The sequence below is a fragment of the Methylobacterium sp. Leaf94 genome, from assembly GCF_001426045.1.
In the GTDB taxonomy this organism is placed as follows: domain Bacteria; phylum Pseudomonadota; class Alphaproteobacteria; order Rhizobiales; family Beijerinckiaceae; genus Methylobacterium.
Map to the genome: position 1 here is coordinate 54,713 of NZ_LMRM01000045.1, position 109,563 is coordinate 164,275.

The following is a 109,563-nucleotide window of genomic DNA, read 5'->3' on the forward strand; positions in this document are numbered from 1 at the left end:
GTGTTCGGTGGCCTGACCCTGGCGCTGCAGGACAAGACCTTCATCATGATGAAGCCGACCATCGTGAACACGCTGTTCGGCCTCGTGCTGCTGGGTGGCCTCGCCTTCCGAAAATCCCTGCTCTCGGTCGTGCTGGATTCGATGTTCGCCCTCACGGAGGATGGATGGCGCAAGTTGACCTTCCGCTGGGGGGTATTCTTCCTCTTCCTGGCGGTGATCAACGAGGTCGTCTGGCGAACTCAGACCGAGGATTTCTGGGTCAGCTTCAAGGTCTTCGGCATCATGCCGCTGACTATCGCCTTCGCGTTGGCCCAGACTCCGCTCCTCCTGCGCCATGAGCGCAAGGCGCCGGATACAGGTTCCGCCTGATATCGCGCGGAGCCGACGGCGTTCCTCAGGCCTCGCCGAGGATGCGGGCATACTCGGCCTCCGGAACGCCGTAGGACGCTCCGGCGACAGCCAGGAGGGCGGCACGATCACGGATTCCGATACCGCCCCGGCGCATCTTCAGGGCACCGGCGAGTTCGAGCATGCGCAGCCCGGTCGTCACGCCTGCGCGCCGGACGCCGAGCATCAATGAAAGCGTCTCGTGCGTCAGGGGCAGATCCTCCCGGTCGGCTCTGTCGTGACACATCAGCAGCCAGCGGGCGAGGCGCTGCTCGATGGTGAAATGCGCATTGCAGAGACCGGCTTGCGCCAATTGCACGGCGTAGACCTGAGCGTAACGCAGAAAGTAAGCCTGCAGCGCCCGGCTCTCGGCCAAGGCCGTCCGGAACGCCTCAGCCTCGATCCGCAGGGTCCGACACGGTACCTGAACGAAGGCGGTGTGCGGCGCTCTGTCGACACCGTTGAGCAAGGCAATGCCGATCATACCCTCAGGCCCAACGATCCCGGCCTCCGATTGAACGCCGTCGGGCGTGTGCGCGATCACGGAGATCATGCCCGGCTCCGGAAAATGCACGGCCGCAATCGGCTCGCCAGGGACTTCGAGCACGGCCCCCTGCTCGAATGAGCAACGAACCAGCGATGGCCGGAGACGCTCGAACTCGAGCGGCAGCAACGCGCGAAGGAGGCGGTTACGAACTTCGGATTGCAGAATGATCGACGTCACAACCCCGACAATCAATAGGCGGGCGTGCGAACGCAAGGTCACCCGCAGCCCAGACTTACCTCGGGCGACGAAGCGGACATGCCATATCGAATCTGCATTGTGAAGAGAACAACAAGTTGTATTTCCATCCGTTATCAGACGAAGCACTTATCTAGAAAAATAGAGTGCTTCATCGAAAACGGGGATCACGAGTTACGTCACACATCAATATAGATTTAGTTGAAAATATATAGCCACAACCGACGGAGGCATGGTTCCATCCGTGATTGCCCTGTCAGCCGGGTCGGACATCGGGCGCGTCATTCACCGGTGATCGGCGCGGAATCCCTTCCTGTCTTCTCGATATTCTTACCCGTAGCTGCACCCACGACGGGACCCTCAGATGGCAGACCAGGGGACCGGGGCTCCTCTGCAAAGACACGCGCTTCGCGGCGCCGTTCAACCCTCGTGTCGCGTGAGGAAATCGAGGTGATTACCGAATGGAACCGCCACGACCCAGTACCTCCTGAATATCCGGGATCAAGGTACATTGGTCCGTGATCTCCAGGGCGATGTCCGACTGGGCTTGCCTCAGGCAGGGGACCTCGTCGAACGGACTGCTCGCGACATTCGCAACCGCCCAGAGACTTATGGTGATCCGAAAAATCAGGAAGCGCCGCAGCTTCGAAGTCACGGATCCATCCGGTTTGATCCTGCTCGCGATCGCGTTTTCGACCGTGCGATCGCGTACCGTTTGGGGCAGGCACAGACATGCCCGGCCCAAGAAATTGTACGGCATAGTACAGACGCCCTCCGGTGCAGTTCCTTCAGACCTGGATCCGGCTATGAGAGACGACTGTCCCCCTGTCCGAGCAGCAAGACGTTCGACGGCTGCTCGATCGAGCCGCTACGTTTCATGCCGGTGCCGTCACAGCGATACGTTCGAAATCACCTCCTCAGCATCCTCAGCCCCGATGATTATGAGGCGATCCAATCCGTTGCGGAAGGCGTGGCGCTGGGGCGCCGGGACATCCTGATCGCCGCCAACAAATCGATCACGCACGTCTATTTCCTTGAATCGGGCATCGCCTCGGAGGTTGCCGCTACACCCGAGGGCCGGCGGATTGAGGTGTGTATCACCGGTCCCGAAGGAATCGTCGGGGTCCCGCTACTGCTCGATGTCGACCGGACGCCCCACGAGACCTTCGTGCAGATCGAGGGGGACGCGGTGCGGGTCGAGGCCGCAGCATTCCGGCGCCTCGTTGAGGAACGGCGGATCCTCAGGCGGATCGTCGGGCATTATGCCTATGCGGTTCATCTACAAACCGCCGGAACCGCGCTTTCCAACGGCAGTCATACCCTGGAGGAACGCCTCGCCCGTTGGCTCCTGATGTGCCACGATCGGGTGGACGGAGACGAGTTCCCCGTCACCCACGAGTTCCTCTCGACGATGCTCGGCGTGCGCCGCCCCGGCGTGACGACGGCGATCCATAGCCTTGAGGGGGCCGGCATGATCAAGGCTCGACGCTCGCATGTCCAAGTGCTGGACCGCGACAAACTCAAGGCCGCGGCAGGAGACAGCTACGGCGTGCCCGAGGCGGAGTATCGCCGCCTGATCCACGCGGGGCGCTGAGCACCCGCCGGGTCACCGCGGGACGGAGGCCGCCGATCCGATGGATCGGATCTTGTCGAGCACGCCGGCATAGCTCTCCGGGGTCAGAATTCCCACGAGCTTTTCGCGAATGATCCCATCCGGTCCGATGATGAAGGTCTCCGGCACTCCGTAGACGCCGAAATCGATCCCGGTCCGTCCCTCCGCATCGAGGCCCACGGCTCGGAATGGAACGCCGTTCCGGGTCAGGAAACGACGTCCGTTCTCCGGCGTGTCCTTGTAGTCGATGCCGACCAAGTGGACGCCCGGCTCGCGCGCCAATCGCATGAGCTGCGGATGCTCGATCTGGCAGGGAGCGCACCACGAAGCCCAGAAGTTGACCACCGTGACCTTGCCGAGAAGGTCGGCACGGGAGAGGCCGGGAACCGGCGCGCCCTGCGCAATCAGGCCCGGCATCGCCGGAAGGGTGAAGGCCGGCGCCGGCTTGCCGATCAGCGCAGAGGGAATGGCCGCGGGATCGGCGCCCGAGCGCAGGCGAAGAAAGAAGATTCCGGCAAGGACTGCGAAGGTGACGAGCGGCAGGATGACCAGAAGCGATCGCCGGACCGGTGCCGGAGTCTGCAGCGAGGGTTGGGGCGTGCTCATGACCGGACTCCCGACCCGTCCATCACCTCGCCTTGCAGCCGATCCAGTTCCCGCTTCCGGGCGCGATGATCGCGCAAGGCATGCAGGATGAGCCCGCCAATCACCAGAGCGGTGAAGGCATAGGCGCCGAGGATGTAGCCGGCGTGGTGGCCAAGGGTCATGGACGGGACTTTACGAGTGAGGTTTCCGGAGTGCCGGTCTCTTCGGCCCGCATCGACGCGGAGCTCACAGGCTTTGAACCACCCGACCGATCGGCGCCTGCCCCATCGGCTCCTGGCTGATCGACGCCCCACGTACGGACGACGGGCTGGCATCGAGGCGTTCGGCTTCGCGTAGGGTCAGGGCCCGAACGCGCCGGCGCAGGATCTCGGTGCGCATGGCATAGAGGTGCAAGGTGACCCCGAGGATCGTGAATGCGAGGATCATCTCGAGCAGCGGGTAGAGCATGCTGGGATCGATGGACGATCCGCCCATGCGCATGATCGAGGCCGGTTGGTGCAGGGTCGACCACCAGTTCACCGAGAACTTGATGATCGGCAGGTTCACCGCACCGACCAGGGTCAGGATGGCGATGGCACGTGCGGCCCGGTTCGGATCTTCGATCGTTCGCCACAGGGCGATGATCCCGCAATAGATCAGGAACAGCACGAGCATCGAGGTCAGGCGCGCATCCCAGACCCAGTAGGTGCCCCACATGGGCTTGCCCCACAGCGACCCGGTCACGAGGCAGATGAGCGTGAACGCCGCTCCGATCGGCGCGGCGGCGCGCTGGGCGACGTCGGCCAGGGGGTGACGCCAGACGAGGGTTCCGATGGCCGAGATCGCCATGGCGCCGTAGAAGAAGACGCCGAGCCAGGCCGCCGGCACGTGGATGTACATGATCCGTACGGTCTCGCCCTGCTGGTAATCGGGCGGGACGACGAACCAGGTGAGATACAGACCGACCCCGAGGAGCAGGCCCGACAGCCCGGCGAGCCAGGGCATCACGGGCTGGGTCCAGCGCAGGAAGTGACCGGGATGGGCAAGGCGTGTCCACATGGTCTCGCCCTCTAGCGCAGGGTGCGGTGCAGCGGCAATGCGTGGGTTACGCGCAGGAGGCGCAGCCCGGTCACGTCCTCGGGTGGTCAGCCACTGGACTGGAAGCCTTCCAGAGGTGCCACCACGCGGCAGACGAGGCCGGTGGGGCGATAATCCAACTCGATCGTGCCGCCGACGGCGCCGACGAGGCCGCGCTCGATCAGTCGCGACCCGAATCCCTTGTGCGTCGGCGGTACGACCATCGGTCCGTCCGCTTCGGACCAGATCAGCCGAACGGTCGCTCCACCCGCGGTTGCGTCCCGGTCGAGGCTCCAGTGGAGTCTGACCCGCCCATCGGGAACCGAGAGCGCACCGTACTTGGCGGCGTTGGTCGCCAGCTCGTGCAGCATCAGCGCGAGGGCCAGGGCCGCCTTCGATCCGAGAAGCACTGGGGGCCCCGCGACGTCAAAGCGACCGGGTTGCCGATCGTCATGTATCGAGAGGGCGCCGCGCATCACCGCCTCCATCTCGGCGCTCTCGTGCACCCCGGCGAGCAGGATGTCGTGCGCCTTGCCGAGGGCGATGAGACGGGCGGCCAGGGCTTCCTTGGCCGCCTCGACGTCGGTGACGTTGCGCAGGGTCTGCGAGGCGATGGCCTGGACCATCGCGAGGGTGTTCTTGAGGCGGTGGCTCAATTCCCGGTTCAACGTGCGCTGCTGCTCGTCGGCTTCGACGCGGGTCAGTCCGCCCCAGGCGCGCTCCGCCACTTCGCGCGCGAACGTGATCTCGCCGGCACTCCAGTCGCGGGGATGGTGATCGAGGACGTAGAGAATGCCCACGAGGCGACCGCGCCGGAGAACCGGCACCTTGATCACGGCGCGCATCCCGAGCCGGGCATAGCCCTCCGGGTCGTCGACGCGTTCGGGGGTTGCCGCGATATCGGCCACGCTGATGACGTCGCCGCGCCCCAGACGGTCGACGCTCGCGGCCAGGGTCGACCGAGATGCGGTCGGCAGGCCGACGGCGCAGGTTGGCTCCGCGTCCCCCTCGGCGGTCCAGTCCGGATTGAGCGACGCGATCTGGCCGCCGGGATCGACCTGGGCATAGCCCGCCCGGGCGACCCGGAGGGTCCGGCCCAGGCTCTCGGCCGTGGCGGAGACCACGTCGGCGTGGGTGTGCAGGTCGCGCAGGCGGTCGCCGAGGGCGATCAGCGCCTCGCGGCGGGCATCGGCCCGCTTCTCCTCCGTGATGTCCTCGATCATCGCCGTGGCGTGGACGTCGCCGCCCAGGCGCTGCGAGACCAGGTTGACCCGCGCCCAGATGATGCGCCCGTCCATGCGCCGGTAGCGCTTCTCCAGGCGGAGCTGCAGGGTCGCCCCGGTCGCGAGGCGCTCGTGCAGCGCCGCCCGGTCGTCGTCGTCCTCGGGCGGTGTCCAGCGGGCGAGGGAATGGCCGAGGATCTCGGATTCCGGCGCCCCCCAGATCTCGCAGAGCTTGGCGTTCACCGCGAGGGCGCGCACGGTCCGCGGATCAAACTGGACGATGCCGATATTGGCGCCCTGGAACACCGCGCGGAACTGGGCGCCGACGCGGTTGCGCTCGGTCAGATCGAGCATCGCGGCGATCATCCGCAGGGGGGCCCCGTCCGCGCCGCGGACCAGGGAGCCGCGGTCGAGGACCTCCGCGTACGTGCCGTCGGCACGCCGGAACCGGTACTCCTGGCTCCAGGCCTCGACGCCGCCGGCGAGGGTCGCCTGAAGACCGGCCGCGACGCCGGGGCGATCGTGCGGGTGGATCTGGGCGAGCCACCAGGCGCTGGTCGGCACGACCTCCGACGGCGCCCAGCCGTAGGCGGTGGTCAGAGCGGCGTTCCACAGGACGGCCCCGGTGGCGAGGTCCCAGTCGCGGACGGCGTCGTTGGTGGCGCGCGCGGCGATCTCGGCCGCCCGCGCCTCGGTGACGTCCTGCACCGTGCCGACGAGGCGGGCGGGGCGGTCCTGGTCGACCACGCGTCGCGCCCGCGCCCGTATCCACAGAGGTCGTGTCGAGGTCGCGCGCCGGACCGTGCAGTCCAGCGTCCCGGACCCCGCCGGGTCGAGGGCGGCGCCGAATGCCCGGTCCAACGCGGCGCGATCCCCGGGGTCGAGGGCCGACAGGACGGTGTCCGCGTCGGCGACCGGCCCCGGCGACGCGAGGCCGAGCAGGCTCCGGAATCCGGCGTCGCCCCGGAGGGTCCGGGTGGCGGGGTCGTAGGCGAAGAGGCCGAGGCCCGCCGAGTCCGCGGCGAGGCGCAGGAGCGTCGCCGCGTCGGACGGGGCGAAGGGGGAGTCGCCGGCGGGCTCGAAGACGGCTCCGCCCGCAGACGTCCCGTCCCCGGCGGCCGGGGGCGGCGCGTCCGGGGCCTGGCCGGGCTGCTGGTCTGCGGCTGGCTGGGTCATCGGGGGCGGGCGGAGGATCGAAGCTCTGCGGAGGGGAGGGTCAGGCCGATTCGGATATCGCGAGTTCGCGCGGCGCATCCGTCTCCCGCCGATCGGGGGGCGGCTCCACCGCCACGAGGGCGCCACCGGGCGCGTAGATCGCGCCGAGCACCGTCTCGTAGTGCCGCCGGACGACGCCGTGGCACTCGCAGGCGGCGGTCTCCGCCAGCACGCGGTTGCGGATGGTGATGCGGCCGCGCCCGACCTCGATGAGGCCCTGCTGCTGCAGCGCCCGCAGGATCCGGGTGAGGTAGGTCCGCTGGACGCCCAGCATGGTGGCGAGCAATTCGTGGGTCACCGGCAGGACGTCGGTGCCGATGCGGTCCTGCAGGGTCAGGAGCCAGCGCAGGCAGCGCGACTCGATCGGGTGCAGGGCGTTGCACGCCACCGATTGCAGGACCTGGGCGAGCAGGCAGTCGGCGTAGCGGGTGAACAGGTTGCGCAGGGCCGGGGAAGACCGCTTGACCTCCTGGAGGCGCAGGGCGTCCAGGCGCAGGACCGGTCCGCCGATCTGCACGACGGCGTTCGTAGAGGCGGGCAGGAATCCACTGCTGACGACGCCGCCCACGGCGCCCTCGCGTCCCACCGTGGCGACCTCGGCGCTGCGGCCGTCGCGCATGGCGACGATGAGGGTGACCACCGTCTGCCGGCACGGGAAGGCGATGGCGGTGACGTCGCTGCCGGCCTGGAACAGGGCTTCGCCGCGGTCCCGGGAGAGGCGATCGAGATGGGGGTCGAGAAGCGCGCGATCCTCGGGCCGGAGGCCGTCGAGGAGAAGGTTGCCCGTCGATGGATCGGAGGCCGGGCCCATGCAGTGCGCTGTGTTCACCGTCTGTCTCTCCGGCCTCTAGCGCAGCGCCGTCGCGTCCGTCTGTCTAGAAGTAGACCCTGGTGAGACAATTTTGTTGTTTTGATGGGAACCCGAAGAATGGGTGCTCCGAAACGGGTCGGGCGGAGAGGCCGACCGGGGCCAGGCGCGCCCATGGCGCCCGTCGCACCTCAGCGCGCCTGTCCGGCCTCGTCGCCCTCGCCGATGCAGTCGAGGGCCCGTTCCACGGCCGTCACGGCATCGAGGAGGTTCTGGACCGTGCGCTCGACCTCGCGGGCCGGGCGTCCCATGGCGGCGGCCCGGGCGCTCACGAGCTCCAGCTGCTCCAGGAGCGCGAAGAGGTCGTCGGCGACGGCGACCACGTCGGTGACGACGACCGGCGGAGCGGCGGGGCGGCGGAGGAAGGGGACGACGTTGCTCATCGGCCCTATGTCTCGCGTGTTCCCGGCCAAAGCGCCAGCCTGCGCGGGCCCCGATTCCCCATCTTCACCCCCGAACCGCCGCTTCCTTGCGGAGGTGGTGAGCATTTTCGTGGCGCGGCGACATCAGTGCGGCAGGAACCGGCGACGATTCGTTAGCCTTGCGCTTGACGGGCGCGGGGCCCGGGCAGCACCACAGGCGCTGCTTTCGCCACAGGACCCGCCCCGATGCGCCTCGCTTCCCTCGCCCTCGCTGCCACCCTCCTGGGCGGCCTCTGCGCCTGCAACACCGACAGCCCGAGCGGGCGCAGCGGTCTCTCCGACGCCTTCGACACCAGCAACTATCGCCAGTCCAACGACACCAACGGCACCCAGACCCGCCGCGACGTCAACCGCCAGTACACCCAGCCGTCGATGCCCTCGATCGCCAGCCGCGGCAACTGAGCCGGCGGCGTTCCCCCCGGGGCGTGCTCCTTTCCCCGGTGAGGGAAGGGGGCATCGCGGTGGCGCCCTCCACCGCGTGGGGGACCGGAGCGGCGTGGCCCGACGCCGTCCAGCCGGGGTGATCGCAAGGACCGGTTCGCGCGCCGGAACGGTTGCCGTCGCCCACCCTCTTCCCGGGGCCGCGCAGCGGAGCCCGGACCCGAAGGGGCGCGCCTCTGGCGACCCGGAATGACGGTGGGCCCTCACCGACGGTCACCTCGCCCGGAAGCCGGAACGGGCCAGCGTCGCCCGACGCACGGCCTGGACGCAGGGCGCGTCCCTCTCCCCCCTCGCGGGGAGAGGTTCGGCGTGGGCGTGCTGGGGTGCCCCTCAGGCCGAGGAGGCCGGGGTCAGAACCCAATCCGCGCGACCTGCGAAGGGCTGCTGCGGGTGGGAAGCCGCCCTTGGCCTTTCTCGCCGAAGCGGACATTCCTCTCCACACTTAAACCTCACCCTGAGCGCTGATCCACTCTGTTGCTAAAACGGACGCAACAAGTGCTTTCGTACGGATCGCTCACAATACTTTGAAAAACCAGATTTCGCTTGGCATTATAGGACAATAATGAATCTGAAACCCTCAAGTTTCAAGGATACCGTTCCCAAACAAGCGTGATTACGCTCATCTTGCCGTCGACATTGAACTTAAAGGGCGGAGTGACCAGTGTGAGTTTATTATCGCTGTACTCCACTTCTCTGACCTGTGACGTACCTGTCCAAACCTCATTCCACGACGTATCAATGGCATGTGTGACTTTCTTGCCGTCGAATTTAAAGGTGCCTGCGTAAGCAAAGAAAGTCTTGTGGAGGCGGACCCGATCCTCATCCGTCATCTTATCGTTTGCCGCAGGTTTTTCGCGACCCTCGAAAGCGCAAATCACCATCATGCGCCCGTCTTTCCCATAGTTGATCCAGCCGGTTGGCCGAGGACCACCATAGGCGTCGATTACCTCATTGGTATCCACGATCTTCCGGGCAGCACTCGAAAGGCGCCATGTCCCGTGGATGTCCTGTGTATCTAATGCGAAGGCTCCGGAAGCGCTTACGAAGCACGCCACGGCTGTAGCAACTATTCTCATATGCTGCTCCTGTTGCTGTAAATTCGCAGCATGCGAACCACAGCACTATGGATGGATACTTTACTCACATCCACTCTATCGAATGACTGGGACCGAGAATTGTCATTCGAAACCAGTTTGGCAGAACTCCACCCGTGCCGGTCGTAGGCTTCTGTCTAATTAGCAACCTGGAAGCGGACGTTGTCGGCTTCTGCAAAGGGTCGGGTGCAGACCCTCGCGGGGCCAAGCCGATGGGGTTTTCGACCCGAGCGGCGCCGCCCCCGCCTCCCAACACGGGGGAGGCGTGCTCCATCCCCCCACCCTCAGTTCTTCGCCAGCGCGTCCGCGAAGGCGATCATGCGGTTGCGGGCGTAGGTCGGCAGGCCGGCGCTGATCGAGGTGCCGGTGTTGAAGGACGAGTTGCCCATCAGCACCTGGGCCGGCAGCAGGTTCTTGAGCACCGGCACGCGGGCATATTCCTGCTTGCGGTCGAGGACGTCGCCCTTGATCGCAAGCGCCACGTAGGTGGTCACCACGGTCTTGGCCGGATCGCCCGGCATGGGCTGGAACACCGCCAGGAACTTGCCGAAGCGCAGGATCTGGTTGACCCAGAAGATCGTCTGCTCCAGCCCGCCCGTCACCGGCGTGTCGAGCTTGGTGAGGTTGCCCAGCGCCGCGATCTCCGCCGGGGGCAGGGTGCGCAATTCGCTCTGGAACGAGACGAACTCGGCGATCTTCTTCGAGGCCCCGTCCTCCAGCCGGTTGGCGAGCTTCACGCCCAGCGGCAGCTTGCCTTCAAGGTCGTAGCGCGATTCGATGCAGGTGGTGCCGACCTCGCACCAGGGCCGGTCGGGGCGCTTGGCGAAGGCGGCCGCCGGGTCCTTGTTCGGCGTCGCGTCGGCCGGGTTCAGGGCCTTGTGCTTGATGACCGGGTCCATCTTGGCGACGAAGCCGAGGGTGGCGTAGGCGGCGAGGTCGATGCTCTCCGGGGCCTTGGCCACCACGAAGCGCCCCTGCGCCACGTAGACCTTCAGGGTCTCGTGCCGGCGCTTGGCGACGCCGTTCAGGGTCTGCACGTAATCGGGCTCGACATAGCCCGGATGCGGCGCCAGGGCCGCCCGCTCGCCGGGGCGCAGCTTACCCCAATCGAGATAGGGCACGAGGCCGTTCTCGGGCTTGGCCGGATCGTCGCGATGGTCGGTGAACAGGATGGTGCCGGGCTTCAGCCCGGCGACGCCGGCCGCCTCGATGGCGGGCACGTCCTTGATCCGCTCCGAGACCGCCGGGCTCGCGGGCGGCTGGAGCTTGATGCCCTCCTGGGCGAGGGCCGGGCGGACGGCGCCCCCCGTCAGGGCGAGGGCGAGGAGAAGGGTTGCCGGAAACGGTCTGTGCACGTCGGGGCCTCGGAGGTCGGCAAGAGGGGGTCGGCAAAGGGGGGTCGGCAAAGGGGGTCGAGGAGAGGGGGTCGAGGAGAGGGGGTCGAGGAGAGGGGGTCGAGGAGAGGGGGTCGAGGAGAGGGGGTCGGGGCCGTGCCCCGGGCGGGGCGCCCTCAGAAGCGCGGCTCGTCGCCGAACAGGTAGTCGGGATCGCGGCGGCGCTGGCGCGGCCGGATCTCCTCCTCGTCGCCGAAGGGCGAGCGCTGCGTGCCCGGCCAGGGCTGGTAGGTCTCGGACTGGGCCCGGCGGTTGCGCCGCTCGCCGTAGGGATCGAGGAGGTCGCTCTCGGGCTGGGCCCGGCGCCGATCGTCGTCCGGCTGGCCCCGCAGGCCGCCGAACAGGCCCCCGGCCAGGTCGGGGGCGTCGTCCTCGGCGCCGAGGTCGCCGTCCTCGGGATCGGGCCGCATGGCGGTCCGGGTCTCGCGGGGCAGCAGCTTGTACTGGGTGTCGGCCATGCGGCCGTCCTTGATCCGGAAATGCTCCAGGACGCCGCCGCCGTCGACGCGCTGGCCGCTGCGCGGATCGATGCTGGCCTCGAGGAGGTCCTGGCGCGCCTCCGGGGAGGGCGGGGCCAGGGACGTGCGCGGCACGCCGTTGGCCCAGGCCGCCTGGAGGATGGTGCCGGCGATGGGCACCGCGAGGTGGCCGCCCGTCTGCCCGCGCCCGAGGGTGCGGCGGGTGCCGTCGGCATTGTCGTAGCCGACCCAGACCACGATGGTGATCTCGTTGGTGAAGCCGGCGAACCAGGCGTCGTTCTCGTTCTCCGAGGTGCCGGTCTTGCCCGCGATCGACGACGAGAACCGGGCGAGCGCCGCGGCCGTGCCGTGGTTCGTCACCCCCTGCAGCATGGTCTTGAGCTGGTAGAACGCCACCCGGTCGGCCGAACCGATCCGGGTCGGGGCCCGGGCCTCGCGGGTGTAGAGGGTCTTGCCGTCGCGCTCGACCGACTCCAGGGCGTAGGGCGCGGGCCGGGCGCCCTCGTTGGCCACCGCGGCGTAGAACGCGGCGAGGTCCACCATCCGCACGGGCTGCGCGCCGAGCACGAAGGGATAGTAGCGCTCGCACTCGGCGTAGATCTGCGCCTCCAGGGCGAGGTCGCAGACCTTCTGCAGGCTGGCCGGCGCCTTGTCGGCGATGCCGCCCTGGAGCAGGCGGGCGGTGACGAGGTTCTTGGAGAATTCCAGGCCCCGGCGCAGGGTCGTGGCCCCGGCTCCCGTGCCCTCGTAGTTCTTGGGCGACCAGGAATCGCCGACGCCGCCGATGGGCGGCAGGGTGATGGCGGAATCCAGCACCAGGGTGTTGGGCTGCAGGCCGGCATTGAGCGCGGCGAGATAGGTGAGGGGCTTCAGGGTCGAGCCCGGCTGGCGCACGGTCTGGGTGACGCGGTTGAGCTGGCTCACCGGATAGGAGAAGCCGCCCGCCATGGCGAGGATGCGCCCGGTCCGGTTCTCCAGCACCAGGGCGGCGCCCTGGACGCTCGGCCGGACCCGCAGGTCGGCGCGCGGCGCCTTCGCGTTCGGATCGCGCAGCTTGACCCGCACCACGTCGTAGGGCTGGAGCTTTCCGCGCGCCGGGCCGGGCTCGAGGCTGGCGGTGCGGCCGTCGGCGAGGCCGACCTTCGCGGTGCCGCCGCGCCCGGTATCCAGGACCACGGCCAGAGGCCAGTGCACGTCGTAGAGGACGGGCCGGGCGGTCTCCAGCGCCCGCTGCCAGGCCGGCTTGGGGCGCTCGACCTTGGGCGCGGCCTGCTCCGCCGCCTTCTCGGCGGCGGCCGCGGCCTTGCGCTCCGCCTTCGTCTTCGGGGCCGGCTTCGGAGCCGGAGCAGCGGCCGGCTTGACCGGATCGCCCGTGAGGAGGGGGACGCCCAGGGGCGAGGCCTCGGCGGCGGGGATGGCGGCCTCGAGCTTGCGCACGGCCTCGGCGAGGTTGAGCTCCGGCCCCTCGTAGCGGGCGCGGCCGGTGGCGCGCTCGTAGGTGGAGAGGCCCTCCTGCAGGGCGGTCTCGGTGGCGGTCTGCAGGCCGGCGTTGATCGTGGAGCGCACCACGTGGCTGGCGGCGGTGAGGGAGTCGACGCCCGCGAAGGTGCGCACCTCCCGGGCCAGGTGGTCGACGAAGTAGAAGCCGGAATCGCGCCGGACCGCGTCGATCGGCTTCAGGCCGAGGGGCGCGTTGGCGGCCTCGCCGAGCTGCGCCTCGGTGATGACGCCCTCCTCCTTCATGCGCGCCAGCACGTAGGCCCGGCGCTCGCGCGCCCGGTCGGGGTACTTGTCGGGGCTGTAGAAGTTCGGGCCCTTGGGCATGCCGGCCAGCAGCGCGGCCTCCGTCACGGTGAGCTGGCCCACCGATTTGCCGAAATAGCTGCGCGCGGCCATCTCGATGCCGTAGGCGCCGCGGCCGAGATAGATGCCGTTGAGGTAGAGCTCCAGGATCTGCGGCTTGCCCAGGATGTGCTCCAGGCGGGAGGCCACGATCATCTCGCGGATCTTGCGCTCGTAGGTGACGTCGTCGCCGACCGAGAGGTTCTTGACCACCTGCTGGGTGATGGTGGAGCCGCCGGCCGGGCGGCCCGGGGAGGCGAGGTTGCCGATGAAGGCGCGGATCACCCCGCGCTCGTCGATGCCCCGGTGGGTCTCGAAGCGCTTATCCTCGGCCGCCACGAAGGCCTTCTGCACCATCGCCGGCACCTCGGCGATCGGCACGCTGAGGCGCCGGCCATTGGCCTCGAAGGCCTCGGCGTAGCGCTTGCCCGATCCGTCGAGGATCAGGGAGGCGCCGGGGAGCTTGCGCTCCTTCAGGGCCTCGGCCGAGGGCAGGTCGGCCACCGCCTTGTTGTAGAAGGCGATGACCTCGGCCGCGTCGAAGGGCGAGTCCTTGGGGGTCTCGCCCTTGCAGAACTGGCGGTAGCTGACGTTGAGCTCGCCGATGTCGAGGCCGTGCAGGATCTTGGGGGCGCTCGCGCCCGCCACCGCGCTGGGGTCCTCCATGGCGGTGGAGATCAGCTCGTCGAGGTTGATGTCCTCGATGTCGAAGGCCTTGCGCATGTGGGCGCAGCCGTCGCGCAGGATCTGCACCACCTGGGCCTTGTCGGCCACGGGATCGAACTGCGTCTTCACCGCATCCGGCCGCGTCGTGACCTGACTGAGCGTCAGCGCCGTGGCGAACAGCTTGATCAGGATGATGTTCATGCGGGCCGGGATACCGGGAGTGGGGTCGTGGCGCGGAGGGCCGCACGGTCATAGCCGAGACCGCGCGCCGGAGCGTGGCAGATGCGCTGCACAAGGCGGCTGATTTAAGGACGGGATGGCCACGCTCGGGGCGTTCCGCACTGGCCAAGCTCACGGCAACGCTCACGGCAACGCTTTCCCGCGGGCCCGCGTTGTGGCCCGGGGCGCCCGCTCCCGGGGATGACGGCATGATCAAGGACCTCTGGTACAAGAACGCCATCGTCTACTGCCTCTCGGTCCGGACCTTCCTCGACGGCAACGGCGACGGCATCGGCGACTTCGCCGGGCTGGAGCGCCGGCTCGACTACCTGCAGGGCATCGGCATCACGGCGATCTGGCTGATGCCGTTCCAGCCCTCGCCCAAGCGCGACGGCGGCTACGACATCTCCGACTATTACGGCGTCGATCCGGATTACGGCTCGCTCGGCGACTTCGTCGCCTTCACCCACGCGGCCAAGCAGCGGGGCCTGCGCGTCCTGATCGACCTCGTGGTCAACCACACCTCGGACCAGCACCCGTGGTTCCAGTCCGCCCGCGCGGACCCGGACTCGCCCTACCGGGACTGGTACGTCTGGTCGAAGACCCGGCCGCCCCACGCCGACGAGGGCATGGTCTTTCCCGGCGTCCAGACCACGACCTGGACCCGCGACGCCAAGGCGGGGGCCTACTACTTCCACCGCTTCATGCCGTTCCAGCCGGACCTCAACACCGCCCATCCGGCGGTGCGGGCCGAGATCCAGAAGATCATGGGCTTCTGGATCCAGCTTGGGGTCTCGGGCTTCCGCATGGACGCGGTGCCGTTCGTCATCGCCAAGAAGGGGCCGGACGTCACGGGCGAGCCCGACGAGCAGTTCGACATGCTGCGCGACTTCCGCGAGTTCCTGCAGTGGCGCCAGGGCGACGCCATCATCCTGGGCGAGGCCAACATCCTGCCCAAGAAGGACCTCGCCTATTTCGGCGACGACGCCGACCGGCTCCACATGCTGTTCAACTTCCCCGTCAACCAGGCCCTGTTCTACGGCCTCGCGGCCGGCGACGGGCGCCCCCTGGCCAAGGCGATGCGCAAGACCTGGAACCGGCCCGATTCCGCCCAGTGGGCGGTGTTCCTGCGCAACCACGACGAGCTCGACCTCGGGCGGCTCACTGAGGCCCAGCGCCAGGCGGTGTTTTCCGCCTTCGGGCCCGAGAAGGGCATGCAGCTCTACGACCGGGGCATCCGGCGGCGCCTCGCCCCGATGCTCGGAGGCGACCAGCAGCGCATCGAGCTCGCCTATTCGCTGATGTTCACCCTGCCGGGCACACCCGTGCTGCGCTACGGCGACGAGATCGGCATGGGCGACGACCTCTCGCTCAAGGAGCGCGAATGCGCCCGCACGCCGATGCAGTGGAGCGGCGAGGCCCAGGGCGGCTTCACCAAGAGCGAGACCCCGACCCTGCCGGTGATCGACCAGGGCGCCTACGGCTTCGACCACGTCAACGTGGCCAGCCAGCGCCACGACCGCGGCTCCCTCCTGAACTGGATGGAGAGCGTGATCCGCACCCGCAAGGAGGTGCCGGAGATCGGCTGGGGCGACTTCACCGTGATCGAGACGGCCTCGCAGGCGATCCTGGCGATCCGCTACGACTGGGAGGGCAATTCCGTGCTCTGCGTGCACAACCTCGCGGGCACGCCGATGGAGATCGCACTCTCGGCCGGAATCGAGGGGCCGGAGGGCCACCTCCTCGTCGACCTCCTCACCGGCCGCCGCTGCGAGGCGGACGCGGAGGGCCGCCACTGCCTGATGATGGAGCGCTACGGCTACCACTGGTTCCGCGTCGGCGGCCTTGACGCTCCGCTGAAGCGGCGGGTGGGGTAGGCGGTCGTGAGCGGTTTCAGCATGAGATCGTATCAGTGCGGTAGATAGACCAAGCCAAGCAAACTTAAATTTTTTGCGCATTGCGCATAACTTACAGTTGCACTAAAATCCTCAAGGGCAGGGTGATGAGATCTAGTCCGCAAGCTGGGGTTTTTAATGCGCAAATTCATTCGATTTTTGAGAAGTACTGACTCATTAGAGCTGACATTACCGCTTCTTTCTATCGCTGGGCTATTTATTACTGTTTTGGTTTTTAGCATACTTTTGAATAACAAAGACGATATCGATGCGGCACCTAGATTAGGCCAGTATGGAGATTTCTTCGGCGGATTCTCAAATCCACTATTAACATTTCTAACATTTTTGGGCGTTTTATATACTGTTTACTTGCAAAGAGAGGCGCTAAACATAAGCAAAGAGGAAGCCAAAAAAGCAACAGAAAATCTAAGAGCGAATGCTTTCACGATCTCCAAGCAAAACTTTGAAGCAACTCTATTTCAAATGATAAATCTTCATGACTCAATAGTTTCAGCAACCATAACTCAAGACGGAAATTTTCAATCTGTGCAAGGAAGGGTCGCTTTCGGCGAACTTCTAAACAAACTATCTCGGTATTACACCAATAATCAATCTAATACGTCCGCATCATATATCAATTTTTATAATTAAAATCGTAATATTCTCGGTCATTACTATAGAGTACTATTTAATGTCGTGAGATTTATAGACGAAAAATGTCCCGTTCCAGACGGAGGAAATGATATATTTGAAAAAATGACTTACGCTCGGATACTTAGAGCCCAGATGTCAGATGCAGAGTTAATTCTTATGTTTTACAATGTGACCGCCGGACCCGGTGGAGAATTTATTCACTATATCCAGAGATTCGATATATTTGACAATCTTGATGAGTCGCTGCTTTTTAGCAAAAGCGACAAAAATCTACTCCGCACGATAAGGCCGTCGTGAACCTGCCTTCTGAAATATCAAATTGAAATAATTCTTTGCTTTTGACGTACAAAAACATTGCAACTGCTGAAGCTCAAGGGAGAATTTTCTGTTCGCAAAGCATCCGCATCAACGATCAGTGGCGGATCTGCTTTGTCTGGACGGAGCAGGGCCCGGAGGATGTCGAGATCGTCGACTATCATTGAAAGACCGCACAGGAGATCGGCCATGGCCCGCATCCGCACCCATCCCGGCGAGATCCTCGTGGAGGCGTACCTGACGCCGCTCGCCCTGTCGGCCCGGCAGTTCGCGGCGGAGATTGGCGTGCCGCCCAACCGGGTCTCCGAGATCATCCGGGGCCGGCGCGGCATCACCGCCGACACCGCGATCCGCCTCGGCGTCCGCTTCGGAACCACGCCGCAATTCTGGCTCAACCTCCAGAACGCCCACGACCTGTCGAAGGCGCGGGCGACGGTGGATGATTCCGGCGTCCGCCCCCGCGCGGCCGAGCCTGCCGCGGCGTCCTAGGGGGCGCCCGCCCCGCTACTTGTTGCGCCCCAGCAGGACCAGCCAGCCGATCCCGATCACGCAGACCATGGCGCCGACCGTGATGAAGGCCGGCGTGCCGAGGTCCATGAAGCGGGGGGCGAGCTGCGTGGCGAAGGCGGCGACGATGAGCGCCACCGCGATGCGGGCGGCGGCGCGCTCGATGCCGCGGGTGAGCTTCTCGATGCCCTTGAGCTCGATCTCGACGGTGACGCGGCCCTGCTTCAGGCGCACCAGCATGAGGTGGATCAGGGTCGGCAGCTCGGAGGCCGCGCCGAACAGGCCGGCGCCCACCGCCTCGACCTTGCGGGTCAGGCCCTTGATCGAGAACTGCGAGGCGAGCTTGCGCCGCACGGTCGGCCCGGCGGCCGAGAACAGGTCGAAGCCGGGGTCGAGCTGGCGCATCACCCCGTCGGCGGTCACCAGCCCCTTGAACAGGATGGCCAGATCCGTGGGCATGGCGAGGTCGTTCTCGCGGGCCATGGTCATGAAGTCGGTGAGCAGCGCCCCGAAATCCAGGGAGGCGCCGGTGTGGCGGGCGACGAAGGCCTGCGACGAGGCCTCGAGCTTGGTGAGGTCCGGGTTGCTCGAGCCGCTCCAGTCGAGGAGCACGGCCATCAGCCCGTCGGAATCCTCCTTGAGCATGGCGCCGATCAGCATCAGGAGCTGGGTGCGGCGGCGCTGCGAGAGGCGCCCGATGATGCCGAAATCGATGAAGCCGATCCGGTTGTCCGGCATGATCAGCATGTTGCCGGGATGCGGGTCGGCGTGGAACACGCCCTCGATCAGGGCCATCTGCAGGAAGGCGTCGGTGCCCTTCTGGGCGAGCAGCACCTTGTCGTAGCCGGCGGCGTCCAGGCGGGCATGGTCGTTGGGCGGGATGCCGTGCACGAATTCCTGCACCAGCACCCGCTCGGAGGTCCATTCCCAGTGGATCTTGGGCACCACGATGTCGTCGCGGTCGGCAAAGATCGCCGCGATGGTCTCGCAGTTGCGCGCCTCGTTGATGAGGTCGAGCTCGCCGTAGAGGCCGCTGGCCAGGTGGCGCATCTGCTCCTGGGGCTGGTAGCGCCCGAATTCCGGCCACTCGTCCACGACGATGCGGGTGGCGTGGCCCATCAGGCGCAGGTCCGCCTCGATGGTCTTGCGCAGGCCCGGGCGCAGCACCTTCACCACCACCTCCTCGCCGGTCTGCAGGCGGGCGCGGTAGACCTGGGCGATGGAGGCGGCGGCGAGCGGCGTGGTGTCGAACTCGGCGAAGATCTCCGAGGCCGGGCCGCCGAGGTCCTCCTCGAGCTGGGGCCGGATGCGCTCCCACGGGATCGGCGAGACCTGGCTGTGGAGCTTCTCCAGCTCCTCGGTCCATTCCGGGGTCAGGAGGTCGGGCCGGCTCGCCAGGATCTGGCCGAGCTTCACGAAGGTCGGCCCCAGGGTCTCGATGGCGCGCCGCACCCGCTGGGGCTGCGACAGGCGGGCGATGTCCACCTGCGGCGTCCGGCGCTTGGCGAGGCGCGCCACCTGGGCGAGGCCGAGGCGCTCCACCACCTTGGTGACGCCGAAGCCGATGAGGACGGACGCGATCTCCCCGAGGCGCTGCCGGTCCCGTGCGGCGACGAAGGCGGTTTTCAGCATGTGCGCAAGGGGCCCGGATGGGGGAGGGGGACGGTGGCTCGCCCGGCGAGGCGTGCGGCCGGACCGTGGTTAAGGCTCCGTTAGGCCCGTGGCGAGGCCGAAGTTTGACCATGAGGCCGCGACATGGGGGCCGCGACATGGGGGCCGCGACACGGGAACGGCGACCGGGGAGCCGCGCGGCGGGGGACGCGGCGGGCGCGGCGGATTCGCCCCCGCACCGATCTCGGGCTAGACAGGCCGCCACCGGCGCCGCTGCGGCGCCCGCCCTCACGTCCACCCCGCGCTCCGGCGGCGCCGACCCCGCGCCGCCGCGGCGCCATCCCGCGAGACCCCCGATGCCAGGCACGCCCCGCGCCGGAATCATTCCGGTGACCCCCTTCCAGCAGAACTGCACCCTGATCTGGTCGGACGAGACCAAGGTCGGCGCCGTGGTCGATCCGGGCGGCGACCTCGACCGGATCGAGGCGGCGATCGCCGCCCAGGGCATCGCCATCGAGAAGATCCTGCTCACCCACGGGCACATCGACCACGCCGGCGGCGCGGCCGAGCTGCGCGACCGGCTCGGCGTGCCGATCGAGGGGCCGCACGAGGCCGATCGCTACCTCCTCGACAGCCTGCCGGAGACGGGCGCCAATTACGGCCTCGACGGGGCCCGGGCGGTGACGCCGGATCGCTGGCTGGGCGACGGCGACGTGGTCGAGGTCGGCGGCCTGGCCTTCGACATCCTGCACGCCCCCGGCCACTCCCCCGGCAGCGTGGTGTTCATGAGCCGCGACGCGCGCTTCGCCCTGGTCGGCGACGTGGTGTTCAAGGGCTCGGTCGGCCGCACCGACCTGCCCGGCGGCAACCACGAGCAGCTCATCCGGGCCATCAAGGACAAGGTCCTGCCGCTGGGCGACGACGTCGCCTTCATCCCCGGCCACGGCCCCACCAGCACGCTCGGCGAGGAGCGCGTGTCGAACCCGTTCCTGCAGGATTGAGGCCGGCCGGGCCCCGTCGGCCGGATCCCGGCGGGGCCTTGACGGGGGGTTAACGCGAACGGGGCATCGTGGTCGCGATTCCGGGGGTCTACGGGCCCGAAAACGATGCATTCCCAGTGGGAAATGCTTATATTGCGCGGGTCAAGAAGAAATGCAGGCGGCGGGGGCCCGGCCTGGGCCGGCAAGTCCGGCCTGAATGCCCGCCTGCCCGAGGAAGTTCATGTCCGACAGTTCCCATAACCTCGCCGCCGATGCCTACGGCGCGGAATCCATCCGGGTCCTCAAGGGCCTCGACGCGGTGCGCAAGCGCCCCGGCATGTATATCGGCGACACCGACGACGGCTCGGGCCTGCACCACATGGTCTACGAGGTGGTCGACAACGCCATCGACGAGGCGCTCGCGGGCCACGCGGACCTCGTCACCGTCACGCTGAACGCCGACGGCTCCGTCACGGTCTCCGACAACGGCCGCGGCATCCCCACCGACATCCACAAGGAGGAGGGGGTCTCGGCGGCCGAGGTCATCATGACCCAGCTGCACGCGGGCGGAAAGTTCGACCAGAACTCCTACAAGGTCTCCGGCGGCCTGCACGGCGTCGGCGTCTCGGTGGTCAACGCCCTCTCGCAATGGCTGCGCCTGCGCATCTGGCGGGGCGGCCGCGAGCACGCGATGGAGTTCCGCCACGGCGACGCGGTCTCGCCGCTGATCGTCGTCGGCGACGGCAACGGCCGGCGCGGCACCGAGGTGTCGTTCCTGCCCTCCACCGACACCTTCACGATGATCGAGTTCGACTACGCGACGCTGGAGAAGCGCCTGCGCGAGCTCGCCTTCCTGAATTCCGGCGTGCGCATCGTCCTCACCGACGCCCGCCACGCCGAGCACAAGCGCGAGGAGCTGTACTACGAGGGCGGCATCGAGGCCTTCGTGCGCTACCTCGACCGCTCGCGCAAACCCATCGACGGCATGCAGAAGCCCGTCATGGTGCGGGCCGAGCGCGACAACATCCGCGTCGAGGTGGCGCTCTGGTGGAACGACTCGTTCAACGAGACCGTGCTGCCCTTCACCAACAACATCCCGCAGCGCGACGGCGGCACCCACATGGCGGGCTTCCGCGCCGCCCTCACCCGGCAGATCACCGGCTATTCGGAATCGTCCGGCATCGCCAAGCGCGAAAAGATCTCGCTGACCGGCGAGGATTGCCGCGAGGGCCTCACCGCCGTGATCTCGGTGCAGGTGCCGGACCCGAAATTCTCCTCGCAGACCAAGGACAAGCTGGTCTCCTCCGAGGTGCGCCCGGCCGTGGAGAACGTCCTCAATGAGGGGCTCTCGAACTGGCTCGAGGAGAACCCGGCGCTGGCCCGCTCGGTGATGGCCAAGGTCATCATGGCGGCCTCGGCCCGCGAGGCGGCCCGCAAGGCCCGAGAGACCGTGACCCGCAAGGGCGTCCTCGACATCGCCTCGCTGCCCGGCAAGCTCGCCGATTGCCAGGAGCGCGATCCCTCGAAGTGCGAGATCCTGCTGGTGGAGGGCGATTCCGCCGGCGGCTCGGCCAAGCAGGGCCGCGACCGCACCTTCCAGGCCGTTCTCCCGCTGCGCGGAAAAATCCTCAACGTGGAGCGGGTGCGGGCCGACCGGATGCTGTCCTCGGCCGAGATCGGTACCCTGATCACCGCGCTCGGCGCCGGTATCGGCCGCTCGTCCACGGACCGCGAGGGCTTCAACCCCGACAAGCTGCGCTACCACCGCATCATCATCATGACGGATGCCGACGTGGACGGCTCGCACATCCGCACCCTGCTGCTGACCTTCTTCTTCCGGCAGATGCCGGAGGTGATCGAGCGCGGGCACCTCTACATCGCCCAGCCGCCCCTCTACAAAGCCGCCAAGGGCAAGTCGGCGCTCTACCTCAAGGACGAGCGGGCGCTGGAGGACTACCTCATCGATGCCGGCGTCGAGGGCGCCGTGCTGCGGCTGGCCTCCGGCACCGAGTTCGGCGGCCCGCAGCTGAAGTCCCTGGTCGAGGAGGCCCGCCAGTTCCGCGGGCTGATGCAAGCGCTCCACACCCGCTACGACCGCGCCGTGGTCGAGCAGGCCCTGATCGCCGGCGCCTTCCGGGCCAATGTCGACGAGAACGCGGCCGAGGCCGAGGTGCTGGCCGAGGAGGTCGCCCGGCGCATGGACCGGATCGCCGACGACATCGAGCGCGGCTGGGAAGGCGCCGTCTCGGAGGGCGGCTACGTCTTGAGCCGGACCCTGCGCGGCGTGCGCCAGGTGGCGACCCTCGACGCCTCGCTGCTGGCCTCGCAGGAGGCGCGCCGCCTCGCCGACCGGGCGGAGGCCCTGCGCGAGATCTACGACCAGCCCGTCACCTACGCGCGCAAGGGCGACGAGACCACCCTGCACGGGCCCGTCGGCCTGTTCGAGGCGGTGATGGCCTTCGGCCGCAAGGGCCTGCAGCTGCAGCGCTACAAGGGCCTCGGCGAGATGACCGCCCAGCAGCTCTGGGAAACCACCCTCGACCGGGACGTGCGCTCGCTCCTCCAGGTCAAGGTCAAGGACACCCAGGACGCCGACGACCTGTTCGTGAAGCTGATGGGCGACGTGGTCGAACCCCGCCGCGAGTTCATCCAGGACAACGCCCTCAGCGTCGCCAACCTCGACGTCTGAGGCGGGCCGGGTTCGGGCCTGAACCGCCCCCTCGCGGCCGTCGAACCCCATCGGGCTTCGGCGGCCAACAGGGAGCCCCCGACCTTGCGACGGATCGCGTCGCCTCGGCCGCGCGAGACACGGTGGCCTGCGCCGATGCGGCCTGCCCGATGACCCGTTCGAACCGGGAGGGGGTCGGTGAACGCGGCTGGGCCGAGACGGCCCTCGTCATACGACCTTGAGGAGCCATCGCAGGGGCAGGGCGACCGCCGTGAGGCAGGCGATGCCGCCGGCCCACAGGGCCCCGAACCAACCGAGGCGGCGCATCCAGCGGGGGATGGTCATGGTCCGCCTCCCTAATGGTAGCCGGGCGCGCCGGCGGTGACCTTACCCCGGAACAGCCAGTAGACGTAGGCGGTGTAGCCGAGCACCATCGGCAGGAGCACGACCGTTCCGACGAGAAGGAAGCGCTGGCTGCTCGGGTGCGTGGCCGCGTCCCAGATCGTCACCGAGGGCGGCACGATCATCGGGAACAGGCTGATGGCGAGCCCGACATAGGACAGCAGGAACAGGCCGAGCCCGCACAGGAAGGGCATGACCTCCTCGCGCCGGTCGAGGGCGTCGCGCAGGCGCCAGCCCAGGAGGCCGACGAAAAGCGGGACGGGGGCGACGAAGGCCATCGCCGGAAAGGTCAGCCAACGACCGCGGAAGGCGGGGCTGAGGAACGGCATCGCCAGGGACACGACGGCGATGGCGGCGACGGTCGCCCAGCCGAAGGCCCGGGCGAGGCGATAGGCCCGGAGCTGGAGCTCACCCTCGGTCTTCCAGATCAGCCAGCCCGCCCCGAGCAGCCCGTAACCGGCGACCAGCGCGAGCCCGGTGAACAGGGAAAACGGCGACAGCCAGTCCCACCAGCCTCCGGCATAGGCCCGCCCCTCGACGCGGACGCCCTGCACCAGGGCGCCGAGGCAGATGCCCTGGCAGAAGGCGGCGACGAGGCTCCCGGCCGAGAAGGCGCCGTCCCACGCGGTCCGGGAGAGACGCGTGACGGTCCGGAACCGCATCTCGAACGCGACGCCGCGGAACACCAGGGCGAGCAGCATCAGCGTCAGCGGGATGTAGAGGGCCGGCAGCAGCGTGGCGTAGGCCAGCGGGAACACGGCGAACAGGCCGCCCCCGCCGAGGATCAGCCAGGTCTCGTTGCCGTCCCAGACCGGGGCGACGGTGTTCACCATCACGTCCCGGTCGGCCTTCTCCCGGATCGCCGGGAACAGGATGCCGACCCCGAGGTCGAAGCCGTCCATGACCACGTAGAGGAAGATGGCGGTGGCGATGAGGAGCGCCCAGACGAGGGTGAGATCGAGGGTCATGGGGACTACTCCGCGGGCTGGAGGGCGGGACGGCGCGCACCCGCGTGGGGCGCGTCGAGGGCCGGCGCCGGGGTGATGCCGGCCGTTCGCACCGGCACGCCGGTCGGCGGTCCGGATTCGTGGACCTGCGGGGTCTGGTTGAAGAGGTGCAGCAGGTACCAGATGCCCGCCCCGAACACCGCGAGGTAGACCACCGCGAAGGCCGCGAGGGAGGCGGCGACGGCGGGCGCGGCGATCGGCGAGACGCTGTCGGCGGTGCGGAGCAGGCCGTAGACCGTGAAGGGCTGGCGCCCCGTCTCGGTGACGGTCCAGCCGGCGGTGACGGCGATCAGCCCCGACGGTCCCATGGCGACCGCGAAGCGCTGGAACCAGACGGTCTTGTAGAGCCGGCCCTTCCAGCGCAGCCAGAGCGAGACGAACCCGAGGGCGATCATCAGGAGGCCGAGACCGACCATGATGCGGAACGACCAGAACACCAGCGGCAGGTTGGTCGGCCAGGTCGCGCGGGGCATGTCCTTGAGCCCCTTCACGGTGCCGTTCAGGTCGTGCGTGAGGTAGAGGCTCGCCAGGCCCGGGATGCCGAGGGCGCCCCGCGTCTCGCCGGCCTCGGCGTCGGGCCATCCCAGGACCAGGGCGGGGGCCCGGCTTCGGGTCTCGAAGTGCCCTTCCATCGCCGCGACCTTGGCGGGCTGGTGCTGGTAGGTGTTGGCGCCGTGCACGTCGCCGATGACCAGTTGCGCCGGCGCGACGAGCGCGGCCATCCACATCGCCATGGAGAACATCACCCGGGCACGGGGATTCCGGCCGTCGCGCAGGAGGTGCCACGCAGCGACCGCGCCCACGATCATCGCCGTGGTCAGGTAGGCGCCGGTCACCGTATGGGCGAAGCGGTAGGGGAAGGAGGGGTTGAAGACGATGGCCCACCAATCGGCCGGGGCGAACCGGCCGTCGGCTCCCAGTTCGTGGCCCGTGGGGGTCTGCATCCAGGAATTGGCCGAGAGGATCCAGAAGGCCGAGGTCAGGGTGCCGAAGGCGACGAGGCAGGTCGCCAGGAAGTGCAGGCGCGGGCCGACCCGCTCCAATCCGAACAGCATGACGCCGAGGAAGCCGGCCTCGAGGAAGAAGGCCGTGAGCACCTCGTAGCCGAGGAGCGGCCCCAGGATCGGCGCGGTGCGGTCGGCGAAGACCGACCAGTTGGTGCCGAACTGGTAGGACATCACCAGGCCCGACACGACGCCCATGGCGAAGGCGACGGCGAAGACCTTGAGCCAGTAGCGGTAGACATCGAGGTAGACGGCCTTGCCGGTGGCCAGCCAGCGGCCCTCCAGGACGGCCAGGAAACTCGCCAGGCCGATGGTGAAGGCCGGGAACAGGAAGTGCCACACGACGGTCAGGGCGAACTGGGTGCGGGCCAGGTCCACCGCGCTCGGCAGGGTCAGGGAAGGCATCGGGATCTCCGGGCGTCCGGGCGATGTGCCCGGATCCATCCGCCCGACGATGGCGGGGGGCCGACGCCGCGACCTTGCGCTGGATCAAGGCACCAAAAACTCTTCCCGGCGGGCGATGCGGGATCGGCGCGGCGACGCAGCGCTCGCCGTCGCGAGGCTTCGGCCCTCACCGTCGACGCAACGGGCGCCTGTTGATCCAGCGCAAGGCTCCCCGGTCGACACGGGCGCACCCCGAAGGCCCCCGACAGCCGGAAGCGACCCTGAGAATGACGACCGCGGCCGTTGACCCCAGGACTTCGCGCGCGCCGGCGGGCCTCGGCTGGCTGACGGGCCTGCGCGGAGGGCTGGCCGTCCTTCCGCTCGCCGGCCTCTGCGCCGGCCTGTCCGCCGAGGCGCTCGGTCGCCCGGACATCGCGGCCTGGGCGTGGACGCTTCCGACGCTGGCGGTCCTTGCCGTCCTCGCGCTCCAGGTCGTGACCAGCCTGGCGCGCGGCGACGTCGGGCTCGACCTCGTCGCCCTGCTGTCGATGGGCGGCGCGCTCGCCCTGTCGCAGCCGCTGGCCGGCGTCGTCATCGCCCTCATGTATGCCGGTGGCCAATCCCTGGAAGCCTACGCCTCCGGACGCGCCGGGCGGGCCATGACGGCGCTGCTCGCCCGGCAGCCACGCTCCGCCCTCCGCGAGGACTCGAGCGGCGTGAGGGAAGTCCCCATCGAGAGCCTGGCGCCGGGCGACCGCATCCTCGTGCGCGTCGGCGACGTCCTGCCGGTGGACGGCCGCGTCGCCGCGGGCCGGGCCATCCTCGATCAGGCGACGCTCACCGGCGAGGCCCTGCCAGTCACGTTCGAAGCGAACGCGTCCGTGCTGAGCGGCACGGTCAATGTCGGGGCGCCCTTCACGCTCCTGGCCGAGCGCCGGGCCGCCGAGAGCACCTATGCGGGGATCGTCCGGCTCGTCGAGGCCGCCCGAACCCAGAAGGCGCCGATGGCGCGCCTCGCCGACCGCTACGGCCTAGCCTTCCTCGGCCTGACCCTGATGCTGGCCGGGGGCGCCTGGGCTGCCACGGGCGATCCCCTGCGGGCCCTCGCGGTGCTGGTCGTCGCCACGCCCTGCCCGCTCATCCTCGCGGTGCCCGTCGCCCTGATCTCCGGTCTGTCGCGGGCGGCCGGCATCGGCGTCATCATCAAGGGCGGCGGCGCCCTGGAGAAGCTGGCGCGGGTGCGCGTCCTGGTGGTCGACAAGACCGGGACGCTGACCCACGGGACGGCGCGGCTGACGGCCGTGGATCGCCTCGGTCCCGTCGCGGAGCAGGATGTCCTGAGGCTGGCCGCCTCCCTCGACCAAGCCTCCGGCCATCCGACGGCCCGTGCCCTGGTCGATGCGGCCCTCGCCCGCGGCCTTACGCTGACGCAGCCGACGCAGGTGGCCGAAGTCCCGGGCGAGGGCGTGTCGGGCCTCGTCGCGGGGCGGCCCGTGAGGGTCGGCGGACCCCGCACGATGCGGGCGCACGGCATCCCCTTCCCGGAGACGGACGCCGTCCGGAACGCGGATGCCGTGGCCGCGACGGTGCTGGTGGCCGTGGACGGCAGGCCCGCCGCGATCCTGAGCTTCGCCGACCCGGTACGAACGGATGGCGGACGGACGCTCGCGGACCTGCGCCGCTGCGGCATCCGGCGCGTGGTGCTCGCGACCGGAGACCGGCGCAGCGTCGCGCAGGCGCTGATCGCGGGCCTGCCCATCGATGCCCTGGCGGCCGATCTCGATCCTGCGGGGAAGACGCAGGTCGTGGCGCGCGAACGGGGCCAGGGGTTGGTGATGATGGTGGGGGACGGCGTCAACGACGCGCCCGCCCTGGCGGCCGCCGATCTCGGGGTCGCGCTCGGCGCCAGGGGCGCGGCCGCGGCGGCCGAGGCGGCGGACGTCGTCCTGCTGGTCGACAGCCTCGCGCCGCTTCCGGATGCGATCCGCATCGCCCGGCGGGCCCGGGCCATCGCGCTCCAGAGCGTGCTGGTCGGCCTCGGCCTGTCGCTCGCCGGCATGGTCGCGGCGGCCCTCGGCTACCTGACGCCGCTGCGGGGCGCCCTGTTGCAGGAGGTCATCGACGTCGCCGTCATCCTCAACGCCATGCGGGCGCTCGGTGGTCCGATGACCGCCCCGGCATCCGATGCCGACGAATCCGCGCGCCCGGCCCAGCGGCCTCGTGCCGTCCCTTGAGATGGATCAAGGCCGGCGGAGCCGGGCCGAGCCAGATTGCCCTTCCGCCGGGCTCGGCGGCTCGAGGAGGCGGCCGTGGGTTACGCGCACATCCTGGTATCCGTGGACCTGGATCGCGGTTCCGCCGACCGCGTCCGGCTCGCCGCCGGCCTGGCGCGGCGCTTCGCGGCCGACCTGACCGGCGTGGCAGCCCGGCCGATCCCCGGACCGTCCGCATTCGCCAACATGCAGGCGGACGGGATCCTGCGCGCGGCCGAGGAACGCCGATCGCGCGACGAGGCCGCCCGGGTCCGGGACCTGTTCCTGCGCCATGCCCGCGAGGGCCTCCGCACCGACTGGCGGTTCACCGAGGGACATCCCACGGCCAACCTCGCCCGGGAGGCCCGCGCGGCGGATCTCGTGGTGGTCGGGCGCCATGGCCCGGCCGATGCCGTGCCGGGCGCGATGACGGTGCTGCCCGGCCCGTTGCTGATGGAGGCGGGACGTCCGGTCCTGATCGTTCCCCCGGGGATCGAGCACCTGGGCGCCGACCGCATCGTCGTCGCCTGGAAGGACACCCTCGAGGCCCGGCGGGCCGTCACGGCGGCGCTGCCTTTCCTGCGACAGGCGGACCACGTCTACCTCGTCTCGGTCGGACAGGAGACGCAATTCCAGGGAATCGAGGATGTGGCGGCCCACCTGTCGCGCCACGACGTGAATGCCACCACCCATGCCCTGTTCGGAAGCCGGTCGGTCGAAGCCGACGAGATCCTGCGCTTCGCACGCCGGGAATACGCCGACCTGATCGTCCTGGGAGCCTATGGACATTCGCGCCTTCGGGAATGGATCTTCGGCGGCATGACCCACGACATCCTGCAGACGGCACCCGTCTGCTGCCTGATGAGCCACTGATGCGCCGCGCGCTCGTCCTCGCATCGGTCGCGCTGTTCGGGCTCGTCGCGCCCCCCGCCACGGCCCGTGACGGATCGGCCTCACGCGGCAAAACGTTGGCCCGCGCGACCTGCGCGCGATGCCATGGCATCGGCTCTCGGGGAGTCAGCCCGATGCCCGAGGCGCCGGCGTTTCGAACGCTCGCCCGCCGCTTTCCCATCGATGATCTCGCCGACATCCTGGTCGAGGGTGTCGAGCGACGTCACCCGGCCATGCCCGCGTTCCAGCTCGATCCCTCCGATGCCGACGACCTCACCGCGTATCTGAAGACCCTGAGGCGATGACAGTCCTCCCCGGGATGGCGATCCGGCCGGTGGACGAAGACGAAGGTCGAAGAAGCCCATGGAGCGATCCTTTCTCTACGTCAGTCGCAGGCAGGCGACGGAAGCGGACATCCGGGACATCGTGGACGCCGCCCATGTCAGGAACGTTCGGCTGAACGTCACCGGCGCGCTGATCGCGACCGACGGACGCTTCGCCCAGATCCTGGAAGGCTCGCGCGCCGCCATCGACGAACTGATGGAGAGCATCCGCCGCGACCGGCGGCATACGCAAGTCCACGTGGTGCAGGACCGAGACGCCCCGCGGCGTGACTTCGCCGACTGGTCGATCGCCTATTCGGGCGGGTCTCTCTTCGTCGACGGTTTGATCGGCGCCCTCGCGACGGGCTCGCGGCCGGAACCCGACCGCCACCATCTGCGACGGCTCCTGGCGTTCATGCGGGAGTTTGCGCGCGCGCCCCGGTGAAGGCCCCGCGCCGCTTCGAAGGGGTCTCGCCACAGCCCCCGGCATCCGTCACGGCGCGCGGGTCGTTTTCGTCCCAAGGCGCCTCCCGCGCCACGGCGGGATCGCGGACGGGACGGGGTGTTGGGCCGTGCGACCCGGACGGCCGCAACGGGAACGCGGTATCGGCGGCTCGATCTCGTGACCGAACCTCCCCTCGTCAGTGCGCGAGGAGCAGGGGGGCCGGGCTGCTTCTCAGGAGGGCGCGCGTGACGCCACCGAAGAAGAACTCGCGGACGCGGGAATGGCCGTACGCCCCCATCACGATCATGTCGGCGTGAAACATCGTCGCCTGGTTGCGAAGCGTCTCCGCGGTGTCCCCCACCACCGGGACGTCGACGACGCTGACGGTCACGCCGTGGCGCGCGAGGTGAGGCGCGAACTCGGCACCCGGAACCGATGTGTAGAGTTCTTCTGTGCCGGCGACGCAGACGATCTCGACGGCGTCCGCCGCGCAGAGGAACGGCATCGCGTCGTTGGCCGCCCGCGCCGCCTGCGCACTGCCGTCCCAGGCCACGATGATCTTCCGACCGGTGAAGGCGTCGTGTCCCGGCGGCACTGCGATGACCGGACGACCACTCGCGAGGAGGGCTTTCTCGATCACCTCGCGATCCAGATCGTAGGTCCGCGGTCCCGCATCCAGGACGGTCAGGTCATGCAGGCTGGCCTGAGCCACCAGCCGACCGACGACGTCCGGGTAAGGCAGGCTCGGCGTCTGCGTCGTGCAGAGCACGCCCGCCTGCGCCGCGTCCCCGGCCGCACGGTCCGCGACGGAACGGGCCATCGCATCGAGGCGCCGGTCGATGCGCGCGACCCCGTCGTCGTCGAGATCGAAACTGCCGAGCCAGGCATCGTCGCCCGAGAGGCACCACGAGGCGGATTGGACCGTGAGGTGGGCGCCGGCGGCTTTCGCGAGCGTCAGGCCGTAACCGATGGCGCTCGAGGGTTCCTCGTACGCGGTCTCGACGGTCGTGCCGACGAGGATGTCGCGAATGGCCGCGAGCGGGGATGAGGGGGGCTTCGCCATGGGGCGTCTCCAAGTTCTGCTGGGTCCCGTGTTCGTCCCGTCGCGACCCAGCCGCCTTGATCCACCTCAAACGCCCCCCTTCGCCACAAGATGCTTAGCCGCGGCCAGCAGTTGCGCGGTATCCATCGACTATCTTCAGTGATAGAAACCGCATCAAACGCCGGCCATTGATCTGCGGGCCATGATGTTGGCCGAAGATGTTGCTGTTCGTGGAAGCGTCCATCACGTGACATCCTTGAACGGACTGGTTGCAGAGATTGTTCTTTGGAGCCCTGGAATAGCCAGCGCCGAAGGGGGCGAACGATGACGAACCCCATCGGCTCGATGTCCCTCGGCCATCTGGGCGACGGCACGCTGACCGTCGACGAACTCCGGCAGACCCTGGACGACGTGGGCGTCTGCATCTGGTCTCTGGATATCCCGACCGGCCGCGTCACGGTCTCGCCGACCTGCGCCCGGCTCTTCGGCGTTCCGCCGGAGCGACTGACCACCTTCACGGCCTCCCAGGCCCTGGTGCACCCCGATGACCGCCAGGCGCGGGCCGATGCCATCCAGGGGGCCCTGCGGGATGGCGGGAGCTACGAGGTCGACTACCGGGTCGTGCGGCCGGACGGTCAGGTCTGCTGGCTGCGCTCGTGCGGGCAGGTGAACCGCGACGCAGAGGGCCGACCGGTGCGTCACCGGGGCGTCGTCCTCAGCATCCACGAACAGAAGAAGGCCGAGGCGGACCTGCGCGCCCGCGAGGCGCACCTGCGCTCGATCCTCGACACGGTGCCCGAGGCCATGGTCGTCATCGACGAGGGCGGCCTCATCACCTCCTTCAGCACGGCGGCCGAGCGCCTCTTCGGATACGCGGCCGCCGAGACCATCGGGCGCAACGTCCGCATGCTGATGCCGGAGCCGATGCGCGGCGAGCACGATGGCTACCTCGACCACTACCGCCGAACCCGGGAGCGCCGCATCATCGGCATCCATCGGGTCGTGACGGGCCAGCGGGCGGACGGCACCACCTTCCCGATGGAGCTCGCCATCGGTGAGATGCGCTCGGGCGAGCAGGTCTTCTTCACCGGCTTCATCAACGACCTGACCGAGCATCAGAGGATCCAGGCACGGCTGCAGGAACTGCAATCCGAACTCGTCCACATCTCGCGCCTGAGCGCCATGGGCGAGATGGCATCCACCCTGGCCCACGAGCTGAACCAGCCGCTCGGCGCCATCGCCAACTACACCAAGGGCTGCCGTCGCCTGCTCGCGAACCCGGGTCCCGAAGCCATTGCCAAGACCATCGAGGTTCTCGACAAGACCGCCGAGCAGGCCCTGCGGGCCGGGCAGATCATCCGCCGCCTGAGGGAGTTCGTCACCCGCGGCGAGACCGAACGCCGCCTCGAGTCGGTCTCGCGGCTGATCGAGGAGGCGGGCGCCCTGGCCCTGGTCGGCGCCCGGGAGCAGGGCCTCGTCGCCCGCCTCCGCGTGGCCCCCGGCCTGAAGGCCGTTCTGGCGGACCGGGTGCAGGTCCAGCAGGTCCTGGTCAACCTGATGCGCAACGCGCGCGAGGCCATGCAGCACAGCGAACGGCGCGAACTGGCCGTCGACGCCCATGCGCTCTCCGCCGAGGCGGTCGAGATCACGGTGGCGGACACCGGCCCCGGCATCGCGGACGAGGTCGCCGACAGGCTGTTCCAGCCCTTCGTGACCACGAAGGCCAGCGGGATGGGCGTCGGCCTCTCGATCTGCCGCACCATCATCGAGGCGCATGGCGGCCGCCTCACGGTCGAGCGCAACGCGGCCGGCGGGGCGACGTTTCGCCTGACCCTGGCGACCGCCCCGGAGGGAGATGCCATCCATGGCCCATAGCCTCGTGCACGTGGTCGACGATGACCCGGCGATGCGGGATTCGGTCGGCTTCCTGCTCGACACCGCGGGCTTCGAGATCGCGCTCTACGAGGCCGCGACGGACCTCCTCGACACGCTGGTCAAGCCGGCCCGCGGGTGCGTCCTGACCGACATCCGCATGCCCGGCGTCGACGGGCTCGAGCTGCTGCGCCGCCTGCGGGCCTGCGGCCATACCCTCCCCGTGGTGGTGATGACGGGGCACGGGGACGTGCAGCTCGCGGTGGAGGCGATGAAGCTCGGGGCCTGCGACTTCATCGAGAAGCCGTTCGACGACGAAGCGTTGGTGCAGGCGCTGCGCTCCGCCCTGAACCGGGGCGGAGCGGCCAAGGTCGTCGATCCCACCCTCGACGAGTTCGTCCGTCGGGTCGGCACCCTGAGCGACCGCGAGCGTCAGGTGATGGACCAACTCGTCGCGGGCGGCTCCAGCAAGGACATCGGCCGCACCCTCGACATCAGCCCGCGGACCGTCGAGATCTACAGGGCCAAGCTCATGGCCAAGACCCAGGCGGCCAGCCTGCAGGAGCTGGTGCGATGGTCCGTGCTGGCCGGCCTGGCCTGACGCGGCTGCGAGGCCCGGCAAGGACGGAACGCGTGGGGGAGCCGCCGGTCCTGGCGCAACGGGCGCCCGACAGCGCGGAGGGGCGGTGAGGGCGCCGGCCGCTCACGGCCTGCAACGATCCGGCTCGGGCCCCTCGCCGCCCCAGGGACGGGAGTAGCGAGCCGACAGGGTCTCGCAGGGATGATGAAACAGGTAATATCCGAACGCGGCACTGGCCTCGCGCGCCGGTGCGGGTTGGAAGCCGAACGGCAGGCTTCCGGTCTCGCGGACCTCGGCGCCGAAGTTCCAGCCCTGGGCCCCGACGAAGGACGGGATCGACAGGTCCTCGCGGACGGCGCAACACAGCCCCGGCGCATGCCGGTGCTGGAAGATGCGGTAGATCTGGGGGCGGCATGGTCTGCCCGGCATCGGAGCCCGTCCTGCCAACAGCGCTTCAGGGTCTCGGGAGAAGCCCGCCGGAGCCATTGGCCGGTCGGCGGACGCCCGTGTCACGCCGCCTTGGCGAAGGCGGTCTCCGTGACGTCGTGCGACAGGGTCGTCGCCTCCTGCCGGTCGTCGGTCAGGCCCCGGGTCACGAACGCCGTCTGGAGCGCGACGACCTCCTGGAGCGAGCCGCACCGCGCCAGCCCGACGAGGTGGTCCGCCTGGGCCTGAAGGCGACGGCCCGTGAAGCGCATCGTCTCGGCCGCGAGACGCAACGGCACGTCGACGGCGAGGGTGCGCCAGGCGGCCAAGCCAGCCCCCATCGCCTCGGCGGCGTCCTTGGGGTCATGGGCATGCAGGTGCGGCGTGTGTCCGGAACGCATCGCGATCTCCTTGTCTGGCGAAGGGGCGCAGGGTGCACCGGCCCACGGCAAAGACCTTGACCCAAATCAAACATCGAGGGATGCATCGTCGTTCTGGAGATCGAGCGACGGCTTTACCAATCTTCGGCAGTTCTCCTGCTGCCGGGACCGGACCTCTGTTGATTTGGGTCAAGGCCGCAGACCCATCGCGCGACGATCGTCCTCGCGTGGAAGCGACGGGACGTCCCGTCGCTCGGCGTCCGGTCGGCCCCGACTCCCGGGCGCCTTGCTCGCGAGGAGAAGTCGATGCGCATCATCGAGAACCGAGCCGAGGACGCGGTCTTGAACGGCCTCAACGTCTTTCTGGGCATCACCCTGTTCCTGGCCCCCTGGTACCTGGAGCTGGGCAGCGAAACGGTCGCAGCGCGAAACGCCTTCATCTGCGGCGCCGCGATCGCCGTCATCGCCATGCTTGCGCTCAGCCAGTCCTACGACTGGGAGGAATACCTCAACCTCGCCGTCGGTCTCTGGGTGGCCGCGGCGCCCTGGGTGCTGGGCTTCGCGGAGCTGAAGGTCGTCGCGGGCGCCCACGTGGTCATCGGCCTCGCCGTTTTCGTCCTGTCCGGGTCTGAACTCTGGCGGCTGTACCGGTCGCCCGAGGCGCGCTCCGTCTGACCGGAGCGTGTTCGTCAAACAGCGGCTGCGCCGCGCCGTCACGGCCGGCGCAGCCCCGAAGCTCCAGGGCTCCCGATTGCTGCGAACCACGGTCATGCCGTCCGATCCCCTCGCGATCCTCCTCGCTGCGGCGTTCACCTCCGGCTGCGCCTCGATCCACGCTCTGCGCCATCACGCCGATGGCCTGACGTTCGTCCTCGCGGTGATGGCCTACGCGCTCGCCACCGCCGTCGGGTCCCTGCTCGCGGCCCGCTTCGGCCTGCTCATGGTGCCCGACCATGCCGGCGGATGGATGGCCGTGGCGATCGGCGGGGGATGACGGTCGACCCCCGGACCTACGTAATTGCCCTTACGCAGGGGCCCTTACGAAACGGGCCGGAATTTCCCTCCGGCGACGGCGCGGCCAACTTCCCCCTCATCCGATCCGGACGAGGAGTCGATCCATGGCCACAGAGATGACGCGACCCATTCCGTCGTTCACCCCCGCGAACGTCCCGGTTGCCATCGGCCGCGAGGGCGTCCTCTTCGCGGGTTGCCCCGAGATCGTCGGAACACCGTTTGCCTATGGCCGCGAGGAGGAGATCTACGGTGAGGGCGAGGACGCCGAGTTCGTCTACCGGGTGACCGACGGCGCGGTCCGAACCCACAAGGTCCTCAGCGACGGTCGGCGCCAGATCACCGGTTTCCACCTGCCCGGCGACCTGTTCGGCTTCGAGCAGGGCCAGACCCACCGGCACTCGGCCGAGGCCCTCTCGGACACGAAGGTCCTGATCTTCCGGCGCCTGGGGATACAGCGCGCCGCCACCCGCAACGCCGAGGTCGCCTGCCACCTCTGGAACATGGCCACCCGTGGCTTGCGTCACGCCCAGGACCACATGTTGCTTCTCGGCCGCCGCTCCGCCGTGGAACGGGTGGCGACGTTCCTGATCGAGGTCGACGAACGGCTCGGCGGCACCGGGACGTTCCTGCTCCCGATGACGCGGCGCGACATCGCCGACTACCTGGGCCTGACCATCGAGACCGTGTCGCGGACCCTGTCGCAGCTCGAGGAGGCCGGCGCCCTGCTGCGTGCCGGCGGACGTCAGGTCAGCCTGCGCCGTGCGCGCCTTCGCCGGGTCGTCGAGGACTGACCGGTTCCTCGCCGCAAGGCATGAGCCGCACGCGACGTTCAGGCATGGCTTGACGCAGATCAACGAAGAAGAATTCGCCTCGAAGAAACATCGACCAATTGAAGGGAGCGCCAATCATGCCATCGACATCGACTATCAGCCGGAGGATCGTGAAGGTCGTGAAACCCGGGATGAAGGCCAAGGACTTGATTGCGGCCGTTCGCGAGCGCTGGCCAAAGGTCTCCAAGAAGAAGATCCGGCGTTCAGCCTTCGCGGCCCTGATCGTGCGTGCCGGCAAGAAGGTAGGCAAGAGCGGCTCGGGCGAGCGCGGCTCCGTGCAGCCGTCACCGACGCACTGACGGCGGGGCGTTGGAGAGGCCGAACGGCAGCCGGGTCGAACGGTCGACCGCCTGCGCACGCACATCTCCGCGGTGTTTCGCGGCAACGGACGCGTCTTCAAGCTGAAGCGGGCCGTGCACGTCCCGGACCTCGACGTCTCGACGACCGAGCGCCGGCGCGCGATGTGCCGTCCCGGGGGCGACGAGCGCGAAGCGCGGCCCCGTCGCCGGGATGTCCCCCGCGGCAATCCGCTCCTCGGAGACGATGGGCAGTCTCGGGAATCGCTCCGAAAGCCGGCCGCCGATGGCGCGCTCGGCGGCGAGATCCGCATCGGTGACAGGCGATCCCCCCTTCCATCTCGGTGCGCGACCGGCCGCGAAGAGGACGGCCGAGCCGGCCGAGACGGCGATGCGCGCGAGATCGCGTGCCCACCCATCCCCAGCGCGACGGGCCGCGGCGATCTAGTCCGAGCCCATGCCGGCTTCCGCGATCCCTGCCGTCCTGCGTGGGGCCCTGCTTGCGTCCGCCGAAGGCGCCCCGGTCAGTGGGACAGGTACAGAGGCAAGGGGCTGCGCTTGAGGAGGGACTGAGTCACGCCGCCGAGGAACCACTCCTGGAGGCGCGAATGCCGGTAGGCGCCCATCACCAGCATGTCGGCGCCGATCTCGCCGGCCCGGACCCTGAGCGTCTCGGCGACGTCGCCGACGACCGGCACGTCGACCGCGGAAACCGTCACGCCATGCCGCGCGAGGTGCGGGGCGAACTCGGCGCCGGCCGCGGAGGTCGAGAGGTCCTTCTCCCCGACGACGGACACGACTTCCACCAGCTCCGCCGCGCGCAGGAACGGCAGCGCGTCGTTCGCCGCCCGGGCCGCCCGGGCGCTGCCGTCCCAGGCGACGAGGATCCGCCGCGCGGCGTAGGTCTCGCAGCCGGGCGGAACCACGAGGAGCGGTCGCCCGCTCCGGAAGAGGATCCCGTCGATGAGGTCGCGGTCGAGATCGAGCTCCCTCGCCTCGGCATCGAGGACGGTCAGGTCCGCGAGCCGCGCGCGGGCGGTGAGCCGCGCGACCAGGTCCGTGTAGGCAAGGTAAGGCGCCTCGGCCGTGCAGGTCACGCCCACGCTGGCGGCGTCCGCCACGGCGCATTCGGCCAGGGCCTGCGCGAGGCCGCGCAGCCGCCTGTTTTCGGTCGCCACGAGGTCGTTCACGAACCCCCACGCCCCGCCGGCGACCACGGCCAGGCGCCGTGCCGCGGATTGGACGGTGAGGTGGGCGCGCGTCGCGGCGGCGAGCGAAAGTCCGTAAGCCAGAGCGGTTTCGGCCTCGTCGCCGCGGCCCTCCTCGGTGAGGCACACGAGAACATCGCGGATCTCGGCGTGCGGGGATGAGAGCGGACGGGACATGCGGGGCTCCGGGCGTTTTGACGGACCCAGTTTCGCACCGCGGTTCGGTCCCGCGTTGATCCATCGCAACGCCGGCCGGTCGGGTCGCCTGGGCATCGCGCCGGGACGGCGGCCGTCATGTCCTGCCGACGGGTCCGCGGGCGCCCCTGGCCATCGTCCCGACCTGGACGAGCAGGAGCGGGGCGACGCTCGCGCCGAGGATGATCGCCCACATGGTCGCGTCGGGCGGCACGAGGCCGAGCACCTTCCCGGCCGCGGGCACGTAAGCCGGGCCGACGAGCAGCACCGCGCAGAGAAGGAGGGCGGCCCAGACCCAGGGGTTGCGCGTCACCTCGTTGCGAAATGGCTTCGCGCCGGAGGCCCGCATGTTGAAGACCTGCCAGAGTTGCGCGAAGGCGAGGGTCAGGAAGGTCACGGTCACGCTGGAGGCCCGGTCGAGGCCGAACCAGGATTCGGCGACCGCCAGCCCCGCGAAGGTCGCGACCGTCAGAACGGCGGCGTGCAGGACGATCCGCACCCATTGGGGACGTCCGAGGATGGGCTCGCGCGGGTCGCGCGGCGGTCGTGCGAGGATGTCGTCCCGTCCCTCGCACATCGCCAGGGCGAAGGCCGGGAAGACGTCGGTCACGACGTTGAGGTAGAGGATCTGCAGCGGCTGGATGGGGAGCGGCAGGGCGGACACGATGGCGAGTCCGACGATCATCACCTCGCTCAGGTTGCAGGCGAGGAGATAGGCGGCGAAGCGGCGGATGTTGTCGAAGATGATCCGCCCCTCGCGGATCGCGCCCACGATGGTCGGGAAGGCGTCGTCCATGAGGACCATGGCAGCCGCCTCACGCGCCACGTCCGTCCCCCTCCGCCCCATCGCCACGCCGATATCCGCCTGCTTCAGCGCCGGCGCGTCGTTGACGCCGTCGCCCGTCATGGCGACGATCTCGCCCTTCGCCTGGTACGCCCTGACCAGGGACAGTTTCTCGGCGGGGCTCACCCGCGCGAAGACCGCGACCTCGTCCAGGCGGCCCGGGATCTCGCCGGTGCTGCCGCCCTCGACGACGCGGTCCCCGCGGCCGGCGAGCCCGACCGCGCGCGCGATGCTGAGGGCCGTGACGGCGTGGTCGCCGGTCACCATGACCACGCGAATGCCCGCGGCGCGGCAGGCGGCCAGAGCCTCCGGAACGTCCGACCTGGCGGGGTCTTCCAGCCCGACCAGACCGAGGAACGTGAGGTCCCGGAAGGGATGGCCCCCCGCAGCGCCCCCCGACCGCTCCGCGCAGGCAATGACCCGCAGGCCCCGCGCGGCCAGGTCTTCGACGCGACGCCGCCACAGGTCCCGGGCGCCGTCGTCCAGCGGGACGTCCCGCTCCGCGCCACCGACCGAGCGCGAGGCGGCCAGAACGGCCTCCGGGGCCCCCTTGACCGCCACCCAGTGGCCCGGTTCGACGGCATGGACGGTGGCCATCATGCGGGTGCCCGCATCGAAGGCGTGCTTCCCCACGAGCGGCCGGTCGCGCAGGAGTGCCGCGCGGTCGAGCCTGACGGCGCGACCCGCCCGCAGCAGCGCCTGTTCCATCGGGTCGCCGCTGCCCTGCTGGGAATCCTGCCCCAGGGAGGCGTCGTTGCAGAGGACCGCGACGCGAAGCAACCGTCCGGTCTCGGCGGCGGCGGAGCCCGGATCGGTCGGGTCGGCCTCGCCCGACGTCACCGACAGCCACCGCACCGTCATGCGGTTCTCGGTGAGCGTGCCCGTCTTGTCGGTGAGGATCACCGTGGTGGCGCCGAGGGTCTCGACGGCCGACAGGCGCTCGATCAACGCATTCCGCCGCGCCATCCGCCACATGCCTCGCGCCAGCGCCAGGGTCGCGACGACCGGCAAGCCCTCCGGGATGGCCGCGACCGCCAGCGCGATGCCGGCCTCGGTCATGAGGCGGAGATCCTTGCCGGTCGCCACGCCGAGGCCCGCGAGGACGAGGGCAAGCGCCAGGATCACCCAGACCATCTGGCGGGACAGACGTTCCAGGCGCCGCTCCAAGGGCGAGGTGTCCGGCTCGGCCTGCGCGACGAGGCGTGCGACGGCGCCGAGCTCGGTTCCCAGGCCGGTCGCCACGACGATACCGAGGCCGCTGCCGCGCGTGATCAGCGTGCCGCGGAACAGCATGCAGGTGCGCTCGGCGAGCCGCGCGTCCGGGGCGACCGGCTCCGGCGCCTTGTCCACGGGCACCGACTCGCCCGTGAGGGTGGACTCGTCCGCGCCCAGGTTCGACGCCTCGACCAGCCGGATGTCGGCCGGGACGGCATCGCCGCCTTCGACCAACACGATGTCCCCCGGTACGAGATCCTCAGCGGGAAGCACCCGTGCGTGCCCGTCGCGGCGCACGCGGGCCGAGCGCGTCCCGAGCGCCCGCAACCCCTCGACGGACCGCGCCGCCCTCAGTTCGGTCGAGAAGCCAAGGCCGGTGTTGATGGCCAGCACCGCGATGATCGCGGTCGCCTCCTGCCAGTCGCCGAAGTAGAGCGAGAGCGCACCCGCCGCGGCGAGCAGGGAGACGACCGAGCTCATGAACTGGTTCAGGAGCAGGGCGAGCGCGCCGGCCTTCTCCTTCGTGGCAATCACGTTCGGGCCGAAGCGGGCGAGCCGTCGCCGGGCCTCCGCGTCCGTCAGGCCCGCGCTCTGGCACGTTCCGAACATCTCTGGAACGTCCCCGCTCGGCACGGCATGGGCGCCCTCCTTCCCAGCCGGCGTCGAACGGGGTGCGGTGCGCGGGTTCCAAGGCGCGCCCCCGATGTCCTGCCGGGCAGATCCGTGCGCGATTAACGGGCGTTCGGGACCGTGAGGCGCCACGGCCGGATCGCAGGCCGTCCTGGGGCTGCGGTGAGGTTGATCGCATGCCATCTGAAAGCCCGGTCTGGTCCGCCCCGTCCCAGTCTCCCGATGGTCGGCCGGCCGGGCGTTGATCCGCGTCAACGTCCAAGCGGATCGGCATCGGGCGCTGTGAGCATCGAAGGACTGCCCGAGGCCTGCGTTCGGACGCGCGGATTCCCCGAGAAGGCAAATGGAGCCGGCCACAGGCACCGGACGCTCCGTTCGCCCAAGAAGGCTCAGAGGCCTTCAACGGCAGCGGTCGTGACCTCGGTGCCGGGCGCAGCGACGATGCCGGTGCTCGCGATAGCCGCGTACGATACGTCTGTGCGTCGGTGACACGAGGCCTGCCCCGAGCCGGCGGACCGAGCCGACCGCTGTCGAAACCGGGGCCGCGGCGATGACCGTTGCAAGCCCAAAGCTGAGCGCGTTCGGGCGCATTGCCGCCTCTCACGGCCCGGGGCACCGCAACGGAGAGATGGACGAGCGGACGGGTTGAACGGACTGCCGCCGGTCGAAGCGCGAGCCGTTCGGAGAGAACGCCCGGTGGGCGCCGGGTGGCGTTCCCGCCCTCGGTTCGCGTGCGCAGCGGCTGCGTTCCGTACAGTCCGAGCAGCCCGCCTCAAGGGCCCGCATGGCCGCGAGCTGTTGCCGCTGCCTGGCTACGGGGTCGAGGCTCAGGCGTCGCCGCGGGTCCGCGATGCCGCGGCGCCTCGTGCTGGCGCCCGAGCCGGAGGGAGGCCGGGCCGGGCGCCCCGGCCTCCAGCATCGTCTCCATCATCTCCCCGTCGACGTTCCGGAGTTCCTCAGCAGCCTTCAGCAGGCCGCACCACTCGTCCGTCGCGGCGACGATGCCGAAGGGGTCGAACGGGTCGGGCTCTTCGGTGGGGGAGGACATCGCAATCTCCGTCTGGCTCGGGAATCCTCCGCACCGGACCGCGGCCCCGCGGGGACCGGGCTGGCGGGCATGTCGATCCAGTGCCGCGGCCGTCGGCCGGGGCCATGATCTGGATCAAGGCCCGTCGGCGGATCGACGGACGGTGCCAGACCCGATGCAGCGGTGGGGCGCGCTGAGACGCGCCATGGCGCATGACGCCACCCGGGACGGTTCGCCCTCGGACCGGCTGGTCACGACGATCGGCACGCTCGCGCCCAGAACCAGGCCGGCGGCCTCGGCGCCGGCGAGGTGCACCAACTGCTTGGCCAGCATGTTCCCCGACACGAGGTCCGGCACGACGAGCACGTCGGCATCGCCCGCGACCCGTGAGACGATGTGCTTGGCCGCGGCCGCCGGTCCCGACACCGCATTGTCGAGGGCGAGGGGGCCGTCGACGATGCCACCGGTGATCTGGCCCCGCTCAGCCATCTTGCAGAGCGCGGCGGCATCGACGGTCGAGACGATCCGCGCGTTGACGGTCTCGACGGCGGAGAGAACCGCGACCTTCGGCTCCCGGATGCCGAGGGCGTGGCAGAGCTCGATGGCGTTCTGGACGATGTCGCGCTTGTCATCGAGCGAGGGGGCGATGTTGACCGCCGCGTCCGTGATGAAGAGCGGCTTGGGATGATACGGCACGTCGAGCGCGTAGACGTGGCTCATCCGCCGCTCGGTTCGCAGACCCCCCGCCTTTCGGACGGCGGCCTGCATCATCTCGTCGGTATGGAGCGCCCCCTTCATCAGGGCGGCGACTTTCCCGGTACGCGCGAGCGCCACCGCCGTCTCGGCCGCCGCATGGCTGTGCCGCGCGTCGACGAGCTCGAAGCCATCGAGCGCGAGGCCAGCCTCGGCGGCGACCGCCCGAATCCGCGCCTCCGGTCCGACCAGGACGGGTTCGATCAGACCCGCCTCCCAGGCCGCGATCGCACCCAGGAGGGAGGTCGCATCGCAGGGATGGACGATGGCCATCCGGATCGGCGCGAGACCGCCGGCAGCCTCGCGCCATCCCCGAAGGGACGTCGCATTCCCGACCGTTCGGGGATCGGCGGTCCGTCCCCCCTCGTCGCCGACCGCGAGGCGTGCCCCGCGGGTCGCCGCGGCTCCGAGGGACAGGCGCCAGGTCATGCGGTGCTCCGCTGCGAACAGGCGCAGACCCTGTCCGCACGGGAAGCCGGGAACCTTGATCCATCTCAAGGCAGGGGTGACCGTGGCCTGGGCAGTCTCGCGGATGCCTTCCCCGAGGCCTGTCCATCCCAAGGCCTGCCCATCCCAAGGCCTGCCCATCCCGAGGCCTGCCCATCCCGAGGCCAGCCCATGCCCGGCCCGAACGACGCCCAACCCGCGCGACGGGGGATCCCTCGCCGGGTTCGCCACAGCTCCCGCTGGCTGGCCGGCCTCGCCGGCGTTGCCGCCGCCCTCCTGGCGTGCACGGCATCCCCGGACGCCCGGCGGGAGACCGGGGAAAGGACCGGGGATACGCCCGGCGGTCTCTACGAAGCCCTCAGCGTCTTCGGAGCGGCGTTCCATGCCATCCGCGCGAAGGCGGCGGAGGAGCGCCGCGACGGTCAGCTCGTAGATGCGGCGATCTCCGGGATGGTCGCATCGTTGGATCCGTACTCGGGATACGTGACCGCGGCCGAGCTTCAGGCGTTCGACGAGGAGGATACCGGGACTTACGCGGGGATCGGCGTGACGGTCGAGGCAGGCGGGCGCGTCCGGTCCGCCTTGCCCGGCGCCCCGGCGGCCCGGGCCGGTCTGCACGCCGGAACGATTATCGAGCGGATCGACGGCAGGGCCGTCCACACCATCGACCGCACCGGGATCGTCGACCTCCTGCGCGGTGATCCTGGAACCGCCGTGCACCTGCGGGTCCGCCTTTCGGAGAGACAGGCCGCCACCGAGGTCGCCCTGACACGGGAGTGGCTTCCCCTGCACCCGGTCCGCACGCGTCTTCTGGGCACCGTGGGCTATGTCGGGCTCGACCACTTCGACGACTTCACCACCGGGAGGCTGCTCAAGGCCGTGGCGGGCCTCCAGGCTCACATCGGTCCGGAGGCGATCACGGGTCTCGTCCTCGACCTGCGCGGGAACCCCGGCGGTCTCGTCGTGCAGGCCGTGGCGGTCGCCGGGGCGTTCCTGGGGCGGGGAGAGATCGTGCGCCTGGTGGGACGCGGCCCCGGGGACGTCGAGCGTTTCGCGCTCGACCGCGGCGGCAAGGACCTCGTCGACGGGCTTCCCCTGGTGGTGCTCGTGGACGGCGACACCGCCTCCGCGGCCGAGATCGTGGCCGGCGCGCTTCAGGACCACCGACGCGCGACCCTGGTCGGGACGCGCACCTATGGAAAGGGTGCCGTCCAGACGACGTATCTCCATCGCAGCGGACGCGGCCTGCGACTGACGACGGCCTGGTTCGTCACGCCGGCGGGCCGAAGGGTGCAGGGACGCGGCATCGAGCCCGACCTCGTGGTCGCGCAGGATGGCGATGTCACGACGCGGGACGAGGAAGCGGTGCCGACCGGCCATCCCGACGGGGACGCCACGTCCCTGCAGAACGGCATCGTCGAGGATGCCCGCATCGATCCGGCCGGCGATGCCCCGCTCGCGACCGCACTCCGGCATCTCGGGACCGTGGTGGAGAGCCGTGCCGGACGCCGCCCGCCGGGCCTTGATCTGCCTCAAGGTGCGCGCATCCCGGCGGGGCGAGAGTGAGGGAGCCGTTTCGACGTGGCCCGACGTGGCCCGACAGGTGAGGCATCCGATGAACACGACGTTCGACGAGCGCGAGCGGGCCTTCGAGAGCCGCTTCGCCCACGAGGAGGAGTTGCGCTTCCAGGCGCGTGTCCGCCGCAATCGCCTGCTGGCGACCTGGGCGGCCGAGCGGATGCACCTGACCGGGGACGCGGCCTCCGCCTACGTCACGTCCTTCGCCGAGGAAGCCGTGGTGTCCGACGACGACGCCTTGCTCGCGCGCCTTCGCGCGGACCTTCGTGCCTGCGGCATCGACGAGCCCCTCGCGAACCTGCGCCGGGAAATGGAGCGCTGCATCGCCTTCGTCCGCGCCGAACAGCGCGTCGGGCTTGCGCTGGATCAAGGCTCCTCCGCGTAGGGCGCGTCATCCTGGTCCGGACTTCCTCACGACAGCAGACGGGAGAGACGCCATGACCGACAAGGATCTTCGCCGCGATGTGCTCGACGAGCTCGACTTCGACCCGAGCCTGGATGCCGCCGAGATCGGCATCGCCGTCTCGAACGGCGTGGTGACCCTGACGGGGCATGTCGGCAGCTATGCCGAGAAGGTGGAGGCCGAGCGCGCGGCGAAACGGGTCAAGGGCGTGCGGGCCATCGCCCAGGAGATCCAGGTTCGCCTTCCCGACGCCAAGAAGATCGAGGACGATCAGATCGCCGCGCGGGCCCTGGCCATCCTCGACTGGTCCGTCCACCTCCCGAAGGACGCCATCCAGGTGAAGGTCGCGCAGGGCTGGGTGACGCTCACCGGGGCGGTGCCCTGGCAGTACCAGGCGATGGGCGCCGAGGCGGCCGTCCGCAAGCTCTCCGGCGTCTTCGGTGTGACGAACCTCGTCGAGGTCAGGCCGGACGTGCAACCGACGGCGGTCAAGGCGAAGATCCTGGAGGCGTTCCGGCGGAACGCCCTGTTCGAGGCGGACGCGATCAAGGTCAGCGTCGAGGGCGACCGGGTCACCCTGGAGGGGGCCGTCACGGTCGGCATCGAACGGGATGCCGCCGAGCAGGCGGCCTGGTCCGTACCGGGCGTCCGGACCGTCGTCGATCACATCGTCGCCCTGCGCTGAGGAGACGGGACATGCCTCATGGGACACAGGGATCCTCCCCATCCGACCAGCGACACGGCAAGCCTCCCGGACAGCACGCCCTGCCGGGGATGCTGTATCGGGTGACCCTGACTCTGGCCCGCTGCCCGGACTTTCCGGACGGCAGCGTGGCCCGGGGCTACGAGATGGTCGTGCCGCTCGGACCGGACGGGCACCTCGATCCCGCTCTCTGGCGCGAGACCCGCGACAGTTGCCGTGTGCGCCGCTTCTGGGCGGGCCAACGCGACCGCGACGGTCGCCTCGTTCACCGGGCCGGCGGGGAGGGCGGCGCGACCTGGCTGATCGACTACGAGGATTGGACGAACGAGGACGACGAGCCGGGCTACCACCTCGGCACGCACGCCTTCGTTCCGGGCGACTACGTCTCGATCCGTGATGCCGACGACGGGGTCTACCGCACGTTCATGGTCGCCCGCGTCGACCGCGCCGGCGCTGGACGTCAGACCTGACGCCGAGGGTTCCCACGGGGGGAAGGCGGGCGGCTCGCGGCGATGGAGCCGGTCGCTCCGGGCCTCGGGAGCGACCGCTCCGGAGCGAGATCGGCGGTGAGCGGTGGCGCGCGGCCCGTGCGGGGTTTCGGCCCGCCGCTCACTGGAGATTCGGGGGAACGACCTCGTGGGTGACGTCCTGACCCGACCCGGCTTCGCGCACGCTGATCCTGACGCCGCGGCGGATCAGCCGCTCCAGGTCCTCGGGCGCCAGGTAGGCTCGGCTCTCGGGGTCGTAGAGCCTGCACCCGCCATACCGTTTGAGCTGGCGGACGGTGAGGGCTTCGTGTTGGGCGTCATCTCGACTGCACGGCGCCGGCCGCCTCCGACGTGGGACAGATCTTATCTGGAATAATTAAAGTCTGGACGCCGGATGTGCGAGGGCCGGCGCCCAGGCCGCGCGCCCCTCGAGGCCCCCGTGCACCGAGCCTCCGGTCGCGACCGCGATCTCGCGCTCCTCGTCGGCGGAGACGACGCGGACCTGCACGCGGGAGGCGCGGGCCCCGATGGCGCCCGCGGCACGGGCGTTGGCGTCCGCGTCGAGGGCCACGCCTGCGAACCCCAGTCCGCGGCAGACGGCGGTGCGGACCTCGGCGGCGTGCTCGCCGATGCCCCCGGTGAACACGAGGGTGTCGAGGCCGCCGAGGGCCGCGATCAGCGAGCCCGCCTCGCGCACGATCCTGTAGGCGAACAGGTCGAGGGCCTCCCGCGCATCGGGACTTGGGCTCGCCGCCAGCACCCGCACGTCGTCGCTGATCCCCGAGACCCCGAGGAGGCCCGACCGCTCGTTGAGGAGCAAGGCCACCGCATCGGGCGACAGGCCGCGCTCGCGGATCAGGTGCAGGACCAGGCCCGGATCCACCGAGCCGCTGCGGGTGCCCATCATCACCCCGTCGAGCGTCGTGAAGCCCATGGTGGTGGCGACGCTGCGCCCGTCCCGGATGGCGCAGAGGCTGGCCCCGTGCCCGAGATGGGCGGCGAGCACCCGGCCCTGCGGGCAAAGCCGGGCGACGTGGGCGTAGGAGAGGCCATGGAAGCCGAAGCGGATGAAGCCCTCGTCGAGGAGAGCGCGGGGAAGGGGATAGATCTGGGCGAGCCGGTCCTGGGTGCGATGGAAGGCGGTGTCGAAGCAGGCGACCTGCGGCAGGCCAGGCCAGGTCTCCGTCACCGTCCGGATGCAGGCCAACGCCTGGGGCTGATGGGCCGGCGCCAGCGGGACCAACGTCTCCAGGTCGGCGAGCACCTCGGCATCGAGGCGCACCGGCGCGGCGTAGCGCAAGCCCCCGTGGACGATGCGGTGCCCGGCCGCCGTCGGCGCGGCGGGCAGCCGTCCGAAGAGCCACCGGGCGACCTCGGGATGGTCCCCGGCCGGGGGCTGCTCGTCGTCGCGGGCGAGGCCATCCACCGCGAGCCGCGGGGCGTTTCCGATGTCGGCGACGTGCGCGCGCCAGACCGGGGCATCCGCACCGGACCGGAACAACGCGCAGCGCAGGCTGGAGGAGCCGGCGTTGAGGACGAGGATCATTGCTCGATTTCCGGCAGGACCGTCCAGCCGTCGACGGTCTCGCCGGCCGGGGGCTCGTGCCTGTCCGGCGGATCGCCCTGCATCAGGTCCGCCTCGATCCGGCGCCGGTCGGCGTGCGCGGGGCCCTCGGGCCAGACCCAGTCCCGGACCGCCGGCAGATCGTCGCCGGTCCGGCAGACGTGCTGGCGATGGGTCGCCAGCACGTCCCGAAGCGCCTCCTGGGCGTGTTCCCCCCGGGCGCCCAGCCGCGGCGCGGCCTGCAGGGCGGCCTGTGCGAGATGGAACCGGTCGAGCCGGTTCAGGACGCACATGTCGAAGGGCGTCGTCGTCGTGCCTTCCTCGATGAAGCCGTGCACGTGGAAGTTGCCGTGGTTCGTCCGCTTGTAGGTCAGCCGATGGATGAGCCAGGGATAGCCGTGATAGGCGAACACCACCGGCCGGTCGCGCGTGAAGAGGCTGTCGAAGGTCGGGTCGTCGAGTCCGTGCGGATGCATCTCGCGCGACGCCAACGTCATCAGGTCGACGACGTTGACGACCCGGACCCGTAGCTCGGGAACATGCCGGCGCAGCCAGTCCACGGCCGCGAGGGTCTCCATCGTCGGCACGTCCCCGGCGCAGGCCATCACCACGTCGGGCTCGGACTCGCCCTCGTTCGTCGCCCAATTCCAGATGGAGGCGCCGGCCGCGCAGTGCTTGGCCGCTTCGTCCGGGCTGAGCCATTGCAGGGCGGGCTGCTTGCCGGCCACCACCACGTTGATGCGGTCGTAGGTGCGCAGGCAGTGGTCCATGACGCACAGGAGGCTGTTCGCGTCCGGCGGCAGGTAGATGCGCGCCGTGTCGCCGCGCTTGTTGGCCACGAAGTCGATGAAGCCCGGGTCCTGGTGGCTGAATCCGTTGTGATCCTGGCGCCAGACGTGCGACGACAGCAGGATGTTGAGGGAGGGGACCGGCCGGCGCCAGGGCAGCTCGCGCGCGGACTTCAGCCACTTGGCGTGCTGGTTCACCATCGAATCGACCACGTGCGCGAAGGCCTCGTAGGTCGCGAACAGGCCGTGCCGGCCGGTGAGGACGTAGCCTTCGAGCCAGCCCTCGCAGAGATGCTCGCTCAGCACCTCCATGACGCGCCCGTCGCGTCCGAGGTGGTCGTCGCCCGGCAGGATCGCCTCCTGCCACGCCCGGCTCGTCACCGCGAAGACGGCGTCGAGGCGGTTCGAGGCGGTCTCGTCGGGACCCATGATGCGGAAGTTGCGGGCCTCCGCGTTGAGGATCAGGACTTCCCGCAGGTAGGTCCCCAGCACGCGGGTCGCCTCGGCCCGGACCCGGCCTGGCTCGGGCACCGCGACGGCGAGGCGGCGCAGGTCCGGAAGGCGTAGGGGCGCGCTCGTGTGGGCATTGGCGTGCGGGTTGGCCGAGATGCGCCGGCGGCCCTTCGGGGGCAGTGCCGCGAGCTCCGGCACCAGCGCGCCGTCCTGCCCGAACAGCTCCTCGGGCCGGTAGGATCGCATCCAGGCTTCCAGGATGGCGCGATGGTCCGCGTTGTCCCGCACGGCGGCGACGGGAACCTGGTGCGCGCGCCAGGTCCCCTCGACGGGCTTGCCGTCGACGGTCTCGGGGCCGGTCCAGCCCTTCGGGCTGCGCAGCACGATCATGGGCCAGCGCGGCCGCTCGACCTTGCCCCGGGGGGCGGCGCTCCTGATCGCCGCGATGGCGTCGAAGGCCGCGTCGAGAGCCGTCGCCATGGCCTGGTGCATCGCGGCGGGCTCGTGGCCCTCGACGAAGGCCGGCTCGTAGCCGTAGCCGACGAGAAGGCTGCGCAGCTCCGCCTGCGGGATGCGGGCGAGAAGCGTCGGGTTGGCGATCTTGTAGCCGTTGAGGTGCAGGATCGGCAGGACGGTCCCGTCATGGCGCGGGTCGAGGAACTTGTTCGCGTGCCAGGAGGCGGCCAGCGGCCCGGTCTCCGCCTCGCCGTCGCCGACGATGCAGGCGACGGTCAGGTCCGGATTGTCGAGGGCCGCCCCGAAGGCATGCGCCAGTGAATAGCCGAGTTCGCCCCCCTCGTGGATGGAACCCGGCAATTCGGGCGAGGCGTGGCTCGGGATCCCCCCGGGGAAGGAGAACTGGCGGAACAGACGGGTCATGCCGTCGAGGTCCTGCGCCACGTCCGGGTAGGTCTCGCTGTAGGTGCCCTCCAGGTAGGCGTTGGCGACGAGGCCCGGCGCCCCGTGGCCCGGCCCCCACACGGCGAGCATGTCGAGGTCGCGCTGCCGGATGACGCGGTTCAGGTGGGCGTAGATGAAGTTCAGTCCCGGCGTCGTGCCCCAGTGGCCGAGGAGCCGCGGCTTGATCTGCTCCGCCGTCAGGGGCTCGCGCAGCAGCGGGTTGTCCATCAGGTAGATCTGCCCGACCGACAGGTAGTTCGCGGCCCGCCAGTAGGCGTGGATCTCCCGCAACTGATCCGGGCCGAGGGGACCGGGCGCGAAGGGGTCGGCAGGCGGGAGCGGGGTGCCTCCGCTGGCGGCGTCCAAGCCTCCATCCAAGCCTCCTGTGAGCGGCTCATCCATGTCGGGGTCCCGGGGTGCGGTGATCTTCCGGACATGATGCGGTCTGCCAAACGTCCCGCCTTGCGCTGGATCAACGCCGCTCCGTCCTGCCGGAGGCAGCCTGCGGATCGTTCTGCGCGCACAGGGATGCGGACCATGTTGCCGGCGACTGCCCTTCTCCCCCTCATGGTCTGTCTGAGCGTCTCGCTTCCGGCGCAGGCGCAGTCCCGTGCGCCCGCACTGGTCTTTCACGGCAATTATTGCGGCCTGGGCAACAACGCCCCTCTCCCTCCCATCGACGCCCTCGATGCGGCGTGCGCACGGCACGACGCCTGTACCCCTGTCGCCGGCCTGCCTCCCGCCCCCTGCAATCTGCGCCTGCAGCGCGAGGCGGAACGCATCGCGCGCGATCCGAGGATGCCGGACGATGTGCGGACCCTGGCCGGCATCATCGCCGCCGGTGCCTCCGTGCTCCCCTTCGATCCGAGACCCGCAGCGGTCGTCGAAGCTCGGTCACCGCCCCCGAAGCCACGCGGCCGTCGCACCGCCGGGTGACGGCCGACAGAGCGTCCGCGGGGGCAATCTCCGGCCGCTCCGGCGGGTCGTCGCGCGACGTCACCTCGCGGAACGTCCGCAACGCGCCTGCTGTCGGAGGAGGGCACCATGTTCGCGATGGTCCTGCGGGAGGCCGGAGGATTCCTTGCCCCCGAGTGCCGCCCGACCCCGGAACCGGGGCCCGGCGAGGTCCGGATCCGGGTCGAGGCCTGCGCGGTCTGCCGCACGGACCTCCACCTCATCGACGGAGAACTCCGGCAGGCGACGTATCCCATCGTGCCCGGCCACGAAGTCGTCGGCATCGTCGCGGCGCGCGGCCCGGATGTCCGCGAGCCACCGTTGGGCAGCCGGGTCGGCGTGCCGTGGCTCGGGCATGCCTGCGGGCATTGCTCCCATTGCGAGGCCGGCAGCGAGAACCTCTGCGACGCGCCCGGCTTCACGGGCTGCACGCGCGACGGCGGCTTCGCGACCGACATCCTGGCCGAGGCAGCCTTCACGATCCCCCTCGGTGCCGATCTCGACCCGGTCGCGACGGCACCGCTGCTCTGCGCCGGCCTGATCGGATGGCGAACCTTGCGGATGGCCGGCGCGGCGGAGACGGTCGGGCTGTACGGCTTCGGCGCGGCGGCCCACATCATCGCCCAGGTCTGCCGATGGCAGGGCCGGCGTGTCTTCGCCTTCACCCGCCCCGGCGACCGCGAGACCCAGGCCTTCGCGCGATCCGTCGGGGCGGAGTGGGCCGGCGGGACGGACGCGCCGCCGCCGGCGCCGCTGGACGCCGCCCTCGTCTTCGCGCCGGACGGGGCCCTCGTCCCGACGGCGCTGAAAGCGGTGCGCAAGGGTGGCCGGGTCGTCTGTGGCGGCATCCACATGAGCGATATCCCCGCCTTTCCCTACGAACTTCTCTGGGGCGAGCGCGCGGTGCTGTCGGTGGCGAACCTGACCCGCGAGGACGCCCGCAGCTTCTTCGCGCTCGTCCCGCGGGCGGGCATCGTCACCCACACGCGTCCCTACCCGCTGGAGCGGGCCAACGAGGCGATCGCGGATCACCGGTCCGGGATCTTGCGGGGGGCGGCCGTCCTGGTGCCTCAGCCGCTCGCCCGGCGCCCGACGACGTGAAGCCCGCAGGCCCCGAACGGGACGGCCTTGATCCATCTCAAGGCCGTCGCCGGTCCGACGGTCATCATGCCTCGCGTAATCGCGAACGGGAGCCGACGATGACCCTGGTCATGAGATCCACTTACATCCGGTCGGTCCAGCATGTCCGGATGCCGGTCACGCTTCGGGCGCACAATACGGATGCACCCTCGGTCGTCTCGGACGGGCACCGCTACCGAAGCATCGGCAGCCTGCAGGCCCTGGGTCTCGCGATTCTGGCCTCGCTGGTCACGCCGGCCCTGCTCTGGCTCGTGCTCTGAAGCCCCGCGTGAACGCGAACGGGAGACGGACGATGGACGACAGGACCCTGCGCCAGCACGTGCTGGAGGAATTGGACTTCGATCCGAAGGTGGACGCGGCGCATATCGGCGTGGCCGTTCGGGACGGTCTCGTGACGTTGTCCGGCCACGTCGCCACCTATGCCGAGAAGACCGCCGCCGAGAAGGTCGCGCAGCGGGTTCGCGGGGTCCGGGCCGTCGTCGAGGAGATCGAGGTCCGCTATCCCGCAGACCAGAAAACCGGCGACGAGGAGCTCGCCGCCCGCGTCGTGAAGGTTCTGGCCTGGAACGTCCAGGTCCCGGACGAAGCCATCAAGGTCAAGGTCGAGGAGGGCCGTGTCACCCTCGATGGCTGCGTCCCCTGGTACTATCAGAGGGCTGCGGCGCAATCCGCAGTGGCGAAGCTCGCCGGAGTCCGGGAGGTCCTGAACCTCCTCGCGGTCAAGCCCTCCGTTCGGTCGCGCGACGTGAAGGCGAAGGTGCTCGCAGCCCTGAAACGGACGGCGCGGGATCCCGACACGATTGCCGTGCGCGTGGAGGGCGACACGGTGATCCTCGACGGATGCGTCGACCTGTGGCGGGAGCGCGAACTCGCGGAGCGTGCGGCCTGGTCGACCCCGGGCGTCCATGCCGTCGACGACCGCCTCCGGCTGGCTTGGTGACGGGACCGGTGTTTCCCCGCCCCACCGATGCGGGCGGGTTCGGAATGACCGACGCGGATCAGCGGGACCGGATGGCGCGCTGCCAATCCGGACGCCCCCTCCCGCGGGGGCGGCGCGCGAAGCTGTCCGAGGGACTGTTTCAGGGATTGTCCAAGGGACGGGCGGCGGCCACTCCCCGTCATGCGCGGGACGCGCAGAGGATGGGCCCGATGGAGGGCGAAGCCCGGATTCGGGTCGTTCAATCGGGGACCGGGGAGGGCTTCGGCGCCCGCCCGATTCCCCGCCAGGCGCGCCCTCGCGAAGGACCGTCGCGCGCCAGACGCCGCTGCCGCGAAGCGGACGTGGCCGGCCATCCGCCGGTCCTTGAGATGGATCAAAGGCACCGGGGGCCATCGCAGGCAAGGTGTCCCGACAGGGCGGTCGAGCCCGGGCTCGGGGGGGAACTCGTGACGATCTCCAACATCATGGTCTCGGTCGATCTCGGGGCCGCTGCGTCGGACCGCGTTCGGCTTGCCGCCGGCCTCGCCGAGCGCTTCGGGTCCAAGCTCACCGGCGTCGCCGGACGCCCGGTCCTCGGTCCCATACCGATCGGAGACGTGCTGCAGGCCGAGCGCGCCTGGGCGGCCGAGGAGCGATCGGCCGAGGAGGATCTCGCCGCGGCCCAGGCCCTCTTCGGGCGCGAGGCGGCAGCGGCGCAGTCTCGGGCCTGGAGATCCGTGACCGGCTCGCCCCTGGCCTACCTCGCCGCACAGGCGCGCAGCGCCGATCTCGTGGTCGTCGGACGGCAGGGGCCGGGCGACGGCGACCCGGGGGTGATGGCTGTCTCGGTCGGTCCGCTCCTGATGGAGGTCGGACGCCCCGTGCTGCTCACGCCGCCCGGACTCGCACATCTCGCGGCAAAGAGGATCGTGGTGGCCTGGAAGGACACCCGCGAGGCGCGCCGGGCCGTCCATGACGCTCTGCCGCTCCTCGCACGGGCGGACAAGGTCTACATCGCCGTGGTCGGCCCGGCGGCGGACCAGGAGGGGGCCGAGGATGCCGCCGCCTATCTGTCCGGCCACGGCGTCACGGTCACCACGCATCTGCTGCGCAGCCCGAAGATCAGCCCCGCGGAGGAGATCCTTCGGTTCGCCCGGCGCGAGGAGGCCGACCTGGTGGTGATGGGGGCCTACGGGCGCAGCCGCCTTCGTGAATGGATCTTCGGCGGCGTCACCCGCGACATCCTTCAGACGACCCCCCTCTGCTGCCTGATGAGCCACTGATGCGCCGCGTCTTTCAAAAACGACGTGATCTGCTGGCGATCAGCGCGGCGCCATTCCTTTGGCTGTCCGTCTTCGCCCCCGCCGCCGCCTGGGACCTCAAGGCGAAGCAAGGGGAGACCATCGCCCGGACGAACTGCGCCAGGTGCCACGCCGTGGGGCGGCAGGGTGCGAGCCCGCTCCGGGACGCACCGCCATTCCGTGAGCTGCACACGCACTACCCCGTCGAGGATCTCGCGGAGGCATTGGCGGAGGGCATCACCACCGGGCATCCCGCCATGCCGGAATTTCGCCTCGAACCGGACCAGGCGGACAACCTGATCGCCTACCTGAAGACGCTGGAACGCTGATCGAGGAGGAACTCGTGTACCTGCGCTGCCTCCTCGTACCCACGGCCCCCGGGAACGACGCGACGCCCCGGCTCGATGCCGCGCTGCGCCTCAGCCGCCGCCTGCACGCCCATATCGGGGTCGGCTTCATGGCCCCCGGTCCCGAGCACGTCCTCGCCGGAATGGCGAGTTTGGTGGCCGTGGACGACCTGACCATCCAGGCGATCGAGCAGGGCGTGCGCGAGGCCGCCATCGCCGGAAAGGCAGCCCTGCAAGCCTGGTGCGCCCGGCAGGGCGTCGCGTTCATGCCGGCCGGCGAGCGCCTCGATGCCACTTTCGCGGCTTGGTCCGAACATTCCGGCGAGGTCGAACCGCTCCTGACGCGCCTCGGCCGGGTCAAGGATCTCATCATCGTCGACCGCCCCGATCCGGCGCGGCCCTTCACCGGGCGGGCGCTCGACACGGCCCTGTTCTCCGTCGGCCGACCGACCCTGATGATCGGGGAGCCCGTCACCTACGATCCGCTCTACCATGTGGTCATTGCCTGGAACGGCAGCTTGGAAGCGACGCGCCTGATCGGCCAGTCCATCGCCCTCCTGCGCGAGGCCACCCGCGTGACCGTCCTTCACGTCCGCACCGAGCGGTTCGCGGAGGCCTGCGCCGCCGACCTTTCGGAACACCTGCGCTGGCACGGCATCGTGGCCGAGACGGTGAACCTGCCGATGACGGCAACGGCTTCGGTCGGGGCGGCGATCCTGGCGGAGGCCGAGGCGCGAGACGCCTCCCTGCTCGCGCTGGGCGCCTACACCCACAGCCGGGTCCGTGAGTTCCTGCTTGGCGGCGTCACCCGCCACGTCATCGAGAACGCCCGGATGCCGGTGCTGATGGCTCACTGAGGCGCCGGTCCCGGCACGCCGCGCTCCGCGCCCGGATCCTCCCGTTCTCGCCTCACCCGGCAGGCCCGGCTTGCGGGCGGCCTGTGGAGTCGCCCACCATCGGCTTCGGGCCGGCGGCCCGAGGTCGGTCCTTCAGGCATCGGCGAGATGGCGCCCGATCTCCTCGACCGGGTGTTTGGTCAGGTCCTTGTCGACCTCGGCCACGATGGCCCGCCGCAGGCGCTCGGGCAGGACACGCCGAAGTTCCGCGAGCATCCTCGGCGGTGCGACCACGACCAAGGCGAGGAGAGGATCGATGCGGTCCAGGGCCGTCACCACGTCCAGGGCGAAGCGGGTCTCGGCCATCCGATGCCAGTCCGTCTGCTCGATGGAACTGCGGCGGTCGCCCAGCCTGACCCGCGGAGGCCTGTCCGTGCCCTGCTCGCGGGTCGGCGGGTTGGGCGGGGCCTCGAACACCCTCTCCATTCGCAGGTCCAGGGCGCGCGGGTGCCCCTCGTTGCGGAGCACCAAGGCCTTGCGGCCGTCGCAGACGACGACGGAGCCGTCGTGCGGGATCATGAGGTTCAGCCTGCCGGTCATGGGGTCGCTCCAAGCCGAGCGTTCGTCTCCGTCAGTGGCTCAGGAGGCAGCAGACGGGGCAGCCGGCGAGCAGGTTGCGGGTGACGCCCCCGAAGGCCCATTCGCGCAGGCGGCCGTGGCCATAGGCCCCTGCCACGATCAGGTCGGCGGCGTACTCGCTGGCCGCCTCGACGAGCGCTTCGGCGGTCGTGGCGCCATAGGCGTCCTTCGGCATGGCGGTGGCGTGGACGTCATGGGCCTGGAGGAGGCTGACGATGTCCCGGGTATCGCCGGCGCCCTGGCCCTCATCGACGGTCAGCACGACGACATGGGACGCCCGTTTCAGGAAGGGCACCGCATCGCGGACGGCCCGATGCGCTTCGCGGGTGCTCTTCCACGCGACCGCCACCCGCTGCGCATCGAGGTGGTCGATCTCCGGCGGGACCACCAGCACCGGGCTGCCGAGCCGCATCACCGCATCCCCTGGATCGACCGACAGGAGCGGGTTGCCCGCGTCGCCCCGGCCGACGATCACGAGGTCCGCCGCGGTCGACTGGCGGGCCAGGAACTCCAGCGGAAAGTCCAGGTTCGAGCGCCACTCGACGCGGCTTCGGCCGGCGGCGGCTTCGTCGAAGGTCGCGTGCGCGATCCGAAGGTCGTTCAGGACTGCCTCCTGAACCGAGGGGAGGCAAAAGGCGCCTCCGAGCATCGGGCCGATGGGCGCAGCCTCGTAAGCCGGCATCTCGGCCGCGATGCCGATGAGGCGGGCCTTGAAGTCGTCGGCGAGGTGCCCGGCGAGGCGGATCCGGCCGCGCGCAGCTTCGCCGAGATCGACCGAGACCATGAGGCTGGCATAGGACATGGGGATCTCCCGTTCGGCGTCGGCTTCGGAAGGGGCGGCGCGGGGCCGGCGGCGAGCCCGACCCCGGTCGGTCGTTCAAGTGAGCGTCAGGTGGTCCACGACGGAGCGCACGCCGGGAGCGGACCAGGCGGCGTTCTCGACGAGGTTGCGCTCGTGCCAGGCATGCACCTTGCCCTCCAGGGTCACCTTGGCGTCCTTGACCGTCACCTTGATCGCGTCGGCCTCGACCTCGGCGTTGCGCTTGAGCGCCGCCTCGATCTTCGCGCGCACGTCCGTGGCGCTCGCCGCCGGCTTGACCTCGATCATGTTGATGATGCCGGCGACGCCCGAGAGGCGCTTGAGCGCGGCCTGGGCCTCCTCCTTCTGGTACTGCCACGCCACCTCGCCGGTGAGCGTGACCCAGCCGTCCTGCACCTTCACCTGGATGGCGTTCGGCGGAACGCTGACGGACCAGTCGAGCATCTGAACGGCGCGTCGGGCCAGGTCCTCGTCGCGGGGCGGTGCCTCGCCGGCGAAACGGACCTTTATCTCCTCGACCACGCCGCGCACGCCGCGCACCTTCCGGGCCGCCTTCTCGGCCGCCAGCCGCTCGGTGTAGCTGCCGACATGGCCCGTGAGCGTGACGATGCCGTTGTCCACGGCGACGCCGATGTTGGCCGCATCGATGCTGGGCTCGAAGTCGAGCTCGTCGACGATGCTTTGGCGGAGGATCTTGTCGTTCATGAGAGATCTCCTTCGGGGAGGGACCGGCATCCGTCCTCGTGACGATGGCCGGGTGCCGTATCCTGGCTTCCGCAGGCCGCGGGGCATTGATCCACCTCAAGGGCCTGGCCGGAGCGGATCCCGCCCTCCATCGGGCATTCCCTGGGCTCGGCCCGGGCCCCTTCCGCCAATCGCTGGAGCCGGATCGCCCGTGCGACGGCCTCCGTCAGGCAGGGGCGGTCGAGGACGAGGACGTCGCCAAAGGCTTTTGGAACGGGAATCGAGCCCGCGAACAGCGCGAACGGGATCCCGCGGCGGCGCAGCGCGCAGGCCAGGGGGAAGCAGGGGCCTTCCTGCAGGTCGACGCTGACGAGGGCGAAGGCTGGCTCGCTGCGGGCCAACCCGTCCACGGCCTCCTCGCAGGTGGGATAGGGGCCTTCGACCGCGTAGCCCTCATCCGTCAGCGTGTCCTCCAGCCACATGGCCGGCAGCGCCTGCGGCTCGGCCACGAGCACGACCCGTCTCGAGGCTTGATCCGTCCCTGGCATGGCCCGTCCTTCCAAAGCTGCAGGCGCCGAGAATCGGGGAGGGAGGTCCGGTCGACCTTGATCTATCGCAACGGAAGGACGGCGCTGATCAGCATCGCGGCGACGGTGAGCATCATGCAGGCGGTGGCCGCCCAGCCGAGCCACCGGAGCGGCCCGCGCACGGCGAAGGCCCCCATGATGTCGGTGCGGGACGCGGCCAGCATCATCACGGCCATGATCGGCACCGCGATGACGCCGTTGACGACCGCGCTCCAGTAGAGCGCCCGGATCGGGTCGACGGCGCCCAGGCTGATGATCATGCCGACGAGGGTCGCGAGGGCCACCGTCCCGTAGAAGGCGCGTGCCTCGAGCAGGTGACGTCCGAATCCGACCGGCCAGTGCTGCGCCTCGCCGACCGCGTAGGCCGCCGAGCCGGCCAGGACCGGCACCGCCAGGAGCCCGGTGCCGACGATGCCAAGCGCGAAGACGCCCGCCGACAGGGGGCCGGCGATGGGCCGGAGCGCCTCGGCGGCCTGGGCCGAGGTCTGGATGTCGGTGATGCCGTGCGGGTGCAGCACCGCGGCGGTCGTCACCATGATGGCCAGGGCGACGATGTTCGAGAACGTCATGCCGACGAGGGTATCGACCCGGATGCGGTGAAGGGCCGCCTTTCCCTGCTCGGGTGCGTGGGCGAGGTCGCGCCGCCGCGGGAAGGCGTGCAGGTCCTCGGCCTCCTCCGCCGCCTGCCAGAAGAACAGGTACGGGCTGATCGTGGTGCCGAAGATCGCCACCAGGGTGGTGAGGCTCGCCCCGCTGCCGTCGAGACGCGGCACGGCCATGGCCCATCCGAGCTCGGACCAGGAGACATGGGCGAACACGACCACACCGAGATAGGCGAACAGGCTCAGGGTCAGCCACTTCAGCACGGCGACGTAGCGGGTGTACTGCAGCACCAGTTGCATGAACACGCAGGCCCCCGAGAACAGCCCGACATAGAGCCAGCGCGGGCCCGGCAGCAGGAGATTCAGGGCATCGGCCATGGCGCCGAGGTCGGCGCCGAGGTTCAGGATGTTGGCGATGAGCAGGAGCAGGACCACGCCCTGGAGCAGGCCGTTGGGATAGTGCTGGCGCAGCACGCCGGCGATGCCGTGGCCGGTGGTGCGCCCGATCCGGGCCGAGACCATCTGCACGGCGGCCATCAGGGGCAGGCTGTAGAGCATGGTCCAGCACAGGCCGTACCCGAGCTGCGCCCCGGCCTGCCCGTAGGTGGCGATGCCGCTGGGATCGTCGTCCGAGGCCCCGGTGATCAGGCCCGGTCCGAGAACACCCAGCAGGCGTGGTTTCGAGGGGCCGACGGCGGCGCTCAGGCCCTCCGGGTCATTCGGCTCGGTCAGGACGCTTGCGACCGGGACCGGTATCTCGGTCATCGGTCGATGCCGCGCGCGCCACGAGGGCCCGTGTCGTGCCCAAGGGGGGGCAGGGCATCGGGGGCGGACCAGATCGTGCGGGCGACCTTCAGGGCCGCGTCCAGGTCCTCGCGGTCCGTGCCGTAGCGACGGTGCAGGGCTTCGAGCCACGGCAGCGTGCCGTCGGGGCCCGACCAGATCTCCGCGGCCGACACGTGGTACATCCCATCGAGTGCCTCGATGCCGTAGCCGGTGACGGCCCACTGCCGCCCGCGCCAGTGCACCGGTTCGGTAAGCTCGTGCGCCATGACCTCGCTCCCGATCCTCGCGCCGCTAGGCGCGTTCTTCCTGCACCGCGGCGGCCTCGCAGGAGTCCGCACGCAACCGCCAATCCACGATGCCGTTGGCTTCACAGAACAGCGCCTGCCCGGCTGCGCGGGCGGAGGCCTCCGACGTGGCCGGAACGAGGACTTGGTGCTGGCGCGCAGGCCGCTCGTGACCGGTATCGTCGCTGACCAGCTTGTAGAACGTGACCAGGAACATCCTCATCGGGTCGCCTCCGTGCGCGCGCGACGAGACGCCGTCGCGTCCCCCGCGAGCGGAGTTGACCCCGGATCCGGCTGGGCGCCTTGATCTGCCGCAAACTCGGCCCCCGTCTGCGGAAAGAAGCGCGTCCGCTTCGGCGCAAGGAGCGTGCTGCCGGAGCCGGACGACGCCACCCGATGGGCGTGGCCCTTGCCGTGCAGCGGCCAGTATCGCTCCATGGCGAGATAGGTGAACGAGGCCGACCAGCCGATCAGCAACAGGCCGTTCAGGGCCTCGACGCCGGAGATGAGGCGCGCATGCCCGACCGGGAAGTGGTCGCCGAAGCCGAGCGTCGTGTAGGTCACCACCGAGAAGTACAGGCAGTCCTCGAAGGTGGTGACCGGTACGCCCGCAAAGGCGCCGTTACCGAGCCGCAGCACGAGCAGCCAATAGGCGCCGGCATAGATCCACACCGCCGCCGTATGCCCGACGAAGGCCGCCAGCACCACGACGAGGATGCGGGCGCGCGGTGGAATCGGAAGCTCCGCCAGGTGCTCGGAGGTCAGGCGCAGGATCTCGTACAGCACCAGGATGGTGGTGATGACGAGGGCGACGCTGGCGGACATGGCGAGGAGCATGCGGCTGTCCCGAGAAGGAACCCGGGGGCAGCATGCGCCGCGCCGCACCGGGCGCCTTGACCTGCCTCAACGCGGCCCCGACGTCCGCCCCGCCGTCGTGGGCCGGCGGTCAGCGGGTCCTGATCCAGATCAACGCGTCACCCGATCCCGTACCATCACCTTGTCACTGCGCCCCGATCTTCCGGGCGCGCGTCAGCAAGGGAGGCCGGCCATGCCGGACGTTCGCGTATCCGAGGATCTGTGGTCCACGGGGATGCTGCCCGAAGGCATCCTGGAGCGCTGGCTGGTCGAGGACGGGGCCAGGGTGAGGGCCGGGGAGGCCGTGGCCGCCGTGCGGATCGGCGAGGCGCTCCACGACATCGTCTCGCCGGTCGGCGGGCGCCTGGAGGTCGTTGCGCCGGCCAGCGAGGTCGTCGACCCAGGCTGCATCATCGCCGAGGTTCATGCCTGACGCCGCGCCGCGGAGAGACTTTGAGCGAGATCAAGGCCGGGCGGCCCGCGCGGCGAGAGGATGACGGCAGCGAACCGCGGCGGATGTTGTCGCGGGCACCGGTCGGAGGCGTCCCATGGCTCGATCCAACCTGCACGCGCGCCCCTCGCCACCGGAATGGCGGACGGACGAGATCCTGCTCGGCGCCCTGCAGCACGCGGCCGGCGTCGCGCTGGTGCTGGCCGCGTGGGTCCTCATCCTCGTCGACCAAGGCCGCCCCGGCGCCTCCGCGCTCCTGCCGGGCCTGTTGGTCTTCGGGCTGTCCACCGCCAACCAGCTTCGCTTCCGCGCCGTGTTGGAGCGTGCCATCGCGCTCATCGGGGCCTGGACGCTGCTGGCCCCCTGGATGCTCGGGTTCGCCGCCAACGATGTCGCGACCTGGGCCCACGTGACGCTCGGCGGCGTGAGTCTCGCCTCCGCTCTGGCATGGCTCAAGCTGGCGCGAAAGCCATGACCCCAGCGACACCATCCCGGATCGGATGGCTGGCCTGTTCGGGGCTGGCGGCGGTCACGCTGAGTTTTCCGGCCACTGCCGGCCCGGGGGAGGATCACCGCATCCGGGGCTGGACCGTGGCCGCGCAGCTTTGCAGCCGGTGCCACGTCATCGGCAGGGAGCCGCAGGACGGCGGACACGTTGGCCCAGACTTCCGGACCATCGCCGCCATGCCCTCGACCACGGGCGTCGCGCTCAACGTCTTCCTGCAGAGCCACCATCAATGGATGCCGAGCGTGCGGCTGGACCGGGACGAGCTGGATGCGGTCATCGACTACGTCCTCAGCCTCAAGACGGCGGACGCCGCGAGGCCTTAAGGCCCGGAGATCGAGAGCGATGCTTCCCTTTCCCGTGCTCCTGGCCGACATCGGCGGCACCTACGCCCGGTTCGCCGTCCTGCCGCGGCCGGGCGCCGACCCGACGCCGATCTGGAAGGTCGCGACCGCCGGCTTCCCCGGCCCTGTGGAGGCCATTCGGTCCTATCTCGATCGACCCGGCACGGTCAGGCCGTGCGCCGCCTTCCTCGCCGTCGCCGGGCGGGTCGGGGGCGATGGGACGCGCCTGACCAACGCGGGTTGGCGGTTCGACCCCGGTGAGATCGGCATCGCACTCGGCCTCGATGCCGTGAGGCTGGTCAACGACTACGTGCCGCTCGCGGCCGCCCTCACGATCCTCGACCAGGAGAACCTGGCCGAACTGGTGCGGATCGGTCCCCCGGGGACCCCCTCGGGCACGGGGTCATCGGGCCGGGCAGAGACTTCGGCGCGGGGGCCCTGATCCCGGCCGGTGACCGCCTCCTGTTCCGGACCACGGAGTCCGGGCACTCGCGGCGGCAGGCGATGCCGCGATCGACCGGCCCCTGCCAGCGGGGGTCCTCGCCATGCGGTCCAAGAGTGCGGTCCACAAGTGCGGTTCAAGAACGCGGTCGCAGGCGAGGCAATCGAACCGTACGCACGCCTGCTCGGCCGTTGTGCCCGCGACCTGTCCGTGTCGGGCGGTGACAAGCCCCTCCCCGAGAGCCCTCCCCGAGAGCGTCCGCGAAGGGCGGATACGGGCGGGGTCAAAGCCCGCCAGTGGCGAGGCTTCGCTCTCGGGAAGGCCCCAGGATGTTTGGCGCGAAGGTCTCCGCGGCGGTTCGGTTTCATCGACGGCAACGCTCGTCGCGAGGCAGCCCGGGGTTTTGGGCTCGATCGCGAGACGATGGCCAGGATGCCCGCCGCCGGCCCTCACTTCGCCTTCTAGATCCGCGTCACCGCGATCGAACCGTTGATGCGCTCGGCGGAGAAGCGCACCTTCTCGCCCGGTTTGAGACCCTTGAGCAGAGCGGGGTCCTGGACCCGGTAGGCCATCGTCATCGCGTCCATGTCGATATTGGGGATGGACGCGTGGTCGAGGGTGACCTTGCCCGCGGCCTCGTCGACCTTCTTCACCGTCCCGGCGACGAGGGGCGCGTTGGCGGGCGTCGCCGACGCGGTCGGCTTCTCCGGAGCGGGGGGCGATGCGGGCTGGGTTTTCGCCGGCGCCGCCTGGACCGCCCGGTCGAGGGGGCCTTCGCCCGGCGGCGTCTGGTTGGGCTGCGGCCGGTAGCCCGCCTCGCGACTGCGGACCTGCCACTGCTTCAGGGCGTCGATCCGCGCCTGCTGCGTGTCCTGGATCGTCTGCGCGATCTCGCGCAGCTGACGGTCGGCGCCGTAATCGAGCTGCGCCTTGGCCAGGAACAGCGTCTCCTCGAGGCTGGCGATCAGCAGCGCGGCGAAATCCCGGTCCGGGTCGCCGGTGAGCTTCGTGTCCCGGAACCGGGTCGCCATCGTGTCGCGCGCCCGCTCCAGGGCTGCGGGCGCGGCCTTCGCGGGCTGTGCGCCGGCGGGAGGCGCGACCGAACCGACAAGGACGGCCGCGAGCGCGGTGGACAGGATCAGGCGTCGCATCGGGGCTCCATTTCAAGACTCGACGGCCCTCGCACCGGACCGGGTGGCGATCGTGCGAGGGCCCCTGGGGGGAGGGCGCTATTTCGCCTTCTGGATCGTCGTGACGGTGTACGCACCGCCGGTCTCGACCACGTCGAAATCGACCTTGTCCCCGGCCTTGAGGCCCTTGAGCACCGCAGGGTCCTTGACCGGATACGCCATCGTCATCGCGCCCATGTCGAGCTTCGGGATCGCGGCATGGTCGAGGGTCACCTTGCCGGCGGCCGGGTCGATCTTCGTCACCGTCCCCTTCACGGATTGCGCCCAGGCGGGCATCGCGACCGCCAGGAAGGCCATCGAGAGGACGGCGAGCGGGATCTTGCGTCTCATGGTCGGTTCTCCTTGAAACCAGCGAAGCACCACGCCGGCCCCGTCGAGCGGATCGGCGACCGGTGCGGCAGAGTCCGGACGGGATCGCTCCCGGTCCGAACGGATCTGCCCGGGCGGCAGCCCGGGGGGGCCGTCCGCGGGCGCGGGCGACGCGCGGTCGACCGGTCAGGGCTCATGGCCGCCCGCGTTGGACGCGGTGCGCCGCGTGCGCGGATCCACGGCCCGGAGGTCGGTCTGGCGCGCCCGCCGGCCCTTCGGCGTGCCGGGCGCGCGCGCCGGCTCGGGCATCGGCTCGCCGGTCCACTCGTAGGCCACGGAGCCTGCCGGGTGCTGGTACCAACCCGGGTCGCGATAATCGTCGGCCGCCAGTCCAGGCCGCACCTTCAGGACCGTGAACATCCCGCCCATCTCGACGGAGCCGAACGGACCGGCGCCGGTCATCATCGGCAGCGTGTTCTCCGGGAGCGGCATCTCCATTTCGGCCATCATGCCGCCGCCCGTCGAACCCATCGGCATGTAGCCGGGCGCGATCTTCTGGATCTGCTTGACCGTGCTCTTCAGGTTGACGCCGATATACGTCCGGACCGCATGGCCCATCGCGTTCATGGTGTGGTGCGACTTGTGGCAGTGAAGGGCCCAGTCGCCCGGGTTATCGGCGTTGAACTCGATCACCCGCATCTGTCCGACGGCGACGTCGGCCGACACCTCCGGCACCTGATAGCGCTCGTCGATCCAGCCGCCATCCGTGCCGGTGACCTTGAAGTCGCAGCCGTGGACGTGGATCGGGTGGTTGGTCATGGTGAGGTTGCCGAAGCGCATCCGCACCTTGTCGCCCTGGCGGACGACCAGGGGATCGATGCCGGGCCACGCGCGGCTGTTGAAGCACCACAGGTTCATGTCGAGCATCGTGTTGACCTTGGGCACGTAGGACCCGGCCTCGATGTCGTAGGCGTTCAGCAACCAGACGAAGTCGCGGTCGACCCGCCGCTCGGCCGGGTCGCGCGGATGCACGACGACGAACCCCATCATGCCCATCGCCATCTGGACCATCTCGTCCGAGTGCGGGTGGTACATGAAGGTGCCGGAGCGCCTCAGGATGAACTCGTAGACGAAGGTCTTGCCCGGGGGGATGCCGGGCTGGGTCAGCCCGGCGACCCCGTCCATGCCGTTGGGGAGCGTCTGCCCGTGCCAGTGCACGGCGGTCGCCTCCGGCAGGCGGTTGGTGACGAAGATGCGGATCTTGTCGCCCTCGACCGCCTCGATGGTCGGGCCCGGCGATTGCCCGTTGTAGCCCCAGAGCCGCGCGTTCATGCCGGGCGCCATCTCCCGCACGACCGGCTCGGCGATCAGGTGGAACTCCTTCCAGTCGCCGCGCATGCGCCACGGCAGCGTCCAGCCGTTGATCGTCACCACCGGCTGGTAGTCCGGCCCGCTCGTCGGATAGAGCGGCGGCTGCATGGTCGCCTTGTCCATGATCGGGGCCTCCGGCAGGCCCGCGGCCTGGACCCGTCCGCTGATCATCGACGTGCCGGCGAGCACGAGGCCGCCCGCTCCCAGGATCCTTCTACGCGAGATGTCGGTCATGAGGCCTCTCCGAATGACATGGGCGGACCGGGCTCCGGGGCTCAACCGCCGGGCGTCCCGACGGCGAGGCTCTCGCCCGGGGTGCCTCCGGCGGCTTCGCCGCCGAAGTTGTCCGCCGAGAACCCGCCGCCGACGGTCGCCGCCTTGAGGTCGGTCGCCGCGATCCAGAAGTCGCGCTTCGCCTCGATGGCCTGGATGTTGCTCAGGATCCGGGCCCGGGCGTCGATGATGAGCGTCGTCACGTCCAGGAGCATGCCGCTGTACTGGAGCAGGGCTTGGTCCTGGATCGTCCTGCGCAAGGGTAGGACGCTCGTCTGGTAATGCCGGGTGATGTCGTACTGGCCGCGGTACCGCTGATAGGCCTCGCGGACTTCGGAGCGGGCGTTCACCGCACGCTCCGCCAGCCGGTTCGCCGTGGCGAGATAGGCCTCCTTCGCGCCCCGGACCGCCGTCGTGCCGAAATCGTAGATGGGGATGGTCAGATCGGCCGAGAATCCGTTCAGGCTGCCCTTGTCGACCTTCGGGGCGGCACCGCTCTCGAACGTCCGCGACCGGGCGTACTGGTTCGCGAAGCCCACGTCGAAGACGCTGATGAAGCCAGTGGCCTGGTCCAGGCCGAACTGCCCGACGAGCGACTGCAGTTCGAAGCGGGCCGCCTGTACGTCGGCCCGCCGCCTCAGCGCCTCCTCCTCGATGCCTCGACCGTCCACGAGGCGCTTGGGCAGCGCGGGAAGGTCCTTCGGAAGGCGGAACTCGATGTCCCGCCCCCAGAGGCCGAGCAGGCGGGTCAGGCGCTCCCGCTCCGCCCGCTGCTGGACGCGCGCCTTGGCGAGCTGCCCCCCCAACTCGCTGTAGAAGGCGTGCTCGCGCGCCTGCTCCAGCTTGTTCAGTGCACCCGTCTCGCCCAGTTGCTGGGTCAGGGTCGACGCGGATTCGGTGCTCGCCAGCGCCTGTTCGAGGAAGGCGATGGCCTGGTTGGCCGCCACCGTCCGATAGAACTGGCGCCGGGCCTCGCCCGCGAGTTTCAGGACCTGGTCCGCCGCGTTGTACTGGTCGCCCCGGAAACGCTGGCGGGCGATCTCGGCGCGGGCCGGCAGCGTCGCCAGGTCCAGCACGCTGGCGGCCACGGAGCGCTCGATCTCCGTGTTGAACCCGAGCCCCCATTGCGTGATCGAGAAGGTCGGGGCGTGCGGCAGGGTCGCCTGCACGTACTGCGCCTCGGAGACGCCGAGGCCGTTGAAGGCGGCCTGCAAGCCCCTGTTCCTGAGAAGCGCGACCTGGACGGCGCCATCCGCCGTGAGGGGACGCCGCAGCAGCGCATCCACCCGCGCCTCCGCGCTCGGCGCGATCCCCTGGTCGCTCGATTTCGCGATGTCCTTGCCGAGTTCGAGCGAGGCATATTCGCTGGCGACCGACAGGCCTGCATCCGGTGAGAAGCTCGCGCAGCCTCCCAGCAGCAAGGCCACGCCGGCCAAGCTCCCGGTCAAGCTCCCGCCCCCCGGGCGCCCCCGGACGGCGCCGCCCGGAGGGCGCGCCGTCGTACCGGCATCTCCCGGCGTGGTCGTGTTGCGTCCCATGACCGTTAGTCCGGGAGGGGGATCGATCGGGTTACAGAGACGGACCATCACCGACCTCCCGAATCGCGCTTTCCGCCCATGCCGTCCATGCCCGGCATGCCTCCCGTCCCGCCGGACCCCGCCTTCGGGGCCACCTGCCGGTTGAGCTCCAGCCAGTCCTTCGTCTCGACCACACCGAAATCCTTCACGCCCCGGGTGACCGTCGCGTAGCGAGGGGGTGGGACCGTCACGTTCGGATCGGAGGGCAGGACAAGCCCGACGGGCACTGTGGCGGGCATGCAGCCGGCGAGCGGCAGGACCGCCGCGAGCGCGGCCGGTCTCGGCAACTTGAACATCGTATATTTCCCGAACTGAGGCGGAGGGCCGGGGACATGGCCCGGCAAGCCGCCGGCCGCACGGCGGAAGCCGACGACGGGGTCGCGCTCGACCAGGGCACCAAGGCGATGAGGGGGGAGGGGGTGGCCGTCCCGTCGGAACGGCCGTCGGCGGTCGCGAGAGCCGCCCGCGCATCAGGCGCCGAGCCTCGGCGGTCGCTCGATCCGGAGCGGATGGGCGTCGACGGGTCCGTCCGCCCGTCCGATCCGTCCGCGGTCGGAGGGCGTGTCCTCCAAGGGCGGTCCGCCCCCTGCCATCGTCGGCAACGCGGCTTGGCAGCCGAGGGCGCAGCAGGGCGACGGGCCGCCCGGGCGCTTCGAACCGTGTCGGTGTCCCGGGCCGCCGTCATCGCCGGCGGACGCGGAGGGACCGTCCTGTGACGGCGCATGACGCGCCGCGTCCCGCGCGCTGTCCGGCGTGTCGGAATCCCGCGACGCCCGCGCGGGGTCGGCGTGCGGCATCCGCGCGGAGGCGTCGGAGAGCCAACGGTCGGCCGCCGCGGCCTGACGGCCCATCGTGCATGCCGCCGCCGGCGCGATGGCCAAAGCAAAAGCCAGGACGGCGAGCATCACTGTGCGCAGGAAGAGCATCGCTCAGGATTCCGGCCCGATCTGGAGAAAACATCGCGCAGCCCGGCGGGGCCTGCAATCCCCCCGACAGCAACAATCTCCAATAACAACCTTCTGTTGCATTTCTACCATGAGCCGGGTCCCGGACAGGTTCTGCAGGATGGGCGACGCAGCGGGCGGCGGCGGGACGGTCAATGGGTATGGTCGTTGGGAAGGGCACTCGGAGCCGGGACCGCATCGGTCCTGCCCACGGCATCGGGCGTGGCGGCGTCATTCGTGGGGGTGTGGTCGTGCGCGTGGCTATGCCCCTCGGCATGGTCGCCGCCACCGGGATGGACGTGGTCGCCGGATGTCGGGAGTGCCATGACGCCCAGGCCATAGCGGTAGACGTTCTCGCCCCCGAGCCAGCCCGTCACCGCGAGCGCGCCCGAACCTCCCGCCAGCAACGCCAGCAGCACGAGGCCCGCTCCGGCGCTCTTTCGGCGCTCCAACCAGGCGACGCCCCCGGCGGCGAGGAAGACCAGCGCGGTGGCCACGGCCCAACGCAGGTGGATCGTCATGTTCCGGTGCGAGGCCGCGTCGTGCGCCACCGTGTTGTAGGCCGACCAGCCCGTGGCGAGGGTTGCGACCGTGATGCCGACACCCATCGCGAGGTTCCAGCGGGCAGCCGTCGTGAGCGCGCCTCCGTACGGCCGCTGCCCGAGCAAGGTCCCGAGGGCGAAGAGGCCGCTGCTCGTGATGAGGAGAGCGACCGTGAAATGGACCGCGACCGGATGCCAGTTCGGGATCACCTCGATCATGACTGCACTCCAAGAAAAGCGTCGATGGCCGGACGGCCGGTCTTTGTCCGGGTCAGTTCAATCGCGGGGAGGGACCGAGCGAGACATCGCACGGGGACACGGCCGACGCCGTCACCGGATAGGACGTCAGACCTAGCTGGATCCGGCCCGGAACACCTTGTCGTGGGATGGGGAGCGCGCCGGCGCCAAGGCTCGGAAACCTCCCTGCCCACCTGTCTCACCGTACCCGTCCGGGGTATAGGAATGCTACCTAAGCTTGACAATCATCCCCGCAACATACCTGTGCGTGAAGGCATGACGGGAGCGCAGTAACCTTTCGGGCCAGGATTGCGGACTGTCCGTTTGAGCGGCGGGAGCGATTCCGTGTGGCGATTGGGCCGCCGACCGCGTGAACTGGATCGCCGGACGAACGGCGTGCTTCGGCGACACCGCGTGGCCGTTATGAGGAGTTCTGCGGGGTGGCGGATGATGCGATCGACTTCGTTCTTCCGCTCGGCGGCCATGAACCGGCTCGCCTAGCTCGCGTGTCCCAGGCGGAGGAAGAACTGCGTGGCCTGCTCATCGCCAGCCTCGGGGGGAGCGCCGTCGACTACCGGCGCTTCCTCGAGCGCCTCGGTTCGCATCTGCGCGCGTACTACAAAGGCAAGCTGGTCCGGTCCGGGCGGACGGACACCGAGGCGGAGGACCTAGTCCAGGAAACCCTGATGGTGATCCATACGCGGCGGCACACCTATGACGTCACGCAGCCTGTGACGCCGTGGGTCCACGCCATCGCCCGATACAAACTGATCGACCATCTCCGGCAGACGCGCGCGACCGCTGCGAACGTCCCCGTCGAGGATGCGGGTGTGCTGCTGGCCCACGGCGATCACGTCGCGGCGGAGAGTTCCCTCGATGTCGCGCGCCTGCTCGCGCACTTGCCGGCCAAGATGAGAAGCGCGATCCAATCCACGAAGGTCGACGGCCTGAGCACCGCCGAGGCAGCCGCGCGCTCCGGCATGTCCGAGACGGCGGTCAAGGTGAGCGTCCACCGTGGCCTGAAGGCGCTGGCGAAACTGGTCGGAGGCACGGCGCGATGAAGACGGACGACCTCATCGGTTTCCTGGGCAGCAGTTTCGAGCGCGAACCGGTTCGGACCTCGTGGATGACCCGGCGGGTCGGCCTCGCCGTGGCCGTGGGCGCCGCTTGTGCCCTCTTTCTCGCGCTCGCCGTCCTCGGCGTACGCCCCGGCCTCATGCAGGGCCGCCCGCTCCTGTTCCTCGCCTTCAAGCTCGCCTTCGCAGCCGCGGTCGGTGGCCTCGCGATCCGGTATCTCGTCAGGGTGGCCAGTCCGGGCGGGGAGAGCCGCGTCCATCTCGGGATCGCGGCATTGCCGTTCGTCGCGGTCGTGGCCCTGGCCGGGGCCAGCCTCACGACGGTGCCCCGCGAGCACTGGCATGGCCAGATCTCGGGCCATTCCTGGCTCGAATGCCTGGTCTCGATCCCCCTGATCGCCATCGTTCCGTTCGCCGTCGTCACCTGGGCGGTCCGCCGGTTCGGGGCTCCGACGGACCTGATTCGCGCCGGAGCCCTGGTGGGTCTCGCAGCGGGCGCCGTGAGCGCGCTCGGCTACTCGCTGCACTGCATGGACGACACCGTCCCGTTCGTCGCCGTCTGGTACGGCGGGACGATCGCGTTGTGCACCCTGGCCGGGGCGGTTCTGGGGCCGCGTCTCCTCCGCTGGTAGCGCGCCGCCGAGCCTCCCCGCACCTGGGCCCGATGCTGTCGGGACAGGGGCGGGGGGGGATGGGATCGGTCAACGGGCCCGGGCGGCCGAATAGAGGACAAACGGGAGATGAGGATGGGGACGGAAACCTTGGCGTCCCGGCGAGACGTGCTCGTCGGCCTGGCGGCGGGACTGATGCTCGGAAGGCCCGCCCTGGCGGAGGGTCTGCCCCGGGTCGCCGTGGCGAAGGACCCGAGTTGCGGCTGCTGCGAGAAATGGGTGGCCCACCTGCGGGAGGCCGGCTTCACGGTGACGGTGACAGAGGGGCCCGTGAACCCGGTGAAGGCGCGCCTCGGCGTGCCGCGGGACCTCGCCTCCTGCCACACGGCCGAGGTCGGCGGCTACGTGGTCGAGGGGCATGTGCCGGCCGGCGCGATCAAGCGGCTGCTGGCGGAGACGCCCAAGGCCACGGGACTGGCCGTTCCGGGCATGCCGGCCGGCTCGCCCGGCATGGAGGTCGAGGGCATGGAGCCCGACACCTATGCGGTGATTCTGTTCGGCCCGGAAGGCCGAAGCCCGTTCGCCCGGTACCGTGGCGGGGTGCCGGCGTAAGACCGCGGCGCGACCGGACCGGGGATCGGGCGCGGGCCGACCTGGCTGAGCCGCCCGGGGGCCTCGTGAGCCCTCGGACCGACGCGTCCGGGCACCGGATGCGGACCCCGGGGCTCAGGCCCGGGGGCCCTCGGCCGGCTCGCCCTGCGTGAAGTCCCGCCAGAGCAGGATCAGCGCCGCCATCACGGCCGGGCCGAGGAACAGCCCCAGGAGGCCGAAGGTCTCGACGCCGCCGAGGATGCCCAGCAGCACCCAGAGGAAGGGCAGGCGGGTGGTGCCGCCGATCAGGGCCGGACGCACGAAGTGGTCCGCCACGAAGGTGACGACGAAGCCCGCCACCACCACGACCGCCGCCGGCACCACCGCGCCGTTGGCGAGCAGGATCGCGGCCGCGATGCCGAAGACCAGGGGCGCCCCGAACGGGATCATCGCCGCCACCGCCGTCAGGGCCCCGAGCAGCACCGGGTGCGGCACGCCGGCGAAGAAGTAGACGATCCCCAGAAGCAGGCCCTCGCCGAGGCCGACCAGGACGAGGCCGTCCACGGTGCCGTGCACCGAGGCCACCATCTGCCGTGCCACCCGCTCGCCGCGGGGGCCGAACAGCTTGGCGCTGGCGGCCAGCACCTGCGCGGCGACCGCCCGGCCGTCGCGGAACAGGAAGAACAGCGCCACGAGGGTGAAGCCGAACAGGACCACGCGCCGGACGATCTGCGCCCCGAGGCTGCGGGTCACGCCGATCACCGAGGAATTGTCGAAGCGGTGCAGGAGCTCCGAGCCGGCGGCGGGGTGGCTCAGGTTCTCCGCCCACCAGGCCTGCGCCTGCGCCGCACCGAAGGGCAGGTGGCCGAGAAAGTCCGGCACGGGGATGCCGGATTTCTCGAAGGAGCGGGCCCAGGCGACCACGTCGTGGGCCTCCCGCGCCGCCTGCACGCCCAGCACCACCAGGGGAATCAGGAAGACCAGGGCCACCGCCGCGGTGAAGAGGAGCGGTAGGAGGATGTTGTGCCGGCCCGGCGGCCAGCGCCGCTCCGCACGGGCGTAGAGGGGCCCGAGGGCGATCGCCAGGATCACCGCCCAGACCAGGGCCGGGATGAAGGGGTGCAGGACCCAGATCCCGAGGCCCGCCAGGGCGAGGAACAGGGCAAGGCGCGCGAGGCTCTGCGCCGAGCCCGATACCGGGTGCGCCCCCGCACGCGGCGGAGGGTCGGAAAGCGAGCGCGGGTCGGGCGCGCCCGCCGGCGGCGTGCCGGCCGGCGTCACGGAGGGAAGCTGGACCATCGTGTTGTGCGACCTCGTGCGGAGCGGCCGCGGCGGCCACGTCCTGCCGGTGCATCTAGTCCATCGCCGCGGGATCGGAATGGAGGCGCAGGCCGGATCGCGACGCCGTGATGGCCACGGTTGCCCCTCCTGACCCCCTCGTGTAAGGGACCGCCTTCACTGTCCAGGGCGGCGGCAGCGCCGGCCCACGGGGCATGCTGCGCGACCGGGGGCACCGGGCATCATGCGCCGGATCGCTCCGGCCCCCGATCGGCACGGGCCGAATCCGGCGGGATACCCAGTCACACGGCGAGAACGCATGTCCGACCAGACCCACACCGCCACCTTCGACCGCGTCGCGGACATCATCGCCGACACCGCCGACATCCCGCGGGACACGATCACCCCCGAGAGCCACGCCATCGACGATCTCGGGATCGATTCGCTCGCCTTCCTCGACATCGCCTTCGCGGTCGACAAGGCCTTCGGCATCAAGCTCCCCCTCGAGCGTTGGACCCAGGAGGTCAACGAGGGCAAGGTGCCGGCCGAGGAGTACTTCGTCCTGAAGAACCTCTGCGCCCGCATCGACGCCCTCGTGGCCGAGAAGGCCGCCAAGGCCTGAAGCCGGGCCGCCCGGGACGCCCCGGGCGACCGACGCCGCCCCTTCGACCCCCGCCCGCCCGGGACCCAGGACGCCATGCGCCTCGAATATTTCGAGATGATCGACGCCGTGACCCGCTTCGACCGCGAGGCCGGCCGGATCGAGGCCCTGGCCCGCGTGCCGATGGAGAGCCCGGTCTTCGAGGGGCACTTCCCCGACCACCCGCTGGTGCCGGGCGTGCTGCTCACCGAGACCATGGCCCAGGCCTCGGGCTACCTCGTGCTCGCCCATCTGGGCTTCCGGCAGATGCCGTTCCTGATGGGCGTCGACAAGGCGCGCTTCCGGTCCTTCGTCGGCCCGGGCGCCGAACTGCAGATCGAAGCCAGCCTCGAACATGACGGCTCGGGCTACGCGGTGACGAAGGCGGCGATCCAGCACGACGGCAAGCCGCTGGCCAATGCCGAGCTGCGCTTCCGCACCATGCCGTTCCCGGCCGGCCTCGACGGGCCGATGCGCGCGCGGGCCCGCAAGATCGGGCTGTTCGATCTCGCGGGCGAGCCCGCGTGAGCGTGCGGCGAGTGAGCGTCCAGAGATGAGCGACGAGGTGAGATGAGCAGTTCCCGCGACGTCGTCGTCACCGGCATCGGCCTCGTCTCCTGCGCGGGCGAGGGCATCGCGGCGCATCTCGCGGCCCTCGGGGCCGGCGCGCCGGCGCGCACCGACACGCAGGCCTTCGCGCCCTACACGGTGCATCCGATGGCGCCCCTCGCCCTCGACGGCCAGATCCCGAAAAAGTCCGACCAGCGCCAGATGGAGCCCTGGCAGCGCCTGGGCGTCTACGCCGCCGGCCTCGCCCTGGATTCCGCCGGGGTGAAGGGGGATGCCGACCTGAAGGGCCGCATGCACCTCGTGGTCTCGGCCGGCGGCGGCGAGCGCGACACGGCGGTGGACGGCGCGATCCTCACGGGCCTGCGGGAGGCCGCCGATCCGGGCGCCTACCTCAACGAGCACCTGCAGAACGACCTGCGCCCGACCCTGTTCCTGGCCCAGCTCTCGAACTTGCTCGCCGGCAATATCGGCATCGTCCACGGGGTCACGGGGGCGTCCCGCACCTTCATGGGCGAGGAAGCCGCGGGCACGGACGCCCTGCGCATCGCCCAGGCGCGGATCGCCTCGGGGCAGGTGGACTGCATGCTTGTGGGCGGCTCCTACAGCGCCGAGCGACCCGATGTCATGGTCATCCACGAGATGGGGGGCTTCCTGCGCGCCCGCGACTTCCGCCCGGTCTTCGACCGGACCCCGGCGGCAGAGGCCGGCTTCATCCTAGGCAGTGCCGCCGCCTTCCTGGTTCTGGAAGCGGCCGAGCATGCCGCCGCCCGCGGGGCCCGGGCGCTGGCGCGCCTCGGCCCGGTGGCGAGCGACCGCACGACGCGCACGGCCGGCAGCACCGAGGCCAGCCTGGCGGCCCTCTGGACGACGGCGGGCGTCGCGGCGCCCGAGATCGTCCTCGCCGGTGCCACCGGCGTCGCCCCGGTCACGACCGAGGAGGGCGCAGCCCTGGCGCGCCTCGCCCCGGGCGTGGCCGTGACGGCTCTGGGCGATGTTACCGGCCACACCCTCGAGACGGTGGCGCCGTTCGGCGCGGCCCTGGCGGCGGCGCTCGTCGCCGAGAAGGGCCTGCGCGAGGTCGCCGTGACGGTGGTGGGCCATCGCCGGGGCGAGGGCGTGATCCGGGTAACGGCGGCCTGACCCGGGGCGATCCCGGACTCCGGTGGTGACGAAAAGAGTGTAAGACGGCGCGATGACGAACCAACCTCCCCGGGACGCCAAGGTCCGCGACGCGAAAGGCCGGCCGCTGGTGGCGGTCACCGGCCTCGGCATCGTCACCTCCCTCGGCCAGGGCCAGGCCGACAACTGGGCCGCCCTGACCGCCGGACGCTCCGGCATCCACGCCATCCGACGTTTCCCCACGGAGGGCCTGCGCACCCGCATCGCCGGCACTGTCGACTTCCTCGATACCGACCCCCTGGTGGCACCGGCCCTGTCCCAGCGCTTCGCGGAAGCCGCCGCCGACGAGGCGATCGCGCAGTCGGGCATCGGCCGGCCCGGGGACTTTCCCGGCGCCCTGTTCATCGCCGTCCCCCCGGTGGAGATCGAGTGGCCACAGCGTCAGGCCCTGGCCGAGGCCTCGGGCCAGACCGGCCCGATCACCTATGCGGACCTGCAGCGCGCCGCTGCGAGCCGGCGCTTCGACCCCTGGCATGACCTGTTCATCTTCGGCACGGTGGCCGACCACATCGCCGACCGCTTCGGCACCAAGGGCTCGCCGATCTCCCTCTCCACCGCGTGCTCGTCCGGCGCCACCGCGATCCAGCTCGGCGTCGAGGCGATCCGGCGCGGCGAGGTCACGGCCGCCCTCTGCATCGGCACCGACGGCTCGGTGAACCCGGAATCGCTGATCCGGTTCTCGCTGCTCTCGGCCCTCTCCACCCAGAACGACCCGCCCGAGGCCGCCTCCAAGCCCTTCTCGAAGAACCGCGACGGCTTCGTCATGGGGGAGGGCGCGGGCGCCCTCGTCCTGGAGGACGCCGAGGCGGCGCGCGCCCGCGGCGCAAGGATCCTCGGCTACGTCCTCGGCTGCGGCGAGAAGGGCGACGGCTTCCACCGCACCCGGTCGAGCCCCGACGGCGCCCCCGGCATCGCGGCGATCCGCGCCGCCCTGGCGGATGCCGACATGGCGCCCGACGCCATCGACACCGTGAACGCCCACGGCACCTCGACGCCGGAGAACGACAAGATGGAGGCGATGAGCTGCGCCGCCGTGTTCGGCGACCGCATCCGCACCCTGCCGGTCTCGTCCAACAAGTCGATGATCGGGCACACCCTCACGGCCGCGGGCGCGGTGGAGGCGGTGATCTCGCTCCTCACCATCGCGCACGGCCGGATCCCCCCGACCATCAACTACGCGGTGCCCGACCCCGCCATTCCCCTCGACATCGTAGCCGAGGCCCGGGACGTGCCGGTGCGTCGGGTGCTGTCGAACTCGTTCGGCTTCGGCGGCCAGAACACCTGCCTCGTTCTGGCGGACGAGCCGGCATGACGACGGACCCGAGCGCCGGGCCCGGCCGCCGCGTCCTCGTCACCGGGGGCGCCTCCGGCCTCGGCGCCGCCATCGTGCGGGCCCTGGTCGCCGCCGGCCACGACGTCGCCTTCACCTACCGGTCCTCCGCCGAGGCCGCCGAGGCGCTGGTGGCGGACCTCTCGGCGGCCCATCCCGACCGCACGATCACCGCGCAGGTCCTCGATCTCGCCGACCGCGCCGCCGTCGCGGCGTTCTGCGAGGAGCTCGAGGCCAGCGACGGCTTCCACGGCTTCGTCCACAATGCCGGCCAGTCCTACGACGCCCTGGCGGCGATGCTGGACCAGGACCGGGCCGAGGCGGCCATGCAGGTTAACTTCTGGTCGCTGACGCGCCTGGCGAAATCCCTGGTCCGGGGCATGACCCGCGCGCGCGCGGGACGGATCGTCGCCATCGGCTCGGTGGCCGCCCTCCGGGCCAACCCGGGCAACGCGGCCTACGCCGCGACCAAGGGCGCCCTCATCGCCTATTGCCGCACCCTGGCGGTCGAGTCGGCCAAGCGCGGCGTCACCGTCAACGTGATCGCGCCGGGCTTCATCGATACCGGGATGATGGCCCCCTACGCCGCCTACCGCGCCACCATGGAGCGCCAGATCCCGGCCGGCCGCTTCGCCCGGCCGGAGGACGTCGCCGCCCTCGCGGCCTTCCTGATGGGCGAGGGCGCCGCCTACATCACCGGCGCGGTGCTGCCCGTCGACGGCGGCCTCACCGCGATGATGGGCGTCCATCGCTCCTGAGGCCGAACCGAGCATGTCCCCGATCCCCGCCGCGCTGGTCCTCCTGCTCCTCGCCGCCGGTCCCGCCGCCGCGGCCGACGCGTTCCGGGTCGACGGGCTCCCGCGCGGCGAGACCCTGAGCATCCGCGAGACGCCGGATGCCGCCGCGCCCGCCCTCGGCCAGGCCCCGCTGGGCGCCCGCCTGCGCGGCTTCGGCTGCACCGCCGAAACCCCGAGCGGACTGACCTGGTGCCGGGTCAAGGCCGGCCCGATCCTCGGCTGGGCCCGGCGGCGCTACCTGTCGCCGGAGTGAGGCCGGCCCGGCGGGTTGATGCCTCGACCCGCGGAGGCTAGCGAGAGACGCATGAACGCCCAGCCCCTGCGGGGGCATCCGCGGCGCCCCGCGAACGGAAGCGAACTCCATGCAATCCCTCCAGCTCCACGGTGACCGCGACCTGCGCCTCGAGGACGTCGCGGAGCCCGCGCCCCCCGGCCCCGGCGAGGTCCAGATCCGCGTGCGCGCGGTGGGCCTGAACTTCATCGACGTCTGGGGCTTCCGCGGCATGGCCTTCGCCAAGCGCAAGCTGCCCCTGGCGGTCGGGGCCGAGGCCTCGGGCGAGATCGTCTGCGTCGGGGAGGGCGTCACGGGTCTGGCCGCGGGCGACCGGGTGGCGATGTACGGCGCCCGGACCTGCGGCCGGTGCAAGGCCTGCCGGGAAGGCCGCGACAACCTCTGCGAGGATGTCTCCGGCGTGATGGGCTTCCACATCGACGGCTTCGCCCGCGAGCGGGTGACCATGCCGGCGCGCCTCGTCATCAAGATGCCGGACGGCGTCAGCTTCACCGATGCGGCCTGCGCCCCGGTGGCCTTCGGCACCGTGCAGCACATGCTGTTCGACAATGCCCGCCTGGAGCCGGGCGAGAGCATCCTCGTCCATGCCGGCGGGTCCGGCATCGGCACGGCGGCGATCAAGATGGCCAAGGCCATCGGCTGCACGGTCTTCACCACCGTGGGCGACGACGCCAAGGGCGAGAAGGCCAAGGCGCTCGGCGCCGACCACGTCATCAACTACCGCGAGGAGCGCTTCGAGGGCGAGGTCCGCCGCCTGACCAAGCGCAAGGGCGTCGACGTGGTCTTCGAACATGTCGGCCCCGACACCTGGAACGGCTCGCTCCTCTGCCTCAAGCGCGGGGGACGGCTCGTCACCTGCGGCTCCACCTCGGGCGTCTCGACCAGCATGAACCTGATGCAGCTATTCCAACAGCAGTACCGCATCACCGGCTCGTTCGGCTGCTCGATGGCCAATATCCGCGACGCCATGGCCAAGATGGCGGACGGCATCACCCCCGTGGTGGACACGGTCCTGCCCCTGGCCGATTTCGCGAAGGGGCTGGAGCGCCTGGAATCCCGGAAGGTCTTCGGCAAGATCCTCGTGACGCTCTGAGTTGCAGGCCGCACGGGTGCCCTCCCGGGCTAAAATGAATTATGCCAGGGGCCAGGGTCGTCGCCGGAACGCCCCGCGTCACGGGATTCGTTTTGCTTCGCCTTGCCCTCGTCCTGAAGCGTAACCTGCCGCGGCTGGCCGGCCTCGCCATGATTCCCCTGATCCGGGGGCTGTTCTGGCTGGCGCGCCTCCTCGGGGCCGAGCGCGCGAGCCGGGTTGGCGGCTGGGTCGCCCGGACGGTCGGTCCCTTCCTGCCGCCCCACCGGATCGCGACGGCCAATCTGCGCGCGGCCTTCCCCGAGCGGGACGAGGCCGCGATCCGCGCCCTCGCCCGGGAGGCCTGGGACAATCTCGGCCGGACGGGTGCGGAATACGCCCATCTCCACACGCTGTTCGATCTCGATCCGGCGGATCTCGCGGCGGGCGGGCGGATCACGGTGGCGGGCGAGACGCATTTCGCCGACCTGCGCGACGACGGCAAACCGGGCCTGATCTTCTCCGCCCACTTGGCGAACTGGGAATTGCCGGCGATCTGCGCGGCCCAGTTCGGCCTCGACGCCACCGCGATCTTCCGTCCCCCCAACGACGCGGCCTCCGCGCGCCTGGTCCAGGAGGTCCGCCGCCAGACCATGGGAGGCCTGGCGGCGGCCGGGCAGGGCGCGGTCTTCGCCATGCAGGGTGTGGTGGAGCGCGGCGGCCATCTCGGCCAGCTCATCGACCAGCACTTCACCCGGGGGGTGGTGGTGGAGTTCTTCGGCAAGCCGGTGCTGGTCAATCCGCTCCTGGGCAAGCTCGCCCGCCACTACGAATGTCCCGTCCACGGCGCGCGGGTGGTCCGCCGCGACGGGACGCGCTTCCATCTTGAACTGACGCCCCCCGTCGACCTGCCGCGCGACGCCTCGGGCGCCATCGACGTGCAGGGGGCGATGCAGGCGATGACTCGGGTGATCGAGGGCTGGATCCGCGAGAATCCCGGTCAATGGCTCTGGATGCACCGGCGCTGGCGTCCCGCGATGCTGCCGAAGCCCAAACCCGCTCAGGATCCGGCTTCGGGCACGACGGCCCCGGCCGGCGCGCCGGAGGATCGAGCGACCGTGATGACGGGGAATGGCCCGGCGACGGTATCCTGATCCCATGAGCCGCGCCGCCACGTCCCTTCCGCGCCGAACCGTCGGCCTGCGCCTCGCCCTCCTGGTCGCCGCCGGTGCCCTGGTGGCGGGTGCGACCCAGGCCCTGGCGGGCGAGCGCACCCCGGTGGTGATCGAGCTCTACACGAGCCAGGGCTGCGCCTCCTGTCAGCCGGCCTCGCGGGTGCTCGGGGAGTTCGCCCGGGAGCCCGGCGTGATCGCCCTGACCTTCCCGATCACCTACTGGGACTATCTCGGCTGGAAAGACGCCTATGCCCAGCCCGCCTTCACGGCGCGGCAGCGGGCCTACGCCTCTCTACGCGGCGAGCGACAGGTCTTCACGCCGCAGGCCATCGTCAACGGCGAGCCCTCGATGATCCGTTCGGATCGCAACTCCCTGGAACGGGCCCTGCGCCGGGCCCGGGCGACCAGCCCCATCCAGGTGCCGGTCCGCAGCTGGGAAGAGGGCGACCGCATCTGCGTCGATGTCGGCGCGAGCACGGGACCGGACACCAAGGCCGAGCTCTGGCTGCTGCCGGTGATGCGGCGGCGGCGCATCGCCATCGGCGGCGGCGAGAACAAGGGACAGGTGTTCGACTACATCAACGTCGTGCGCGGGATGCACCGGATCGGCCCCTGGACGGGTCATGCGGCCCATTTCGAGGTGCCGCGCCACGCGGCCCAAGTCGCCGATGCCGATTCCTACGTCGTCGTGCTCCAGGGGGGCAACGAGGGCCGCCCCGCCCGCATCCTCGGCGCCGCCAAGGCGCCTGGCTTCTGAAAGGCACCTGGCTTCCGACAGCGCCCCGGGATCGCTCCCGGGGCGCCGTTTGACCGAGCGGCCAGTCTGATCGGGCTGGGGAGGCTCGGGCCAAAAGCGGGTCCGGCGACGGGTCAGTACGTCCCGAACTTGTAGTTCAGGCCGGCGCGGACGACGGCGAACTCGTCGGAGCGGCGGCTGGTATAGCCCGTCGCGGCTGCATAACCCGTGCCGGAAACGCTGTACTGGGCGCCCGTCGAGTTCGAATAGGCGAACACGCCGTTGGTGCTGTTCCGGTCGAGGCTGACATAGAGGCCCTCGATTTTTACGGTCACGGCGGAGGACTTGAAGAAGTTCAGGAACGAGTCGGAGGGCAGGGCGTACTCGATGCCGCCGCCCGCGGCCCAGCCGGTGCGGAACGTATCGGTGCTGCTGCTGGGCAGGCCGAAGCTGGAGCCGCCCCCGCCGCCATAGGCGAAGCCGCCGGTGCCGTAGACCAGGGTCCGGTCGAAGGCGTAGCCGAGGCGGCCCCGCACGGTGCCGAAGTAGTCGAGGTTCGACAGGCCGTTCGGGTTGACGAAGGTCAGGTCCGCGTTGGGCGTGCCGACGAAGGACGCCGTGTTGCGGTTGGTGCCGAAGCCGAGATACTGCGCATCCGCCTCGACGCCGACCACCACGCCGGAGCCGGGCGTGAACTGATAGTTGTAGCCGATCTGGCCGCCCCCGGTGAAGCCGTTGTTGGCGTTGCGGTTGCTGAAGGCCACGAGGCCCGGATCGGCGCCGTTGGCGACGACGCCGGAGGCGGCGGTGGTACCGATCACGGTGGCGCCGCGGCTGCTGTTGGCATCGAAGCCGTAGCCGGCGTTGAGACCCGCATAGAACCCGGTCCAGCTGAAGACCGGAACCGTGGTGAAGACCGGCGGCGCGGCGCGGCGCGGAAGGTCGGCGGCAGAGGCCGCTCCGGCGAGCAGGACAGCCATCGGGCCGGCCAGGAGAAGGGGCTTGGTCATGAGATCCTCGTTGTCTCCCTCGGGAGATGGCGAACCCGAACGACGGTTCCAACCCGCAGACTGGTGCCGGACACCCGGCGCGGAAACCCGCGGGCGCCCGGGCGTCACCGCGACGAGGCCGGCCCGATCACCGCATCCGTGCGCCGGCAGACACGGGAGCGCGGGGATCCGGCGGTCGCCTGATCCTGCCGCCCCCCTCCGAAGGCGACGGCAAGTCTGTACGGACATCCGTTCGAAAGTCCGTGGCCGGTGCGACCACGTCCGGACCATGCGTGGGAAATTTGCCCACGTCAATTCGAGAGCCGTCAATCGCGTGCGCCTTCACACGGAAGAGGGCCCACGCGGACGGATGGCGTGTCGGATCAGGCGGGCGGGCGACGCCGCCGGGAGGGCGTCAGTCGACCCACTCGCCGGCGCGCATCACCGGAACCGCCCGGCCCTCGGCGGAGAGTCCGTCGACGTCGATCCGGTCGGAGCCGATCATCCAGTCGATGTGGATCAGGCTGCGGTTGGCGCCGCGGGCCGCGAGGTCGTCCGCGCTGAACTCCGCGCCGCCGTTGCGGAAGCACTTGCTGTAGGCCTGTCCCAGGGCGATGTGGCTCGCCGCGTTCTCGTCGTAGAGGGTGTTGTAGAACAGGAGTCCCGAGGCGGAGATCGCCGAGGAGGCTGGCACCAGGGCGACCTCGCCGAGGCGGCGCGCGCCCGCGTCGGTCTCCAGCACCTTGGCGAGCACGTCGCCGCCGGTTCGGGCGGTGGCCTCGACGATGCGGCCGCCCTCGAAGCGCACTTGGATCCCGTCGATCAGCGTGCCCTGGTAGGAGAGCGGCTTGGTGCTGGTGACGGTGCCGTCGACCCGGTCCTTGTGCGGGGTGGTGAACACCTCCTCGGTGGGGATGTTGGCGTTGCAGACGATGCCGCTGCGGGAGGCCGAGGCGCCGCCGCACCATTCGTGGTCGTCGGCGAGGCCCACCGTGAGGTCGGTGCCGGGTCCGAAGAAGCGGAGGGCCGCGAAGCGGTGGGCGTTGAGCGCGTTCATCCGGGCGTGAAGGGCGGCGTTGTGCGCCTCCCAGGCCGCCACCGGGTCGGGGCCATCCACCCGCGAGGCCGCGAAGATCGCGTCCCAGAGGCGGGACACGGCCTCGGCCTCCGGTAGGTCGGGGAACACCGTGCGGGCCCAGGGCGTCGTCGCCGCCGAGACGATGGTCCAGTTGGTGGAGAAGTTGGCGATGAGCTCCAGGGCGGGCACGTAGGCCTTCGACCGGGCCTGGTTGGCACGGGCCACCTTGGCCGAGTCCTGGCCGGCCAGGAGGGAGGGATCGTCGCCCGCGATGGCGAGGCGGGCCGCGCCGTTGCGGTAGGCCTCGGCCATGCCGCTGTAGAGCCAGCCGGCTGCGGTGTCGAAGGCCGCCTCGGGGGCGTGGGCGAAGCGCGCCAGGGTGGCGGCATCGTCCGTGTAGAAGGTGGTGACCAGGGAAGCGCCGGCCTTGTAGGCCTGTTCGGTGATGAGGCGGGCCAGCGGCACCGTCTCGAGCGGCGCGGTGATCACGAGTTCCTGGCCGGGCCGGAGACCCAGGCCGACCTTCACGGCGACCTCGGCCAGGCGCTCCAGGCGCTCGGCATGCCGTGCCCCGTGCGACGACGCGGCCCCGGTCGGTGTGGAGCCAGCGGTTGTCTGCGCGATCCCGTCCATGCCTGTCTCCCGATGCTGCCTTCAGCGCTGTGCGCTCAAGATCAGGTCCCGGGACGGCAGGTCAACCCTCGGTGGACGCAGGCCGGGCGGGCCGGCCACGGCGTGGGTTCAAGCGGCGCGAGACCAGGTGATCTCGCCGAGGTTCTCGCGGAAGGCGAAGCGCAGGAGATGGTCGGAGACCACGTTCTCCAGGCGCGTCAGGGCGGCCGGATCGGGCGTCGCGACCCGCATCAGCAGGGCGTCGGGGCCGGCCTCGAAGGTGCAGACGCGGTCCTCGCCGAAGGGCACCCGGCCGGCCTCCTCGGTGGCTTCCACTGGGAACTTGTGACTCCAGTGACGGCAGAGCTGCTTGAGGTAGCGGCTCGCCTCGGCCGTCGGGACTCTCGCCTGGGAAGTCGGCATCGAACGTATCTCCTGCTCGGTCTTCGATCGCGACGTCTGATCTGTTCTCTCGTCCAAGAGAGGGCGGAAGGGTTAAGACCGGCCTAACCCACCGCACTGCAACCAGCCGTGCGCCGTTGTCGTGCAACCTCCTCCGCCCGCAGCGGAGCCGATTTATGGCGCATTGCCGTCGACAATCTGGCAAGTCTTTGTGCGCCGCACAACAGCAATCCGGACGGGCCCGGTCCGGTTCCGCCTAAATTTTTGTTGAGCCTTCGAAAAAGCCGAATGACGCCCCCTCGCCGGCCCGGCGGTCGGGCAGAACCTTGCCCGGGTTGAGGATGTTTGCCGGATCCAGGGCGGCCTTGAGGCTGCGCATCAGGTCGAGGGCCACCGGGTCGGCGTAGCGCGCCAGTTCGTCGCGCTTCAGGAGGCCGACGCCGTGCTCGGCCGCGATGGAGCCGCCGAGCCCGGCGACGATGTCGTGGACGATCCGGTTGAAGCGCTCCCAGGCGGCGAGGAACGCGGCGCGGTCCATGCCCACGGGCTGGCTGAGGTTGAAGTGGATGTTGCCGTCACCGAAGTGCCCGAAGGCGCAGACGCGCAGACCGGGCATCGCCGCCTCGCAGGCCCGCGTCGCCCGCGCGAGAAACTCGGGCAGGCGGGAGAGCGGCACCGAAACGTCGTGCTTGATCGAGCCGCCCTCCGCCTTCTGGACCTCGGAGAGGCTCTCGCGCAGATCCCAGAAGGCGTTCGCCTGCGCCTCGCTCGCCGCCAAGGCCGCATCTTCGAGGAGCCCCGCGTCCTGCGCCCGGGCGAGCAGCATCTCCATCAGGGTCGCCGCGTCCTCGCCGGGTCGGGTGGTGGAGAGCTCCACCAGCGCGTAGGCCCCGTGCGCCCCGGCCAGGGGCCGACGGGCCCCGGCCCGGTGGCGCAGGACGATCTCCAGCCCGAAGGGGGCGATGTACTCGAAAGCGGTCAGGGTCGGGCCGGCCTCCGCCCGCAAGCGCCGGAACAGCGCCAGGGCGGCCTCGGCCGAGGCGAGGCCGACGAAGGCCACGGCGCGGGAGGTCGGCCGGGGAAAGAGCTTCAGCACCGCGGCGGTGATCAGCCCGAGCGTTCCCTCCGAGCCGAGGAACAGGTGCTTGAGGTCGTAGCCGGCATTGTCCTTGCGCAGGCCCTTCAGCCCGTTCCAGACCCGGCCATCGGCCAGCACCACCTCGAGCCCGAGGACGAGGTCGCGGGCGTTGCCGTAGGCGAGCACGGCGGTCCCGCCCGCATTGGTGGAGAGATTGCCGCCGATGCGGCAGGACCCCTCGGAGGCCAGCGAGAGCGGGAACAGCAGGCCGGCGGCCTCGGCGGCAGCCTGGACGTCGGCCAGCACCATGCCGGCTTCCACGGTGATGCTGGCATTGACGGGGTCGATCGCCCGCAGGCGCGTCAGGCGTGCCATCGACAGCACGATGCCCCCCTGCGGCAGGCCGCCGCCGACATGGCCGGTGTTGCCCCCCTGGGCCACCACCGGCACCCCGGCCTCGGCGCAGGCACGGACCACGCCGGCGACCTCGGCGGTGTCGGCGGGCCGCACCAGCGCCAGGGCTTGCCCACGCCGCAGCTCGCGGGTCTCGGCGAGGTGGGGCGCGAGGTCGGCCGGGTCGGTGAGGACGTGGGCGGCGCCGAGATGCGCGGCGAGGTGCGCCAGCAGGCGGGAGGGGTCGGTCACCACGGAACTCGCAACGGCAGGCCTCGGCTCGCGGCAGGATGGCGCGGCCGGGCCCGCTGCCTATGATAGGGATGACGCGGCGTCCTGTGCAGGGCGAGCGACCGGGCGCCGCGCCACATCCGCCGAGAGAAGAGGTTGGAGACCCATGCTGTCCGTGATCCCGAACCCGCCCCGCATCGCCCTTCCGATCGTCGGCAGCGACGACCTGTTTCCCGTGCGGCGGGTCTACTGCGTCGGTCGCAACTACGCCGCCCACGCCCGCGAGATGGGCAAGGACCCCAACCGCGAGCCGCCGTTCTTCTTCATGAAGCCCGCCGATGCCCTGCAGATCGTCACGGGGGACGATCCGGTGGACCACCCCTATCCGCCGCGCACCGAGAACTACCACTTCGAGGTGGAGATGGTGGCGGCCCTCGGGCTGGGCGGCCGAGACATCCCGGAGGCTTCCGCCCTCGACCACGTCTACGGCTACGCCGTCGGGCTCGACATGACCCGGCGCGACGTCCAGGACGAGGCCAAGCGCCTGGCGCGCCCCTGGGACCTCGCCAAGTCCGCCGATGCCTCGGCGCCGATCGGACCGCTGCACCCGGCCTCGGCCATCGGCCATCCCGCGCGAGGCGCCATCACGCTGGCGGTGGACGCGGGCGAGCGCCAGCGCGGCGACCTCTCCGAGATGATCTGGTCGACGCAGGAGCAGGTCGCGCTGCTCTCGACCTACTTCGAGCTGCACCCGGGCGACCTCATCTTCACCGGCACCCCGTCGGGCGTCGGCGCCGTCCGGCGCGGCGAGACGATGACGGCCGCCATCGAGGGCCTCGGCGCCATCCGCCTGCGCGTCGTCTGAGCCGCATGCTCCTGCAACGCCCCTGGATGCGGCGCCTGATCCACTACGGCGCCCTGGCGACGCGCGGCATGACCCTGGGTGTTCGCGGCGTCGCCATCGACGCCGAAGGCCGGGTCTGCCTCGTCCGCCACACCTACGTGTCGGGCTGGCACCTGCCCGGCGGCGGCATCGAGGCCGGCGAGAGCGCGGTGACGGCCATGGTCCGGGAGTTCCGCGAGGAGGCCGAGATCGTCGTCGATCCCGGGCATCCTCTGCGGCTGCACGGCTTCTATCACAGCCGCACGGGGGCCGGGCGCGACCACGTCGCCCTCTACGTGGCCGCCGCCTTCGCCGTGCGGGCGCCGAAACAGCCCGACCGCGAGATCGCCGCCTGCGGCTTCTTCCCCCTCGATGCGCTCCCGGCCGAGACCACCGCCGCCACCCGCGCGCGCCTGCGCGAAATCCGCGAGGGCCTGCCCCCACCCGCGCAGTGGCAGCCCTGAAGGGCGGTGCGATGCCGGCAAACGGCCCGCGGGGCGAGCGCCGGGATTCAGCGCTTGCAACGCCCGACGGAATGGTGTTTAGAGACGCCGTCCGGGGCCGCCGGCGGGTCTTTCCCACCAGCGGCGCGGTTGTGAGCGGGTGTAGCTCAGGGGTAGAGCACAACCTTGCCAAGGTTGGGGTCGAGGGTTCGAATCCCTTCGCCCGCTCCAATTAACCGAACGAGACGACCGGAGCGACAGCCGCTGGAAGTGGCTTTTTGCTTCGTTGATACGACGAACCGTCCGGCGCGAGGGTCTCCTTCGCCACGACGGGTGTGAGCGGGTGTAGCTCAGGGGTAGAGCACAACCTTGCCAAGGTTGGGGTCGAGGGTTCGAATCCCTTCGCCCGCTCCAAATTCCCAATCCTTCCAGATCCCACCCAGCGCCCTCCGGGGCGCTTTTTCGTTGGCGGGCCATCGGTCGGCGGCGCGGCATCAAGGTCGCGGGCGCGCGGTGGCCCGGTAGGCCGCGGGCGTCACCGCGTAACGCCGGCGGAACTGCTGGCGCAGGGTCGCTGCGGTGGCGAAGCCCGCCGCCTCGGCGACGGCCTGGAGCGGTTGGTCCGCCTGCTCCAGCAGGTCACGGGCCCGGGCGAGGCGCAGATCGAGGAGCCAACGGGCCGGCGTCGTGCCGGTGGCGGCGGAAAAGCGACGCAGGAGCGTTCGAGGACTCATGCCCGCACGGTCTGCCAGATGGGCGACCGGCCAGTCCCGGGCCGGCGCCGCCCGCATGGCATCGAGCAGCGGCCCGATCCGCGCCGCCTCGTGGAGCGTCGGCACCGCACCCGCGACCACCTGGGCCTGGCCGCCGTCCCGGTGGGGCGGCACGACGAGGCGCCGGGCGACGGCATTGGCGGCGGCCGGCCCGAAATCGCGGCGCACGAGGTGCAGGCAGAGGTCGATCCCGGCGGCCGAGCCGGCGGAGGTCAGGATCGCGCCCTCGTCCACGTAGAGCACGTCGGGGGTGAAGCGGATGCCGGGATGGCGTGCGGCCAGGGCCTCGGCATGGCGCCAATGGGTGGTGGCGCGGCGCCCCTCGAGCAGGCCCGCCGCCGCGAGCACGAAGACCCCGGAGCAGATCGACAGGATGCGCACCCCGCGGGCCGCGGCCGCCCGCAGGGCGGTGGAGAGGGCTTCGGGGACCGGCTCGTCCGCACCCCGCCAGCTTGGCACCACGATGGTGCCGGCACGCTCCAGGAGATCGAGCCCGCCATCGGCGAGGAGGCGCACGCCGCCCTCGGCCCGCATGGGCCCGGGATCGAGCCCGGCCACGGCGAAGCGGTACCAGTCCGGCCCCATCTCGGGACGGGGCAGGCCGAAGATCTCCACGGCGACGCCGAACTCGAAGGTGCAGAGGCCGTCATAGGCCAGCACCACCACGAGACGGTCGGCGGGGGACAGGCGCGCCTGCGATTTTGGCATGATCGCGACGCTAACCGGCAATCCGAGCCGCCGCCAAGGGGCGCGCCTGCTGCTAGGTCTGCCGTCCCCTGCGACGGAGAACCCCAATGAGCCCCGTGACCGCCATGCCCGCCTGTCCGCCCGCCATCGCCCGCGATCACTTCCGGCGTCGCCTGGAGTTGGAGACCGATTGCGCCGACGTGGCGGCGGCCCTGGAGGCCGGCCCGCCCGACTTCGTGCTGCTGCACGCCGTCGGCTCGGCGGCGGCGTTCCGGCGCCGTGACCTCCCCGGCGCCGTGACCTCCCCGGCGCCGTGCACCTGCCGCACCGGCTGATCACGGCCGAGCGCCTCGCCGCCTGGCCCGCCGACACGCTGTTCGTGGTCTACTGCGCCGGGCCCCACTGCAACGGAGCCGACCGGGCGGCCCTGCGGCTCGCCGAGCTCGGGCGTCTGGTCAAGCTCATGCTCGGCGGCCTGACCGGCTGGGCGGACGAGGACTTGGCCTTCGCGGGTGAAGACCAGTCCGGCGGGGGCCAATCCTGAAATCGGGCATCGTGCGCGAGCCGGCTCTTCAATCTTCCTTTACCATAGGGAGAACAAAGTTGCCGTTGGGGCGGCGCCTGGGTCCGCCCCCAGCCGGACGGCCATGTTCCTCTTCACCACGCCCCCCGCCACTGCCCGCGATCCCGGCGTCAGCCGGGACCTGGGCACGCGCGACGCCGCCGCCGGGCGCACGGGGGCGTCGAGCGGGGTCATCGAGGCGATCCGCGACGGGGCACAGACCTCCGGCGCGGGCTTCGACTATCTCCTGGCCACGGCCCAGCGCGAATCCGCCCTCGACCCCTCCGCCAAGGCGGGTACCTCCTCGGCCACCGGCCTGTTCCAGTTCATCGAGCAGACGTGGCTCGGCACCCTGAAGACCGCCGGTCCCCGCCTCGGCCTCGGGACCTACGCGGACGCGATCACCAAGAGCGCCGACGGCACCTACGCGGTGAGCGATCCGGCGGCCAAGCAGACCATCCTCGACCTGCGCCGCGATCCGCGGATCGCCGCCACCCTGGCGGGGGCCCTGACCGAGCAGAACCGGGAAGCCCTGACCGGCGCCCTCGGGCGCGAGCCCACCGGCGGCGACCTCTACGCCGCCCACGTCCTCGGCGCGCGCGGCGCCGCCGCCCTCATCGCCACCGCCCAGGCGAGCCCGGCCCGGGCCGCCGCCCTTGACATGCCGGAGGCGGCGGCCGCCAATCGTGGCCTGTTCTACGACAGGACCGGGCGCCCCCGCGGCGCGGCCGAGCTCTACGCCCACCTCGCCGCGGCCCGCACGGGCGCGGCGCCGGCCACCCCCGCCGCCACGATCAGCCTGCCCGAGGGCACCACCGCCTACGCCTCCCTCAACGAGGGCGGCCTGCGCTCGATGTTCCAGACGGATCCGCGCCAGCAGGGCGGCGTCTCGGCCGGGGTCGCCCGCCTTTGGCAGGGGCGCAGCGGCGGGACCGATGCGGTTCGGCCGGAGCCGGCTCGCGCGGCGCCGACCTATTTCCCGCGCTCGGACGGCACCGAGAGCGTGACCGGGGGCGCGCCCCCCGTCGCCGCGCCGGCGATTGCCGCCAACCCCGTGCCGGCCGCCTCCGCGGCCCTGGTGGGAGCCCCCCTACCGCCGCGCCGTCCGGCGGAGTTCGGCGCCTCCGGCCAGTCGCCCCGCCCCGGCGCCCCCCTCGACCTGTCCCTCTTCACGATCCGGAGCGGCTCATGATCATCCGCCAGTTCCTCGCCTGGACGCAGCACACCTCCGCGGCGCGACGGGCGGAGGCCGCGGGTGCGCTGGCCCGGGCCTACCTCTACGACGGTCTCGGCGAGGACGTGGCCTGGGAGGCGGAGGCCGCGCTCCTCGCCCTCCTGGACGACCCCTCCAGCCTGGTGCGCCGAGCCCTGGCGGAGGCCTGCGCCGCCTGCGCGAACGCCCCCCGTCCCCTGATCGTGGCGCTGGCGGGCGACCAGGCCGAGATCGCCACCCTGGTGCTGGCCCGCTCGCCCGTGCTGAGCGACGCCGACCTCGTCGACGGCGTCGCCATCGGGTGCCTCGCCGCCCGCCGCGCCATCGCGGGCCGGCTCGACCTGTCGCCGGCCGTCGCCGGGGCGCTCGCCGAGATCGCCGAGCCCGAGGCCCTGGTCGTGCTCGCCCGCAACCGCAGTGCCCACATCACCACCGGCAGCCTGATGCGGATGGTGGAGCGCCACGGCGACGTGGCCGCCCTGCGCGAGGCGGTCCTGGCCCGGCCCTACCTGCCCCTCGAAGTGCGCCAGAGCGTGACCACGCGCCTCGCCGAATCCCTCTCCGCCTTCGCGGTGTCCTCCGGCTGGCTCACCCCGGCCCGCAGCGCGCGCGCCAGCCGCGAGGCGCAGGAGCGCACGACCCTGGCCTTCTGCGCCGAGGCCCATCCCGTCGACCTCGCCCGGCTCGTCGCCCACCTGAAGGCCTGCGGCCAGCTCAATGCCGGCTTGCTGCTGCGGGCGATCCTGTCCGGCAACATGGCCTTCGCCGAGATGGCCCTGGCCGACCTCGCCGGCCTCCCCGTCCGCCGGGTGGCCGGGCTGATGCACGATGCCTCCACCGCCGCCTTCGCGGCCCTGCACCGCAAGGCCGGCCTTCCACCGGTGCTGCTGCCGGCCTTCAGCGCCGCGCTGTCGGCCTGGCGCGAGGCGGGGCAGGGCGCCATCGCCAGCGCCGGGGCGGGCCTTTCGCGCCTGATGATCGAGCGGGCGCTGACCGCCTGCGAGACGATGCCCTTCGCGGAGGCGCAGAGCGTCATGGCGCTCCTGTCCCGCTTCGAGGCGGAGGCCGCCCGCGACGAGGCCCGGGTGCTCGCCCGCGAACTCGCCGCCGAGGCCGAGCGCAGCGAGATCCTGCGGATCGAGCGCGAGATCCTCGACGCCGAATGGCGCGAGGCCCAGCGCCAGGTTCTGGCCGACTGGGACGCCCCACAGGCCCTGGAGGCCGCACCGGGCGCCGCAGCCCCCGAACCGGTCGCCGAGACCGTCGCGGCGATCGCGCGCGCGGCTTTGGAAGGAACCTCGGAAGCGATCCAGGAAGAGACCGCGCCGGTGGCCGTCGACTCCGCTGCGGAGGCGCCGCCCGTCGTCGCGGACCTGCCGACCTCGGATGCGCCGGTGGAATCGGACGTCGCCCCTGTCGTGGCGATCCGGGCCGTCGTGCCGGCCGAGGCGCCAGCCGACGTCGAGAAGGGGCGCACCGACCCGGTGGGCCTGATCCTCGACGGACTCTCCGACGCGCTGCTCGCCGAGTTCGAGGGCAGCCGCGCCCGGCGCCGTGCCCTCGCCACCGAGGTCGTGCTCGACGCGATCCCCGAGGCGCTGATCGCCAGCTACCGCGAGGACCGGGCGCGCCTCGCCGCGTGAGGGGCGATCAGCCGAACTGCTCGCGCAGGATGCGCTCGTCGAGGCTGTGGCCGGGATCGTGCAGCAGGGTCAGGTTGGTGGCGTGGTCGAGCCAGGTCTCCACCGTGCAGACCCGCCGAAACTCGGTGTGGTCGGCCACCGCCGCCACCGGGCGGTGCGCGGCGTCGAGCACCTCGATGAGAATGCGGGCGTAGTCCGGCAGCAGGGCCCCGTGCCAGCGCCGGGGCCGGAAGGCCGAGATCGGCGTCAGGGCCAGGAGCCGGGCGTTGAGGGGCAGGATCGGGCCGCCCACCGACAGGTTGTAGGCGGTGGACCCCGCCGGGGTCGCCGCGAGCACGCCGTCGGCGATGAGCTCCGGCAGGCGGACATGACCGTCGATCGAGATCCGCAGCTTGGCGGTCTGGTGCGTCTGGCGCAGCATGTAGACCTCGTTCAGGGCGCGGGCCTGGTGCCGGCGCCCCTCCGTGTCCACGGCCTCCATCATCAGCGGGTGGATGATGCTGCGCTTGGTGTTCTCCAGGCGCTCGATCAGCCCGTCCTCGCGGAACTCGTTCATGAGGAAGCCGACGGTGCCGCGGTTCATGCCGTAGATCGGCGTGCCGGCATGCATGAAGCGGTGCAGGGTCTGGAGCATCAGCCCGTCGCCGCCGAGCGCCACCACCACGTCGGCCTCGTCGGGCGGCACGTGGTCGTAGCGCCGCATCAGGGTCGCGGCCGCCTGGCGGGCGTCCTCCGTGGGACTTGCGACGAAGGCAAGCCGTTCGAAACGCCGGGCCATGGGCTCACATCCGCCTTGCCGACCACCTTGCCGACGCGGAGCCTTCGCTCCAGCGTCCCGTTCCCAGTCCTGCCGGCAGTCCCGCCGGCCCGCTCCCGCCGGTGGAGCGGCGGAACCCTGGTCGGAGACCCATAGCATGGAGCGGCCGCTTCTCGTCTACACCACCTTCCCGGATACCGGCACCGCCCTGACCGTCGGAGAGGCGCTGGTGCGTCTGCGCCTCGCGGCCTGCATCAACGTCCTGCCGGGGATGCTCTCCGTCTACGCCTGGAAGGGCGCGGTGGAGCAGGGCTCGGAGGTCGTCGCGATCCTGAAGAGCCGCGAGGGCCTCGCCGAGGCCCTCGGCGCCGCCCTGAAGGCCCGCCACCCCTACGAGACGCCGATCATCCTGCACCTGCCGGTGGCGGGGGCCGATCCCGAGACCGCGGCCTGGATCGCGGCGGAGACTCAAGGGCCGCCGATCGGGTAGCTCCGGCCCTTCCACAGAGGCGTGCCGCTGCCCTTGCGCCGCAGGAGGGCGGTCCACTGGATCGCCAGGGCGACGAGGACCGTCGCCGGGTGGAGCAGAACCGTCCCCAGGGGCTCGCGGGTGACCAGGGTGATCGCCGCCCGGGTCGCCAGGGAGACGAGGGCGGCGGCGAAGGCCAGGAACGCGGCGTGGCCGGATTCAAGGCCGGCCAGGGCCGCCAAGAGGAGGAGCCAGGGCAGGACGTGCCCGCCGACCAGGAGCAGGGTCCAGACCGGCAGGGCCCGCGGGGTCGCCATGCCCTCGTGGGCGTTCTTCGAGAAGCCGGCCCAGCTCTGGGCGAAGCCGCGGTACATCCGGCAGGTCGCCAGGGCGTGCCCGGCGACGAGGTCGGTCCGGTAGCCGGCCTGCCGGAAGCGTCGCGGCAGTACGACCCCGTCGTGCAGGCTGGTGCGCACGGCGCCGTGCCCGCCGGTGGCCGCGTAGGCCTCGCGACCGACGAGAATGAGCTGGCCGCAGGCGGCCCCGAGGCTGGGGCGCGGGGAGGCCCGCATCATCGCCATCGGCAGGTAGCCGAGGAGCAGGAAGTTGATCATCGGCACCGTCAGGCGCTCGCCCAGCGAGCCCATCAACTGGCGCGGCACGCCGCTCACCAGGGCGCTCTCGGTCCGGCGCGCATGGGCGGCGAGGGCCGCCGCCGCCGCGGGCGCCAGGCTCACATCGGCATCGACGAAGAGGAGATGCGTCCCGGTCGCGGCCTCCGCCAGCCGTGCGCAGGCGTGGTTCTTCCCCGTCCAGCCCTCGGGCAGGGGCGGGATCGCGACGAGGCGCAAGCGCGGGTCTTCGGCGGCGATGGCGGCCACGATGGCGGCGGTGTCGTCGGTGGAATGGTCGTCGCCGACGAGCACCTCCAGGGCGACACCGGCGCTCGACAGGGCGGCCCGCACGGTGGCGGCGATCACCGCGGCCTCGTTGCGGGCCGGGATCAGCACCGAGACCCGGGCCCGGACGTCGAGATCCGGCTCGGGGGTGCGCAGAATCGAGAGGTTCACCCAGGCGACCAGGGCGGGCAGCAGCGCACAGGCCAGGGCCAGGATCGCGAAACCGAGCATCACGGAACCGGATCTCCCTTCTGGCGGTGGGCCGGCTCGAAGCGCCGGCCCGTGACGACGGCCCCGAGGCGCCGCCAGAGATCGTAGATCCCGCCGATCCCCTTGGCACCGGACGCGAGCGGCGTGAAGCGTCCGGCCTCGCGCGCGACCACGTCGGCGCTGAGCCGGTCGAGGGTAGCGGTCAGGTCCGCCTCCATCCGGGCGAGGCGCTCGGCCCGGGACAGGGCGAGCAGCTCGGCTCCGGGGATCGGCGCCCCGAAGGCCGCGAAGGCCTCGCCACCGCGCTCCTCCCAGAACGCGTATTCGAGGGCCAGCGGTACGAACAGGGCGTCGGGTGCGATCTCGGGCAGGCGGCCGACGCCGGCGCGCAGGCCCAGAGGCCGGGCGCGGACGTCCTGGAAGCGCCCCTGGGCGGTGATCCAGATCATCCGGTTCGGCGCCCCCAGGATGCGCCGCGTCGCCTTCAGGAACTGGGCGGCGCCGCGGGCCGAGTCGAGGTCCACCGCGAAGGCCCCCATGCGGGCGAAGACTGCGTACTTCTCCAGCATCCGCGCGTCAAAGGGCGCATAGCTCTCGCGGCGGGGAAACAGCCGTCCGGCCAGGAGGATGACCACGGCGGCGTCCCACCAGGCCGGATGGTTGCAGTAGACCACCACCGGCCCGGGATGGTCGGCGCAGGCCGGCACGCCCCAGCGGGCGAGCCGCAGGGCGTTGAGGTGGCGTCGGACGTAGCGGTCGAAATACCCGACCATGAACCGCCACAGGGCGGGCGATCGGGCGGGGCCGTCCTCGCGGGACATGCGTGGGGCCTTCAGGCGCTGGCGCGCTCCTCTCCCCGGGCATCGGTGTCGAGGGCATCCGCCGCGATCCAGCCCGACATCATCACCATCGGCATGCCCGGACCCGGATGGGCCGCACCGCCGGCGAGGTAGAGGCCGCGGACCTGCCGGGAGCGGTTGCCCGGCTTGAAGGCGCCCATGAACTTGCCGTGCGAGGCCAGGCCGTAGATTGCGCCGTTGAGCACCTTGTAGCGCTCGTGAATGTCCTGCGGCGTCAGGTGGCGCTCGACGACGATGCGCTCCTCAAGGTCGGGCATGTTGCCGGTGCGCTTGAGCTTGTCGAGGATGACTTGCCGATAGGCCGGGAACATCTTCGACCAGTCGTGGTGCGGGCGCAGATACGGCGTGTGCACGAGGACGTAGAGCGCCTCGCCGCCCTCGGGCGCCACCGACGGGTCGGTGGAGGATGGGGCAGCGAGGTAGGCGGTCGGGTCCGGGGCCGGCTCGCCCTTGCGGTAGATGTAGTCGAACTCCTCCTCGGGGTCGCGGGAGAAGACGAAGTCGTGGTGATTCAGGTGCTCGTAGCGCTTGTTCAGCCCGAGATAGAGGACGACACCGGAGCAGGCCGGCTCGAAGCTTTTCTTCTCGTAGGATTTGCCGACGTCGCCGCCGACGAGTTCCCGGTAGGTGCGTACCGAATCCATGTTCGAGATCACGGCGTCGAACGGGGTGACGCCGGAGGCGGTCCGCACGCCCTTGACCGCGCCCTGCTCGATGGCGAGGCCGGTGACCTCGTCGCCGGGCCGCAGGGTGGCGCCGAGTTCGGAGGCGAGCTTGGTCAGGGCCTCGGCCACGGCGCGGGTGCCGCCCATCGGGTACCAGACGCCCTCGGCGGTCTGCATGTGGGCGATGGCGCAGAGCACGGCGGGCGCGCCGTAGGGCGAGGAGCCGACATACTGGACGAAGTGGTCGAGCATCTGCGCGAGGCGCGCATCCTTCACCTTCGAGCGGATGGTGCCGGCGACCGACGAGCCCATGCGCAGGGACAGCACGTCGCGCAGGGTGCCGGGATTCATGTTGGCGCGGATGTTGATCGTGTCGAACAAATCCTCGACCGGCTTCCAAAAGAAGAACTTGTTCGAGACGTCGTGCAGGTGCTCGGAGATCTCGAGGAACTTCTTGTAGCCCTCGCCCGCGCCGGTGTTGGGCGCGAAGCGCTCCATGTCGGCGGCCATGGTGGGTACGTCGGCCATGAGGTCGAGCTGGGTGTCGTCGTCGAAGAAGCAGCGCCACTGCGGATCGAGGCGGCGCAGGTCCAGGTAGTCGTGGATGTCGCGCCCGGCCTCCTGGAAGATGCGCTCCAGCACTTTGGGCACCGTGAGGATGGTCGGCCCCATGTCGAAGCGGAAACCGCCCTCGCGCAGGACCGCGGCCTTGCCCCCGAGCCAGTCGTTCTTGTCGTAGAGCGTGACGGTGTGGCCGCGCGCGGCGCTCACGCAGGCAGCCGCCAAGCCGCCCAACCCTGCGCCGACGACGGCGACCGAAGACCCAGCCCACATGTTCGTGTCACTCCCCGGGCCGGTCCGAAAGCCCATACCCTGCATGAAGCTAGACCGGATGGCCGCGCGGTCAACGCGCTAACCGGTCGCGGCGTGGACCGACGCCGTCTTCGCCCGTACCTTCCTAGCTCGTTCGCCGCGACACGAGCCCCAGCGCGACCCACAACCCCGCCGCCGCCACGGCGGCCATCACGCCCCAGGCGGGCAGCGCCGCGGCCCAGCCCTCGCTCAAGGCGTTCTGGTAGGCCTCGATCGCCCAGGCGTTGGGAGTGAGCCAGCCGGCCTCCTGCAGCCAGGGCGGCATCAGGAAGCGGGGCACCATGCTGCCGCCCACCGCCGAGAGCAGGAGGACGCCGAAGGTCGCGGCCAGGTGCGCCTGCTGGCGGGTGGCGGAGGCCGCGCAGGCGGCCAGGGCGAGGCCGGCCGCCATCGCCGAGACGAGGAGGGAGGTCACCAGCCAGGCGCCCGCATGGGGCAGGATGTCGACGCCGTGCAGGAGGGCGGCGGCCGAGAAGATCAGCCCGGCCTGGACGAGGCCCTGGCCCACCAGGAACAGGAACTTGCCCAGCACCACCACACTGAGCCCGCCGGGTCCCGCCATCAGCCGGTCGGCGAGCCCGGACTGGCGCTCGTCGACGAGGGAGAGGGCGCCCTGCATGGCGGCGAAGAGCAGGAACACCGCCGTGATCGCCCCCGCGTAGTAGCTGACGCGATCGTTGGTGGCACCCGAGGCGGTGCTGCGCCGCTCCACCAGGGAGGCGAAGGCGAAGGGCTCCTTGCGGGCGCGCTGCTCGGCGAAGGCCTGGTTGAGGAAGGCCCGTTCGTCCGGGCCGATCTTGCCCGAGCGCTCCACGTCGGCGACGATCCGGGCCAAAACCACGTCGGGCAGGGCCTCGTTGAGGACGCGCTGGAGCTGGCCCAGCGCGATCGGGGTGGCGAGGGCCTTGGCGGGATTCTCGATCAGCACCACGGGCTGGTCGGCGCGGGACGAGCCGGCCTCGAGGTCGCCGCGCAGCACCAGGGCCACGTCGACCTCGCCCCGGCGCACCGCCGCGACGGCGCCGTCGAGATCGGAGGCGGCGAGGCGTCCGACCCGGAGGGACGGGTCCGCCTCCAGGGCCTGCATCAGGCGCTGCGTCGTCGGCGTCCGGGCCAAGTCGAGGAGGCCGACATGGATGCGGATGCGGTCGCCCAGGGCGCCGGAGAAGATCGCGGCGAAGATCACGAAGATCACGGTGGGCAGCACGAAGGCCATGACCAGGGCGGCCCGGTCGCGCATCAGGCCGAGCAGCATCACGCGGAAGGCGGCCGAGATCATGCGGGGGTCTCTTGTTCGGCGAGCCCGTCCGCGGCCGGCGGCGCGGATCCCGCCAGCGCATCGCGATACACCGCCTCCAGCCCAGGGGCTCGGATGCGGATCTCGGCGATGGGCACGCCCGCGCTCCGGAGGTCGGCGAGCAGGTCGGCGCCGTCGCGGGGCGTGCCGCTCAGGCGGCGCGCCCGCCAGGTCGAGCCGGTGTCGAGTGGCACGAAGCCCGCTTGGCGCAGGACCGCCTCCGCCGCCCCATCGGCGGGGGCGACGAGGGCCGCCTCGTGCTCGGGGGCCTCGGCGCGGATGCGGGCGAGGAGATCGGACAGGCGGCCGTCGGTGACGATCCGCCCCTGCGCCAGGATGGCGACCCGGTCGGCCAGGCGCTCGGCCTCGGCGAAGTCGTGGGTGGCGACGAGGAGGGCCGTGCCGGCCTCGCGCAGGCGCGCGAGCACCGCATGGATGGCCGCCCGGGCGTGCAGGTCGACGCCCTGCGTCGGTTCGTCGAGGAGGACGAGGCGGGGTCGCGCCATCAGGCTGGCGGCGATGTTGACCCGGCGCTGGTAGCCGCCCGAGAGCAGCCCCACCGGGCGCCGGGCGACCTCGCCGAGGGCGCAGAGGGCGAGGCCCGTCGCCACCGCCTCGGCCCGCCCGCGCCGGGGGATGCCGGCGAGCTGGGCGAAGACCGACAGGTTCTCGGCCACCGAGAGGCGGGGATAGAGGGCGATTTCCTGGGGCACCCAGCCGATCGCCCGGCGCGCCGCCGGCGTCCGATGGGGATCGTCGCCGGCCACGCGGACGCTGCCGGCACGGGGGGCGAGCCGACCCGCGACGAGGCGCATCAGCGAAGTCTTGCCGGCGCCGTTGGGGCCGAGGAGCGCGAGGGTCTCGCCGGCGCCGAGGGCGAGGTCGACGCGCTCCAGCACGCGGGTGCCGCGATAGGCGAGGGCGGCGCCGGCCACCCGCAGGAGCGGCTCGGAAGGGAGGCTCACGCGGCGCTCAGCGGGGCGGCAGCGCGCGCGACAGGCGAACCCGCACGCCGACGCCCGGCTCCCGCACGGTGAAACGCGCGCGCGCGAAATCCGGGCGGGCGGTCCGGACGGACTCGCCGGAGAAGCCGTAGGGCTCAAGGGGCAGGCCGAGGCCGGTCCGGTCGAGGCGGCCGTTGCGGTTGGTGTCCTGATAGGCCACCGCCGCATAGATCCCGGGCCTCACGTTCGCGAAGACGAAGCGCTGGGCAGCGGCCTGGGGCTCGGCCTGCTGCCCTGTCCGGCAATCGGCCTCGGACAGGCCGTCCTGGCACAGGGCGACGGAGACAAGGCCGCCGGGCTCGATGCCCTCGACCTCCACCGCCACGGAGGCCGCCCGGGCCGCCCCCGAAACCAGGACGAGGGCGCAGAGACCGGCCAGGGGCCGCGACAGCCCCCTCAAGTGGCGTCGCCCGAGGTGGCCAGGGGCGCGGTGGCCGGGATGCCGGCACTGGCGGCCCCGACGCGCCCGGCGGAGAGCTCCTCGATCAGGAGGCGGGCGGTGATGCGCGCACCCTCGTAGATCACCGGCAGGCCGGAGCCCGGATGGGTTCCGCCGCCGACGAGGTAGAGCCCTGGCCCGAAGCGGTTGTGCGGGCGGAAGTAGAGCATCTGCATCAGGTCGTGGGCGAGGTTGAAGGTGGCCCCCTCGTGCACGAAGAAGTCGTCGCGCCACTCGGTCGGGTCGACGATGCGCTCGTAGCGGATGCGCGATTCGATGTCGCCGAGGCCGAGCAGCTTCAGGCGGTCGAGGACGAGGCGGCGATAAGTCTCCCGCAGCCCCTTCCAGTCGATGCCCGCCTTCAGGTTCGGCACCGGCACCAGCACGTAGAGGCTGGTCTGACCGGGGGGCGCCATGCCGCCGTCGGTGAAGCCCGCATGCTGCACGTAGAGCGAGGGCTGCATCGGCAGGATGCCGTCGGTGATCTCCCGGATGTTGCGGGCGTAATCCTCCGACAGCAGGATGGTGTGGTGGCCGAGGGCCTCCGGCATCGGCCCGTCGAGGCCGAGATACAGCATGAAGGTCGAGCAGGAGAGGCGCGCCTTCGCGATCTTGGTGTCGCGCCAGCGCGGCCGGTGCTGCTGCGGCACGAGGTCCTGGATGACCTTGGCGAAGTCGCCGTTGATGACGACCGCGTCGGCCTGCAGGGTCTCGCCGTTGCAGACGACGCCGCTGGCGCGCTTGCCCTCGAACAGCACCCGCTCGACGCCCGCCCCGAGGCGGATGTCGACGCCCATCCGGCGGGCGAGGCCCGCCATCGCCTCCGAGACGGCGCCACACCCGCCGACCGGATGGTAGACGCCGTGCTCGTATTCGAGGAACGACAGGATGGTGAACAGGCTCGGGCACCGGAACGGCGACATGCCGAGGTATTTGGTCTGGAACGCGAAGGCGAGGCGGACCCGCGGGTCCTTGAAGTAGCGCTGCAGGTCCTTGTCGACGCTGCGCCCCGGATGGAGGTGGGGCAGGGCGGCGATCATGGCCGGGGAGGCCATGGCCCGCAGGGTATGGAAGGCCTGCTCCAGGACGGGCTTGAAGAACTTCAGCTTGACCCGGTTGTCGGCGAAGAACTTGCGCACGTTCTTGGCGTCGTCCGGCGCGATGCGCGCCACCTCGGCCTCGAGGCGGTCCATGTCGTTCGTGGCGCGGATCTCGCCGCCCGCCTCGAACACGAGGTGGTACTGCGGATCGAGGCGCTCAAGCTTGACGTGGTCTTCCAGGCGCTCGCCGCAGGTCTCGAAGATGTCGGCGAGGATCTGCGGATAGAGGAAGAAGGTCGGGCCGATGTCGAACCGGAAGCCCCCGGGCGCCTCGACCGTCTTGGTGCGTCCGCCCACCGCCGGATCCTTCTCCAGCAACGTGACGTGCACGCCGGCGCGGGCGAGGAGGAGTGCGGTGGCGAGGCCGCCGGGACCGGCACCGACGATGATGACGCGGCGTCCGGACAAAGTCCGCAAGCCGTCCCGTGACTGCAACAACGCTCAAAACTCCATCGTCTACAGGCCCACGCGCCTCATCCATGTGGCGCGGGAGCATGGTCCGTCCAGGGCTCGCGGTCTAATCTTGACCGTAGCGATGCAGGCGGCAATGGGGGCGCAGTGTCGCGCATCCCCGGCCCATCGGGCCGCGGACGCCCGCGATCCGCAGTCAGGCGGCCCGGGACAGGTGATGTAGCGCGATCGCGCCCGCCGTGGCGACGTTGAGCGAATCGAAGTCCGGCGCCATCGCGATGCGGACGGTGCGCAGGCGCGCCATCAGGTCCGGCGGCAGGCCCGGCCCCTCGCTTCCGAGGAGGAGCAGGGTCCGGTTGGGGGGCGCCAGGGCCGCCAGGGTCTCGGCTCCGCCGGGGCTCAGGGCCAGGGGCTCCAGGGCGTGACGCGCCGCGAAGGCCAGGAGCGCGTCCGCATCGGCGAGTTGCAGGAAGGGGACGATCAGGGCGGCGCCCGCCGAGACGCGGATCGCCTTGCGGTAGAGCGGATCGCAGGTGCCGGCATCGAGGAGCACCGCGTCGGCCCCGAAGGCGGCGGCGTTGCGGAACAGGCCGCCGACATTGTCGTGGTTGGTCAGGCCGACGAGACCGACCACGAGGGCCGGTGCCGGGGCGGGCGGCAGGCCGGGGAGGACGGCATCCGTGGCCTCCGCCCCGCGCAGGCCCACGCCGAGGACGCCGCGATGGATCGGAAATCCGGTGATCGCGCTCATCACGGGCTTCGCCGCGGTGTAGACGGGCACGGGCTCGGGCAGACGGGCCAGGGCCGCGTCCAGGCCGGCCAGGCGCTCGGGCGCCAGCAGAACCGATTCGAGGCCGAACCGGGCTCGGGCCGAGAGCATGACCCGCAGGGTCACCTCGCCCTCGACGATGAAGCGGCCGGCACGCCCGACGAGGTCGCGCTCGCGCATCGCCGCATAGGGCGCGAGGCGCGGGTCGGCGGGATCCTCGATGGCGATCGGCGCGGGTCGGCAAGGGGCGGCCAAGGCGGCGTCAGGCGCTCGCCGGACGCCCGCCCATGCGCACCGCCAGGGGATCGGCCTCGGCCTTGGTCGGCACCTTCACCAGGGCCTCGCCGTCGAGGACGACCTCACCGGCCACCGAGCAGGTGCATTTCAGGCGGGCACGGCGGCGCTCCGGGACGAGTTCGGCCACCTCGACCGTGACCTCGACGGTGTCGCCGATGCGCACGGGCGCGCGAAAGTTCAGGGTCTGGCTGATATAGACCGCGCCGGGGCCGGGCAGGCGGGTGCCGAGCACCGCCGAGATCAGGCCGGCGGTGTAGAGGCCGTGGGCGATCCGGGTGCCGAAGGGCGTGCGCGCCGCGAAGTGCTCGGACAGGTGGATCGGATTGCGGTCGCCGGTGATCTCGGCGAAGCCCACCACGTCGGAGGAGGCGATGACCTTGTTCAGCGTCTCGGACAGGCCGACTTCGAGATCCTCGAAGTACAGGACGCGCAGTTCGGGCATCATCGGCAGTTTCCCCTGACTTCGGGTGTGGCACGCGGGTCTCGTGCGGCGTGGCTTTTCGCCTCGCACAGGCGGCGGGCCAAATCCAGTATCCGGCTGCCGAAAAGCATCGCGCCGAGTCGTGAGCCTCGACAGACGGAGGCACTTCGCGCCATGGAGACTCTTGCCGCGAGGCGCCGGGCCCGGGTCCGGGGACCTCCCCTTGAAGACCGCACCGTCACGAGACGAGCCGCCGCCCGTGTCCGCCACGCCCACCCCGTCCGCCACCCTGCGCCCGGTGGTCGCCCGCGTTGCCGGGCTGAACCTCGCGTATTTCGGCATCGAGATCACGGTCGCCCTGGCGATCGGCTCGCTGGCGCTCATCGCCGACAGCCTCGACTTCCTCGAGGACGCGGCGATCAACCTGCTGATCTTCGCCGGGATCGGCTGGAGCGTGCGCAACCGGGCCCGGCTCGGGGCGGTCCTCGCCGTCATCCTGCTCCTGCCGGCGCTCGCCACCGCCTATGCCGCCTGGATCAAGTTCGCCACGATGGCGCCGCCGGCCCCGATCCCCCTGACGCTCACGGGCATGGGGGCGCTGGCGGTCAATCTCACCTGCGCGATGATGTTGGCCCGCCACCGCTCGGGCGGCGGCAGCCTGACCCGGGCGGCCTACCTCTCCGCCCGCAACGACGCCTTCGCCAACCTGGCGATCATCGCCGCCGGCCTCGCCACCGCCCTGACCCTGTCGGCCTGGCCCGACCTCATCGCGGCGGCCGGCATCGCCATCCTCAACGCGGATTCGGCGGGCGACATCCTGAAGGCCGCCCGCGCCGAGTGGCGCGCGGCCAAGGCCGTGTCCGAGAGTCCGGTTCCCTGAGAGGCTTCGAGCCCCCGCCATGCGCCTGTTCCCCATCTCCGACCTGCACCTCGAGCGCCGGCGCCTCGACGTCATCCCGCGCCCGACCCGGCCCTTCGACGTGCTGGTCTGCCCCGGCGACCTGCACGAGGGCAGGCCCGAATCGGGGCTCGCGGCCCTTATGACCCTGGCGCAGGGACGCCCGATCGTGCTGGTGCCGGGCAACCACGAGCACTACGCGCCCACCGGCGACCGGCGCACGGCTCCGGAACTCCTCGCCGCCCTGGAGACCGAGGTACTGCGCCTGAACGGGGAGGGGGCGGACATCCACCTGCTCCAGCGCGGGGCGGCGATCGTCCTCGATGGCGTCCGCTTCGTCGGCACGACCCTGTGGAGCGACTGGTCGCTGGCCGGCCTCTGGCTCGACGAGAGCGGCGCCGACGCGCCGTCGGATCCGGTCGCCTACGCGGCCGCGCGGATGACCGATCCGGTTACGGGCTCGCGGGAGTATCGGGGCTCCATCCGCAACGGTGACGGCACGGCCTGGTCGCCCGCCGACGCGATGGCGGCCCATGAGCGGGAGCGTGCCCTGCTGGCCGCCGCCCTGGCGCAGCCCCATGCCGGCCCGACCGTCTGCGTCACCCATCACCCGGCGAGCCCACGCGCGGCCGAGGCGTTCCGCCACGTGCCCGGCGTGCCCTGGTGGGTCCCGGCCTTCTACGCCACCACCGCCCTGGAAGACCTGCCCGAGGCGGACCGGCCCGACCTCTGGGTCTCGGGCCATTTCCATGCCGGGCACGACCTGTGGATTGGCCGGACCCGCTGGGTGGCGAACCCGGTGGAGGGGCGGGACTTCTCCGCCGATCACATTCTCACGATCGATTGAGACCGGAGGGGCGCCGGTGGCGTACCTGTCCGGCAACGCACCGCCGGAGCTCGCCCATGAACGCCTTCATCGCCGTGGTCCTCGTCTGCGCCAACGGGATCCCGATCGAGGCCTGCACCGACGACAAGGCCAGCGAAGTCCGCAAGGTCCGCGTCGCCAACGAGCTCGGCTGCACCAACGGCTGGCAGGAGATCATCGCCCGCACCGACCTGCGGGACGAGGTCGGCAAGACGAGCTACCTCAAGACCGAGTGCCGCCGGGTGAAGCAGGCCGACTGACCCGGACGCGGCCGGCTACTTGTCGTACTTGATGTAGGCGAAGCGCGGATCGGTGGGGGTGCCCTCGAGCGCGCCGCCCTCGGTGCCGGGCTGCCAGCCGACCACCTCCTCAATCTTGGCGGCCAGGGCGAGGTCCTTCTCGGTGATGCCCTTGGCGGCGTGGTTGGTCAGCCGCACCTCGACCCAGGCGTAGGAGGCGGTGATGTCCGGGTGGTGCCAGGCGGCCTCGGCGAGGTGGCCGACCGTGTTGATCACCATCAGCGTGCCCTTCCAGCCCGCGGTCTTGTAGGTGCGCCGGATCCAGCCCTCTTCCAGGCGCCAGGCCGGAAGCTCGCGCGCGAGGCGCTCCGTGACGGTGGCGTCGTCGATCACGTCGTCCCGTGTGCCGGCCATGGTCCCACTCTCCCTCGAACACGCAGCGTTGCCGACTCTCTGCGCCCGGCCCCGGCCGTGCGCAAGGGATCACGCCCGGTTCGCAAGGTGTCGCGCCGGATCCGGAAGGATTGGCCGGTTCGGAAGCGACCATCCGCCCGTCGGACTTGCCAATTCGTCCTGTGGACGCCCTGGGCCCGACCTCCTATGAAGATTGCCAACCAACGCCGGCCTTCACGGGACACCCCGAGCGTTCGACTTGGAAACCAGGGAGAGTCCCTCATGCTGTCACGGCGCGGATTGCTCGCGACGGCGGCACTGTTGCCCCTGCCCTGGAGCCTCGCCCGGCCGGCGCGGGCGGCCGGACCGTCCTTCCGGGTGGGCAGCCTGCCGTTCGGCACGGTCTCCTGGGAAGCGGCGGTGATCAAGGCGCGCGGCCTCGACAGCGCCAACGGCTTCACCCTCGACGTGGTCAAGCTCGCCGGCAACGACGCGGCACGGATCGCCTTCCTGGGGGGCCAGGTCGACACCATCGTGGGCGACCTGCTCTGGGCCGCACGGCTCGGCAACGAGGGCCGCGCGATCCGCTTCTTCCCCTACTCGACCACCGAGGGCTCGCTGATGGTGCCGGGCGACAGCCCGATCCGGACGCTGGCCGACCTCAAGGGCAAGCGCCTCGGCGTGGCCGGGGGCCCCCTCGACAAGAACTGGCTCCTGCTCAAGGCCCAGGCCCGGGACACCGTCGGCATCGACCTCGAGACCCAGGCCACCATCGCGTTCGGCGCGCCGCCCCTCCTGGCGCTCAAGCTGGAGCAGGGCGAGCTCGATGCCGGGCTGCTGTACTGGACCTACTGCGCCCGCTTGGAGCCCAAGGGTTTCCGTCGCCTGATCGGCTCGGACGACATCATGCGCGCCTTCGGCGCCACCGGCTCGATGGCCCTGATCGGCTACCTCCTCGACGACGCCACCGTGAAGGACAAGGGCGAGGCGGTGACGGGGTTCGCCCGCGCCTCCAAGGCCGCCAAGGATCTCCTCGCCAACGATCCCGCTGCCTGGGACGTGGTGCGCCCCCTGATGTCGGCTGACGACGAGGCTACCTTCCAGGCCCTGAAGCGCGACTTCCTCGCGGGCATCCCGCGCCGGCCCCTCGCCACGGAGCGCAAAGACGGCGAGACGCTGTTCAGCGTGATGGCCCGGCTCGGCGGCGAGCGCCTGGTCGGCGCGGGCACGACGCTCCCCGAGGGCCTGTACTTCGACGGCACCGGCAATGGCTGAGGCCGCCCCGCCCTCCGCGCGTCCGACGCCCTGATCCGATGGGCTTTGCCACCCGTCTCGCCTCCGTGCTGGTCCTCCTCGCGGGGTGGCAGGTCGCGGCCTCGGCCGCGGGCTCGCGGCTGCTGCCGGCGCCCCTGGCGATCCTGGACTTCATCGTTCGCGAATCCGCCACCGGCGACCTGTGGTGGAACGTCGGCATCACCCTCTCGCGGGTCGGCATCTCCTTCTTCCTGGCCATGACACTGGGCGTGCTCCTCGGAATCGCCCTCGGGCGCTCGCGCCGGCTCAACCTCGTCCTCGACACCCCGCTCCTCATTCTCCTCAACACGCCCGCCCTGGTGATCACGGTGCTGGCCTACATCTGGGTCGGCCTGAACGAGGCGGCCGCCATCGTCGCCGTGGTCCTGAACAAGCTGCCGAACGTCGCCGTGATCCTGCGCGAGGGGGCCCGCGGCCTCGATCCGCAACTGGAGGAGATGGCGCGCAGCTACCGCTTCGACCGGCGGACCTGGATCGCGCACGTGCTGGTGCCGCAGCTCCAGCCCTTCGCGGTAGCCGCCGCGCGCTCCGGCCTGTCGCTCGCCTGGAAGATCGTGCTGGTGATCGAGCTTCTCGGCCGGCCCAACGGCGTCGGCTTCGCGATCAACTACTACTTCGTCCAGAGCCTGAACGTGGCGGCAATCGTCGGCTACAGCATCGTGTTCATGAGCGTGATGATCGCCATCGACATCCTCATCCTCCAGCGGCTCGAAGCCTATGTCCGACGCTGGCGCTGAGGGGATGGCCGTTCCCGCCTCCGACGGCGCGGGCGCGGCCCTGCGGGTCGACATCCTCCGCAAGGTCTATGGCAGTGCCGGCCCGGAGCCCGTGGAGGCGGTGCGCGACCTCGCCTTCACGGTGACGGCGGCCGCCATCACCTGCCTGATCGGCCCCTCGGGGGCCGGCAAGACCACGACCCTGCGCATCCTCCTCGGGCTCGACGCCGATTACGAGGGCCGCGTCACGCCGCCGCCGGACGAGGCCGGCATCGCCATGGCGTTCCAGGAGCCGCGGCTGCTGCCCTGGCGCACCGTCGAGCAGAACGTCCGCCTCGCCCTGCCGCGGCCGGCCCGCACCCAGAACCTCGATGCCCTGTTCGACTCTCTCGGCCTGACTCCCTGGCGGGGCCGCTACCCGGGCGCTCTGTCGCTGGGCATGGCCCGGCGGGTCTCGCTCGCCCGGGCGCTCGCGCAGAAGCCGCGCATCCTCATCCTCGACGAGCCCTTCGTCTCCCTCGACGACAATGCGGCGGCGGCCCTGCGCGGCCTCGTGGTCGCAGCGGTGGAGGGCTCCGGCATGGGCGTCCTCATGGTCACCCACAACGTGGCCGAGGCCCTCGAGATCGCCGATCGCCTGCTCCTAGTCTCGGGACGACCGGCGAGCCTCCTCGGCACGATCACCCTGGATCGGCCGCGGGGCCAGCGCGAACGCGGCTGGATGGAGGCAAACCGAGCGTCCCTCGCCGCCCGATTCCCAGGCATCATCGCAGGCTGATTCGCCCCGGATCGGACAATGCTCGCGCCTCGATCGCGCGCTGTCTTCACTTCTCCCCAGACCGGATGCGGCGAGACCGCGCATCCGATGAGCATCCCCCAGGGTTCCGCGGATGCCGGATATGACCATCACAATCCCCCGCCCCGGCGCGTGATTCTGAAATATACCTCCTTTTGAGCATTTTATTTCACGAACGCATCTCCTCGCGGGGGCTCCTTTGACGCGAACGCAGCTTCGATCGCATGACCACACCGGCCAAGCTCAGGGTACATGCTCCAGACGCATGATGATGAGGCCAAGCTGTCTAAAACACTTTGTCTTACCAATTTGGGATATTGCAACGCACAATCCGATGCTGCGAAGCGTGAGCCTGACAGAATGTCGGCCAAAGGCTCACGAGGACTTGTGCGAAGCCTGGAAGCACAGGGCGCAAGCGAGTTGACGCCGGCCGAATTTTTCTTAGAGTTCATTCAAGCTTCGGTTTCGAGGGGCGCCGCAAAGGGATAGCGGCCCCTGACTACACAAACCCCGTCCTGGCCATTAGTGGTTTGGAAATAAGGGTTTGGCGTCCGCTACCGAGGCGAACCTATCCCTGTCGCAAACAGTCAGATCACGGCGTGATCCTGCGGGTTTTCCGCATGATGGCGGCTGCAAGATCTGTCGGAGGAATCCATGAGAGCGGTACATCTTCTCGCACTCGGCGCCGGCATGGTCGCTTCGACCACGGCGTTCGCCAACGAAGACGTCCTGAAGCGCACGGCCAACCCGGCCGAGCAGGTCCTTCAGACCGTCGACTATGCCAACACGCGCTATTCGAAGCTCGACCAGATCAACGCCAGCAACGTCAAGCAGCTCCAGGTGGCCTGGACCTTCTCGACCGGCGTGCTGCGCGGCCACGAGGGCTCCCCGCTCGTCGTCGGCAACATGATGTACGTTCACACCCCCTTCCCGAACATCGTCTACGCCCTCGACCTCGACAAGGACGGCGTGATCGTCTGGAAGTACGAGCCCAAGCAGGACCCGTCGGTCATTCCGGTCATGTGCTGTGACACGGTCAACCGTGGCCTCGCCTACGCCGATGGCGCCATCATCCTGCACCAGGCCGACACGACCGTCGTCTCGCTGGACGCGAAGTCCGGCAAGGTGAACTGGTCGGTGGTGAACGGCGACCCCAAGAAGGGTGAGACCAACACCGCCACCGTTCTCCCGGTGAAGGACAAGATCATCGTCGGCATCTCCGGTGGCGAGTTCGGCGTGAACTGTCACGTCACCGCCTACGACGCCAAGACGGGCAAGAAGGTGTGGCGCGGCCACTCCCAGGGCCCCGACGCCGACATGATCATGGACCCCGAGAAGACCACCTCGCTCGGCAAGCCGGTCGGCAAGGACTCCTCGCTGAAGACCTGGGAAGGCGATCAGTGGAAGACCGGCGGCGGCTGCACCTGGGGCTGGTTCTCCTACGATCCCAAGCTTGACCTGATGTATTACGGCTCGGGCAACCCCTCGACCTGGAACCCCAAGCAGCGTCCGGGCGACAACAAGTGGTCCATGACCATCTGGGCGCGTAACCCCGACACGGGCGCCGCCAAGTGGGTCTACCAGATGACCCCGCACGACGAGTGGGACTACGACGGCATCAACGAGATGATCCTCACGGATCAGAAGGTTGACGGCAAGGAGCGTCCGCTCCTGACCCACTTCGACCGTAACGGCTTCGGCTACACCCTCGATCGCGCCACCGGCGAGCTCCTGGTCGCCGAGAAGTTCGATCCGGTCGTGAACTGGGCCTCGAAGGTCGACATGGACAAGAGCTCCAAGACCTACGGTCGTCCGCTCGTCCAGGCCAAGTACTCCACCGAGCAGAACGGTGAGGATACCAACTCCAAGGGTATCTGCCCCGCCGCTCTCGGCACCAAGGACCAGCAGCCTGCGGCCTACTCGCCGAAGACCAACCTGTTCTACGTGCCCACCAACCACGTCTGCATGGACTACGAGCCGTTCCGGGTTTCCTACACCCCGGGTCAGCCCTACGTCGGCGCGACGCTGGCCATGTACCCGGCCCCCAACAGCCACGGCGGCATGGGTAACTTCATCGCCTGGGACGGCGTCGCTGGTAAGATCAAGTGGTCGAACCAGGAGCAGTTCTCGGTGTGGTCGGGCGCCCTCGCCACCGCTGGTGACGTCGTGTTCTACGGTACCCTCGAGGGTTACCTGAAGGCCGTCGACTCCAAGACCGGCAAGGAGCTCTACAAGTTCAAGACCCCGTCGGGCATCATCGGCAACGTGATGACCTACAGCCACAAGGGCAAGCAGTACGTCGGCATCCTGTCGGGTGTCGGTGGCTGGGCCGGCATCGGCCTCGCGGCCGGCCTGACCGACCCGAACGCCGGTCTCGGTGCGGTGGGTGGTTACGCCGCCCTCTCGAACTACACCAACCTCGGTGGTCAGCTGACCGTCTTCTCGCTGCCGAACTAATCGGTCGCACGCAACGGTAGATCATAGGGTGCCGGCGCGGGTTTCCGCGCCGGCACCTTTATGATTAGAATTGGAAGAACAACACGCGAAACACGCGGCTGGTGAGCCGACGTGGTGTTCCTGGGAGAAACGTCGTTGTACACCTTTAGCAAAGCCGTCATCCGCCCTCTCGCGGCAGCGTTCGCTCTCGCGTCGGTCTCAACGCTCGCCGTGCAGGCCCAGGATGCGAAGAAGGCTGATCCGGCCCTCGCCAATCAGCTCGATCCGAATGCACCCGAGAAGGACCCGAAGCTGATCGACAAGTTCGCGGCCGTGAAGGTCGAGGACGGAAAGTATCAGGACTCGGAAGGTCACCCCACCTACCACATCACCGCTGATGGCAAGAAGTTCGACTGGTACGCCTACTCGGGCTACCGCCGCTATCACGCCGAGTGCCACGTCTGCCACGGACCCGACGCCATGGGTTCGACCTACGCGCCGGCCCTGAAGGACTCGCTCAAGACGATCGGCTACGAGGAGTTCATCGGCATCCTCGCTGGCGGCAAGCGTGACTCGCAGGCCGGCCAGGAGCGCGTGATGCCGGCCTTCGGCGATAACAAGAACGTCATGTGCTACGCCGACGACCTCTACGTCTACCTGAAGGCCCGGGCGTCCGGCGCCATGCCGCGCGTCCGCCCGACCGACAAGGAAGACAAGCCCGAGGCCGCCAAGACGGCTGAGAAGGAGTGCCTGGGCGGCTAATGGCGCATCCAGGCTCCCGGACGGGCCTCGCGCTCGCGCTCCTGCTGCTCGCAGCCGGAGCGCGACCTGCGTTGGCACAATCGCTGCCGGACCTCGTGACGACGGACACTCTGCGTGTCTGCGGCGATCCCGGCAACATGCCGTTCTCCGAACGCAAGGAGGA

General features: G+C 70.5%; 117 protein-coding genes, 2 tRNA genes and 1 pseudogene (2 of these 120 only partly in view). 65 read left to right on the top strand and 55 right to left on the bottom strand.

Annotated features, from left to right (window positions below; all coding sequences use genetic code 11):
* Positions 1-369, top strand: the 3' portion of a protein-coding gene (locus tag ASG63_RS18740; protein WP_056220417.1) for a septation protein A. The gene continues 249 nt to the left of window position 1, outside the view; only the last 369 of its 618 coding nucleotides appear in the window; the start codon falls outside the window, past its left edge; the stop codon is at positions 367-369.
* 25 nt (positions 370-394) lie between these two features.
* Here ASG63_RS18740 and ASG63_RS18745 read toward each other — a convergent pair whose 3' ends face one another.
* A complete protein-coding gene (locus ASG63_RS18745; RefSeq protein ID WP_244479601.1) occupies positions 395-1,111 on the bottom strand; it encodes a Crp/Fnr family transcriptional regulator in 717 nt (238 codons plus the stop codon).
* Between the two features lie 895 nt (positions 1,112-2,006).
* Between ASG63_RS18745 and ASG63_RS18755 the strand changes: the two genes are divergently transcribed.
* Positions 2,007-2,723 (top strand): Crp/Fnr family transcriptional regulator, encoded by a 717-nt coding sequence (locus ASG63_RS18755; protein ID WP_056219987.1) that lies wholly within the window; start codon positions 2,007-2,009, stop codon positions 2,721-2,723.
* A gap of 12 nt (positions 2,724-2,735) precedes the next feature.
* Here the strand turns inward: ASG63_RS18755 and ASG63_RS18760 are convergent, their stop codons facing one another.
* From ASG63_RS18760 to ASG63_RS18785, 6 genes are all read right to left on the bottom strand, one after another.
* Positions 2,736-3,347: a DsbE family thiol:disulfide interchange protein gene (locus tag ASG63_RS18760; RefSeq protein WP_056219990.1), complete on the bottom strand. Its 612-nt coding sequence runs from the start codon at positions 3,345-3,347 to the stop codon at positions 2,736-2,738.
* Positions 3,344-3,508, bottom strand: coding sequence for a heme exporter protein CcmD (gene ccmD, locus ASG63_RS18765; RefSeq protein WP_056219992.1), 165 nt, complete (start codon positions 3,506-3,508; stop codon positions 3,344-3,346). The genes ASG63_RS18760 and ccmD overlap by 4 nt, the downstream gene beginning before the upstream one ends.
* 64 nt (positions 3,509-3,572) lie before the next feature.
* Positions 3,573-4,385 (bottom strand): heme ABC transporter permease, encoded by an 813-nt coding sequence (locus ASG63_RS18770; RefSeq protein WP_056219994.1) that lies wholly within the window; start codon positions 4,383-4,385, stop codon positions 3,573-3,575.
* A gap of 86 nt (positions 4,386-4,471) precedes the next feature.
* Positions 4,472-6,802 (bottom strand): PAS domain-containing protein, encoded by a 2,331-nt coding sequence (locus ASG63_RS18775; protein WP_082559393.1) that lies wholly within the window; start codon positions 6,800-6,802, stop codon positions 4,472-4,474.
* A 40-nt stretch (positions 6,803-6,842) separates the two neighbouring features.
* The gene (locus ASG63_RS18780) at positions 6,843-7,652 is read right to left on the bottom strand and encodes a Crp/Fnr family transcriptional regulator (RefSeq protein ID WP_056219997.1); all 810 of its coding nucleotides are present in this window, start codon (positions 7,650-7,652) and stop codon (positions 6,843-6,845) included.
* 188 nt (positions 7,653-7,840) lie between these two features.
* Positions 7,841-8,092 (bottom strand): hypothetical protein, encoded by a 252-nt coding sequence (locus ASG63_RS18785; protein WP_056220000.1) that lies wholly within the window; start codon positions 8,090-8,092, stop codon positions 7,841-7,843.
* A 225-nt stretch (positions 8,093-8,317) separates the two neighbouring features.
* On the opposite strand from ASG63_RS18785, the gene ASG63_RS18790 reads away from it, so the two are divergent.
* Complete coding sequence (locus tag ASG63_RS18790; RefSeq protein ID WP_056220003.1) at positions 8,318-8,533, top strand: hypothetical protein; 216 nt, start codon at positions 8,318-8,320, stop codon at positions 8,531-8,533.
* 623 nt (positions 8,534-9,156) lie between these two features.
* On the opposite strand, the gene ASG63_RS24610 is transcribed toward ASG63_RS18790, so the two are convergent.
* The 3 genes from ASG63_RS24610 to ASG63_RS18800 all read right to left on the bottom strand — a co-directional run bounded on the left by ASG63_RS24610 (position 9,157) and on the right by ASG63_RS18800 (position 14,248).
* Complete coding sequence (locus ASG63_RS24610) at positions 9,157-9,648, bottom strand: lipocalin-like domain-containing protein (RefSeq protein ID WP_082559394.1); 492 nt, start codon at positions 9,646-9,648, stop codon at positions 9,157-9,159.
* A gap of 302 nt (positions 9,649-9,950) precedes the next feature.
* Complete coding sequence (locus tag ASG63_RS18795; RefSeq protein WP_056220007.1) at positions 9,951-11,021, bottom strand: hypothetical protein; 1,071 nt, start codon at positions 11,019-11,021, stop codon at positions 9,951-9,953.
* A gap of 155 nt (positions 11,022-11,176) precedes the next feature.
* Positions 11,177-14,248, bottom strand: a complete 3,072-nt coding sequence (locus ASG63_RS18800) for a penicillin-binding protein 1A (protein WP_056220010.1) — start codon at positions 14,246-14,248, stop codon at positions 11,177-11,179.
* 227 nt (positions 14,249-14,475) lie between these two features.
* On the opposite strand from ASG63_RS18800, the gene ASG63_RS18805 reads away from it, so the two are divergent.
* The 5 genes and pseudogenes from ASG63_RS18805 to ASG63_RS18810 all read left to right on the top strand — a co-directional run bounded on the left by ASG63_RS18805 (position 14,476) and on the right by ASG63_RS18810 (position 17,619).
* Positions 14,476-16,143, top strand: a complete 1,668-nt coding sequence (locus ASG63_RS18805; RefSeq protein WP_056220011.1) for an alpha-amylase family protein — start codon at positions 14,476-14,478, stop codon at positions 16,141-16,143.
* A 156-nt stretch (positions 16,144-16,299) separates the two neighbouring features.
* Positions 16,300-16,812 (top strand): hypothetical protein, encoded by a 513-nt coding sequence (locus ASG63_RS25540; RefSeq protein WP_156394252.1) that lies wholly within the window; start codon positions 16,300-16,302, stop codon positions 16,810-16,812.
* 9 nt (positions 16,813-16,821) lie between these two features.
* Complete coding sequence (locus ASG63_RS27120) at positions 16,822-17,112, top strand: putative phage abortive infection protein (protein ID WP_082559395.1); 291 nt, start codon at positions 16,822-16,824, stop codon at positions 17,110-17,112.
* A 98-nt stretch (positions 17,113-17,210) separates the two neighbouring features.
* Positions 17,211-17,297, top strand: a pseudogene (locus tag ASG63_RS26040) (type II toxin-antitoxin system RelE/ParE family toxin); the annotation flags it as partial.
* A gap of 22 nt (positions 17,298-17,319) precedes the next feature.
* Positions 17,320-17,619, top strand: coding sequence for a HigA family addiction module antitoxin (locus tag ASG63_RS18810; RefSeq protein ID WP_056220016.1), 300 nt, complete (start codon positions 17,320-17,322; stop codon positions 17,617-17,619).
* 15 nt (positions 17,620-17,634) lie between these two features.
* Here the strand turns inward: ASG63_RS18810 and ASG63_RS18815 are convergent, their stop codons facing one another.
* Positions 17,635-19,269: an ABC1 kinase family protein gene (locus ASG63_RS18815; protein ID WP_056220018.1), complete on the bottom strand. Its 1,635-nt coding sequence runs from the start codon at positions 19,267-19,269 to the stop codon at positions 17,635-17,637.
* 335 nt (positions 19,270-19,604) lie between these two features.
* Here ASG63_RS18815 and ASG63_RS18820 point away from each other — a divergent pair, with 335 nt between their 5' ends.
* Both ASG63_RS18820 and gyrB read left to right on the top strand, forming a co-directional pair.
* Entirely contained in the window at positions 19,605-20,249 is a 645-nt protein-coding gene (locus tag ASG63_RS18820) for an MBL fold metallo-hydrolase (RefSeq protein ID WP_056220021.1), read from the top strand.
* Positions 20,250-20,469: 220 nt separating this feature from the next.
* Entirely contained in the window at positions 20,470-22,917 is a 2,448-nt protein-coding gene (gene gyrB, locus ASG63_RS18825) for a DNA topoisomerase (ATP-hydrolyzing) subunit B (protein WP_056220024.1), read from the top strand.
* Between the two features lie 207 nt (positions 22,918-23,124).
* Here the strand turns inward: gyrB and ASG63_RS24620 are convergent, their stop codons facing one another.
* Genes ASG63_RS24620 through ASG63_RS18835 form a run of 3 tightly spaced genes read right to left on the bottom strand, consistent with a single transcriptional unit; the run spans position 23,125 to position 25,714 of the window.
* Positions 23,125-23,241 (bottom strand): DUF2474 family protein, encoded by a 117-nt coding sequence (locus tag ASG63_RS24620; protein ID WP_082486892.1) that lies wholly within the window; start codon positions 23,239-23,241, stop codon positions 23,125-23,127.
* Positions 23,242-23,252: 11 nt separating this feature from the next.
* On the bottom strand, positions 23,253-24,266 hold the full coding sequence (cydB, locus tag ASG63_RS18830; RefSeq protein WP_056220027.1) for a cytochrome d ubiquinol oxidase subunit II: 1,014 nt from the start codon (positions 24,264-24,266) through the stop codon (positions 23,253-23,255).
* A gap of 5 nt (positions 24,267-24,271) precedes the next feature.
* Positions 24,272-25,714 (bottom strand): cytochrome ubiquinol oxidase subunit I, encoded by a 1,443-nt coding sequence (locus ASG63_RS18835; RefSeq protein ID WP_056220030.1) that lies wholly within the window; start codon positions 25,712-25,714, stop codon positions 24,272-24,274.
* Between the two features lie 266 nt (positions 25,715-25,980).
* Between ASG63_RS18835 and ASG63_RS18840 the strand changes: the two genes are divergently transcribed.
* From ASG63_RS18840 to ASG63_RS18855, 4 genes are all read left to right on the top strand, one after another.
* Positions 25,981-27,927 carry a heavy metal translocating P-type ATPase gene (locus ASG63_RS18840; RefSeq protein WP_056220033.1) on the top strand — a complete coding sequence of 649 codons (1,947 nt, stop codon included), beginning with the start codon at positions 25,981-25,983 and terminating at the stop codon, positions 27,925-27,927.
* Positions 27,928-28,002: 75 nt separating this feature from the next.
* Positions 28,003-28,818 (top strand): universal stress protein, encoded by an 816-nt coding sequence (locus ASG63_RS18845; protein ID WP_056220428.1) that lies wholly within the window; start codon positions 28,003-28,005, stop codon positions 28,816-28,818.
* Positions 28,818-29,141 (top strand): c-type cytochrome, encoded by a 324-nt coding sequence (locus ASG63_RS18850; protein ID WP_056220036.1) that lies wholly within the window; start codon positions 28,818-28,820, stop codon positions 29,139-29,141. The genes ASG63_RS18845 and ASG63_RS18850 overlap by 1 nt, the downstream gene beginning before the upstream one ends.
* A gap of 121 nt (positions 29,142-29,262) precedes the next feature.
* The gene (locus ASG63_RS18855; protein ID WP_244472509.1) at positions 29,263-29,604 is read left to right on the top strand and encodes a BLUF domain-containing protein; all 342 of its coding nucleotides are present in this window, start codon (positions 29,263-29,265) and stop codon (positions 29,602-29,604) included.
* Between the two features lie 196 nt (positions 29,605-29,800).
* On the opposite strand, the gene ASG63_RS18860 is transcribed toward ASG63_RS18855, so the two are convergent.
* Positions 29,801-30,667: a universal stress protein gene (locus tag ASG63_RS18860; protein ID WP_056220044.1), complete on the bottom strand. Its 867-nt coding sequence runs from the start codon at positions 30,665-30,667 to the stop codon at positions 29,801-29,803.
* 303 nt (positions 30,668-30,970) lie between these two features.
* On the opposite strand from ASG63_RS18860, the gene ASG63_RS18865 reads away from it, so the two are divergent.
* Together ASG63_RS18865 and fixJ are read left to right on the top strand one after the other, a co-directional pair.
* Positions 30,971-32,521, top strand: a complete 1,551-nt coding sequence (locus tag ASG63_RS18865; protein WP_056220047.1) for a PAS domain S-box protein — start codon at positions 30,971-30,973, stop codon at positions 32,519-32,521.
* Entirely contained in the window at positions 32,511-33,119 is a 609-nt protein-coding gene (fixJ, locus tag ASG63_RS18870) for a response regulator FixJ (protein ID WP_056220050.1), read from the top strand. Before ASG63_RS18865 ends, fixJ begins: the two co-directional genes overlap by 11 nt.
* A gap of 102 nt (positions 33,120-33,221) precedes the next feature.
* Here the strand turns inward: fixJ and ASG63_RS18875 are convergent, their stop codons facing one another.
* Together ASG63_RS18875 and ASG63_RS18880 are read right to left on the bottom strand one after the other, a co-directional pair.
* On the bottom strand, positions 33,222-33,527 hold the full coding sequence (locus tag ASG63_RS18875) for a hypothetical protein (protein WP_056220053.1): 306 nt from the start codon (positions 33,525-33,527) through the stop codon (positions 33,222-33,224).
* Positions 33,528-33,607: 80 nt separating this feature from the next.
* Positions 33,608-33,925: a phasin family protein gene (locus ASG63_RS18880; RefSeq protein WP_056220055.1), complete on the bottom strand. Its 318-nt coding sequence runs from the start codon at positions 33,923-33,925 to the stop codon at positions 33,608-33,610.
* Positions 33,926-34,210: 285 nt separating this feature from the next.
* On the opposite strand from ASG63_RS18880, the gene ASG63_RS18885 reads away from it, so the two are divergent.
* The 4 genes from ASG63_RS18885 to ASG63_RS25550 all read left to right on the top strand — a co-directional run bounded on the left by ASG63_RS18885 (position 34,211) and on the right by ASG63_RS25550 (position 36,047).
* Positions 34,211-34,579 carry an SPW repeat protein gene (locus ASG63_RS18885; RefSeq protein ID WP_056220058.1) on the top strand — a complete coding sequence of 123 codons (369 nt, stop codon included), beginning with the start codon at positions 34,211-34,213 and terminating at the stop codon, positions 34,577-34,579.
* Between the two features lie 7 nt (positions 34,580-34,586).
* Positions 34,587-34,898, top strand: a complete 312-nt coding sequence (locus ASG63_RS18890) for a hypothetical protein (RefSeq protein ID WP_244479971.1) — start codon at positions 34,587-34,589, stop codon at positions 34,896-34,898.
* Between the two features lie 124 nt (positions 34,899-35,022).
* The gene (locus tag ASG63_RS18895; RefSeq protein WP_056220062.1) at positions 35,023-35,709 is read left to right on the top strand and encodes a helix-turn-helix domain-containing protein; all 687 of its coding nucleotides are present in this window, start codon (positions 35,023-35,025) and stop codon (positions 35,707-35,709) included.
* A gap of 170 nt (positions 35,710-35,879) precedes the next feature.
* Positions 35,880-36,047 carry a hypothetical protein gene (locus ASG63_RS25550; protein ID WP_156394254.1) on the top strand — a complete coding sequence of 56 codons (168 nt, stop codon included), beginning with the start codon at positions 35,880-35,882 and terminating at the stop codon, positions 36,045-36,047.
* A gap of 521 nt (positions 36,048-36,568) precedes the next feature.
* Here the strand turns inward: ASG63_RS25550 and ASG63_RS18900 are convergent.
* The 4 genes from ASG63_RS18900 to ASG63_RS18915 all read right to left on the bottom strand — a co-directional run bounded on the left by ASG63_RS18900 (position 36,569) and on the right by ASG63_RS18915 (position 42,345).
* Positions 36,569-37,429, bottom strand: a complete 861-nt coding sequence (locus tag ASG63_RS18900; RefSeq protein WP_056220066.1) for a universal stress protein — start codon at positions 37,427-37,429, stop codon at positions 36,569-36,571.
* Between the two features lie 115 nt (positions 37,430-37,544).
* Positions 37,545-40,139: a cation-translocating P-type ATPase gene (locus ASG63_RS18905; RefSeq protein WP_274534747.1), complete on the bottom strand. Its 2,595-nt coding sequence runs from the start codon at positions 40,137-40,139 to the stop codon at positions 37,545-37,547.
* Between the two features lie 769 nt (positions 40,140-40,908).
* The gene (locus ASG63_RS26600; protein ID WP_244479973.1) at positions 40,909-41,184 is read right to left on the bottom strand and encodes a hypothetical protein; all 276 of its coding nucleotides are present in this window, start codon (positions 41,182-41,184) and stop codon (positions 40,909-40,911) included.
* A gap of 114 nt (positions 41,185-41,298) precedes the next feature.
* Positions 41,299-42,345 (bottom strand): bifunctional enoyl-CoA hydratase/phosphate acetyltransferase, encoded by a 1,047-nt coding sequence (locus tag ASG63_RS18915; protein WP_082559397.1) that lies wholly within the window; start codon positions 42,343-42,345, stop codon positions 41,299-41,301.
* Between the two features lie 189 nt (positions 42,346-42,534).
* On the opposite strand from ASG63_RS18915, the gene ASG63_RS18920 reads away from it, so the two are divergent.
* Genes ASG63_RS18920 through ASG63_RS18935 form a run of 4 tightly spaced genes read left to right on the top strand, consistent with a single transcriptional unit; the run spans position 42,535 to position 45,517 of the window.
* A complete protein-coding gene (locus ASG63_RS18920) occupies positions 42,535-43,929 on the top strand; it encodes a S41 family peptidase (protein ID WP_082559398.1) in 1,395 nt (464 codons plus the stop codon).
* Between the two features lie 49 nt (positions 43,930-43,978).
* Positions 43,979-44,326 carry a DUF1476 domain-containing protein gene (locus ASG63_RS18925; protein ID WP_056220069.1) on the top strand — a complete coding sequence of 116 codons (348 nt, stop codon included), beginning with the start codon at positions 43,979-43,981 and terminating at the stop codon, positions 44,324-44,326.
* 52 nt (positions 44,327-44,378) lie between these two features.
* The gene (locus ASG63_RS18930; protein ID WP_056220072.1) at positions 44,379-45,029 is read left to right on the top strand and encodes a BON domain-containing protein; all 651 of its coding nucleotides are present in this window, start codon (positions 44,379-44,381) and stop codon (positions 45,027-45,029) included.
* An 11-nt stretch (positions 45,030-45,040) separates the two neighbouring features.
* Positions 45,041-45,517, top strand: coding sequence for a hypothetical protein (locus ASG63_RS18935; RefSeq protein WP_200941273.1), 477 nt, complete (start codon positions 45,041-45,043; stop codon positions 45,515-45,517).
* A gap of 139 nt (positions 45,518-45,656) precedes the next feature.
* On the opposite strand, the gene ASG63_RS26870 is transcribed toward ASG63_RS18935, so the two are convergent.
* Genes ASG63_RS26870 through ASG63_RS18950 form a run of 3 tightly spaced genes read right to left on the bottom strand, consistent with a single transcriptional unit; the run spans position 45,657 to position 49,606 of the window.
* Complete coding sequence (locus ASG63_RS26870) at positions 45,657-45,902, bottom strand: polyhydroxyalkanoate synthesis regulator DNA-binding domain-containing protein (protein ID WP_082559409.1); 246 nt, start codon at positions 45,900-45,902, stop codon at positions 45,657-45,659.
* Positions 45,903-45,911: 9 nt separating this feature from the next.
* A complete protein-coding gene (locus ASG63_RS18945; protein ID WP_082559399.1) occupies positions 45,912-47,081 on the bottom strand; it encodes an acetate/propionate family kinase in 1,170 nt (389 codons plus the stop codon).
* A complete protein-coding gene (locus ASG63_RS18950) occupies positions 47,078-49,606 on the bottom strand; it encodes a phosphoketolase family protein (protein ID WP_056220080.1) in 2,529 nt (842 codons plus the stop codon). The genes ASG63_RS18945 and ASG63_RS18950 overlap by 4 nt, the downstream gene beginning before the upstream one ends.
* 162 nt (positions 49,607-49,768) lie before the next feature.
* Between ASG63_RS18950 and ASG63_RS26045 the strand changes: the two genes are divergently transcribed.
* The 7 genes from ASG63_RS26045 (at position 49,769) to ASG63_RS18985 (ending at position 54,758) form a co-directional block, all read left to right on the top strand.
* Positions 49,769-50,176, top strand: a complete 408-nt coding sequence (locus tag ASG63_RS26045) for a hypothetical protein (RefSeq protein WP_244479977.1) — start codon at positions 49,769-49,771, stop codon at positions 50,174-50,176.
* A gap of 108 nt (positions 50,177-50,284) precedes the next feature.
* Complete coding sequence (locus ASG63_RS18960; protein WP_056220085.1) at positions 50,285-51,295, top strand: zinc-binding alcohol dehydrogenase family protein; 1,011 nt, start codon at positions 50,285-50,287, stop codon at positions 51,293-51,295.
* A gap of 98 nt (positions 51,296-51,393) precedes the next feature.
* Positions 51,394-51,594 (top strand): hypothetical protein, encoded by a 201-nt coding sequence (locus tag ASG63_RS18965; protein ID WP_056220089.1) that lies wholly within the window; start codon positions 51,394-51,396, stop codon positions 51,592-51,594.
* A gap of 32 nt (positions 51,595-51,626) precedes the next feature.
* Positions 51,627-52,274 (top strand): BON domain-containing protein, encoded by a 648-nt coding sequence (locus ASG63_RS18970; protein ID WP_056220092.1) that lies wholly within the window; start codon positions 51,627-51,629, stop codon positions 52,272-52,274.
* 446 nt (positions 52,275-52,720) lie between these two features.
* Positions 52,721-53,536 carry a universal stress protein gene (locus ASG63_RS18975; RefSeq protein ID WP_056220095.1) on the top strand — a complete coding sequence of 272 codons (816 nt, stop codon included), beginning with the start codon at positions 52,721-52,723 and terminating at the stop codon, positions 53,534-53,536.
* The gene (locus tag ASG63_RS18980; RefSeq protein WP_056220098.1) at positions 53,536-53,883 is read left to right on the top strand and encodes a c-type cytochrome; all 348 of its coding nucleotides are present in this window, start codon (positions 53,536-53,538) and stop codon (positions 53,881-53,883) included. Before ASG63_RS18975 ends, ASG63_RS18980 begins: the two co-directional genes overlap by 1 nt.
* A 14-nt stretch (positions 53,884-53,897) precedes the next feature.
* Positions 53,898-54,758 (top strand): universal stress protein, encoded by an 861-nt coding sequence (locus ASG63_RS18985; RefSeq protein WP_056220102.1) that lies wholly within the window; start codon positions 53,898-53,900, stop codon positions 54,756-54,758.
* Between the two features lie 132 nt (positions 54,759-54,890).
* On the opposite strand, the gene ASG63_RS18990 is transcribed toward ASG63_RS18985, so the two are convergent.
* From ASG63_RS18990 to ASG63_RS19025, 8 genes are all read right to left on the bottom strand, one after another.
* The gene (locus ASG63_RS18990) at positions 54,891-55,337 is read right to left on the bottom strand and encodes a host attachment protein (RefSeq protein ID WP_056220105.1); all 447 of its coding nucleotides are present in this window, start codon (positions 55,335-55,337) and stop codon (positions 54,891-54,893) included.
* A 31-nt stretch (positions 55,338-55,368) separates the two neighbouring features.
* On the bottom strand, positions 55,369-56,178 hold the full coding sequence (locus ASG63_RS18995; RefSeq protein WP_056220108.1) for a universal stress protein: 810 nt from the start codon (positions 56,176-56,178) through the stop codon (positions 55,369-55,371).
* 75 nt (positions 56,179-56,253) lie between these two features.
* Positions 56,254-56,901 carry a BON domain-containing protein gene (locus tag ASG63_RS19000; protein WP_056220110.1) on the bottom strand — a complete coding sequence of 216 codons (648 nt, stop codon included), beginning with the start codon at positions 56,899-56,901 and terminating at the stop codon, positions 56,254-56,256.
* A complete protein-coding gene (locus ASG63_RS19005) occupies positions 56,898-57,389 on the bottom strand; it encodes a histidine kinase (RefSeq protein WP_338011822.1) in 492 nt (163 codons plus the stop codon). Before ASG63_RS19005 ends, ASG63_RS19000 begins: the two co-directional genes overlap by 4 nt.
* Positions 57,390-57,490: 101 nt before the next feature.
* A complete protein-coding gene (locus ASG63_RS19010) occupies positions 57,491-58,834 on the bottom strand; it encodes an NRAMP family divalent metal transporter (RefSeq protein ID WP_056220114.1) in 1,344 nt (447 codons plus the stop codon).
* The gene (locus ASG63_RS19015; protein WP_056220118.1) at positions 58,831-59,121 is read right to left on the bottom strand and encodes a hypothetical protein; all 291 of its coding nucleotides are present in this window, start codon (positions 59,119-59,121) and stop codon (positions 58,831-58,833) included. Before ASG63_RS19015 ends, ASG63_RS19010 begins: the two co-directional genes overlap by 4 nt.
* A 25-nt stretch (positions 59,122-59,146) precedes the next feature.
* Positions 59,147-59,362: a hypothetical protein gene (locus ASG63_RS19020; protein WP_056220121.1), complete on the bottom strand. Its 216-nt coding sequence runs from the start codon at positions 59,360-59,362 to the stop codon at positions 59,147-59,149.
* Positions 59,359-59,976, bottom strand: coding sequence for a potassium channel family protein (locus ASG63_RS19025; RefSeq protein WP_082501138.1), 618 nt, complete (start codon positions 59,974-59,976; stop codon positions 59,359-59,361). Before ASG63_RS19025 ends, ASG63_RS19020 begins: the two co-directional genes overlap by 4 nt.
* A 211-nt stretch (positions 59,977-60,187) precedes the next feature.
* On the opposite strand from ASG63_RS19025, the gene ASG63_RS19030 reads away from it, so the two are divergent.
* The 4 genes from ASG63_RS19030 (at position 60,188) to ASG63_RS19045 (ending at position 61,736) form a co-directional block, all read left to right on the top strand.
* Entirely contained in the window at positions 60,188-60,427 is a 240-nt protein-coding gene (locus ASG63_RS19030) for a biotin/lipoyl-containing protein (RefSeq protein ID WP_056220123.1), read from the top strand.
* A 115-nt stretch (positions 60,428-60,542) separates the two neighbouring features.
* Positions 60,543-60,920 (top strand): SPW repeat protein, encoded by a 378-nt coding sequence (locus tag ASG63_RS19035; RefSeq protein ID WP_056220126.1) that lies wholly within the window; start codon positions 60,543-60,545, stop codon positions 60,918-60,920.
* Positions 60,917-61,276 carry a hypothetical protein gene (locus ASG63_RS19040; RefSeq protein ID WP_056220129.1) on the top strand — a complete coding sequence of 120 codons (360 nt, stop codon included), beginning with the start codon at positions 60,917-60,919 and terminating at the stop codon, positions 61,274-61,276. Before ASG63_RS19035 ends, ASG63_RS19040 begins: the two co-directional genes overlap by 4 nt.
* Positions 61,277-61,295: 19 nt before the next feature.
* A complete protein-coding gene (locus ASG63_RS19045; RefSeq protein WP_056220132.1) occupies positions 61,296-61,736 on the top strand; it encodes a glucokinase in 441 nt (146 codons plus the stop codon).
* 461 nt (positions 61,737-62,197) lie between these two features.
* Here the strand turns inward: ASG63_RS19045 and ASG63_RS19050 are convergent, their stop codons facing one another.
* The 6 genes from ASG63_RS19050 to ASG63_RS19080 form a co-directional block, all read right to left on the bottom strand.
* Entirely contained in the window at positions 62,198-62,887 is a 690-nt protein-coding gene (locus ASG63_RS19050; protein WP_056220135.1) for a copper-binding protein, read from the bottom strand.
* A 78-nt stretch (positions 62,888-62,965) separates the two neighbouring features.
* Positions 62,966-63,256 carry a copper-binding protein gene (locus ASG63_RS19055; protein ID WP_056220138.1) on the bottom strand — a complete coding sequence of 97 codons (291 nt, stop codon included), beginning with the start codon at positions 63,254-63,256 and terminating at the stop codon, positions 62,966-62,968.
* Positions 63,257-63,421: 165 nt separating this feature from the next.
* The gene (locus tag ASG63_RS19060) at positions 63,422-64,840 is read right to left on the bottom strand and encodes a multicopper oxidase family protein (protein ID WP_056220141.1); all 1,419 of its coding nucleotides are present in this window, start codon (positions 64,838-64,840) and stop codon (positions 63,422-63,424) included.
* Between the two features lie 41 nt (positions 64,841-64,881).
* Positions 64,882-66,417, bottom strand: coding sequence for a TolC family protein (locus ASG63_RS19065; protein ID WP_056220144.1), 1,536 nt, complete (start codon positions 66,415-66,417; stop codon positions 64,882-64,884).
* A 47-nt stretch (positions 66,418-66,464) separates the two neighbouring features.
* Positions 66,465-66,752, bottom strand: coding sequence for a hypothetical protein (locus ASG63_RS19070; protein WP_056220147.1), 288 nt, complete (start codon positions 66,750-66,752; stop codon positions 66,465-66,467).
* Between the two features lie 800 nt (positions 66,753-67,552).
* The gene (locus tag ASG63_RS19080; RefSeq protein ID WP_056220153.1) at positions 67,553-68,161 is read right to left on the bottom strand and encodes a DUF2231 domain-containing protein; all 609 of its coding nucleotides are present in this window, start codon (positions 68,159-68,161) and stop codon (positions 67,553-67,555) included.
* Positions 68,162-68,685: 524 nt separating this feature from the next.
* On the opposite strand from ASG63_RS19080, the gene ASG63_RS19085 reads away from it, so the two are divergent.
* The 3 genes from ASG63_RS19085 to ASG63_RS19095 all read left to right on the top strand — a co-directional run bounded on the left by ASG63_RS19085 (position 68,686) and on the right by ASG63_RS19095 (position 70,478).
* Positions 68,686-69,240: a sigma-70 family RNA polymerase sigma factor gene (locus ASG63_RS19085; RefSeq protein WP_056220442.1), complete on the top strand. Its 555-nt coding sequence runs from the start codon at positions 68,686-68,688 to the stop codon at positions 69,238-69,240.
* Positions 69,237-69,887, top strand: coding sequence for an NrsF family protein (locus ASG63_RS19090; protein WP_056220155.1), 651 nt, complete (start codon positions 69,237-69,239; stop codon positions 69,885-69,887). Before ASG63_RS19085 ends, ASG63_RS19090 begins: the two co-directional genes overlap by 4 nt.
* Before the next feature lie 114 nt (positions 69,888-70,001).
* Positions 70,002-70,478: a DUF411 domain-containing protein gene (locus tag ASG63_RS19095; RefSeq protein WP_056220158.1), complete on the top strand. Its 477-nt coding sequence runs from the start codon at positions 70,002-70,004 to the stop codon at positions 70,476-70,478.
* 114 nt (positions 70,479-70,592) lie between these two features.
* Here the strand turns inward: ASG63_RS19095 and ASG63_RS19100 are convergent, their stop codons facing one another.
* Positions 70,593-71,756, bottom strand: coding sequence for an AI-2E family transporter (locus ASG63_RS19100; RefSeq protein ID WP_082514154.1), 1,164 nt, complete (start codon positions 71,754-71,756; stop codon positions 70,593-70,595).
* A gap of 298 nt (positions 71,757-72,054) precedes the next feature.
* Here ASG63_RS19100 and ASG63_RS19105 point away from each other — a divergent pair, with 298 nt between their 5' ends.
* The 9 genes from ASG63_RS19105 (at position 72,055) to ASG63_RS19145 (ending at position 79,544) form a co-directional block, all read left to right on the top strand.
* Positions 72,055-72,357 (top strand): acyl carrier protein, encoded by a 303-nt coding sequence (locus tag ASG63_RS19105; protein WP_055949487.1) that lies wholly within the window; start codon positions 72,055-72,057, stop codon positions 72,355-72,357.
* A 75-nt stretch (positions 72,358-72,432) separates the two neighbouring features.
* A complete protein-coding gene (locus tag ASG63_RS19110) occupies positions 72,433-72,903 on the top strand; it encodes a 3-hydroxyacyl-ACP dehydratase FabZ family protein (protein ID WP_056220162.1) in 471 nt (156 codons plus the stop codon).
* A gap of 42 nt (positions 72,904-72,945) precedes the next feature.
* Complete coding sequence (locus ASG63_RS19115) at positions 72,946-74,085, top strand: beta-ketoacyl-ACP synthase (RefSeq protein ID WP_056220165.1); 1,140 nt, start codon at positions 72,946-72,948, stop codon at positions 74,083-74,085.
* Between the two features lie 52 nt (positions 74,086-74,137).
* Positions 74,138-75,436, top strand: coding sequence for a beta-ketoacyl-ACP synthase (locus ASG63_RS19120; RefSeq protein ID WP_056220168.1), 1,299 nt, complete (start codon positions 74,138-74,140; stop codon positions 75,434-75,436).
* Positions 75,433-76,212 carry an SDR family NAD(P)-dependent oxidoreductase gene (locus ASG63_RS19125; RefSeq protein WP_056220171.1) on the top strand — a complete coding sequence of 260 codons (780 nt, stop codon included), beginning with the start codon at positions 75,433-75,435 and terminating at the stop codon, positions 76,210-76,212. Before ASG63_RS19120 ends, ASG63_RS19125 begins: the two co-directional genes overlap by 4 nt.
* A gap of 13 nt (positions 76,213-76,225) precedes the next feature.
* The gene (locus ASG63_RS19130) at positions 76,226-76,504 is read left to right on the top strand and encodes an SH3 domain-containing protein (RefSeq protein WP_056220174.1); all 279 of its coding nucleotides are present in this window, start codon (positions 76,226-76,228) and stop codon (positions 76,502-76,504) included.
* A 109-nt stretch (positions 76,505-76,613) separates the two neighbouring features.
* Positions 76,614-77,636: a zinc-binding dehydrogenase gene (locus tag ASG63_RS19135; protein ID WP_056220177.1), complete on the top strand. Its 1,023-nt coding sequence runs from the start codon at positions 76,614-76,616 to the stop codon at positions 77,634-77,636.
* 92 nt (positions 77,637-77,728) lie between these two features.
* The gene (locus ASG63_RS19140; RefSeq protein ID WP_056220180.1) at positions 77,729-78,766 is read left to right on the top strand and encodes a lipid A biosynthesis lauroyl acyltransferase; all 1,038 of its coding nucleotides are present in this window, start codon (positions 77,729-77,731) and stop codon (positions 78,764-78,766) included.
* Between the two features lie 4 nt (positions 78,767-78,770).
* The gene (locus ASG63_RS19145) at positions 78,771-79,544 is read left to right on the top strand and encodes a DUF1223 domain-containing protein (protein ID WP_082559402.1); all 774 of its coding nucleotides are present in this window, start codon (positions 78,771-78,773) and stop codon (positions 79,542-79,544) included.
* 113 nt (positions 79,545-79,657) lie between these two features.
* On the opposite strand, the gene ASG63_RS19150 is transcribed toward ASG63_RS19145, so the two are convergent.
* The 4 genes from ASG63_RS19150 to ASG63_RS19165 form a co-directional block, all read right to left on the bottom strand.
* On the bottom strand, positions 79,658-80,533 hold the full coding sequence (locus ASG63_RS19150; protein WP_056220183.1) for an outer membrane protein: 876 nt from the start codon (positions 80,531-80,533) through the stop codon (positions 79,658-79,660).
* A gap of 394 nt (positions 80,534-80,927) precedes the next feature.
* Positions 80,928-82,223, bottom strand: coding sequence for an aminopeptidase (locus tag ASG63_RS19155; RefSeq protein ID WP_082486901.1), 1,296 nt, complete (start codon positions 82,221-82,223; stop codon positions 80,928-80,930).
* A gap of 108 nt (positions 82,224-82,331) precedes the next feature.
* Positions 82,332-82,625 (bottom strand): DUF2218 domain-containing protein, encoded by a 294-nt coding sequence (locus ASG63_RS19160; protein WP_056220187.1) that lies wholly within the window; start codon positions 82,623-82,625, stop codon positions 82,332-82,334.
* A gap of 235 nt (positions 82,626-82,860) precedes the next feature.
* Complete coding sequence (locus ASG63_RS19165; protein WP_056220459.1) at positions 82,861-84,327, bottom strand: FAD-binding oxidoreductase; 1,467 nt, start codon at positions 84,325-84,327, stop codon at positions 82,861-82,863.
* A 145-nt stretch (positions 84,328-84,472) separates the two neighbouring features.
* Between ASG63_RS19165 and ASG63_RS19170 the strand changes: the two genes are divergently transcribed.
* From ASG63_RS19170 to ASG63_RS19185, 4 genes are all read left to right on the top strand, one after another.
* Positions 84,473-85,171, top strand: a complete 699-nt coding sequence (locus ASG63_RS19170; protein WP_056220190.1) for a fumarylacetoacetate hydrolase family protein — start codon at positions 84,473-84,475, stop codon at positions 85,169-85,171.
* Positions 85,172-85,176: 5 nt separating this feature from the next.
* Positions 85,177-85,653, top strand: a complete 477-nt coding sequence (locus ASG63_RS19175) for an NUDIX domain-containing protein (protein WP_056220193.1) — start codon at positions 85,177-85,179, stop codon at positions 85,651-85,653.
* A gap of 135 nt (positions 85,654-85,788) precedes the next feature.
* Positions 85,789-85,863 (top strand) — tRNA-Gly (locus ASG63_RS19180).
* 108 nt (positions 85,864-85,971) lie between these two features.
* A tRNA-Gly gene (locus tag ASG63_RS19185) sits at positions 85,972-86,046 on the top strand.
* Positions 86,047-86,126: 80 nt separating this feature from the next.
* Here ASG63_RS19185 and ftrA read toward each other — a convergent pair.
* Positions 86,127-87,113 carry a transcriptional regulator FtrA gene (gene ftrA, locus ASG63_RS19190; protein WP_056220198.1) on the bottom strand — a complete coding sequence of 329 codons (987 nt, stop codon included), beginning with the start codon at positions 87,111-87,113 and terminating at the stop codon, positions 86,127-86,129.
* Positions 87,114-87,199: 86 nt separating this feature from the next.
* On the opposite strand from ftrA, the gene ASG63_RS27125 reads away from it, so the two are divergent.
* The 4 genes from ASG63_RS27125 (at position 87,200) to ASG63_RS19205 (ending at position 90,510) form a co-directional block, all read left to right on the top strand.
* Positions 87,200-87,427 (top strand): hypothetical protein, encoded by a 228-nt coding sequence (locus tag ASG63_RS27125; RefSeq protein ID WP_443189814.1) that lies wholly within the window; start codon positions 87,200-87,202, stop codon positions 87,425-87,427.
* Positions 87,406-87,636 carry a hypothetical protein gene (locus tag ASG63_RS27130; RefSeq protein WP_443189815.1) on the top strand — a complete coding sequence of 77 codons (231 nt, stop codon included), beginning with the start codon at positions 87,406-87,408 and terminating at the stop codon, positions 87,634-87,636. Before ASG63_RS27125 ends, ASG63_RS27130 begins: the two co-directional genes overlap by 22 nt.
* Before the next feature lie 103 nt (positions 87,637-87,739).
* On the top strand, positions 87,740-88,846 hold the full coding sequence (locus tag ASG63_RS19200; RefSeq protein WP_056220202.1) for a hypothetical protein: 1,107 nt from the start codon (positions 87,740-87,742) through the stop codon (positions 88,844-88,846).
* Positions 88,843-90,510 carry a DUF2336 domain-containing protein gene (locus ASG63_RS19205; RefSeq protein ID WP_056220205.1) on the top strand — a complete coding sequence of 556 codons (1,668 nt, stop codon included), beginning with the start codon at positions 88,843-88,845 and terminating at the stop codon, positions 90,508-90,510. Before ASG63_RS19200 ends, ASG63_RS19205 begins: the two co-directional genes overlap by 4 nt.
* Positions 90,511-90,517: 7 nt before the next feature.
* Here the strand turns inward: ASG63_RS19205 and ASG63_RS19210 are convergent, their stop codons facing one another.
* Entirely contained in the window at positions 90,518-91,288 is a 771-nt protein-coding gene (locus ASG63_RS19210; RefSeq protein WP_056220208.1) for an NAD kinase, read from the bottom strand.
* A 136-nt stretch (positions 91,289-91,424) separates the two neighbouring features.
* On the opposite strand from ASG63_RS19210, the gene cutA reads away from it, so the two are divergent.
* Positions 91,425-91,757, top strand: a complete 333-nt coding sequence (gene cutA / locus ASG63_RS19215; protein WP_056220212.1) for a divalent-cation tolerance protein CutA — start codon at positions 91,425-91,427, stop codon at positions 91,755-91,757.
* Here cutA and ASG63_RS19220 read toward each other — a convergent pair.
* The 9 genes from ASG63_RS19220 to croR all read right to left on the bottom strand — a co-directional run bounded on the left by ASG63_RS19220 (position 91,736) and on the right by croR (position 101,005).
* A complete protein-coding gene (locus tag ASG63_RS19220; protein ID WP_056220215.1) occupies positions 91,736-92,866 on the bottom strand; it encodes a glycosyltransferase in 1,131 nt (376 codons plus the stop codon). The genes cutA and ASG63_RS19220 overlap by 22 nt on opposite strands.
* Complete coding sequence (locus ASG63_RS19225) at positions 92,866-93,666, bottom strand: lysophospholipid acyltransferase family protein (RefSeq protein ID WP_056220219.1); 801 nt, start codon at positions 93,664-93,666, stop codon at positions 92,866-92,868. The genes ASG63_RS19220 and ASG63_RS19225 overlap by 1 nt, the downstream gene beginning before the upstream one ends.
* An 11-nt stretch (positions 93,667-93,677) precedes the next feature.
* Positions 93,678-95,204, bottom strand: a complete 1,527-nt coding sequence (locus tag ASG63_RS19230) for a phytoene desaturase family protein (RefSeq protein ID WP_056220224.1) — start codon at positions 95,202-95,204, stop codon at positions 93,678-93,680.
* A gap of 124 nt (positions 95,205-95,328) precedes the next feature.
* Positions 95,329-96,522: an ABC transporter permease gene (locus tag ASG63_RS19235; protein ID WP_056220227.1), complete on the bottom strand. Its 1,194-nt coding sequence runs from the start codon at positions 96,520-96,522 to the stop codon at positions 95,329-95,331.
* Entirely contained in the window at positions 96,519-97,505 is a 987-nt protein-coding gene (locus tag ASG63_RS19240; protein ID WP_056220230.1) for an ABC transporter ATP-binding protein, read from the bottom strand. Before ASG63_RS19240 ends, ASG63_RS19235 begins: the two co-directional genes overlap by 4 nt.
* 7 nt (positions 97,506-97,512) lie before the next feature.
* Positions 97,513-97,944, bottom strand: coding sequence for a DUF2141 domain-containing protein (locus tag ASG63_RS26610; protein WP_082559404.1), 432 nt, complete (start codon positions 97,942-97,944; stop codon positions 97,513-97,515).
* Positions 97,941-99,521, bottom strand: a complete 1,581-nt coding sequence (crtI, locus tag ASG63_RS19250) for a phytoene desaturase family protein (RefSeq protein WP_056220235.1) — start codon at positions 99,519-99,521, stop codon at positions 97,941-97,943. The genes ASG63_RS26610 and crtI overlap by 4 nt, the downstream gene beginning before the upstream one ends.
* Positions 99,522-99,690: 169 nt before the next feature.
* Positions 99,691-100,443: a TrmH family RNA methyltransferase gene (locus tag ASG63_RS19255; protein WP_056220465.1), complete on the bottom strand. Its 753-nt coding sequence runs from the start codon at positions 100,441-100,443 to the stop codon at positions 99,691-99,693.
* Positions 100,444-100,525: 82 nt separating this feature from the next.
* Positions 100,526-101,005, bottom strand: a complete 480-nt coding sequence (croR, locus tag ASG63_RS19260; protein WP_055949554.1) for a 3-hydroxybutyryl-CoA dehydratase — start codon at positions 101,003-101,005, stop codon at positions 100,526-100,528.
* A gap of 235 nt (positions 101,006-101,240) precedes the next feature.
* Here croR and ASG63_RS19265 point away from each other — a divergent pair, with 235 nt between their 5' ends.
* Genes ASG63_RS19265 through ASG63_RS19275 form a run of 3 tightly spaced genes read left to right on the top strand, consistent with a single transcriptional unit; the run spans position 101,241 to position 103,004 of the window.
* On the top strand, positions 101,241-101,861 hold the full coding sequence (locus tag ASG63_RS19265; protein WP_056220238.1) for a cation transporter: 621 nt from the start codon (positions 101,241-101,243) through the stop codon (positions 101,859-101,861).
* A 19-nt stretch (positions 101,862-101,880) separates the two neighbouring features.
* Positions 101,881-102,726 carry a metallophosphoesterase gene (locus ASG63_RS19270; protein WP_056220241.1) on the top strand — a complete coding sequence of 282 codons (846 nt, stop codon included), beginning with the start codon at positions 101,881-101,883 and terminating at the stop codon, positions 102,724-102,726.
* A gap of 56 nt (positions 102,727-102,782) precedes the next feature.
* Complete coding sequence (locus tag ASG63_RS19275; protein WP_055949561.1) at positions 102,783-103,004, top strand: hypothetical protein; 222 nt, start codon at positions 102,783-102,785, stop codon at positions 103,002-103,004.
* A 15-nt stretch (positions 103,005-103,019) separates the two neighbouring features.
* Here the strand turns inward: ASG63_RS19275 and ASG63_RS19280 are convergent, their stop codons facing one another.
* Positions 103,020-103,397: a 4a-hydroxytetrahydrobiopterin dehydratase gene (locus ASG63_RS19280; protein WP_056220245.1), complete on the bottom strand. Its 378-nt coding sequence runs from the start codon at positions 103,395-103,397 to the stop codon at positions 103,020-103,022.
* Between the two features lie 261 nt (positions 103,398-103,658).
* On the opposite strand from ASG63_RS19280, the gene ASG63_RS19285 reads away from it, so the two are divergent.
* The 6 genes from ASG63_RS19285 to xoxJ form a co-directional block, all read left to right on the top strand.
* The gene (locus ASG63_RS19285) at positions 103,659-104,651 is read left to right on the top strand and encodes an ABC transporter substrate-binding protein (protein ID WP_056220248.1); all 993 of its coding nucleotides are present in this window, start codon (positions 103,659-103,661) and stop codon (positions 104,649-104,651) included.
* A 38-nt stretch (positions 104,652-104,689) separates the two neighbouring features.
* A complete protein-coding gene (locus ASG63_RS19290) occupies positions 104,690-105,427 on the top strand; it encodes an ABC transporter permease (RefSeq protein ID WP_056220251.1) in 738 nt (245 codons plus the stop codon).
* Positions 105,408-106,184, top strand: coding sequence for an ABC transporter ATP-binding protein (locus ASG63_RS19295; RefSeq protein ID WP_056220254.1), 777 nt, complete (start codon positions 105,408-105,410; stop codon positions 106,182-106,184). The genes ASG63_RS19290 and ASG63_RS19295 overlap by 20 nt, the downstream gene beginning before the upstream one ends.
* Before the next feature lie 672 nt (positions 106,185-106,856).
* Positions 106,857-108,659: a lanthanide-dependent methanol dehydrogenase XoxF1 gene (xoxF1, locus tag ASG63_RS19300; protein WP_056220255.1), complete on the top strand. Its 1,803-nt coding sequence runs from the start codon at positions 106,857-106,859 to the stop codon at positions 108,657-108,659.
* Between the two features lie 135 nt (positions 108,660-108,794).
* The gene (locus ASG63_RS19305) at positions 108,795-109,400 is read left to right on the top strand and encodes a c-type cytochrome, methanol metabolism-related (RefSeq protein WP_082486902.1); all 606 of its coding nucleotides are present in this window, start codon (positions 108,795-108,797) and stop codon (positions 109,398-109,400) included.
* A protein-coding gene (xoxJ, locus tag ASG63_RS19310) for a rare earth element methanol dehydrogenase accessory protein XoxJ (protein WP_056220259.1) crosses the window boundary here: on the top strand, positions 109,400-109,563 show its 5' end (the start). The gene runs 691 nt beyond the window's last position; 164 of the gene's 855 nt are visible here — the first part of the coding sequence; the start codon lies at positions 109,400-109,402; the stop codon falls past the right edge of the window. The genes ASG63_RS19305 and xoxJ overlap by 1 nt, the downstream gene beginning before the upstream one ends.

Coding starts and splice junctions, on each gene's coding strand:
- ASG63_RS18755 (WP_056219987.1), top strand. CDS start 2,007: ATGCCGGTGCCGTCACAGCGATACGTTCGAAATCACCTCCTCAGCATC.
- ASG63_RS18760 (WP_056219990.1), bottom strand. CDS start 3,347: ATGAGCACGCCCCAACCCTCGCTGCAGACTCCGGCACCGGTCCGGCGA.
- ccmD (WP_056219992.1), bottom strand. CDS start 3,508: ATGACCCTTGGCCACCACGCCGGCTACATCCTCGGCGCCTATGCCTTC.
- ASG63_RS18770 (WP_056219994.1), bottom strand. CDS start 4,385: ATGTGGACACGCCTTGCCCATCCCGGTCACTTCCTGCGCTGGACCCAG.
- ASG63_RS18775 (WP_082559393.1), bottom strand. CDS start 6,802: ATGACCCAGCCAGCCGCAGACCAGCAGCCCGGCCAGGCCCCGGACGCG.
- ASG63_RS18780 (WP_056219997.1), bottom strand. CDS start 7,652: ATGGGCCCGGCCTCCGATCCATCGACGGGCAACCTTCTCCTCGACGGC.
- ASG63_RS18785 (WP_056220000.1), bottom strand. CDS start 8,092: ATGAGCAACGTCGTCCCCTTCCTCCGCCGCCCCGCCGCTCCGCCGGTC.
- ASG63_RS18790 (WP_056220003.1), top strand. CDS start 8,318: ATGCGCCTCGCTTCCCTCGCCCTCGCTGCCACCCTCCTGGGCGGCCTC.
- ASG63_RS24610 (WP_082559394.1), bottom strand. CDS start 9,648: ATGAGAATAGTTGCTACAGCCGTGGCGTGCTTCGTAAGCGCTTCCGGA.
- ASG63_RS18800 (WP_056220010.1), bottom strand. CDS start 14,248: ATGAACATCATCCTGATCAAGCTGTTCGCCACGGCGCTGACGCTCAGT.
- ASG63_RS18805 (WP_056220011.1), top strand. CDS start 14,476: ATGATCAAGGACCTCTGGTACAAGAACGCCATCGTCTACTGCCTCTCG.
- ASG63_RS25540 (WP_156394252.1), top strand. CDS start 16,300: ATGCGCAAATTCATTCGATTTTTGAGAAGTACTGACTCATTAGAGCTG.
- ASG63_RS18810 (WP_056220016.1), top strand. CDS start 17,320: ATGGCCCGCATCCGCACCCATCCCGGCGAGATCCTCGTGGAGGCGTAC.
- ASG63_RS18815 (WP_056220018.1), bottom strand. CDS start 19,269: ATGCTGAAAACCGCCTTCGTCGCCGCACGGGACCGGCAGCGCCTCGGG.
- ASG63_RS18820 (WP_056220021.1), top strand. CDS start 19,605: ATGCCAGGCACGCCCCGCGCCGGAATCATTCCGGTGACCCCCTTCCAG.
- gyrB (WP_056220024.1), top strand. CDS start 20,470: ATGTCCGACAGTTCCCATAACCTCGCCGCCGATGCCTACGGCGCGGAA.
- ASG63_RS24620 (WP_082486892.1), bottom strand. CDS start 23,241: ATGACCATCCCCCGCTGGATGCGCCGCCTCGGTTGGTTCGGGGCCCTG.
- cydB (WP_056220027.1), bottom strand. CDS start 24,266: ATGACCCTCGATCTCACCCTCGTCTGGGCGCTCCTCATCGCCACCGCC.
- ASG63_RS18835 (WP_056220030.1), bottom strand. CDS start 25,714: ATGCCTTCCCTGACCCTGCCGAGCGCGGTGGACCTGGCCCGCACCCAG.
- ASG63_RS18840 (WP_056220033.1), top strand. CDS start 25,981: ATGACGACCGCGGCCGTTGACCCCAGGACTTCGCGCGCGCCGGCGGGC.
- ASG63_RS18850 (WP_056220036.1), top strand. CDS start 28,818: ATGCGCCGCGCGCTCGTCCTCGCATCGGTCGCGCTGTTCGGGCTCGTC.
- ASG63_RS18860 (WP_056220044.1), bottom strand. CDS start 30,667: ATGGCGAAGCCCCCCTCATCCCCGCTCGCGGCCATTCGCGACATCCTC.
- ASG63_RS18865 (WP_056220047.1), top strand. CDS start 30,971: ATGACGAACCCCATCGGCTCGATGTCCCTCGGCCATCTGGGCGACGGC.
- fixJ (WP_056220050.1), top strand. CDS start 32,511: ATGGCCCATAGCCTCGTGCACGTGGTCGACGATGACCCGGCGATGCGG.
- ASG63_RS18875 (WP_056220053.1), bottom strand. CDS start 33,527: ATGCCGGGCAGACCATGCCGCCCCCAGATCTACCGCATCTTCCAGCAC.
- ASG63_RS18880 (WP_056220055.1), bottom strand. CDS start 33,925: ATGCGTTCCGGACACACGCCGCACCTGCATGCCCATGACCCCAAGGAC.
- ASG63_RS18885 (WP_056220058.1), top strand. CDS start 34,211: ATGCGCATCATCGAGAACCGAGCCGAGGACGCGGTCTTGAACGGCCTC.
- ASG63_RS18895 (WP_056220062.1), top strand. CDS start 35,023: ATGGCCACAGAGATGACGCGACCCATTCCGTCGTTCACCCCCGCGAAC.
- ASG63_RS25550 (WP_156394254.1), top strand. CDS start 35,880: ATGAAGGCCAAGGACTTGATTGCGGCCGTTCGCGAGCGCTGGCCAAAG.
- ASG63_RS18900 (WP_056220066.1), bottom strand. CDS start 37,429: ATGTCCCGTCCGCTCTCATCCCCGCACGCCGAGATCCGCGATGTTCTC.
- ASG63_RS26600 (WP_244479973.1), bottom strand. CDS start 41,184: ATGTCCTCCCCCACCGAAGAGCCCGACCCGTTCGACCCCTTCGGCATC.
- ASG63_RS18915 (WP_082559397.1), bottom strand. CDS start 42,345: ATGACCTGGCGCCTGTCCCTCGGAGCCGCGGCGACCCGCGGGGCACGC.
- ASG63_RS18920 (WP_082559398.1), top strand. CDS start 42,535: ATGCCCGGCCCGAACGACGCCCAACCCGCGCGACGGGGGATCCCTCGC.
- ASG63_RS18925 (WP_056220069.1), top strand. CDS start 43,979: ATGAACACGACGTTCGACGAGCGCGAGCGGGCCTTCGAGAGCCGCTTC.
- ASG63_RS18930 (WP_056220072.1), top strand. CDS start 44,379: ATGACCGACAAGGATCTTCGCCGCGATGTGCTCGACGAGCTCGACTTC.
- ASG63_RS18935 (WP_200941273.1), top strand. CDS start 45,041: ATGCCTCATGGGACACAGGGATCCTCCCCATCCGACCAGCGACACGGC.
- ASG63_RS18945 (WP_082559399.1), bottom strand. CDS start 47,081: ATGATCCTCGTCCTCAACGCCGGCTCCTCCAGCCTGCGCTGCGCGTTG.
- ASG63_RS26045 (WP_244479977.1), top strand. CDS start 49,769: ATGCGGACCATGTTGCCGGCGACTGCCCTTCTCCCCCTCATGGTCTGT.
- ASG63_RS18960 (WP_056220085.1), top strand. CDS start 50,285: ATGTTCGCGATGGTCCTGCGGGAGGCCGGAGGATTCCTTGCCCCCGAG.
- ASG63_RS18965 (WP_056220089.1), top strand. CDS start 51,394: ATGACCCTGGTCATGAGATCCACTTACATCCGGTCGGTCCAGCATGTC.
- ASG63_RS18970 (WP_056220092.1), top strand. CDS start 51,627: ATGGACGACAGGACCCTGCGCCAGCACGTGCTGGAGGAATTGGACTTC.
- ASG63_RS18980 (WP_056220098.1), top strand. CDS start 53,536: ATGCGCCGCGTCTTTCAAAAACGACGTGATCTGCTGGCGATCAGCGCG.
- ASG63_RS18990 (WP_056220105.1), bottom strand. CDS start 55,337: ATGACCGGCAGGCTGAACCTCATGATCCCGCACGACGGCTCCGTCGTC.
- ASG63_RS18995 (WP_056220108.1), bottom strand. CDS start 56,178: ATGTCCTATGCCAGCCTCATGGTCTCGGTCGATCTCGGCGAAGCTGCG.
- ASG63_RS19000 (WP_056220110.1), bottom strand. CDS start 56,901: ATGAACGACAAGATCCTCCGCCAAAGCATCGTCGACGAGCTCGACTTC.
- ASG63_RS19010 (WP_056220114.1), bottom strand. CDS start 58,834: ATGACCGAGATACCGGTCCCGGTCGCAAGCGTCCTGACCGAGCCGAAT.
- ASG63_RS19015 (WP_056220118.1), bottom strand. CDS start 59,121: ATGGCGCACGAGCTTACCGAACCGGTGCACTGGCGCGGGCGGCAGTGG.
- ASG63_RS19020 (WP_056220121.1), bottom strand. CDS start 59,362: ATGAGGATGTTCCTGGTCACGTTCTACAAGCTGGTCAGCGACGATACC.
- ASG63_RS19025 (WP_082501138.1), bottom strand. CDS start 59,976: ATGCTCCTCGCCATGTCCGCCAGCGTCGCCCTCGTCATCACCACCATC.
- ASG63_RS19030 (WP_056220123.1), top strand. CDS start 60,188: ATGCCGGACGTTCGCGTATCCGAGGATCTGTGGTCCACGGGGATGCTG.
- ASG63_RS19035 (WP_056220126.1), top strand. CDS start 60,543: ATGGCTCGATCCAACCTGCACGCGCGCCCCTCGCCACCGGAATGGCGG.
- ASG63_RS19040 (WP_056220129.1), top strand. CDS start 60,917: ATGACCCCAGCGACACCATCCCGGATCGGATGGCTGGCCTGTTCGGGG.
- ASG63_RS19045 (WP_056220132.1), top strand. CDS start 61,296: ATGCTTCCCTTTCCCGTGCTCCTGGCCGACATCGGCGGCACCTACGCC.
- ASG63_RS19050 (WP_056220135.1), bottom strand. CDS start 62,887: ATGCGACGCCTGATCCTGTCCACCGCGCTCGCGGCCGTCCTTGTCGGT.
- ASG63_RS19055 (WP_056220138.1), bottom strand. CDS start 63,256: ATGAGACGCAAGATCCCGCTCGCCGTCCTCTCGATGGCCTTCCTGGCG.
- ASG63_RS19060 (WP_056220141.1), bottom strand. CDS start 64,840: ATGACCGACATCTCGCGTAGAAGGATCCTGGGAGCGGGCGGCCTCGTG.
- ASG63_RS19065 (WP_056220144.1), bottom strand. CDS start 66,417: ATGGGACGCAACACGACCACGCCGGGAGATGCCGGTACGACGGCGCGC.
- ASG63_RS19070 (WP_056220147.1), bottom strand. CDS start 66,752: ATGTTCAAGTTGCCGAGACCGGCCGCGCTCGCGGCGGTCCTGCCGCTC.
- ASG63_RS19080 (WP_056220153.1), bottom strand. CDS start 68,161: ATGATCGAGGTGATCCCGAACTGGCATCCGGTCGCGGTCCATTTCACG.
- ASG63_RS19090 (WP_056220155.1), top strand. CDS start 69,237: ATGAAGACGGACGACCTCATCGGTTTCCTGGGCAGCAGTTTCGAGCGC.
- ASG63_RS19095 (WP_056220158.1), top strand. CDS start 70,002: ATGGGGACGGAAACCTTGGCGTCCCGGCGAGACGTGCTCGTCGGCCTG.
- ASG63_RS19100 (WP_082514154.1), bottom strand. CDS start 71,756: ATGGTCCAGCTTCCCTCCGTGACGCCGGCCGGCACGCCGCCGGCGGGC.
- ASG63_RS19105 (WP_055949487.1), top strand. CDS start 72,055: ATGTCCGACCAGACCCACACCGCCACCTTCGACCGCGTCGCGGACATC.
- ASG63_RS19110 (WP_056220162.1), top strand. CDS start 72,433: ATGCGCCTCGAATATTTCGAGATGATCGACGCCGTGACCCGCTTCGAC.
- ASG63_RS19115 (WP_056220165.1), top strand. CDS start 72,946: ATGAGCAGTTCCCGCGACGTCGTCGTCACCGGCATCGGCCTCGTCTCC.
- ASG63_RS19120 (WP_056220168.1), top strand. CDS start 74,138: ATGACGAACCAACCTCCCCGGGACGCCAAGGTCCGCGACGCGAAAGGC.
- ASG63_RS19125 (WP_056220171.1), top strand. CDS start 75,433: ATGACGACGGACCCGAGCGCCGGGCCCGGCCGCCGCGTCCTCGTCACC.
- ASG63_RS19130 (WP_056220174.1), top strand. CDS start 76,226: ATGTCCCCGATCCCCGCCGCGCTGGTCCTCCTGCTCCTCGCCGCCGGT.
- ASG63_RS19135 (WP_056220177.1), top strand. CDS start 76,614: ATGCAATCCCTCCAGCTCCACGGTGACCGCGACCTGCGCCTCGAGGAC.
- ASG63_RS19145 (WP_082559402.1), top strand. CDS start 78,771: ATGAGCCGCGCCGCCACGTCCCTTCCGCGCCGAACCGTCGGCCTGCGC.
- ASG63_RS19150 (WP_056220183.1), bottom strand. CDS start 80,533: ATGACCAAGCCCCTTCTCCTGGCCGGCCCGATGGCTGTCCTGCTCGCC.
- ASG63_RS19155 (WP_082486901.1), bottom strand. CDS start 82,223: ATGGACGGGATCGCGCAGACAACCGCTGGCTCCACACCGACCGGGGCC.
- ASG63_RS19160 (WP_056220187.1), bottom strand. CDS start 82,625: ATGCCGACTTCCCAGGCGAGAGTCCCGACGGCCGAGGCGAGCCGCTAC.
- ASG63_RS19170 (WP_056220190.1), top strand. CDS start 84,473: ATGCTGTCCGTGATCCCGAACCCGCCCCGCATCGCCCTTCCGATCGTC.
- ASG63_RS19175 (WP_056220193.1), top strand. CDS start 85,177: ATGCTCCTGCAACGCCCCTGGATGCGGCGCCTGATCCACTACGGCGCC.
- ftrA (WP_056220198.1), bottom strand. CDS start 87,113: ATGCCAAAATCGCAGGCGCGCCTGTCCCCCGCCGACCGTCTCGTGGTG.
- ASG63_RS27125 (WP_443189814.1), top strand. CDS start 87,200: ATGAGCCCCGTGACCGCCATGCCCGCCTGTCCGCCCGCCATCGCCCGC.
- ASG63_RS19200 (WP_056220202.1), top strand. CDS start 87,740: ATGTTCCTCTTCACCACGCCCCCCGCCACTGCCCGCGATCCCGGCGTC.
- ASG63_RS19205 (WP_056220205.1), top strand. CDS start 88,843: ATGATCATCCGCCAGTTCCTCGCCTGGACGCAGCACACCTCCGCGGCG.
- ASG63_RS19210 (WP_056220208.1), bottom strand. CDS start 91,288: ATGGCCCGGCGTTTCGAACGGCTTGCCTTCGTCGCAAGTCCCACGGAG.
- cutA (WP_056220212.1), top strand. CDS start 91,425: ATGGAGCGGCCGCTTCTCGTCTACACCACCTTCCCGGATACCGGCACC.
- ASG63_RS19220 (WP_056220215.1), bottom strand. CDS start 92,866: ATGCTCGGTTTCGCGATCCTGGCCCTGGCCTGTGCGCTGCTGCCCGCC.
- ASG63_RS19225 (WP_056220219.1), bottom strand. CDS start 93,666: ATGTCCCGCGAGGACGGCCCCGCCCGATCGCCCGCCCTGTGGCGGTTC.
- ASG63_RS19230 (WP_056220224.1), bottom strand. CDS start 95,204: ATGTGGGCTGGGTCTTCGGTCGCCGTCGTCGGCGCAGGGTTGGGCGGC.
- ASG63_RS19235 (WP_056220227.1), bottom strand. CDS start 96,522: ATGATCTCGGCCGCCTTCCGCGTGATGCTGCTCGGCCTGATGCGCGAC.
- ASG63_RS19255 (WP_056220465.1), bottom strand. CDS start 100,443: ATGCGCGAGCGCGACCTCGTCGGGCGTGCCGGCCGCTTCATCGTCGAG.
- croR (WP_055949554.1), bottom strand. CDS start 101,005: ATGATGCCCGAACTGCGCGTCCTGTACTTCGAGGATCTCGAAGTCGGC.
- ASG63_RS19270 (WP_056220241.1), top strand. CDS start 101,881: ATGCGCCTGTTCCCCATCTCCGACCTGCACCTCGAGCGCCGGCGCCTC.
- ASG63_RS19275 (WP_055949561.1), top strand. CDS start 102,783: ATGAACGCCTTCATCGCCGTGGTCCTCGTCTGCGCCAACGGGATCCCG.
- ASG63_RS19280 (WP_056220245.1), bottom strand. CDS start 103,397: ATGGCCGGCACACGGGACGACGTGATCGACGACGCCACCGTCACGGAG.
- ASG63_RS19285 (WP_056220248.1), top strand. CDS start 103,659: ATGCTGTCACGGCGCGGATTGCTCGCGACGGCGGCACTGTTGCCCCTG.
- ASG63_RS19290 (WP_056220251.1), top strand. CDS start 104,690: ATGGGCTTTGCCACCCGTCTCGCCTCCGTGCTGGTCCTCCTCGCGGGG.
- ASG63_RS19295 (WP_056220254.1), top strand. CDS start 105,408: ATGTCCGACGCTGGCGCTGAGGGGATGGCCGTTCCCGCCTCCGACGGC.
- xoxF1 (WP_056220255.1), top strand. CDS start 106,857: ATGAGAGCGGTACATCTTCTCGCACTCGGCGCCGGCATGGTCGCTTCG.